This window comes from Massilia sp. W12, assembly GCF_037300705.1.
GTDB lineage: Bacteria > Pseudomonadota > Gammaproteobacteria > Burkholderiales > Burkholderiaceae_D > JACPVY01.
The window spans coordinates 4,146,985-4,262,327 of sequence record NZ_CP147776.1; the positions used below are offsets into that span (position 1 = coordinate 4,146,985).

Annotated in this window: 102 protein-coding genes and 1 pseudogene (1 of these 103 running past the window's edge); 38 read left to right on the forward strand and 65 right to left on the reverse strand. The window is 57.8% G+C overall.

Annotated elements, in window-relative coordinates; all coding sequences use genetic code 11:
• The 7 genes from V8J88_RS16630 to V8J88_RS16660 form a co-directional block, all read left to right on the forward strand.
• A protein-coding gene (locus V8J88_RS16630) for an Rne/Rng family ribonuclease (protein WP_338845338.1) crosses the window boundary here: on the forward strand, positions 1–1,208 show its end. The gene continues 2,068 nt to the left of window position 1, outside the view; the window shows 1,208 of its 3,276 coding nt (coding positions 2,069–3,276); the start codon falls outside the window, past its left edge; the stop codon is at positions 1,206–1,208.
• 113 nt (positions 1,209–1,321) lie between these two features.
• On the forward strand, positions 1,322–2,428 hold the full coding sequence (moaA, locus tag V8J88_RS16635) for a GTP 3',8-cyclase MoaA (protein ID WP_338845339.1): 1,107 nt from the start codon (positions 1,322–1,324) through the stop codon (positions 2,426–2,428).
• 73 nt (positions 2,429–2,501) lie between these two features.
• A complete protein-coding gene (glp, locus tag V8J88_RS16640; RefSeq protein WP_338845340.1) occupies positions 2,502–4,538 on the forward strand; it encodes a gephyrin-like molybdotransferase Glp in 2,037 nt (678 codons plus the stop codon).
• 148 nt (positions 4,539–4,686) lie between these two features.
• Positions 4,687–5,298: a PH domain-containing protein gene (locus tag V8J88_RS16645; RefSeq protein ID WP_338845341.1), complete on the forward strand. Its 612-nt coding sequence runs from the start codon at positions 4,687–4,689 to the stop codon at positions 5,296–5,298.
• Between the two features lie 400 nt (positions 5,299–5,698).
• Complete coding sequence (locus V8J88_RS16650; RefSeq protein WP_338845342.1) at positions 5,699–6,946, forward strand: alpha-xenorhabdolysin family binary toxin subunit A; 1,248 nt, start codon at positions 5,699–5,701, stop codon at positions 6,944–6,946.
• Between the two features lie 141 nt (positions 6,947–7,087).
• Positions 7,088–8,305 (forward strand): alpha-xenorhabdolysin family binary toxin subunit A, encoded by a 1,218-nt coding sequence (locus V8J88_RS16655; RefSeq protein WP_338845343.1) that lies wholly within the window; start codon positions 7,088–7,090, stop codon positions 8,303–8,305.
• Positions 8,306–8,358: 53 nt separating this feature from the next.
• Positions 8,359–9,408: an alpha-xenorhabdolysin family binary toxin subunit B gene (locus V8J88_RS16660; protein ID WP_338845344.1), complete on the forward strand. Its 1,050-nt coding sequence runs from the start codon at positions 8,359–8,361 to the stop codon at positions 9,406–9,408.
• 374 nt (positions 9,409–9,782) lie between these two features.
• Here V8J88_RS16660 and V8J88_RS16665 read toward each other — a convergent pair whose 3' ends face one another.
• The 5 genes from V8J88_RS16665 to V8J88_RS16685 all read right to left on the reverse strand — a co-directional run bounded on the left by V8J88_RS16665 (position 9,783) and on the right by V8J88_RS16685 (position 14,870).
• Positions 9,783–10,982 (reverse strand): ABC transporter permease, encoded by a 1,200-nt coding sequence (locus tag V8J88_RS16665; protein WP_338845345.1) that lies wholly within the window; start codon positions 10,980–10,982, stop codon positions 9,783–9,785.
• Entirely contained in the window at positions 10,979–11,713 is a 735-nt protein-coding gene (locus tag V8J88_RS16670) for an ATP-binding cassette domain-containing protein (RefSeq protein WP_338845346.1), read from the reverse strand. The genes V8J88_RS16665 and V8J88_RS16670 overlap by 4 nt, the downstream gene beginning before the upstream one ends.
• Positions 11,710–13,143, reverse strand: a complete 1,434-nt coding sequence (locus tag V8J88_RS16675) for an alpha/beta hydrolase (RefSeq protein WP_338845347.1) — start codon at positions 13,141–13,143, stop codon at positions 11,710–11,712. The genes V8J88_RS16670 and V8J88_RS16675 overlap by 4 nt, the downstream gene beginning before the upstream one ends.
• Positions 13,140–14,393: a D-amino acid dehydrogenase gene (locus tag V8J88_RS16680; RefSeq protein ID WP_338845348.1), complete on the reverse strand. Its 1,254-nt coding sequence runs from the start codon at positions 14,391–14,393 to the stop codon at positions 13,140–13,142. The genes V8J88_RS16675 and V8J88_RS16680 overlap by 4 nt, the downstream gene beginning before the upstream one ends.
• A gap of 75 nt (positions 14,394–14,468) precedes the next feature.
• Positions 14,469–14,870, reverse strand: coding sequence for an NUDIX domain-containing protein (locus V8J88_RS16685; RefSeq protein WP_338845350.1), 402 nt, complete (start codon positions 14,868–14,870; stop codon positions 14,469–14,471).
• 203 nt (positions 14,871–15,073) lie between these two features.
• Between V8J88_RS16685 and V8J88_RS16690 the strand changes: the two genes are divergently transcribed.
• Positions 15,074–17,137 carry a 3-hydroxybutyrate oligomer hydrolase family protein gene (locus tag V8J88_RS16690; RefSeq protein ID WP_338845351.1) on the forward strand — a complete coding sequence of 688 codons (2,064 nt, stop codon included), beginning with the start codon at positions 15,074–15,076 and terminating at the stop codon, positions 17,135–17,137.
• Between the two features lie 11 nt (positions 17,138–17,148).
• A complete protein-coding gene (locus V8J88_RS16695; RefSeq protein ID WP_338845352.1) occupies positions 17,149–18,213 on the forward strand; it encodes a lipid A deacylase LpxR family protein in 1,065 nt (354 codons plus the stop codon).
• A 143-nt stretch (positions 18,214–18,356) separates the two neighbouring features.
• Here the strand turns inward: V8J88_RS16695 and V8J88_RS16700 are convergent, their stop codons facing one another.
• Complete coding sequence (locus V8J88_RS16700; protein WP_338845353.1) at positions 18,357–20,150, reverse strand: M61 family metallopeptidase; 1,794 nt, start codon at positions 20,148–20,150, stop codon at positions 18,357–18,359.
• A gap of 31 nt (positions 20,151–20,181) precedes the next feature.
• A complete protein-coding gene (locus V8J88_RS16705; RefSeq protein ID WP_338845354.1) occupies positions 20,182–20,631 on the reverse strand; it encodes a DUF3429 domain-containing protein in 450 nt (149 codons plus the stop codon).
• Between the two features lie 385 nt (positions 20,632–21,016).
• Here V8J88_RS16705 and V8J88_RS16710 point away from each other — a divergent pair, with 385 nt between their 5' ends.
• Positions 21,017–22,819 (forward strand): bifunctional metallophosphatase/5'-nucleotidase, encoded by a 1,803-nt coding sequence (locus V8J88_RS16710; RefSeq protein WP_338845355.1) that lies wholly within the window; start codon positions 21,017–21,019, stop codon positions 22,817–22,819.
• Positions 22,820–22,866: 47 nt separating this feature from the next.
• Here the strand turns inward: V8J88_RS16710 and V8J88_RS16715 are convergent, their stop codons facing one another.
• Complete coding sequence (locus tag V8J88_RS16715) at positions 22,867–23,781, reverse strand: ATP-binding protein (RefSeq protein WP_338845356.1); 915 nt, start codon at positions 23,779–23,781, stop codon at positions 22,867–22,869.
• A 99-nt stretch (positions 23,782–23,880) separates the two neighbouring features.
• Here V8J88_RS16715 and V8J88_RS16720 point away from each other — a divergent pair, with 99 nt between their 5' ends.
• A complete protein-coding gene (locus V8J88_RS16720; RefSeq protein ID WP_338845357.1) occupies positions 23,881–24,984 on the forward strand; it encodes a tryptophan 7-halogenase in 1,104 nt (367 codons plus the stop codon).
• A 35-nt stretch (positions 24,985–25,019) separates the two neighbouring features.
• On the opposite strand, the gene V8J88_RS16725 is transcribed toward V8J88_RS16720, so the two are convergent.
• Entirely contained in the window at positions 25,020–25,598 is a 579-nt protein-coding gene (locus V8J88_RS16725) for an ATP-dependent Clp protease proteolytic subunit (RefSeq protein ID WP_338849909.1), read from the reverse strand.
• A gap of 137 nt (positions 25,599–25,735) precedes the next feature.
• On the opposite strand from V8J88_RS16725, the gene V8J88_RS16730 reads away from it, so the two are divergent.
• The 8 genes from V8J88_RS16730 to V8J88_RS16765 all read left to right on the forward strand — a co-directional run bounded on the left by V8J88_RS16730 (position 25,736) and on the right by V8J88_RS16765 (position 36,760).
• The gene (locus V8J88_RS16730) at positions 25,736–26,584 is read left to right on the forward strand and encodes a biotin--[acetyl-CoA-carboxylase] ligase (RefSeq protein ID WP_338845358.1); all 849 of its coding nucleotides are present in this window, start codon (positions 25,736–25,738) and stop codon (positions 26,582–26,584) included.
• Positions 26,581–27,414 carry a type III pantothenate kinase gene (locus V8J88_RS16735; RefSeq protein WP_338845359.1) on the forward strand — a complete coding sequence of 278 codons (834 nt, stop codon included), beginning with the start codon at positions 26,581–26,583 and terminating at the stop codon, positions 27,412–27,414. The genes V8J88_RS16730 and V8J88_RS16735 overlap by 4 nt, the downstream gene beginning before the upstream one ends.
• A complete protein-coding gene (locus V8J88_RS16740) occupies positions 27,408–28,214 on the forward strand; it encodes an SPOR domain-containing protein (protein WP_338845360.1) in 807 nt (268 codons plus the stop codon). Before V8J88_RS16735 ends, V8J88_RS16740 begins: the two co-directional genes overlap by 7 nt.
• Before the next feature lie 104 nt (positions 28,215–28,318).
• The gene (locus V8J88_RS16745) at positions 28,319–30,895 is read left to right on the forward strand and encodes a fused MFS/spermidine synthase (protein ID WP_338845361.1); all 2,577 of its coding nucleotides are present in this window, start codon (positions 28,319–28,321) and stop codon (positions 30,893–30,895) included.
• A 182-nt stretch (positions 30,896–31,077) separates the two neighbouring features.
• On the forward strand, positions 31,078–35,091 hold the full coding sequence (locus V8J88_RS16750; protein WP_338845362.1) for an FAD/FMN-binding oxidoreductase: 4,014 nt from the start codon (positions 31,078–31,080) through the stop codon (positions 35,089–35,091).
• Complete coding sequence (locus V8J88_RS16755) at positions 35,088–35,522, forward strand: HIT family protein (protein WP_338845363.1); 435 nt, start codon at positions 35,088–35,090, stop codon at positions 35,520–35,522. The genes V8J88_RS16750 and V8J88_RS16755 overlap by 4 nt, the downstream gene beginning before the upstream one ends.
• 4 nt (positions 35,523–35,526) lie before the next feature.
• The gene (locus tag V8J88_RS16760) at positions 35,527–35,928 is read left to right on the forward strand and encodes a DUF971 domain-containing protein (RefSeq protein WP_338845364.1); all 402 of its coding nucleotides are present in this window, start codon (positions 35,527–35,529) and stop codon (positions 35,926–35,928) included.
• A 10-nt stretch (positions 35,929–35,938) separates the two neighbouring features.
• A complete protein-coding gene (locus V8J88_RS16765; RefSeq protein ID WP_338845365.1) occupies positions 35,939–36,760 on the forward strand; it encodes a hypothetical protein in 822 nt (273 codons plus the stop codon).
• Between the two features lie 153 nt (positions 36,761–36,913).
• On the opposite strand, the gene V8J88_RS16770 is transcribed toward V8J88_RS16765, so the two are convergent.
• The 27 genes from V8J88_RS16770 to mraZ form a co-directional block, all read right to left on the reverse strand.
• Entirely contained in the window at positions 36,914–37,174 is a 261-nt protein-coding gene (locus V8J88_RS16770) for a hypothetical protein (protein ID WP_338845366.1), read from the reverse strand.
• Position 37,175: 1 nt separating this feature from the next.
• Positions 37,176–37,619, reverse strand: coding sequence for a hypothetical protein (locus V8J88_RS16775; RefSeq protein WP_338845367.1), 444 nt, complete (start codon positions 37,617–37,619; stop codon positions 37,176–37,178).
• Positions 37,612–41,307 (reverse strand): tetratricopeptide repeat protein, encoded by a 3,696-nt coding sequence (locus tag V8J88_RS16780; protein WP_338845368.1) that lies wholly within the window; start codon positions 41,305–41,307, stop codon positions 37,612–37,614. The genes V8J88_RS16775 and V8J88_RS16780 overlap by 8 nt, the downstream gene beginning before the upstream one ends.
• Positions 41,308–41,487: 180 nt before the next feature.
• On the reverse strand, positions 41,488–42,096 hold the full coding sequence (locus V8J88_RS16785; protein WP_338845369.1) for a hypothetical protein: 609 nt from the start codon (positions 42,094–42,096) through the stop codon (positions 41,488–41,490).
• A 57-nt stretch (positions 42,097–42,153) separates the two neighbouring features.
• Entirely contained in the window at positions 42,154–43,041 is an 888-nt protein-coding gene (locus V8J88_RS16790) for a DMT family transporter (RefSeq protein ID WP_338845371.1), read from the reverse strand.
• A gap of 137 nt (positions 43,042–43,178) precedes the next feature.
• The gene (locus tag V8J88_RS16795; RefSeq protein WP_338845372.1) at positions 43,179–44,033 is read right to left on the reverse strand and encodes an SIS domain-containing protein; all 855 of its coding nucleotides are present in this window, start codon (positions 44,031–44,033) and stop codon (positions 43,179–43,181) included.
• 14 nt (positions 44,034–44,047) lie between these two features.
• Positions 44,048–45,520, reverse strand: coding sequence for a glucose-6-phosphate dehydrogenase (zwf, locus tag V8J88_RS16800; protein WP_338845373.1), 1,473 nt, complete (start codon positions 45,518–45,520; stop codon positions 44,048–44,050).
• A gap of 135 nt (positions 45,521–45,655) precedes the next feature.
• Positions 45,656–46,594: a pseudouridine synthase gene (locus tag V8J88_RS16805; protein WP_338845374.1), complete on the reverse strand. Its 939-nt coding sequence runs from the start codon at positions 46,592–46,594 to the stop codon at positions 45,656–45,658.
• Positions 46,595–46,706: 112 nt separating this feature from the next.
• Entirely contained in the window at positions 46,707–47,678 is a 972-nt protein-coding gene (locus V8J88_RS16810; RefSeq protein ID WP_338845375.1) for a DMT family transporter, read from the reverse strand.
• 59 nt (positions 47,679–47,737) lie between these two features.
• A complete protein-coding gene (locus tag V8J88_RS16815) occupies positions 47,738–48,103 on the reverse strand; it encodes a hypothetical protein (RefSeq protein WP_338845376.1) in 366 nt (121 codons plus the stop codon).
• A 108-nt stretch (positions 48,104–48,211) separates the two neighbouring features.
• Positions 48,212–48,520 (reverse strand): DUF1272 domain-containing protein, encoded by a 309-nt coding sequence (locus tag V8J88_RS16820; protein WP_338845377.1) that lies wholly within the window; start codon positions 48,518–48,520, stop codon positions 48,212–48,214.
• Positions 48,521–48,633: 113 nt separating this feature from the next.
• Entirely contained in the window at positions 48,634–49,425 is a 792-nt protein-coding gene (locus tag V8J88_RS16825; RefSeq protein WP_338845378.1) for an ATP-grasp domain-containing protein, read from the reverse strand.
• Between the two features lie 83 nt (positions 49,426–49,508).
• Positions 49,509–50,711: a cell division protein FtsZ gene (gene ftsZ / locus V8J88_RS16830; RefSeq protein WP_338849910.1), complete on the reverse strand. Its 1,203-nt coding sequence runs from the start codon at positions 50,709–50,711 to the stop codon at positions 49,509–49,511.
• Positions 50,712–50,848: 137 nt separating this feature from the next.
• Positions 50,849–52,081, reverse strand: a complete 1,233-nt coding sequence (ftsA, locus tag V8J88_RS16835) for a cell division protein FtsA (protein WP_338845379.1) — start codon at positions 52,079–52,081, stop codon at positions 50,849–50,851.
• Positions 52,078–52,893 (reverse strand): cell division protein FtsQ/DivIB, encoded by an 816-nt coding sequence (locus V8J88_RS16840; RefSeq protein ID WP_338845380.1) that lies wholly within the window; start codon positions 52,891–52,893, stop codon positions 52,078–52,080. The genes ftsA and V8J88_RS16840 overlap by 4 nt, the downstream gene beginning before the upstream one ends.
• Before the next feature lie 28 nt (positions 52,894–52,921).
• Positions 52,922–53,899: a D-alanine--D-alanine ligase gene (locus V8J88_RS16845; protein WP_338845381.1), complete on the reverse strand. Its 978-nt coding sequence runs from the start codon at positions 53,897–53,899 to the stop codon at positions 52,922–52,924.
• A 13-nt stretch (positions 53,900–53,912) separates the two neighbouring features.
• Entirely contained in the window at positions 53,913–55,301 is a 1,389-nt protein-coding gene (murC, locus tag V8J88_RS16850; RefSeq protein WP_338845383.1) for a UDP-N-acetylmuramate--L-alanine ligase, read from the reverse strand.
• A gap of 4 nt (positions 55,302–55,305) precedes the next feature.
• A complete protein-coding gene (gene murG / locus V8J88_RS16855; RefSeq protein ID WP_338845384.1) occupies positions 55,306–56,385 on the reverse strand; it encodes an undecaprenyldiphospho-muramoylpentapeptide beta-N-acetylglucosaminyltransferase in 1,080 nt (359 codons plus the stop codon).
• Positions 56,382–57,578: a putative lipid II flippase FtsW gene (gene ftsW / locus V8J88_RS16860; protein WP_338849911.1), complete on the reverse strand. Its 1,197-nt coding sequence runs from the start codon at positions 57,576–57,578 to the stop codon at positions 56,382–56,384. Before ftsW ends, murG begins: the two co-directional genes overlap by 4 nt.
• 20 nt (positions 57,579–57,598) lie before the next feature.
• On the reverse strand, positions 57,599–59,230 hold the full coding sequence (murD, locus tag V8J88_RS16865; protein ID WP_338845385.1) for a UDP-N-acetylmuramoyl-L-alanine--D-glutamate ligase: 1,632 nt from the start codon (positions 59,228–59,230) through the stop codon (positions 57,599–57,601).
• Between the two features lie 3 nt (positions 59,231–59,233).
• Entirely contained in the window at positions 59,234–60,403 is a 1,170-nt protein-coding gene (mraY, locus tag V8J88_RS16870) for a phospho-N-acetylmuramoyl-pentapeptide-transferase (RefSeq protein WP_338845386.1), read from the reverse strand.
• The gene (gene murF / locus V8J88_RS16875; protein ID WP_338845387.1) at positions 60,403–61,836 is read right to left on the reverse strand and encodes a UDP-N-acetylmuramoyl-tripeptide--D-alanyl-D-alanine ligase; all 1,434 of its coding nucleotides are present in this window, start codon (positions 61,834–61,836) and stop codon (positions 60,403–60,405) included. Before murF ends, mraY begins: the two co-directional genes overlap by 1 nt.
• 14 nt (positions 61,837–61,850) lie before the next feature.
• The gene (locus tag V8J88_RS16880) at positions 61,851–63,380 is read right to left on the reverse strand and encodes a UDP-N-acetylmuramoyl-L-alanyl-D-glutamate--2,6-diaminopimelate ligase (RefSeq protein WP_338849912.1); all 1,530 of its coding nucleotides are present in this window, start codon (positions 63,378–63,380) and stop codon (positions 61,851–61,853) included.
• 107 nt (positions 63,381–63,487) lie between these two features.
• Positions 63,488–65,251, reverse strand: coding sequence for a penicillin-binding protein 2 (locus tag V8J88_RS16885; RefSeq protein ID WP_338845388.1), 1,764 nt, complete (start codon positions 65,249–65,251; stop codon positions 63,488–63,490).
• Complete coding sequence (gene ftsL / locus V8J88_RS16890) at positions 65,248–65,526, reverse strand: cell division protein FtsL (protein WP_338845389.1); 279 nt, start codon at positions 65,524–65,526, stop codon at positions 65,248–65,250. The genes V8J88_RS16885 and ftsL overlap by 4 nt, the downstream gene beginning before the upstream one ends.
• Positions 65,523–66,476, reverse strand: coding sequence for a 16S rRNA (cytosine(1402)-N(4))-methyltransferase RsmH (gene rsmH, locus V8J88_RS16895; RefSeq protein ID WP_338845390.1), 954 nt, complete (start codon positions 66,474–66,476; stop codon positions 65,523–65,525). The genes ftsL and rsmH overlap by 4 nt, the downstream gene beginning before the upstream one ends.
• Positions 66,477–66,482: 6 nt before the next feature.
• Positions 66,483–66,911 carry a division/cell wall cluster transcriptional repressor MraZ gene (mraZ, locus tag V8J88_RS16900; protein WP_338845391.1) on the reverse strand — a complete coding sequence of 143 codons (429 nt, stop codon included), beginning with the start codon at positions 66,909–66,911 and terminating at the stop codon, positions 66,483–66,485.
• A 14-nt stretch (positions 66,912–66,925) separates the two neighbouring features.
• Between mraZ and V8J88_RS16905 the strand changes: the two genes are divergently transcribed.
• Both V8J88_RS16905 and V8J88_RS16910 read left to right on the forward strand, forming a co-directional pair.
• A complete protein-coding gene (locus V8J88_RS16905) occupies positions 66,926–67,141 on the forward strand; it encodes a hypothetical protein (protein ID WP_338845392.1) in 216 nt (71 codons plus the stop codon).
• A 330-nt stretch (positions 67,142–67,471) separates the two neighbouring features.
• Positions 67,472–68,422, forward strand: a complete 951-nt coding sequence (locus V8J88_RS16910) for an AAA family ATPase (protein ID WP_338845393.1) — start codon at positions 67,472–67,474, stop codon at positions 68,420–68,422.
• Between the two features lie 113 nt (positions 68,423–68,535).
• On the opposite strand, the gene V8J88_RS16915 is transcribed toward V8J88_RS16910, so the two are convergent.
• A complete protein-coding gene (locus tag V8J88_RS16915) occupies positions 68,536–68,808 on the reverse strand; it encodes a hypothetical protein (RefSeq protein WP_338845394.1) in 273 nt (90 codons plus the stop codon).
• A gap of 105 nt (positions 68,809–68,913) precedes the next feature.
• Here V8J88_RS16915 and V8J88_RS16920 point away from each other — a divergent pair, with 105 nt between their 5' ends.
• Complete coding sequence (locus V8J88_RS16920; protein ID WP_338845395.1) at positions 68,914–69,318, forward strand: DUF4440 domain-containing protein; 405 nt, start codon at positions 68,914–68,916, stop codon at positions 69,316–69,318.
• A gap of 66 nt (positions 69,319–69,384) precedes the next feature.
• On the opposite strand, the gene V8J88_RS16925 is transcribed toward V8J88_RS16920, so the two are convergent.
• The 18 genes and pseudogenes from V8J88_RS16925 to pepF all read right to left on the reverse strand — a co-directional run bounded on the left by V8J88_RS16925 (position 69,385) and on the right by pepF (position 90,304).
• Entirely contained in the window at positions 69,385–69,606 is a 222-nt protein-coding gene (locus V8J88_RS16925; RefSeq protein WP_338845396.1) for a hypothetical protein, read from the reverse strand.
• Positions 69,607–69,618: 12 nt separating this feature from the next.
• Positions 69,619–70,089: a hypothetical protein gene (locus V8J88_RS16930; RefSeq protein ID WP_338845397.1), complete on the reverse strand. Its 471-nt coding sequence runs from the start codon at positions 70,087–70,089 to the stop codon at positions 69,619–69,621.
• A gap of 168 nt (positions 70,090–70,257) precedes the next feature.
• Positions 70,258–70,782, reverse strand: coding sequence for a hypothetical protein (locus tag V8J88_RS16935; RefSeq protein ID WP_338845398.1), 525 nt, complete (start codon positions 70,780–70,782; stop codon positions 70,258–70,260).
• 78 nt (positions 70,783–70,860) lie between these two features.
• The gene (locus V8J88_RS16940) at positions 70,861–71,217 is read right to left on the reverse strand and encodes a hypothetical protein (RefSeq protein ID WP_338845399.1); all 357 of its coding nucleotides are present in this window, start codon (positions 71,215–71,217) and stop codon (positions 70,861–70,863) included.
• A gap of 218 nt (positions 71,218–71,435) precedes the next feature.
• Positions 71,436–71,933: a hypothetical protein gene (locus tag V8J88_RS16945; RefSeq protein ID WP_338845400.1), complete on the reverse strand. Its 498-nt coding sequence runs from the start codon at positions 71,931–71,933 to the stop codon at positions 71,436–71,438.
• The gene (locus V8J88_RS16950; RefSeq protein ID WP_338845401.1) at positions 71,930–72,337 is read right to left on the reverse strand and encodes a hypothetical protein; all 408 of its coding nucleotides are present in this window, start codon (positions 72,335–72,337) and stop codon (positions 71,930–71,932) included. Before V8J88_RS16950 ends, V8J88_RS16945 begins: the two co-directional genes overlap by 4 nt.
• A 27-nt stretch (positions 72,338–72,364) precedes the next feature.
• Complete coding sequence (locus V8J88_RS16955) at positions 72,365–73,651, reverse strand: amidohydrolase family protein (RefSeq protein WP_338845402.1); 1,287 nt, start codon at positions 73,649–73,651, stop codon at positions 72,365–72,367.
• Positions 73,644–75,089 carry an NCS1 family nucleobase:cation symporter-1 gene (locus V8J88_RS16960; RefSeq protein ID WP_338845403.1) on the reverse strand — a complete coding sequence of 482 codons (1,446 nt, stop codon included), beginning with the start codon at positions 75,087–75,089 and terminating at the stop codon, positions 73,644–73,646. The genes V8J88_RS16955 and V8J88_RS16960 overlap by 8 nt, the downstream gene beginning before the upstream one ends.
• A 165-nt stretch (positions 75,090–75,254) precedes the next feature.
• Complete coding sequence (locus V8J88_RS16965; RefSeq protein WP_338845404.1) at positions 75,255–78,479, reverse strand: EAL domain-containing protein; 3,225 nt, start codon at positions 78,477–78,479, stop codon at positions 75,255–75,257.
• 69 nt (positions 78,480–78,548) lie between these two features.
• Positions 78,549–79,694 carry a branched-chain amino acid ABC transporter substrate-binding protein gene (locus V8J88_RS16970; RefSeq protein WP_338845405.1) on the reverse strand — a complete coding sequence of 382 codons (1,146 nt, stop codon included), beginning with the start codon at positions 79,692–79,694 and terminating at the stop codon, positions 78,549–78,551.
• 134 nt (positions 79,695–79,828) lie between these two features.
• Complete coding sequence (locus V8J88_RS16975) at positions 79,829–80,938, reverse strand: septal ring lytic transglycosylase RlpA family protein (protein ID WP_338845406.1); 1,110 nt, start codon at positions 80,936–80,938, stop codon at positions 79,829–79,831.
• 47 nt (positions 80,939–80,985) lie between these two features.
• Positions 80,986–82,092 carry a rod shape-determining protein RodA gene (rodA, locus tag V8J88_RS16980; protein ID WP_338845407.1) on the reverse strand — a complete coding sequence of 369 codons (1,107 nt, stop codon included), beginning with the start codon at positions 82,090–82,092 and terminating at the stop codon, positions 80,986–80,988.
• A gap of 115 nt (positions 82,093–82,207) precedes the next feature.
• Positions 82,208–82,765 carry a GNAT family N-acetyltransferase gene (locus V8J88_RS16985; protein ID WP_338845408.1) on the reverse strand — a complete coding sequence of 186 codons (558 nt, stop codon included), beginning with the start codon at positions 82,763–82,765 and terminating at the stop codon, positions 82,208–82,210.
• Between the two features lie 197 nt (positions 82,766–82,962).
• Positions 82,963–83,896 (reverse strand): annotated as a pseudogene (locus V8J88_RS16990) (IS5 family transposase).
• Positions 83,897–84,394: 498 nt separating this feature from the next.
• Positions 84,395–85,015: a PEP-CTERM sorting domain-containing protein gene (locus V8J88_RS16995; RefSeq protein WP_338845409.1), complete on the reverse strand. Its 621-nt coding sequence runs from the start codon at positions 85,013–85,015 to the stop codon at positions 84,395–84,397.
• A 132-nt stretch (positions 85,016–85,147) separates the two neighbouring features.
• Positions 85,148–87,178, reverse strand: a complete 2,031-nt coding sequence (locus V8J88_RS17000) for a DUF2298 domain-containing protein (protein ID WP_338845410.1) — start codon at positions 87,176–87,178, stop codon at positions 85,148–85,150.
• 121 nt (positions 87,179–87,299) lie between these two features.
• On the reverse strand, positions 87,300–88,247 hold the full coding sequence (locus tag V8J88_RS17005) for a TatD family hydrolase (protein WP_338845411.1): 948 nt from the start codon (positions 88,245–88,247) through the stop codon (positions 87,300–87,302).
• A gap of 197 nt (positions 88,248–88,444) precedes the next feature.
• Positions 88,445–90,304: an oligoendopeptidase F gene (gene pepF, locus V8J88_RS17010; protein WP_338845412.1), complete on the reverse strand. Its 1,860-nt coding sequence runs from the start codon at positions 90,302–90,304 to the stop codon at positions 88,445–88,447.
• A gap of 307 nt (positions 90,305–90,611) precedes the next feature.
• Here pepF and V8J88_RS17015 point away from each other — a divergent pair, with 307 nt between their 5' ends.
• On the forward strand, positions 90,612–91,283 hold the full coding sequence (locus V8J88_RS17015; protein ID WP_338845413.1) for a response regulator transcription factor: 672 nt from the start codon (positions 90,612–90,614) through the stop codon (positions 91,281–91,283).
• Positions 91,284–91,303: 20 nt separating this feature from the next.
• Here V8J88_RS17015 and V8J88_RS17020 read toward each other — a convergent pair whose 3' ends face one another.
• Positions 91,304–92,467, reverse strand: coding sequence for a hypothetical protein (locus V8J88_RS17020; RefSeq protein ID WP_338845414.1), 1,164 nt, complete (start codon positions 92,465–92,467; stop codon positions 91,304–91,306).
• A gap of 171 nt (positions 92,468–92,638) precedes the next feature.
• Between V8J88_RS17020 and V8J88_RS17025 the strand changes: the two genes are divergently transcribed.
• On the forward strand, positions 92,639–92,881 hold the full coding sequence (locus V8J88_RS17025; RefSeq protein ID WP_338845415.1) for a hypothetical protein: 243 nt from the start codon (positions 92,639–92,641) through the stop codon (positions 92,879–92,881).
• A gap of 596 nt (positions 92,882–93,477) precedes the next feature.
• Here the strand turns inward: V8J88_RS17025 and V8J88_RS17030 are convergent.
• Positions 93,478–93,648: a hypothetical protein gene (locus V8J88_RS17030; protein ID WP_338845416.1), complete on the reverse strand. Its 171-nt coding sequence runs from the start codon at positions 93,646–93,648 to the stop codon at positions 93,478–93,480.
• Positions 93,649–93,690: 42 nt separating this feature from the next.
• On the opposite strand from V8J88_RS17030, the gene V8J88_RS17035 reads away from it, so the two are divergent.
• The 6 genes from V8J88_RS17035 to V8J88_RS17060 all read left to right on the forward strand — a co-directional run bounded on the left by V8J88_RS17035 (position 93,691) and on the right by V8J88_RS17060 (position 102,866).
• Positions 93,691–94,548 (forward strand): hypothetical protein, encoded by an 858-nt coding sequence (locus V8J88_RS17035; RefSeq protein WP_338845417.1) that lies wholly within the window; start codon positions 93,691–93,693, stop codon positions 94,546–94,548.
• 13 nt (positions 94,549–94,561) lie between these two features.
• Complete coding sequence (locus V8J88_RS17040) at positions 94,562–95,362, forward strand: hypothetical protein (RefSeq protein WP_338845418.1); 801 nt, start codon at positions 94,562–94,564, stop codon at positions 95,360–95,362.
• Between the two features lie 112 nt (positions 95,363–95,474).
• Positions 95,475–96,284 (forward strand): hypothetical protein, encoded by an 810-nt coding sequence (locus V8J88_RS17045; protein ID WP_338845419.1) that lies wholly within the window; start codon positions 95,475–95,477, stop codon positions 96,282–96,284.
• 345 nt (positions 96,285–96,629) lie between these two features.
• Positions 96,630–98,951: a collagenase gene (locus V8J88_RS17050; protein WP_338845420.1), complete on the forward strand. Its 2,322-nt coding sequence runs from the start codon at positions 96,630–96,632 to the stop codon at positions 98,949–98,951.
• Positions 98,952–99,502: 551 nt separating this feature from the next.
• Entirely contained in the window at positions 99,503–101,800 is a 2,298-nt protein-coding gene (locus V8J88_RS17055) for a collagenase (protein WP_338845421.1), read from the forward strand.
• A 280-nt stretch (positions 101,801–102,080) separates the two neighbouring features.
• Positions 102,081–102,866, forward strand: a complete 786-nt coding sequence (locus V8J88_RS17060) for an AraC family transcriptional regulator (RefSeq protein ID WP_338845422.1) — start codon at positions 102,081–102,083, stop codon at positions 102,864–102,866.
• A gap of 158 nt (positions 102,867–103,024) precedes the next feature.
• On the opposite strand, the gene V8J88_RS17065 is transcribed toward V8J88_RS17060, so the two are convergent.
• The 6 genes from V8J88_RS17065 to V8J88_RS17090 all read right to left on the reverse strand — a co-directional run bounded on the left by V8J88_RS17065 (position 103,025) and on the right by V8J88_RS17090 (position 107,995).
• Positions 103,025–104,212, reverse strand: coding sequence for a monodechloroaminopyrrolnitrin synthase PrnB family protein (locus V8J88_RS17065; RefSeq protein ID WP_338845423.1), 1,188 nt, complete (start codon positions 104,210–104,212; stop codon positions 103,025–103,027).
• 21 nt (positions 104,213–104,233) lie between these two features.
• Positions 104,234–105,343 carry an aminotransferase class V-fold PLP-dependent enzyme gene (locus tag V8J88_RS17070; RefSeq protein ID WP_338845424.1) on the reverse strand — a complete coding sequence of 370 codons (1,110 nt, stop codon included), beginning with the start codon at positions 105,341–105,343 and terminating at the stop codon, positions 104,234–104,236.
• 71 nt (positions 105,344–105,414) lie between these two features.
• Positions 105,415–105,924, reverse strand: a complete 510-nt coding sequence (locus V8J88_RS17075; RefSeq protein WP_338845426.1) for a type II secretion system protein — start codon at positions 105,922–105,924, stop codon at positions 105,415–105,417.
• The gene (locus V8J88_RS17080; protein WP_338845428.1) at positions 105,911–106,309 is read right to left on the reverse strand and encodes a prepilin-type N-terminal cleavage/methylation domain-containing protein; all 399 of its coding nucleotides are present in this window, start codon (positions 106,307–106,309) and stop codon (positions 105,911–105,913) included. The genes V8J88_RS17075 and V8J88_RS17080 overlap by 14 nt, the downstream gene beginning before the upstream one ends.
• Positions 106,310–106,328: 19 nt before the next feature.
• The gene (locus tag V8J88_RS17085) at positions 106,329–106,796 is read right to left on the reverse strand and encodes a type II secretion system protein (RefSeq protein ID WP_338845430.1); all 468 of its coding nucleotides are present in this window, start codon (positions 106,794–106,796) and stop codon (positions 106,329–106,331) included.
• Positions 106,793–107,995 carry a type II secretion system F family protein gene (locus V8J88_RS17090; protein WP_338845432.1) on the reverse strand — a complete coding sequence of 401 codons (1,203 nt, stop codon included), beginning with the start codon at positions 107,993–107,995 and terminating at the stop codon, positions 106,793–106,795. The genes V8J88_RS17085 and V8J88_RS17090 overlap by 4 nt, the downstream gene beginning before the upstream one ends.
• A 207-nt stretch (positions 107,996–108,202) precedes the next feature.
• Here V8J88_RS17090 and V8J88_RS17095 point away from each other — a divergent pair, with 207 nt between their 5' ends.
• Positions 108,203–108,439, forward strand: coding sequence for a hypothetical protein (locus tag V8J88_RS17095; RefSeq protein ID WP_338845434.1), 237 nt, complete (start codon positions 108,203–108,205; stop codon positions 108,437–108,439).
• Between the two features lie 55 nt (positions 108,440–108,494).
• Here the strand turns inward: V8J88_RS17095 and V8J88_RS17100 are convergent, their stop codons facing one another.
• Entirely contained in the window at positions 108,495–108,917 is a 423-nt protein-coding gene (locus tag V8J88_RS17100) for a GFA family protein (protein WP_338845436.1), read from the reverse strand.
• Between the two features lie 302 nt (positions 108,918–109,219).
• Here V8J88_RS17100 and V8J88_RS17105 point away from each other — a divergent pair, with 302 nt between their 5' ends.
• From V8J88_RS17105 to tcdA, 3 genes are all read left to right on the forward strand, one after another.
• Positions 109,220–109,672, forward strand: coding sequence for a hypothetical protein (locus V8J88_RS17105; RefSeq protein ID WP_338845438.1), 453 nt, complete (start codon positions 109,220–109,222; stop codon positions 109,670–109,672).
• A gap of 17 nt (positions 109,673–109,689) precedes the next feature.
• Positions 109,690–109,926 carry a hypothetical protein gene (locus V8J88_RS17110; RefSeq protein WP_338845439.1) on the forward strand — a complete coding sequence of 79 codons (237 nt, stop codon included), beginning with the start codon at positions 109,690–109,692 and terminating at the stop codon, positions 109,924–109,926.
• A 175-nt stretch (positions 109,927–110,101) separates the two neighbouring features.
• Positions 110,102–110,911 carry a tRNA cyclic N6-threonylcarbamoyladenosine(37) synthase TcdA gene (gene tcdA / locus V8J88_RS17115; protein WP_338845440.1) on the forward strand — a complete coding sequence of 270 codons (810 nt, stop codon included), beginning with the start codon at positions 110,102–110,104 and terminating at the stop codon, positions 110,909–110,911.
• A 5-nt stretch (positions 110,912–110,916) separates the two neighbouring features.
• On the opposite strand, the gene V8J88_RS17120 is transcribed toward tcdA, so the two are convergent.
• The gene (locus V8J88_RS17120; protein WP_338845441.1) at positions 110,917–111,813 is read right to left on the reverse strand and encodes an aldo/keto reductase; all 897 of its coding nucleotides are present in this window, start codon (positions 111,811–111,813) and stop codon (positions 110,917–110,919) included.
• A gap of 147 nt (positions 111,814–111,960) precedes the next feature.
• Between V8J88_RS17120 and V8J88_RS17125 the strand changes: the two genes are divergently transcribed.
• The 4 genes from V8J88_RS17125 to V8J88_RS17140 all read left to right on the forward strand — a co-directional run bounded on the left by V8J88_RS17125 (position 111,961) and on the right by V8J88_RS17140 (position 115,302).
• Positions 111,961–113,001: a phytanoyl-CoA dioxygenase family protein gene (locus V8J88_RS17125; protein WP_338845443.1), complete on the forward strand. Its 1,041-nt coding sequence runs from the start codon at positions 111,961–111,963 to the stop codon at positions 112,999–113,001.
• Between the two features lie 73 nt (positions 113,002–113,074).
• Positions 113,075–114,010, forward strand: a complete 936-nt coding sequence (locus tag V8J88_RS17130) for a hydrogen peroxide-inducible genes activator (protein ID WP_338845444.1) — start codon at positions 113,075–113,077, stop codon at positions 114,008–114,010.
• Complete coding sequence (gene ubiA, locus V8J88_RS17135; RefSeq protein ID WP_338849914.1) at positions 114,010–114,864, forward strand: 4-hydroxybenzoate octaprenyltransferase; 855 nt, start codon at positions 114,010–114,012, stop codon at positions 114,862–114,864. The genes V8J88_RS17130 and ubiA overlap by 1 nt, the downstream gene beginning before the upstream one ends.
• Before the next feature lie 162 nt (positions 114,865–115,026).
• Positions 115,027–115,302, forward strand: coding sequence for a DUF883 family protein (locus V8J88_RS17140; RefSeq protein ID WP_338849915.1), 276 nt, complete (start codon positions 115,027–115,029; stop codon positions 115,300–115,302).
• Positions 115,303–115,343 lie beyond the last annotated feature (41 nt).

A 115,343-nucleotide genomic window follows, 5' to 3' on the forward strand; every position in this document is an offset into this window, starting at 1 on the left:
GCGAACCGCGCGAACCGCGTGAAGCACGCGAAGCCCGCAGCGAAGAGCGCAACCGTGAAGAAGTCAAGGCCGAAGGCCAGCCGGCGCGCGCCGAACGTCCGGAACGCCAGCGCAAGCCGCGTGAAGAGCAGGTCGAAGAAGGCCGGGTTGAAGAAGCCGCGCTGCAGGAAGGCGCCGACAACGGGGCCGATGGCGTGGCTATCGATAACGAGGGCGATGAACCGCGCCGCCGCCGCCGCCGTGGCGGACGCAACCGCAACCGCCGTGAGCGCGAGCATGGCGAGCAGGATGAGGCGCAACAAAATCTGCCGATCGAAGGCGAAGCCGGGCAGATGAGCGCGCCGGCGGATACGCCGGCCCCGCACGCCGCACCGGTGCAGGAAAGCGCCGCCGCCGAAGCGGCCCCGGCAGCCGTCAGCGAAGCGGCCCCGGCCAGCGTCAGCGCGCCGCACAGCGCCCCGGCGGAAGCCGCCGCGCCGGAACAGGTGGCGCAAGCCAGCCCGACCCCGGCCCCGGAAACCGTGAGCGCACCGCAAACCCTGAGCGCGCCGCAAGAGGATGCCGCCGCCGCGCCGGCAGAAGCCGCACCGGCGCCCGAGCAAGCCATCAGCGCCGCCGCCGCCAGCATCGTAGCCGAAGCGCCCTCAGCCGCCAGTGCGCCGGAGCACAGCGCCGCGCCGCAACAGCCGGTGCAACAGCAGCTGGCCTTGCATGACATCCCGGACGCGCCCGGCCCGATCGCCGCCAGCGCAGCCGAGATCGATGCAGCAGTCGAAGCGCAAGCCGCGCCGGCCCAAACGCCGGCAAGTCCGGCGCTCAGCACTGCGCCGGACAGCGCGCCGGACGCCCAGGACAGCGCGCCGGCCAACGCCGCCGCGCCAGCCGCAGAAGCGCAGGAAGCACCTGCGCCGGCTCCTGCCCCTGCGCCTGCGCCCGTCCCGGTGGCAACGCCGGCGCCGGCAGCCACTCCGTCCCCGGCGCCCACGCCTGCCCCGACCCCGGCGCCGGCGCCGGCGGTCGATCTGCAGCAAGTGCTAAGCCAGGCCGGTCTGGTGATGGCCAGCACTGATCCGCAAAAACTGGCGCAAGCACGCGAGGAAGCGGCGAAATTCACGCCGCCGCCGCGCCCCCCGCGCCAACGCAAGCCTGCCCCTGTCATCAGCGATGAACCGCTGGTTCAGGTCAGCACCAAGCGTAACGCGGAATAAGCCCGCAAGCCCGGCGCGTCAGCGCCGGGCCTCTCCTCCTTGTGGCGGATAGTCAGAACATATTGCTTCCTGTATTGTCGTCTCATTCATGACACCGCTGAAAATCTGTATCCATGACTGAAACCATCATCCGCTTGCACGAGCAGCGCCCCGACCTGCAAGCCATGCCTGCAGCGCTTGACGCTTTGCCGCCGCAATTGCAAGACGCGCGCGGACGCCCTTTGCGCGATTTGCGCATCTCAGTCACCGACCGCTGCAACTTCCGCTGCGTGTATTGCATGCCGCGCACGGTATTCGACAAAGACTACCCCTTCCTGCCGCATGACCAGGTATTGCGCTTTGAAGAAGTGGCGCGCATCGCCGCCATTTTTGTGCGCCTGGGGGTGCGCAAAATCCGCCTGACCGGCGGCGAACCGCTGCTGCGTAAAAACCTGCCGCATTTAATCGAACTGCTGGCGCAGCTGCGCTGCCCTGGCGGCAGCGCGCCGGATCTGACCCTCACCACCAACGCCAGCCTGCTGGCCAAAAAAGCGCCGGAATTAAAAGCCGCCGGCCTGCAACGCATCACCGTTTCGCTCGATGCGCTGTCTGACCAGACCTTCCGCCAGATGGCCGACGCCGATTTTTCAGTGTCCGATGTGCTGCGCGGACTGGATGCGGCGCACGCCGCCGGCTTAGGCCCGATCAAAGTGAATATGGTGGTCAAACGCGGCATGAATGAGCATGAAATCCTGCCCATGGCGCGCTATTTCAAAGGCAGCCCCTTCACCCTGCGCTTTATCGAATATATGGACGTCGGCGCCAGCAATGGCTGGCGCATGGAACATGTGGTCAGCCTGGAAGACATCCTGGCCATTCTGGCGCAAGACGAAACGCTGGCGCTGCACGCCCTGCCAGCGCAATACCAGGGCGAAACCGCGCAACGCTTCGCGTATCGCGACGGCGGCGGCGAAGTGGGCGTGATCGCCAGCGTCACACGCGCCTTTTGCGCCGATTGCAACCGCATCCGTCTGTCCACCGAAGGCATGCTGTACACCTGCCTGTTCGCCAGCGGCGGGCATGATTTGCGCCGCTTATTGCGCAGCAGCACTGACGATGATCTGTGCGCGCGCAGCATTGCCGCCTTGTGGCGCACGCGCGCCGACCGGTATTCTGACATCCGCAGCGCCGACACCGCCGGTTTGCGCCGCAAAATAGAAATGAGTTATATCGGCGGCTGAGCCTTGCGGCGCACGCCGTTTTCAATAAAATTCATGCACATGCAGCCAGGCATGTAGTGAAGTGGAAAAACAAATGAATCCAATAAAAGAGACGGCCCCGAGCGTCCACAGCGCGGGACGGCATGATGTCACCGGCTTGATCTTGGCCGGGGGGCAGGCGCGCCGCATGGGTGGTTGCGATAAAGGCTTGCAAAACTTCGGCGAGCACACGCTGGTGCAATATGTCTTGCACCGCCTGCGCATGCAAGTCGGACATGTGGCGCTCAACGCCAATCGCAATCTGGATCAATATGAAAAATTCGGCTATCCGGTCTGGCCGGATGAGACGGCGGATTTTCAAGGCCCGCTGGCCGGCATGCTGGCCGGCTTGCAACACTGCCGCACCCGTTTTTTGCTGTGCGTTCCCTGCGATTGCCCGTTTTTACCGGCCAATCTGGTCGGCCAACTCCTGCACGGCCTGCTCGACCACGACGCCGATGTGGCGGTGGCGGTCAGCGGCCCCGGCGAACAAACGCGCGTACACCCGGTGTTTTGCCTGATGCGCAGCCACCTCGGGCCGCATTTGCGCAACTTCCTGCAAGCCGGCGGCCGCAAATGCAGCGACTGGCTGAACACCCTGAAAGTGGCGCATGTGCACTTCCCGGATGCGCAACACTTCCGCAACATCAACACCCTGGATGAATTGCGCGCCTGGCAACCGCGCCGCAAAGACAGCGCGCCCGCCGCCCCGGCCCCCAGCCCGACGCCGGAAACCACCATCCGCCCCGGCAAAGCGCCCTCCGTGCTGGTCTTGCCCAGCGCCGCGCCGATCGCCAACCAAAACATGCACTACGGCAGCCTGCAAGATTATCTGCGCAAACTGAGCGACTACCAGCCGCACGCCCTGCCGCTGACGACCGCGCAGCGCATCATCCGCGCCAACTGCCGCCCGATCGCCGCCTCCGAGCAACTCGGTTTGCGCCAGGCGCTGGGACGCTATCTGGCGCAGGATGTGGTGGCGCCCTATGCGCTGCCGGCGCATGACAATTCGGCAATGGATGGATTTGCCTTGAATAACGCCGATTTATCGCCGGATAACACCTCATGCCTGCAAGTAGCCGGGCGCGCCCTGGCCGGCCACCCATACAACGGCAAACTGGAAAAAGGTCAATGCGTGCGCATTATGACCGGCGCCGTATTGCCGGAAGGCGCCAACGCCGTGATTGCGCATGAAAAAGTGCTGTCCATCGCAGAAGCGGAAATTGTGCTGGCGGCGGGCCAATTGCCAAGCGGCTTGAATTGCCGCCGGCGCGGCGAAGAATTGGCCTGCGGCGATATCGCCTTACTGCGCGGAACCCAATTACTGCCCTCACAACTCGGCCTGCTGGCCACCCTGGGCATGGCCGAGGTGCTGGTGCAACGCCGCCTGCGCGTCGCCTTTTTCAGCACCGGCGATGAATTGCGCCCGCTCGGCTCCCCGCTGCCGCCCGGCGGATTGTACGACAGCAACCGCTACAGCCTGTATGGCATGTTAAGCCGGCTCGGCTGCGATGTGCTCGACCTTGGCATTGTCAAAGACGAGCCGGAAGCCATCCGCCAGGCCTTGCAAAACGCCAGCCTGCAAGCGGACGCCATTCTGACCTCGGGCGGCATGGCCGGCGGCGACGCCGACCACACCCGCCGCGTGATGCAGGAAATGGGCGATGTGCACTTCTGGCAATTACAAATGCGTCCTGGCCGCCCCTTCGCCTTTGGCCGCCTGCAATCCGGCAGCAACCGCGTCACCTTATTCGGCCTGCCCGGCAATCCGGTGGCGCTGATGATCAGCTTTTATATGCTGGTGCGCCCGGCCCTGCTGCAAATGATGGGCGCGCGCGACAAACCCGCGCCCCGTCTGATGCTGCCGCTGGCGCAAGCAGTGCGCAAACAGCCGGGCCGCGCCGAATTTCTGCGCGCCCGCCTGTGCTACGGCCCCGACGGCGCAGCCAGCGTCAGCGCACACAATGCGCAAGGCTCCGGCATGTTAAGTTCGATGGCCGAAGCCGATTGCCTGCTGGCGCTGCCGCCGGAAGCCGGCGACCTCGCCGCCGGCCAGAATGTGCCGGTGCTGATGCTCGACAGCCTGCAATAAGGCGGCGCCTCAAATCCGTCGCATATAGCGGCAAACGGGCAGACTGCTAGAATGCACCTGCAGTATTTTGGACGGCCCCGGCAAGCCCGCCTGGACGCTCTCAACAATGCGGGCAGCCTGCCCGCAGCCCACCGCAAGGAGCAACTCCATGTTTGGCAAACTCGCAGCAGACGCACTTGGCCTGAGCGATATCGGTTCAGTGATCAAACCCGCCGATTTCGACAAAGTTGATGCAGATGATTATGTGATGCACGAAGATAATGAAAAAATCTTCTTCCTGATCAAATCCAAAACAGATGAATACTGCTTTACCAACCGCGCCCTGATCCATCTCGACGGCGCCAGCGCGGTCAGTAAAAAACGCATGTTGCACCGCTACAGCTACCACGCGCACCCGGTCAGCGCCGTCAAGCTGGAAACCGCCGGCACCGTGGACCTCGATGTGGAAATCAAATTCGCCCTGGGCGAAGCGCGTTTTTCGATTGATGTGCACAAAAAGCACCTGGAAGAATTGAAAGACCTCTACAAATCGCTGATCCGCATTGGCGAAATTCAGCACGACAACGCAATCGCCTACGAACAGGCGCGCGACAGCGTGCAACTGGCCGCAACCACGCTTGGCCGGGGCACGCTCGAAGGGATTCCGGTGGCGGCATTTGAGCAATTAAACCAAAGCGCCTTCAACTGGCTGCGCGAAAGCCATCAAAAATACGTGCCCAAAGATTTCGGCCCGGTGTTTGAACGCTATCTGGCCAAATAAGCGCAAAACGGGCCGCCGCAAAGCGGCCCGGCCCCTGTCTCCCCCTCCCCGCCTTAAACCCAAGCCTGCGCCCGCCGGCGCCTGATGCAAACGCCATCCGCGCCAGACCACTCTTGCCGCAGCGCATCTTGCCGCCACGCCAAGACTGCGCTCAAAGACGTGTCCAGCGTTACAAGCAGTTGTGAAAATGGCATTCAATTGTGATTTTTCCAAGTAATTTATTGTAACTTTTTTACCTGAAAAAATTTCCGGGACAGAACATTGAAAATGCGCAATTTCATAGGAGAAACATAGAAAATTGCAGGGCATTTTTTGTTAAATAAGGCTGGAAAAACAGGAAATCAGGTGTTACCATGGGTTTTCTTTCGCATCCGCTCCACCCCACCTCATGGAGAATGCCATGCTGCAAAGTACGATGATTGAAGCAAGCCAAGCGCCCTTGATCATGATGCAACTGATGGCCGGCGAGATCGATGCCGCGCCACCGGAGCAAAGCGAAGCGCGCATGGCCAGGGCATCAGACATACCGCATCTGGCGCGCAGCGCGGCCCCCAGCGGCAATTTTCGCGGCGCCGGGATTTTCACACGGCAGGATTTGCGCAATATCCGCGAATATGTGCAACAGGGTTTGAGCCTGCCGGCCAATCTGGAAGGGGTGTACGGCCTGACCGGCTACAAACGCTGCGGCGTGGCGGGCTTGGAGCCGGAAGAATTACTGCCCCTTTTTCAAGCCATCATCAATCATTGCAAAAGCTGGTCGCCGCTTGAATCCGATGTCTGGAATCAAAATCTGGCGCTGGAATCCAGCGCGAATGCGGTCGTGAAATATGGCGAACAAATCGTACGCACCATCGACGCCATGCCGCTGATGGAAAAAATCCGCAATAATCTGCAAAACCTGAGCGACAGCAATCCCGGCTTGCTGATCTATTCGGCGCAAGACCGCGCACTGGCGAATGCCGCACAAAACCTGTTTGGCGATTTGGCCGCCGAAATCGACAATCAACTGCTCAAAACGCAAAAACTCAAAACCCGCATCAATGATTTCCGCATCATGCTCGCCGGTGGCCGTTTGTCCAACGCCAGTTATTTCACCGGACTGGAGCCGCAAATTCAGCAAAAGCGCACCCTGCTGGAAAAGCACAAAGCCAGCCTGCCGGAATCGGCCTTTTTCGCGCAAATCAATTTCATCTTCGAGCGCATCGGACAAGCCGAAAGAGAATATCATCAGGCGATTCAACCCCTGTTCAATTCGCTAGGCTCGGGCTATGTCTCGATCAATTATTTTCTGAGCATGTACAGCTGGCATTGCAGCCAATTGCGCGACAAAGTCATGTCTTTACATATGGAACTGGTGATGCTGATCATCAATTTCAGCGCCGGCCAGCACTTGCTGAACTCGATTGAAACCCTGGCGCGCCGTTTTGTCGGCATCGGCCTGCATATGCTGGATGCGGAAATGGCCATGAATAATATCGACTTCATGTGGCAGTCGATGCGCAGCCAGCTCGAACAGTCGCAACAACAATTTTCCAGCCTGAACAGCGAATTATCCCTGGCGCGTTTCATGCCGGCTTTCAAACGCGTGTATGAACCGTGGCGCCAGATCGCCGAGTTGGCGCGCAATATGCAAAACCAATTCTGGTAAAGCCTTCCCTGCCCGTTTTTTCCGTCAGCGTACTGCAGCGCAGTACGCGGCAGGCGCACGCCTGACGACAGCTTGCGCCGTCTGTTGTTGCAGTGTTTCACCGGTATTTATGCGTATTTCATTTTCACCAAAGGAGGCAATATGACGCAGGCATTACGCACTGACAGCATTATTGATTCGGATGAAGTGCCATCAATTACCCTCGGTCTGCTGACCGGCACCCATCCAGATGCCGAGCGTGCGCCAGGGATTTTCACCAAAGAGGATTTGTTCAGCATCAAGCTGTATGTCAAAAAAGGCTTGGCGCTGCCGACCACGCGGCCAGTGGTCGAATCCTATCTCGGCTACAGCAAAGTGGGAATCGCCGGCCTGGAGCCGGCTGATATTCAAGGCTTGTTTACCGCCATCAACGGCAATTGCATGAAATGGGATGATGTCGAAAAGAGTTGCATCCAGCAATGTCTCAATCTCGACAGCGCCGCTGAAAACATTACCGATACCGGCGACGCCCTGCTGCGCTATATCGAACAAATGCCCTTGATGGAAAAAATCAAAACCACGCTCGGGCAATTATCGGCGCAGCAATTAGCGCAAATCACCTACACCAATGAAGACCGCGAAGCATCCAGCGCCTTGGGCGAAATTCTGGAGGAAATGAAAAAAGACATCGACAGCCAGCAGAAAAAGACCGCAGAAGTCAAGCGCAAGGTCAGCGATTTCCGGATTGAGCTGGCCGGCGGCAAACTGTCAGACGGAAATAGCGTGCCGGGCCTGGAGCCGCAGGTCAAATCGAAAAAGAATCTGATGGATCGCAACAACCTGAGCCAAACCATCGAACGTCTGCAACAGGATATCGACACCAAGAAAAGCCGCATCGAGCAATTGCAAAAAGACTATGAGAAATATGTCGGTCTGGCTTTTTCCGGGGCCCCGGGCGGCATCATCGGGCTGGCGATCACCGGCGGCATTTTCGGCAAAAAAGCGGAAGATGCGCGCAAAGAAAAGAATCGTGAAATCGCCGCTTTGCGCGCGCTGGAAGACCAGATCAGCGGCAAAAAAGCCTTGCAAAGCGCAATCGAAAACCTGTCGCGCGATTTTTCCGATATGGGGATACGGATGGTGGACGCGGAAATGGCGCTCAACAACCTCGATTTCATGTGGCAAAACATTCTGAGCAAAATCAATGAATCCAAGGAAAGCTTCAGCAAAATCAATGATGCGCTGAAGCTGACGCAATTCATCATTTCCTTCAGCAAAGTCATTAAACCCTGGCGCAACATCGGCGAATCGGCGCGTGATTTAAACCGCCTGTTCAATGAAGCCCTGGCGGAATACAAGAAACTGTATGGCAATAGCTGAACGCTCTGCATTGCCGCTTGCAACACCATCTCTACTTCATTGAAAGGTTGATCATGGCAACAGTGACTCCCCTTAATCCGAGCGCATTGAGCAATCCCGATGTCAGCATGCAGGACATTTTCCAGGGTGTGAAAAACATCAATCGCGCGGTTTTTTTCAAATCCGCCCAATACCAGATCCTGCAGCAAAAAGCCGAGCGCGCCAGAAATTATGCGCAAGAGGCGGAAAGCCTTCTGCGGCGCGACATTCCATCTTTGCAATCCGAGCTGGACAACGCCGCGCCGGATTCTTATTTTTCCATGATTGCGGAAATTGAAGCCGGCCTGAAAGAAGCGGGTTTGGCGCCAGAAGATATCGCCGCTTTGCAGGAAGAACGCGCCAATACGATTGAAAGCCTGAGCGCAGCGCTGGCCGAAACCCATGCCAAGTTCAAAAAATCCAGCAGCGAACTGGCAAACAAAATTTTTGAGCTGGAAAAAGTGGTCTTGCTTGAGCGTATCGAAGGGCCATTGGCGGATGAGCAAAAGCGCCATGCGGAAATCTTGCATGACATCAATGTCAAAGAAACCCGCAAAAAAGAAGTGTCAGCGGCGCGCGATAAAATCATCGCCGCGCAGGATGTGATCCGCGCCAAGAATATTGCCGACACGTTCAAGGATTTTCTGCCCGCCGCCAGCGATTTGAGCGCGCTCGATCTGGCTGCGCCCGAGGTGGAAGCCATCAAACAATCGATTGAAATCGCCCGCAAAACCCTGGGCATCGTTTCCGATGGCATCAAATATACGCAATTGGCGGATGCGCGCCGCCAATTGGAAGCGGAGATGGACAAGATTTCCGCCGACATCGGGGTCTTGCGCACCCGGCTGAAAGGCTCGGACGACATCATTGAGGATTTGACTGCCGTGCTGCAAATAGACAAGCACAAGAAAAACATCATCACGGAGACCCGCAAGATCATCCGCAGCTGGCAAAATTTCACAGAAACCCTGGGCGCCTTGTCCGGCCAGCAAGTCAATCTGCAAAACATCACAGACACCATGCATGGCCAGGTGCAATTCCTGAAAAATCTGTTAAAACAAGTCGCGAATATGGTCCTGGTCTGAAGCGGCCCGCCTGATACGCGGCATCGCATGTCAGCGGGGGGGGCTGCAGCCAACGGCGCGCGCCAGGCGCCGTTTTTCGATTCAGCGTCTGCCGCTGACGTGGATTATCCATTCCTGCGTCTGGAGGGACTTGATTTTGGCCTGATGCGCGTGAGCTATTTCGGATCATCCCCGCGAAAGACATGCGGAAATGACGGCGTGAGGGTCTGCGATTGAATAGAAACTGCAGGGGATCAATTCTTCAGATTGAAAAAGCGCACAACAATATTGCGACGCAATGAAGGTAAAAAACCCGGCCTCCATTCGGAAGCCGGGTTGATGTGCGGCGCCTGTCGGTGTGGCAAAAGCCATCCAGACATGGCTAACAGCCGTCCCTACACCCCCACCACAAAGCGCTCACTCTCAATCCGCCAGATGCAAAACCTGGCCAGCAAGAGCGCCAGCAAAGATGGCACGCCAAGCAGTAATGCCCATTCAAGCGGGGCGATGGATTGGCCTTTGATCAGGGCTTTCACCGCTTCACCGTGTCCCAAGGCGGGCACGGCGAACATCCAGCTTTGCCGGCCCAGGTCTAACATCGGCACGACCATCACCGGCAACATCGGGGCCAACATGGCGATGCTGACTGAGGATTGCGCTTCTTTGAAGGATTTGGTGTTGAGCGACAGCGCCATGATGAAGGCGGCGGCGAACAGGCATAGCGGAATCCCGCTGATGATCACCGGCAGCAGACCGGCTAAGCCGATTTGCCAACTCATGCCGATTTCTTCCAAGGGCAAGATGCTCAACACCACATGCACCCCCGCCACCTCCAGCGTCAAACCGACAAAGGCGAACAACGCGGCGGCCAGCCATTTGCCGCCGACGATTTGCCAGCCGTGCACCGGCTGCGCCAGCAACAGTTCCAGGGTGCGCCGCTCGCGCTCGCCGGCGGTGGCGTCGATGGTCATCGAAACACCGATCCCGAACACGCTCCAAAACAACATGCCGAATAAAAAGCTGAGCATGGAGCCGGCGCGCTCGCTTTGGCTGGCGACATCAAATTCACGCAGTTCGAGCGGGGCCAGCAAACCCGGCGCCACGCCGCGCGCAATTAAGCGCCATTCCGCAATGCCGCGCTGATAGCGCTGCATCTGCCGCTTCAATTTCCAGGTCTTGGCTTGCTGCTCGGTGGCGGAGTTGTACCAGATGGTGATTTGCGCCGGACGCAATGCGTCATAGGCGGCGCGGAATTCCGGGCCGATTTCAATAATCGCGGTCAACTTGCGATCCGCCAGCAGGCGCGTCATCTCGCTGTCATGCTTGGCGGCGTCAGCGCTGCGCGGCAGGGCTTTGAGCGTGATGCCGGCTTGCGTCAGCTGGCTTTGCAAGCCTTTGGCCTGCTCGCCATTGATGATCATGACCTGAATCGTTTCATTTTCATCCTGGGTCGCTCTTTTAATCGCGAACTGCAATGACAGCATCATCATGGCCGGCATCAAGATCACCAGCGACAGCATCAAGGTAAGCGAACGGCGATCGCGCAGGGCTTCGCGCAGCTCTTTAAAAAACACCACAGACCATAATGATTTCATGCGGCGATCCCTTCATCACTGCCGATCAAGCTGACAAACGCATCTTCCAGATCCGCCTTGCCGGCCAATTCACATAAAGCTTGCGGCGTGCCTTGCGCCACCACACGCCCCTTGGCCATCACCACCACGTCATCACACAAGGCGCTGACTTCTTGCATCACATGGCTGGAAAACACCACGCAGCAACCTTGCGCGCGCAATTCCTGCAGGGTGTTGCGCACCGCGCGCGTGCTCATCACGTCCAAGCCGCGCGTGGGTTCGTCAAGCAGCACGTTTTGCGGTTGATGCAGCACCGCGCGCGCCAGCGCCACTTTGATGCGCTGGCCTTGCGAAAAACCGGCGCTGCGGCGCTCCAGTATCTCGCCCATATCCAGCATGCGGCTGATCTCGCTGATGCGCTGCTGCAGCCGGGCCTCGTCCATGCGGTGCAGGCGGCCAAAATATTCCAGATGCTCGCGCGTGGACAAACGCTCATACAAGCCGAATTGATCAGTGAGAATGCCGAGTTTGGCGCGCACCGCAATCGGGTCCCGGCCAGGGTCTTTCTCATCCACACTGACGCGCCCGGCATCGGCTTGCAAGAGGCCGAAAATGATGCGCAGCAAAGTGGTTTTTCCGGCCCCATTGGGGCCGAGTAAGCCGGTGATTTTCCCGTTTTGCGCCGTGAAACTGGCCCCTTGCAAAGCCTGCACCTGCTTGAATTGTTTGCTGATGTTTTCGACGGTAATCATGGTTCTGCTCCTGCCGGACTCAGCACAAAGGGTTCGCGCGCAATCTCGTTTAAGCATTTACCGTCCAGCGGCTTGCCCGGTTCATCCAGAAAAAGGCGCAGCAGGCGCATGGCGCAGCCGTGCGGGGTAACGATGTGGCCGACTTCGGGCGCGATCAGATGTTGCGCGCGGCTTAAATAACGCATCGCTTCTTCGGCGCGTTCCGGCGGCGTCACCGGGTCATATCGCCCCGACAGCAAAAGCGTGGGAGTATCGAGTTTGTGCGGCGCATTCGGCGCGCGTGCGCCGACTTTCAAGACCTGGCACCAGCGCTGCATTTGCCGGGTCCAGGTGTCGCCGATGAAAGAACGCCCGCGTTCGGCCAAGACTTGTTTTTCATCGATAAACGCCACATCTTCGCCGCACAACACCGCCATGGTCAGGCCGAGCGCCATGCCATCCTGTTCCCAGGAAGGAAAGCTGATCGTGGCGGCGGCCAGCGGCTGCCAATTGCCTTGCGCCGCCTGCTGCACCAGATAGGGAATGCGCGCCGCATTTTGCGGCGCATACAACATCATGCGCAGCGATGCGCTCAAGTTTTCTTCACGCAAGGGCATACTGACTTCTTTGCCGGTGAGCGGATGTTGAAAGCGGATGCTTGCGCCTTTGCGCGCTTGCTCCAGCAAGCTGTCAAGCTGTTGCGTAAATTGTGGAAATTGTTTGCTGCAAGCTGCATCGGCCGTGCATTTATCGCGCAGCAATTGCATGGCGCGCCCGCTTTCGAGGCCCAGCATGCCGACATTTTGCTGCGGCGAGACCACACCATCGAGCACCATGCTGCGCGTGTGCGCCGGAAACATCGCCGCATAGACTTGCGCTAAACGGGTGCCGTAAGAACCGCCCCATAAATTGATTTGCTGCACCTTGAGCGCTTTGCGCACTTGATCCAAATCGCGCGCCGCATTGGGTGTGCTGTATTGGCTCAGATCGGCGCGCAGCGATTTGAAGCAGGTTTGCACTTCAGCTTCGACCTGATCCGGGTGCATGGTTTCGCTGCGCTGCAATTCGGGACAGCTCAATTTGCCTGATTTGCCGGTTCCGCGCTGATCAATGAAAACGATATCGCGCGTGCTGCGCACTCTTTGCATACCGTTTTCCAGCAAATATACAATCGAGGAGCCGGACTGTCCCGGCCCGCCGGCCAGCACAAACAGTGGATCGTTCTTGCTGTTTTCACGCCAGGCCGGGGCAATCGTGACATGTAAATTGACCGTGCCGCGCGCCGGCTGGGCATAATCCAGCGGCGCCGCCACCGTCATACAACGCAACGGGCTTTCATAGCCGAACAAATGACAGGATTTGCCGGGCAGCGCGCCGGCGGCATGGGCAGCGCCGGCCAAGAGCAAGCCGAGCAGGCCGGCTGCGCGCGTGAGAAATGGAAATGTCTTCATTGATAGCGGTCGATAAATAAGCCAGAGGTGTCGATGTCAGGTTTTTTACCCGAGATTAAATCGCTCAAGAGACGGCCCGAGCCGCATGCCATGGTCCAGCCCAGCGTGCCATGGCCGGTGTTGAGGAAGAGATTGCGGTATTTGGTGGGGCCGACCACTGGCGTGCCGTCCGGCGTCATGGGCCGCAGGCCGCACCAGAATTGCGCTTTTTCAATCGCGCCGCCGCGCGGGAACAGATCCGATACCGAGTGCACCAGGGTGGCGCGGCGCGCTTCGTGCAGGCGCAAATCATAGCCGGCGATTTCCGCCGTGCCGCCGACGCGGATGCGGTCGCCCAGCCGGGTGATGGCGACCTTGAAGGTCTCGTCCATCACTGTCGATTCCGGACTGCCGTCGGCGTCTTTGATCGGCACGGTGATGGAATAACCTTTGATCGGGTACACCGGAATATGCAAACCCAGCGGCTTGAGCAGGATAGGCGAATAGCTGCCCAGCGCCAGCAAATAAGCGTCGGCTTGCAGCTCGCCCTTGCTGGTGATCAGTTTTTCGATTTTGTCGCCATGCGCCACGATGTGCTGTAAATGCACGCCGTTTTCAAATTTGACGCCTTTTTCGCGCGCCAGCGCGGCCAGGTTTTGCGTGAATTTGAAGCAATCGCCGGTTTCATCATTCGGCAGTCGCAGGCCGCCGACATATTTGCCGCTGACATGGCGCAGCGCCGGTTCCGCCTTCTGGCAGCCAGCCGGGTCTAACAATTCATACGGCACCCCGGATTGCTTGAGGATGGCGATATCATTTTGCGCGCCGTCGAGCTGCTTTTGGGTGCGGAATAATTGCAGCGTGCCTTGCATGCGCTGGTCGTATTCGATGGCAATCTCTTTGCGCAGTGCGATCATGCAATCGCGGCTGTATTCCGCCAAGCGCACCATGCGCCCCTTGTTGCGCTCATACGCGCTGTGATTGCAATTCATCAGCATTTGCCAGACCCAGGCCCACATCTTTGGATCGAGCGAGGGACGGATCACCAGCGGGCTGTGCTGCATCATCAGCCATTTCACCGCTTTCAAGGGCACCCCGGGGCCAGCCCATGGCGCGGAGTAACCCGGCGAAACTTCGCCGGCATTCGCGAAACTGGTTTCCAGCCCGGCGCCGTCCTGGCGCTCCAACACGGTGACATCATGACCGGCTTGCGCCAGATACCAGGCGCTGGCCGTGCCGATCACGCCGCTGCCCATGATCAGAATTTTCATCAGTATTCTCCTGCTGCCTTGGGGCAGGTTGCGTTAATTGCGAAAAACCCCCAGTTTACCAGAGGGCGCCTGTTGCTATACGGCAAAACGCTGCAAATCCAATGCGGACATCAGCGGAATCGTGGCCGGCAACAGCGGTTGCGGATAATCGCGCCCATACCAGCCGAAGGCCTGCCCTTCCAGCCCGCGCGGTTCGCCCTGCCAGTCGCGCACCAGCCAGAAATGCAGGCGCACATGAGCGTGCGGATAGCTGTGCTCAATGGTTTGCCAGGGCGCTCCCTGCAACACCTGAACCCCGAGTTCTTCGGCGAATTCGCGTTGCAAGGCGGCGAACACGGTTTCGCCGGCCTCCACTTTACCGCCCGGAAATTCCCAATACCCGGCATACGGTTTGCCCGGCGGACGCTGGGCAAACAGGGCGCGCCCGTCGGGCTGCAACAAAACGCCGACGGCGACATCAATAATCTTTTCAGACATAGCGCAAAAATAAATAGGCAACAGCTGAGCATAGCATTCTTTTTACGCAAATCAGGGGCCGCAATACAGCCTCTGCAGCGCCGCATGCTGCGGCTGCCGGCGCCATGCGGCAGCGCAACGCCGGGCTGGAAACCGCCAGCTTTCGGGTTACACTGTGGCTTCCTGCGCCACGCTCGTGGCCATCCTTCTTCCCTGTCGCCGCTATGAAAACTCCACTCATTTTCAGCTGCAGTCTGTTATCCCTTGCACAACTTTCCGGCTGTGGCGGCAATCCACAGGAAGCAGTCAATCTCAAGCCTGCTTTTCTGGGCGAGATCAGCGCCAGTCAATACGATGGCGTGAGCGATGATTTACTCACTGCAGGCCTGGGCAAGAGCGGCCTGGCCGGCGCGGCCCCTGCGCTGGCGGACAGCGCCAACCCGACGCCGGCGGAATTGCGCCGGCTGGCGATTTACAACAATTACCGCGCCCTGGTGGATATGACGGCGGATGGCGGCTATGGCCGTTTGTATGGCCCGAATCTGGACGCCAGCGGGCGCGACAGCGGCGGCGAGGGCAAAATCAGCGGGCGCGAATATCTGGCTTACAGCGATGACGGCAGCGGCAAACAAAATGTGCTGTTGCTGGTGCAAGTGCCCAACAGCTTCAATCCCGCTGCGCCCTGCATTGTGGCGGCCCCCTCCTCCGGCTCGCGCGGGGTGTATGGCGCAATCGGCACGGCTGGCGAATGGGGTTTGCAACGCGGCTGCGCGGTGGCGTACACCGATAAAGGGGCCGGCCTGGGCTTGCATGAATTGACGCCGGATACTGTCGTATTGCAAAACGGCCAGCGCGCCAGCGCCGCCAGTGCCGGCAAACTGGCGCAATTCAGCGCCAATTTGAGCCAGGCCGAGCGCAGCGCTTATATCAGCAGCCAAAGCCTGCCGCTAAGCGCTTTCAAACATGCGCACTCGCAAAAAAATCCGGAAAAAGACTGGGGCAAATGGACCCTGCAGTCGATTGAATTCGCACTGTATGTGCTCAATGAGCAACACGGCAAACTGGCGGCGGATGGCAAGCGGCGGCTCGCCAGCATCACAGCGAAAAACACCCTGGTGATCGCCTCCGGCGTCTCGAATGGCGGCGGGGCCGTGCTGGCGGCGGCGGAGCAGGACAGCAGCGAATTGATTGACGCCGTGGTGGCGGGCGAACCGAATGTGCAGCTGGCCCCGGATCAGCGTTTGAGCGTGGTGCGCGGCGAGACCCGCTTGCAAGGCAGCGGCAAATCACTTTATGACTACATCACGCTGGCGAATTTGCTGCAACCCTGCGCCGCGCTGGCGCCGCAGACCGCCGACGCACCGCTATTGGCCGCCATCGCCCGCCCGAACGCCATCGCGCGCTGCGTGGCTTTACGCAATGCCGGCCTGCTGAGCGGCAACAACGCCGAAGAAATGGGACAGGCAGCGCAAACCTTATTGCTGCAAGCCGGCTGGCAGCCGGAAAGCCGCTGGCTGCACGCCATGAATTACGCCATAGCGGCGCCGGCGCTGGCCGCCACTTACGCCAATGCTTATGGCAAATTCAATGTCAATGACAATCTGTGCGGCTATGGCTTTACGATGAGTCTGCCGAACGGGCAATTGCTGGCGGGACAGGGCAGCGGCATCCCGGCGGGCGGCCTGGCGCTGATCAATTTGAAAAGTCCGGGCGGGCCGCTGGCCGATGCGGTTTCGCTCTCCCCTTCCAGCGGGGCGGCGGATTTCAACAGCGATGGCGCGCGCTGTCTGCGCGATCTGCTCAGCGCCAGCAGCGCGGAAGCGCGCCGGGTGCAAGCCGGGGTGGCGGAAGTGCAGCGCAGCGCCAATCTGCGCGGCAAGCCGGCCCTGATTGTGCACGGGCGTGATGACGCCCTGCTGCCGGTGGCGTTTACCTCCCGTCCCTATTTCGGCATCAACCGCCTGGTGGAAGGCAACGCCAGCAAACTCAGTTATATCGAAGTCAGCAATGCCCAGCACTTCGACACCCTGCTGGCGCAAGCGCCGTTCGCCAGCCGTTATCTGCCGCTGCATGTGTATTACCGGCGCGCGCTGGATCAGATGTGGGCCAATCTGAAAAACGGGGCAGCGCTGCCGCCCAGCCAATTGGTGCGCACCACGCCGCGCGCCAAACTGGCGAATGGCGCCTTGCAACCGGTGACAGACGATCTGTTGCCGCCGATTGCAGCCAAGCCGGCGGCGGCGGATCAGATTCTGTTTGCTAACAATCAGCTGACAATTCCGGACTGAGGAGCCTGGCGGTGAAATTGCGCACATCCTGCCTGCTTTTGCTCGGCGCACTGCAGCTGCCGGCGCTGGCGGCGAATTGCAAACACGTCCCGGCGCCGGAGGCCCGTGGCGCTGCGCCGCAGCGCGGCAAGGAAGTGCATTTGCTGGTGGAAAATGATTTGTTTGCGGAAAAGGTGGGCTTGAGCAAATCTGACCGCTGGTACACCAGCGGCGTGAAATTGATTTACAAGCCGGAGCATGAACATCCGCCCTTCATCGGCTTATTGGAAGCCTTGTCGAGCAAAAAGCGCAGCGATTATCAGATGGAATACGGCTTCACGCTGGGGCAGATGATGTTCACCCCGTCCGATATCAGCCAGAGCGCGCCGCAACCGCATGACCGCTACTGGGGCGGCTGGCTGTATTTCGGCACGATTTTGCAAGCGCAGCCGTGCGACGCCAGGGAATTGGGGCGCATGAGCACCATGGAATTGGATGTCGGCATGCTGGGGCCGTGGTCGCTGGCGCAGCAATCGCAAAAAGCGATACATAAGCTGGTTGGCGCACCGATGCCGAACGGCTGGAATAATCAGCTCAAAAGCGAGTTGGGTTTTCAGTTCAGCTTCAACCACCAGCGCCGCATACGCCAGGCGCAGCGCGGGCCGCTGAGTTTTGACTTGATCGCGCATGCCGGCTTTGGCATCGGCACCATGTTTGACTATGTGAACGGGGGACTGACCCTGCGCATCGGCAACAATCTGGAAGAAGCCCCGGTCGGCTCGATTGAAATGCCGTCGCTGATGTCCTTTGGCGAACGCGCCAACCGCGCGTATTTACTCGCCCGCATCGACTCGCGTTACTCGGTGCATAACACTTTTTTGCAAGGCAGTATGTGGCGCGCCAAACCGCATGAAAGCGATGTGCGCGCAAAAAGTTTCACCACCCAGGCCACGCTCGGCGTGGTTGTCGAATCGCGCGAATGGCGCATGCACCGGCTGGCCTTCTTATTCAACCGCCGCAGCGCGGAATTCAATAATCAACCGGGTACGCAAAGCGTACAGAATTTTGCAACCGTGATGGTGCAGATGGATTTTTGAGGCGCATGCTTTGCGCATGGCGCTCATGCGGGGCGGCCATTCCGGCTGTGTTGCGGGCAAGGTTCGCGTGGGCGGCAAAAATGCGCCCGCCCTGCGCTGAAGGCGGCGCTGCATATCAACGCCGCCTTGGCGAAAACCGGCCATCAAACCCCTTCAGTCGGCCTGGGCAAGGCCGCTTTTTTGCCGGCCTTGGCCAATTCCAGTTTCACCCCGGCAGCCCCGGAGGCGCTCAGGGTGGCGGAAAATTCCAACAATTCATCGCGCCGGAAAGCATGCAGCTTGACCTTATCGCCCACGCGGTAGCGCGCCAGCAAGGCGTCCAGATTGCTTGGCGTAACGCGAATGCCGTCAAGCGCAATCAACAAATCATTGCCGGATAAGCCGGCTTTGTGCGCCGCGCCGCCTTCATACACCTTGGCCAGCTTGCAGTCATTGCCCTCGCGCCCGGTGGCCACGTCCAGACTGGCGGCAGCCGGCGGCTGATTGCTGTAGCTCAGGCCGAATTCCGGCAAGAGCTTGTCAAAGGGCAGATCCTCGGTGCCGTGCACATAACGGGAAAAGAATTGTTTGAGCTTGCAACCGGCGACTTCTTCGGCGATTTCCTGCGCTTCTTCATCGAACACGCCGCGCTGGCTGGCTTTGTTCTCATAAAAATCCTGGCCGTAACGCTGCCACAGAATGCGCATGAAATCATCCAGCGAACGTTCGCCGCCGGTTTTGCTGCGAATCGTCAAATCCAGCGCCCAGGCCACCAGCGAACCCTTGGTGTAATAGCTGACAATCGCATTCGGCGAATTTTCATCCTGGCGATAATATTTGCCCCAGGCGTCAAAGCTGGAATCAGCCACGCTTTGCTTTAAGCGCCCCGTACCGCGCAATACGCCATTGATGACTTTGGCTTGCATGCCAAAATAATCGGCTTCGCTGATGATGCCGCAGCGCACCAGGAATAAATCATCGTAATAGCTGGTGAAGCCTTCAAACAGCCACAGCAGCGGGGTGTAGTTTTCCACCTGCAAGTCATACGGCACAAACACTGCCGGCTTGATGCGCTTCACATTCCAGGTGTGGAAGTATTCATGGCTGCACAGGCCGAGGAAAGTGCGATAGCCTTCGCGCAAGCTGTCTTTCGCTTCGCCTTTGTAGGGCAGATCTTCACGCTTGCAAATCAGGGCGGTGGAGGCGCGGTGCTCCAGCCCGCCATAGCCATCGCCCACCGCCATAGTCATAAACACATAGCGGCTCATCGGCGCGCGCCGGGTTTTCGGCTCAAAAAAAGCGATTTGCGCTTCGCAAATCTTTTTCAAATCACCGCACAGCCGCTCCAGATCCAGATTCGGCACATTGCCAGTCACCACCACATCATGCGGGACGCCGTGGGCCTTAAAACTGGCGATTGCAAAATCGCCCATTTCCACCGGATGATCAATCAATTCATCGTAATCTGCTGCGATATAGCTGCCAAAACCGTAGCGCTTGGCTTTCTGCTCGGGCAGGCTGGTGGCGACGCGCCAGTTTTTGCATTCGCTCTGCTCCGGCTTGGCGATTTCCACCACATGCGCCAGATCTTCCTGACCCAGCACACGCAAAAATACGCTGGTTCCATTGAAAAAACCGTGGCTTTGGTCCAGATGCGCGGCGCGCACCGACAGATCCCAGGCGTACACCTCATATTCCACCTGCAAAGCGCCTTTGCAGGCTGCGGCTTGCCAGCAATCTTTGCTGATTTTTTCCAGCGCCACCGGCTTGCCGCCACAAGTTGCGCTGATTTGCACGATGTTGCGCGCAAATTCGCGGATCATATAGCTGCCGGGAATCCAGGCCGGCAAGGCCAGCATCTGCCCGGCGGGATCGGGTTGCGCCACCGTCAGGCGCACGGCGAACAAGTGGCCGGCCAGGTCTTTCGGGGCGATGTGGTAGGCGATGTGATGTTTCATAGATTTTCCAAAAATAAGAGGGCGGCTGGATTCAGGTGCGCCAATTGACGGCGATGAAAGTCAGCGCCTGGGCCACGATGATGTAATACATGAAGCGGTTGCGCGCCTGCACACACCATTCCGGCAATCCGTAGCTGGCGTAAAACCTGCTGTCAATCCGAAAACCGGCCAAGGCCGCCAGCAATTGCACAACAAAACTCAAACCGTTATCGATCGACATCGCGCCCAAGGCCAGCAAGGCCGGCCCCAAGCCCCAGGCCAGCGAGCGCCATTGCTGTGGCGGACTCAAATCTTCACGCAAAGCCAGACAGGCCAGATGCACCCCGCCAGCCAGCCCAAGCATGACGCAGCCCAGGCGCAGCTGGCGCTCAACCAGGATAGAAATCCAGTCTTTATGCGCCAAAAAGCAGGCAATTGACAATAAAAAATACGGCAGCAGCACGGCCAGGCCTGAGCAGCGGAAAAGAGTTGCCTTGGACATTTGCAGCTTCATGCGGGCAGATGGGTGGGAGAAAGCGCTTAGTTTAACGCCTTTGCCGCCGCGCTGCGCGTTTTTGCCTTGACGGCAACATTGCTTTTCCACACCAATGTACTTTTCAGTTTCATTTTTCCATATGGAAATTATTGCAATAGATGACAGATTATGATCAGATTCATTACAGAAAACGTTTGCGCAATGCATTTCCTTATGTCAAGCATGTTGAATAATCCTTCAAACTTGTAACAAAGGTTTATTTTCTTGATAAAATCGCGTGCTTTGCATGCTTGCATCTGTGCACATCCGGACAAGCGGCAAACCCCATCCCCCAACAGGATGCCAGCCTATGATGCGGGCATCCCAAGCGCAGAGAGAAAAGGAGCAGTTCATGGTTAAGAAGAAGTTGTTGGCCGTCAGTTTGGCAGCCATCGTCAGCGCGCTCGGCGTCGCCGCTTGCGGCGGCAGCAGCTATAAAGCGCCGGTGCCGGTGAATGTGTCATTGATCGGCTTGAACGATTTTCACGGCAATTTGCTGCCGCCGACCGGCAGCGTGACCATGGCTGATCCGGCCAACCCGGCAGGCACCCGTGTGTCCGCCGGCGGCATCGCCTTCCTGAGCACGCTGGTGAATGAACTGAAAGCGCAAAATCCGGGCAACACCCTGGTGGTGGCGGCTGGCGATATGATTGGCGGCACGCCGATCAATTCCGCCCTGTTCCATGACGAACCGGCGATTGAAGCGATGAACCTGCTGGGTCTGGATGTCAGCTCGGTCGGCAATCACGAATTCGACAAAGGCCGCGATGAATTGCTGCGCATGCAAAACGGTGGCTGCTTCCCCAAGAGCGCAGACGGCAGCCGTGGCAATGTCGGCGTGGACACCTGCATGAACGATGGCAAATTCAGCGGCGCCAAGTTCAAATACCTGGCAGCGAATGTGATCGATCAAAAAACCGGCAACACCCTGTTCCCCTCCTACACCATCAAGAGCGTGAGCGGAGTGGACATCGGCTTTATCGGCCTGACCCTGAAAGACACGCCGTCCGTGGTGACGCCGTCCGGCGTCGCCGGCCTGTCCTTTGTGGACGAAGTGGAAACCGTCAACAAGCTGGTGCCTGAGCTGAAAAAGCAAGGCGTGTCGGCGATTGTGGTCTTGATCCACCAAGGCGGCCAAACCACCTCCACCACCGTGAATGACAAGAGCTGCCCGGGCTTGAATGGCGAAATCGTGTCGCTGGTGGACAAGCTGGATTCGGCGATTGACGTGGTGGTCAGCGGCCACACCCACATGGAATACAACTGCGTGCGCCCGGACGGCAAGATCCTGACCCAGACCGGCTCGTTTGGCCGCATGGCGACCAAGATCGATCTGCAAATCGAACCGCTGCAGCGCAAAGTCCTGAGCAAGAGCGCCAACAACTACGTGGCGGTGAATGATGTGGTGTTGAAAGACAGCGCCGGCAAACCGATCGCACTGCCGGCTGGCGTGACCGTGAAAGCCAAGGACAGCGCCATGGCCGCCTTCGTCCAGCGTTATGTCGATAAGAGCGCACCGATCACCAACGCCCTGATCGGCAAGCTGGAAAAAACCGTGACCCGCACGCAAAACACCGCCGGCGAAAGCCAAATGGGCGATATCGTTGCAGATATCTACCTGAACGGCGCAAATGGCGCTGCGTTCGGCGACAAAGGCGCGGTAATCGCCTTCTCCAACGTGGGCGGCATCCGCTCCGATCTGAGCACCAGCCTGGATGTGACTTACGGCCAGTTGTTTACCGTGATGCCATTCGGCAATAACCTGACCCTGTTGGATTTGACCGGCGAACAAATCGTGCGTCTGTTGGAACAGCAATGGGAAGCGCCGCAACCGGCGAATGGCCGCATCATGCAAGTCAGCAAAGGCTTCTCCTACACCTGGGACGCCAGCAAGCCGACCGGCGCAGCATCCGGCGCCGGCAACCGCGTGGTGGCGGGTTCGGTGAAATTGAACGGCGTGCCGCTGGAAATGAGCAAAACCTATCGCGTGGTGGTGAATAACTTCATGGCCACCGGCGGCGATAATTTCAGCGTCTTAAAACAAGGTAAGAACGTACAGCAGGCAGATGTCGATATCGACGCCGGCGTGGCTTACTTCAAGAAGCTGGGCACTGTGCCGTTCCCGGGCCAAGACCGCATCAGCCGCATTAACTGATTGCATTTGTCCTGAAAAAAACCCGCAGCTTGCTGCGGGTTTTTTTATTATCCCGGCTGACGTCCGGCCCAGTCGCGCGCAAATTGCTGCGCCACCCGGCCAGAGCGCGAACCGCGCTGCAAAGCCCAGCGCAAGGCGTCGGCGCGCGCAGCTTCGACCTGGCCCGGTTTGGCCCCGAATTCGCCCATCCAATACGCCACAATATCCAGATAAGCATCCTGATTGAAAGCGTAAAACGACAGCCACAAGCCAAAGCGCTCAGACAGCGCGATTTTTTCCTCTACCGTCTCAGCCGGATGCAAATCGCCGTCTTCGCTGTGGCTGTAGCCGGCATTATCGGAAAAATTCTCCGGCAGCAAATGACGCCGGTTGGACGTGGCGTACACCAGCACATTGCCGGCCTGGCCGGCGATGCTGCCATCCAGCACCACTTTCAAGGCTTTGTAACCGGGTTCGCCGGCTTCAAACGACAAATCATCGCAAAAGATGATGAAGCGCTCAGACCGCGCCGCCAGCAATTCGACAATATCCGGCAAATCATCCAGATGGGCGCGCTCAACTTCAATCAAACGCAAGCCTTGTGCGTGAAATTGCTGCAAACAAGCTTTGATCAGACTGGATTTGCCTGTGCCGCGCGCACCGGTCAGCAGCACATTATTGGCCGGGCGGCCAGCGACAAATTGCGCGGTGTTTTGCTCAATTGCCTGCTTTTGCTGCGCAATCGCATGCAGATCCTCAAAACGCAACACAGCCGGCTGCGTCACCGGCTGCAAACGGCAAACGCCGTTGCGATTGCGCCAGCGATACGCCGGCGCGGAAAAATCCACCATCGGCGGCGGCCCCGGCAACCAATGTTGCACGCCCTGCTCCAGTTTTTGCAGCAGGCTTTCGGCGCGCTGCAATAAATTTTCCAGTTTTTCAGCCTGCATCGCGGCCTCACGCAAAAAACGCCATCTTCGCATATTGCGCTTTTCTCTGCGCCGGCTTGTCAGTCTTGAATTGACTTTGGCCCTGGCGCGCACTAGTCTGCAAACACATTCCTTCATGCCCGGCACAATAAAATGGACTTTCTGGCGCAGCAAGTTGAGGTGGCCATCATCGGCGCAGGCCCGGCTGGCTGCGCCGCCGCCTGCACGCTGGCGCGCCTGGGCTGCCACCCCCTGCTGATCGAACAAGCCGGGGCGCAGGAAAAACCGGGCCAATGCCTGTCCGCCAATGCGCGCAATCTTCTGCAGGAATTGGATTTGCTGTCATGGATCGAGCGCAGCGCGCCGGGCCAGACGGCGCAGGGTTTTTCCAGCTGGGGCCAGGATGAATTGCAAATCTGCCAATTTATGCAAAGCGCTTACGCCGGCGGCTGGCTGCTCGACCGGGGCCGTTTTGATTCCTGTCTGCGCGCTGCCGCGCTGGCCTCCGGGGCCGAATTTTTACCGGCGCGGGTATTGGATGTGCAAGCGGTGGAGAATGGCTGGCAATTGCATTTGCAGCAGGGCAAGAGCGGCGCGTTTTGCCTGCACGCGCCCTGGCTGATCGACGCCAGTGGCCGCCGCGCAATCTGCGCCACGCATTTCGGCCTGGAGCGCGACAATGACGAATCCCTGATCGCCCTGTATGCCTGCGGCCCGAACCGGGATGGCGACACGCGCAATCTGATTGAAGCCGCGCCACAAGGCTGGTGGATGAGCGGCATTATTCCCGGTGAAAGACGCATCGCAGCGCTGCATGTGAGCGCCGAACTGGCGCCGCAAATCCTGCACGAACCGGGAAAATGGCGGCAGATGCTGTTGGAAACCCGGCATATCAGCGCAATTTGTCAGCAAGCCAAGGGCTGGGATGCGCCGCACGGCTGCATCGCCAGCGCCAGCCGCCTGCGCCAGCCCTGCGGCAAACGCTGGCTGGCGGTGGGCGATGCCGCGCTCACCTTCGATCCGCTCGCCACCCAGGGCATCGTGGCGGCGCTGCACAGCGGGGCGCAAGGCGCGCAAGCGCTGCTGGCGGCGCGCGCCGGGCAAAGTTCCGCGCTGGAAGCATATGCGCATTGGCTGCAGGAAATGTGGCGCGCCGGACGTAAGCAATTACTGGCGCACTACCGCACCGAAACGCGCTGGCCGCAGGAGCCGTTTTGGGCCTGCCGCCATCAGGCGGGGCGCGCGGCGGGAGACTGAGACGGCAGCGCCGGCTTGGGGCCGGCGCCGATGGATCAGGACAACTCGCGCACGTTGACGATTTTGCGCGAGATCAAGCCATAATCCAGCGCTTCATCCGAGGTCATCCAGCAATCGCGCTCAATGTCTTTCAACACCTGTTCCGTGCTCTTGCCGCATTCCTTGGCGATCAGGGCGGCGATGCGCACCTTGATCTGGCGCAGCTGCTCGGCCTGGATTTCCACATCCGAGACCACCCCGCCAATCCCGCCGCTGGGCTGGTGAATCAGGAAGCGCGTATTCGGCAAGCAAACCCGGCGCTCTTTCGGCGCAGCCAGGAAAATCGTCGCCGCCGCGCTGCCAACCCAGCCGCTGCCGATCATATTCACCGGCGCATCGATAAAGCGGATCACATCATGAATCACATCGCCCGACTCCACATGCCCGCCCGGCGAGCACACCAGGATATTGATCGGCTCTTTCGATTCAGCGGACAGGGCAATCAATTGACGCACCACATCACGCGCCTGTTTGTCATCGATCTGACCAAAAATCAATACAGTGCGCGACTTATAGGCTTTTTCCTCCAGGAATGCATCATTGCTTTGCTGGCTGTTTTCGCTTTTCTCTTCCATCATGATTGGCTCTCTTTCAAATTCGGTGCGGCGCACGCAGTGTGCGCCCATTATAATCTCAGCCTGACGCTTTTCCCGTTCGGCGCAGGCGGCGTGGCCGCAGTTTGGCGCCAAAGCTTTTTTTTCAAGACCATCTGATGCAACAGGACGACCGCCCCAGCACCGATTCCGCCAGCGCTTTTGAAGCGCAATTGCGCGCATCAATGATAGAACTGTCGCCAACTTGCCCCGAACTGGCGCAATTGGCGATTGAAGTCGCAGAGCGCACCGGCTCCACCAATGGCGATTTGCTGGCGCGCTGCCAGCAACTGCGCCAAAACACCCTGCGCCTGGCGCTGCGCCAGGAAGCCGGACGCGGGCGCGGTGGCCGGCCCTGGCTGTCCGCACCCGGCCACAGCCTGACCTTTTCCCTGGCCTGGCATTTTGAACAACCTTTACACGCCCTGCTCGGCTTGCCCTTGGCCTGCGGCTGGGCCTTGACGCATGCCTTGCAAACCCTGGGCGTCCCGGCCCAGCTGAAATGGCCCAACGATATCTTAAAAGACGGGCGCAAACTGGCCGGCCTGCTGGTCGAAACCGCCGCCGCTGCGCATGGCGGATTTTGGGCTGTGATCGGCATCGGTTTGAATCTCTCACTGCCAGAGGAATTGGAAGCGCAAATCGGCCAGCCGGCAGCGGATGCGCGCTGGCTGGCGCAAATGCCGGCCCCGCGCGTGCTGGCCAGCCTGTTGCCGGATTTATTGCAAGCGCTGCAAGAATTCAGTCGCCATGGCCTGACCCCATTTGCGCCGCGCTGGAACGCCTTGCATGCATATGCCGGGCAACAAGTGATGATTTTGGATCAGGGCCAACTCTTGCACAGCGGGCGCGCACTGGGAATTGATGAAACCGGCCGTCTGCTGTTGCAAGACGATGCCGGCGCAATCCAGCAGATTTTGGCCGGCGATGTTTCGCTGCGCCCGGCAAAACCCGGAGCGGCCGCATGAGCGCATTTTATTTACTGCTGGATGCCGGCAATACGCGGGTGAAATGGCTGATGTTGGCGGCAGATCAAGTCAGTTGCGCCCTCGCGCCGGAACTTCCTGCGACGCCGCAAGGCGCGCGCCTGCATGCCGATTGCGACCAGCTGGCGGCGGATTGGCGCGCCGCGCTGGCCGCACAAGCTTGGCAAGGGCGGGATTGCCGCGCCATCCTGGGCGCGAATGTGGCCGGGCCCGCCATGCGCACGCTGCTGGAACAACAATTGCAAGCCGCGCTGACGCCTATGCCAGCGCTGGAATGGTTTGCCGCCAGCCCGGCGCGCGCCGGCTTGCGCAATGATTATGAAAACCCGCTGCAACTTGGATGCGACCGCTTCGCCGCCGCCATCGGCGCCCATGCGCTATGGCCGGGCAAGCATTTGCTGGTGGCCAATTGCGGCACCGCCACCACGCTTGACGCGGTATCTGCGGATGGCGTGTTCACCGGCGGCATGATCGCCCCCGGTTTATTGCTGATGGCGCGCAGCCTGTCGCAAAATACCGCGCAACTACCCGAAATTGACCCGCAAAGAAGGCTGATCGATGGCTTTGCGCGCAATACGCAAGAAGCAATTTTAGCCGGCTGCATCACCGCACAAGCCGGTGCAATTGAAAAAGCGGTGCGTCAACTGGAACACCGTCTGGCGCAAGCTGTGCATTGCATACTCTCAGGCGGCGCAGCGCCCTATCTGGCGCCGGCGCTTGGCATTCCTTATCATCATCTGGACAATCTGGTCTTGCGCGGTTTGCTGCGCGTTTTGCAAACCCCGCCTTATTCTGTGGAAGCGCCATGCTGAAATTCACTTTTGCCACCCTGTTATTGCTCAATGCCGGCTTGTTCGCTTGGCATCAAGGTTATTTGCGCGATGTCTTGCCCAGCGAGCGCGAGCCGGCCCGCGTCCGCAATCAATTGCAAGCGCAACAATTGCGCGTCTTGAGCGCAGCGCAAGTGCAGTCCATGCAAAACGCGCTTGGCCCGGGTGGCGAGGGACTGAGCAGCGCCGCCGCTTCAGCCGCCAGCGCCGTCAGCGCGCCGGCGGCGGCCAGCCCCAGCCCGACGCCGACGCCAACGCCGACGCCAACCCCGGCCCTGGTCAAAGCGGAACCGGTGGCCTGTGTGGAAATCGGCAATTTCATGCTGGGCGATGCGCGCCGCTTTGAAACCCAGCTGGCCAGCCTCAAACTGGGCGAACGCCAGACCCGCATCAATGTGCAGGAGAGCGGCAAATACATGGTGTATATCCCATCCCAGGGCAGCCGCGAAAAAACCGATGAAAAAATCAAACAATTAGAAACGCGCGGCATCAAAAAGACGGAATATTTCATCTTCCCCGAGACCTCGCCGCTGAAATGGTCGATTTCACTCGGCGCCTTCAGCTCGGAAGAAGCGGCGAAAAAGCATTTGGAAAAGCTGACGGAAAAACATGATGTGCGCACCGCCAAAGTCGGCCCCTATCCCGGCAGCAGCGCCACCACGCGGGTTGCCTACCAATTGCGCAATATTGACAGCGAGATCAAGGCAAAAGTCGAAAAGATGCGGCAAGGCTTCGCCAACCAGGAAATGCGGGCCTGCGTCAACCGGCCAGCGGCTGGCTGATGTGCGGCAGATATCGTCATTTTCCGGCATGAATGTTGCATTTTGCCGACAGCATAACTGTCCCTGCTTGTTATGCTGGCTCTTTTCGCCTCTGACTCATTGCCATGCACATCCCCCTGCTAAACCGTTGCGCGCCCTGGCTGTGCGGCTTACTGCTGGCCATCAATTGGCTGCTGGATAATTTCAGCCATGGCGCGCGACTGCCCGCCGCAAATGATGCGCGCCTGTCTGAATTTCTGGCCCTGTTGCTATGTCTGCCGGCCTTACTGGCCTGGCTCCAGCACTTGCTGTGGAGCAAGCTGGCCGGCGCGTGGCTGAACCCCGCAGCCTGGGCGCGCTGGCGCTGGCTGGAGTTGCCGGGCTGGCTGTGCATGCTGCTGCCGGGACTGCTGCTGCAATACAGCAATCTGCTGCCGCAATACGGCTATATGCTGGCCCATGTCCTGCTCGGCGTGCTGGCCGGCCTGCTGTGGCAATTGTGCTGCCTGATTTTCATGTTGCCGCGCAATGCGCGCGATGCGCTGCAATGCTCAGAACCGTATATCGCCGTGCTGTTTTTGATTTCCGGCTTTTCCGCCCTGATTTATCAAGTGGTGTGGCAGCGCGTTTTATTCGCCACCTTTGGCGTCAACAGCGAAGCGGTGACGGTGATTGTCTCGGTTTTCATGTTCGGCCTGGGTCTGGGCGCACTGGCTGGCGGCTGGCTGCAACAACGCTTTCCGCAATATCTGCTGCAGATTTTTGTGCTGCTGGAATTGGCGATCGGCGTATTTGGCCTGTTCAGTCTGCAAATCATCCACGGCGTCAGCCAGGTGGCCCCCGGCGCCACGCTGCCGCAATTACTGCTCTCCACCTGGCTGATTCTCTTGCTGCCAACCCTGTTCATGGGCGCCACGCTGCCGGTGCTGGTGGCCTATCTGCAGCAATTTTTCCGCAACGTCGGCAAAACTGTCGGCATTTTGTATGCATTCAACACTATCGGCTCGGCCATCGCCTCATTTTTGACAGTCCACCTGCTGTTTGCCATGTTCGGCCAGCAAAGCACGGTCTGGCTGGCGGCTGTGTGCAATCTGGCGACCGCATTCCTGATCCACGCCGCCGCCCGCAAGCTCAACGCGCGCGGGGAGCAGGAACATGTGCAGGAGGCGCCGGAGTTGAGCGGCAATCTGCGTCCCGCCGTGGTGATGCTGGCGCTGTGGGCGATTGGCTATATCTCACTGTCGCAGGAAATCGTGTGGTATCGCATGCTGGGCTTTCAAACCGGCGGCAAACCGCAGGTGTTCGGCATGCTGCTGGCAGCCTTCCTGCTGGGGGTGGCGGGCGGCTCCTTGCGCGCCAAGCAGATTTGCGAGCAGGGCGCGCATGCCGCCTGGCGCTATCTGGCGCTGGCGCTGCTGGCTTCCGCCGGCCTGTTTTATCTGGCCCTGCCCTTGCTGGCCTGGGCCAGCGCGCTGCTGAATAAAACCCTGGCGGTGTATCTGGCTTATGGGCTGGTGGCCTGGCTGGCGTATTTCACCGGCTGCCTGCTGCCGATTTTGATCCATTTGGGCAGCCGCGAATCGACCATGGCCATGTCGCGGCTGTATTTCGCCAATATTTTGGGAGCCACTTGCGGCCCGCTGCTGACCGGCTTTGTGCTGCTGCATTACCTCAGCCTGGAAACGAATGTGGTGTTACTGTCCCTGGCCACGCTGGCCCTGCTCGCCTTCCTGCTGTGGCAGATGCCGGCAGAGCCTGTTTTAAAGCGCAATGCGGTCTGGCTGGCGCTGGGCGGGGTGGCGCTGGCCGGTTTTTGCCATACGCCGCTGTTTGATTTGCACCTGGAAAAAATGCAATACGCGAAATTGCATCAAGCGCCCTTCCGCCATGTGCTGCAAAACCGCTCCGGCATCATCACCGTTGAAGCCGGGCCGCCGGATGTGATTTACGGCGGCGGCATTTACGATGGCCGCTTTAACCGCAATCCGCTGGATAATTCCAACCTGATCGACCGCACTTATCTGCTGGCGGCCATGCATGCCCAGCCTGCCGAAGTGCTGGAAATCGGCTTTTCCTCCGGCTCCTGGGCGCGCATCATCAACGATCTGGACACCGTGCGCACGATTGATATTGTGGAAATCAATCCGGGCTATCCGGCGATTGTGCAGCACTACCCGGACATCTCGCCGGTGCTGCAGTCGCCCAAGGTGAAACTGCATTTCGACGATGGGCGGCGCTGGCTGCGCAATAATCCGGCGCGCCAGTTTGATGTGATTGTGATGAACACCACCTTTTACTGGCGCAGCAATGCCAGCAATCTGCTATCGCAAGACTTTTTGCGCATGCTGAAAAAACACCTCAAGCCGGGCGGTCTGGTGTATTACAACTCAACCGGCTCGCCGGACGTGCTGTACACCGCCGCTGCCGTGTTTCCCCATGTTACCAAAGTGCGCAATTTCGTTGCCGCCAGCGAACGCCCGCTGGCCCTGGCGCCTGAGGAGGCGCGCGCCCATCTGCTGCGTTTTCGCGCCGACGATGGCAGCCCCTTGTTTGCGCGCGACGCCGCCCATCAGGCCAAACTGGAGGAATTGCTGCGCTTTGATCTGTCAGACCAGGCCGCCGCTTTGCGTCAGCGCAGCGGGCTGCGCGTGATCACCGACGACAATATGCTGACCGAATACAAGCTCAGCGGCCAGCATTGAACGCAGCGCTTGCCGGCCTGACACAGTGCCGGCAAGCGCCTGCTTTTTGCGCATAAAATTTGGCAAATCCCTCCAAACAGCAGGGTTTTTGCCGGCATCCTGCGCATTGCGGCAAGCGTGCTGCAGCGCAATAGGCTAGAATGCATGTCTTCTTTCATCGCATCGCCTGATGGTTTTAGCATATGAACGCGCCAGCCCAACTCGACCAGTTGCTCGCCAAGCAACCCGACGCCGCGCCCCGCTTGCGGGAAATCCCCTATAACTACACATCGTTCTCCGACCGTGAGATTGTGATCCGCCTGCTGGGCGAATCCGCCTGGCGCTTGCTGGACGATTTGCGCAGCGCACGTCAGACCGGGCGCTCTGCACGCATGCTGTATGAAGTGCTGGGCGATATCTGGGTGGTGCGGCGCAATCCCTATCTGCAAGACGATATGCTGTACAACCCGAAACGGCGCGATGCGCTGATCGCGGCCTTGCATCACCGTCTGCAAGAAGTCGAAAAGCGCAAAAAAATCATTGAAGCCGCCGAAGGCAAAGACGCGCAGGAACAAGCCCAGGCGCGCCAGCGCGATGCGAATGTGGAAGCGCTGCTGGCGGCGGCGCGCAAAGCGGTGGAGGATTTCGCCGCCGAATTCCGCGCCATGTGGGACTTGCGCAAACGCGCCACGCGCGAACTGGCGCGCTACACTGAAAAACACAATATCAAATTCGATGGCATGTCACGCACCACGCATGTCACCGACGCCACCGACTGGCGGGTCGAATATCCCTTCGTGGTGCTGACGCCCGACACGGAAGAGGAAATCGCCGGTCTGGTCAAAGCCTGTATTGAATTGGGACTGACCGTGATTCCGCGCGGCGGCGGCACCGGCTACACCGGCGGCGCGATTCCGCTGACCCCGTTGTCCGCCGTGATCAACACCGAAAAACTGATTCAACTGGGAGCGGTGGAAATGAGCCGCCTGCCCGGTGTGGAACGCGAATACGCCACCATTTATTCCGGCGCCGGGGTGGTCACGCGGCGCGTCTCGGATGCGGCGGAAGCCGCCGGCTTTGTGTTTGCGGTCGATCCGACTTCCGCCGACGCCTCCACTGTGGGCGGCAATGTGGCCATGAATGCGGGCGGTAAAAAAGCCGTGTTATGGGGCACCGCGCTGGATAATCTGGCTTCCTGGCGTCTGGTCGATCCGAATGGCGACTGGCTGGAAGTGACACGCCTGGAGCACAATCTGGGCAAAATCCACGACGCCCCGCTGGCCCGCTTTCAACTCGAATGGCGGCATCCGGCGGAACGCGGCAAACAAAGCCAGCCGTTCAAGCGCGAGATATTGGAAATTGCGGGCGATAAATTCCGCAAAGCCGGCTTGGGCAAGGATGTCACCGACAAATTTTTGAGCGGCCTGCCGGGCGTGCAAAAAGAAGGCTGCGATGGCTTGATCACCTCGGCGCGCTGGATTTTGCACAAAATGCCACAGCATACGCGCACCGTGTGTCTGGAATTTTTCGGCCAGGCGCGCGAAGCGATTCCCTCGATTGTGGAAATTAAAACCTATCTGGAGCAACTGCCCAAGCAAGGCGCGCAATTCGCCAGCGTGCGCTTAGCCGGCCTGGAGCATCTGGATGAACGCTATTTGCGCGCAGTCGGTTACACCACCAAATCGCGCCGTGGCGTGTTGCCGAAAATGGCGCTGTTTGGCGATATCGTCGGCGATGATGAAAACGCAGTCGCGCACGCCGCCTCGGAAGTGGTGCGGCTGGCGAATCAGCGCACCGGTGAAGGCTTTGTCGCGGTCAGCCCGGAAATGCGCAAAAAATTCTGGCTCGACCGCGCCCGCACCGCTGCGATTGCGCGCCACACCAACGCCTTTAAGATCAATGAAGACGTGGTGATTCCGCTGCCGCGCATGGGCGAATACACCGACGGCATTGAACGTATCAATATCGAGCTGTCGATCAAAAACAAGCTGTCCCTGTGCAATGCGCTGGCAGAATATTTGCAACGCGAACACCTGCCGCTGGCCAAATCGGAAGATGAAAGCGCCGCCATGCCGGATGCGCAGATTCTGGCCGAACGGGTGGCCCAGGCGCAGCACATGCTGAATGAGACGCGCCGCCGCTGGGAATACATTCTGTCCCATTTGGATCTGCCGCTGGCGCAGGCGCAGGCCGACTTGCTGGCGCTGGGCGCAGGCGATGCGGCGCAACTGGCGCAACGCCTGGCAGAGCAGCCGCAAAGCACGGTGTTTGATCTGGCGCAAGACCGCAGCTTGCGGATTTCCTGGAAAAAAGAAATCCGCACCCAGCTGCGCCAGATTTTCAACGGCGCTTCGTATGCGCCGATTCTGGAACAGTGCAATGCGATTCATAAAGAAGTGCTGCGCGGACGCGTGTTTGTCGCCCTGCACATGCACGCCGGCGATGGCAATGTGCACACCAATTTGCCGGTCAATTCTGATCACTATGAAATGCTGCAGGATGCGCACGCCGCCGTGGCCCGCATCATGCAATTGGCGCGCTCGCTGGATGGCGTGATTTCGGGTGAACACGGCATCGGCATCACCAAACTCGAATTTCTGTTGCCGGAAGAAATCAATCAATTCCGCGCATACAAACAGCGCATCGACCCGCACGGTCATTTCAATCGCGGCAAGCTGCTCGACACGCCCGGCATGGAAGCCGATTTGCGCAACGCCTATACGCCGTCGTTCGGCTTGATGGGACATGAATCGCTGATCATGCAGCAAAGCGATATCGGCGCGATTGCCAACAGCGTGAAAGACTGCCTGCGCTGTGGCAAGTGCAAGCCGGTCTGCAACACCCATGTGCCGCGCGCGAATTTGCTGTATTCGCCGCGCGACAAAATTCTGGCCACGTCCGCCCTGATTGAAGCCTTTTTATACGAAGAGCAAACCCGGCGCGGCGTCTCGATTAAGCACTGGGAAGAGTTTGAAGATGTCGCCGACCATTGCACGGTCTGTCACAAGTGCGCGACGCCGTGCCCGGTCAAGATCGACTTTGGCGATGTCTCGATGAATATGCGCAATCTCTTGCGCAAAATGGGTAAGAAGAGCTTCAACCCGGGCAAGGCGACCTCGATGTTCTTTTTGAACGCGAAAGACCCGGCCACCATCAAGGCGGCGCGCAGCGTGATTTTCGGCCTGGGGGTAAAAGCGCAGCGCTGGGGCAATCGCATCTTGCGCCAAGCGGTGAAAAAACAAGTCGCCGCGCCGCCGGCCTCGATCGGCAAGGCCCCGGTGCGTGAGCAGGTGATTCACTTCGTCAACAAAAAAATGCCGGGCAATCTGCCCAAGAAAACCGCACGCGCCCTGCTCGATATTGAGGACGACAAGATTGTCCCCATTATCCGCAACCCGCGCGCCACCAGCAGCGACACCGAAGCCGTGTTTTACTTCCCCGGCTGCGGTTCGGAGCGACTGTTTTCGCAAGTCGGCCTGGCCACCCAGGCCATGTTATGGCATGCCGGGGTGCAGACTGTCTTGCCGCCGGGCTATCTGTGCTGCGGCTATCCGCAGCGCGGCGCGGGCGACTATGACAAGGCGGAAAAAATCATCACCGATAACCGGGTGCTGTTCCACCGCGTGGCCAACACCCTGAACTATCTGGATATCAAAACCGTGGTGGTGTCTTGCGGCACCTGTTATGACCAGCTGCAGGGCTATGAATTTGACAAAATCTTCCCCGGCTGCCGCATCATCGACATCCACGAATTTTTGCTGGAAAAAGGCATCAAGCTGGAAGGCGTGAACGGGGTGCGCTATATGTACCACGACCCCTGCCACAGCCCCTTGAAGCTGCAAGACCCGCTGAAAACCGTCAACAGCCTGGTTCAAGCGCAGGGACAAGCCAAGATTGAAAAGAATGACCGCTGCTGCGGCGAAGCCGGCACCCTGGCCGCCAGCCGCCCGGACATTTCGACCCAGATCCGCTACCGCAAGGAAGAGCAGCTGATGCAGGCGACGGAAAAATTGCGCGCCGATGGTTTTAACGGCGACTTGAAAATCCTCACCTCCTGCCCGGCCTGCTTGCAAGGGCTGAGCCGTTTTGATGATGACACCGGGGCCAGCGCGGATTACATCGTGGTGGAAATGGCGCGCCATATTCTGGGCGAGAACTGGCTGGTGGATTTTGTGCACAAAGCCAACGCCGGCGGGATTGAAAGGGTGTTGGTATGAGCGATTGCGTATTATGCGCGGAAGACGGCGGCGCACTGATCTGGCGCAATGCGGCAATGCGGGTGGTGCTGGTGGATGACGCCATGCACCCGGCATATTGCCGCGTGATCTGGAACGCGCATGTGGCGGAAATGAGCGATTTGACGCCCGCCGAACAGGAAGCCATGATGCGCGCGGTGTTGCTGGTCGAGCAGCAGATGCGCGCCGTCATGTCGCCGCACAAAATCAATCTGGCCAGCCTGGGCAATATGACGCCGCATTTGCATTGGCACATCATTGGCCGCTGGCCGGACGATGTGCACTTCCCGCAAGCGATCTGGGGCGCACTGCAACGCGACCCGACAGCCGCCAATTTAAGCGCACGGCGCGCACAATTGCCGGCCTTGCAAGCCGCAGTGCACAGCGCATTGGCTGCCGCATTTACCGGATAAGATCATGCACACCCCGACCGAGATCACAGTTCACACTGTTTCGCGCACGCTGGAAATCGCGTTTGAAGATGGCGCACATTTTCATTTGCCGTTTGAATATCTGCGCGTGTATTCCCCTTCCGCCGAAGTGCGCGGTCACAATCCTGAACAAGCCGTGCTGCAAACCGGCAAGCGTGATGTATTAATTGAAAAACTCGCGCCGGTGGGACACTATGCGCTGCAAATCTTCTTTTCCGACGGCCACGACAGCGGTTTGTTTTCCTGGAATTATTTGCACGAGATGGGCGAAAAACAGGCGGCCTGGTGGGAAGCGTATTTGCAAAAACTGGATGCCGCCGGCCATGGGCGCGAGGCGGGACGGGATTTGCCCATGGTGACGGCGGGCGGCAAGGCTTGTCAAAGTTAAGAGGTGAGCCATGTGCGCGAATTTGATCCGCTTGCTTGTTGCAAGCCTGTGCCTGCCGCTATTGATGCACAGCGCACGCGCCGCCACACCCTGCGCTGACAGCAAAGGCCAGGTTTTACCGCAAGGCAAATTGCTGATTGTTGGCGAATTGCATGGCAGCCAGGAAATCCCGGCGTATGTCGGACGCTTGCTGTGCGCTTATGCGGAGCAGAAATTGCCTGTCATCTTGCATGTCGAGTTCCCGGAAAGCCATCAAGAGGCCTTCAACGCCTTCATGAACGAAGCTGATGAGGCGAAAGCCGAAAAGCTGGTTTTGGAGACGGATAAATGGAGCAAATGGATGGCGGACGGCTCCACCAGCCGCGCCATGCTGGATTTGTTCAAGCTGGCGCGCAAACTGCGGCAGAGCGGGACGCAGGTCTTATTGAATGCATTCACCAGCACGACCGGCCTGCCGCCGCCATTGACGCCGGGACTTGCATTTGTGCAGCATTATTCAGAGGCCGCCAAAGCGGCGAACGTGGAAATGCGCATGGCGCAATATCCGGATTATCGGCATCTGGTGCTGGTGGGGGAATCGCATGCGGAGAAATACGCCGCGCGCCCATGGCTGCCGATGGCTTACCGTTTATCGCGCCTGCTGCCGGTGCGCACCTTGGGTTTTACGTTTGACGCAGCGGATGCCTGGGTTTGCAGGGGGCCGAAAGACAAAATCATTTGCGGCGCCACAGCTATCGGCCCACGCAAAATTTCCCCGCTGGAGTTTGATGAAGTGGTGCACATACCCAAGTTAAGCGCATCGCCGCCGGCGGTTGCGCGCAAACCGGAGTAGGCGTCCACCAGCGGCTGCAGTGTGCTTGTGGGGGGCTTTAGCCCCGAATCGGCGCTTGCGGAAAACCAAGGCTGTTTTCGCGACTGAAGTCGCTGCCACAACAACGATAGAAGCTGGCAGTAACACCAGGGAATCGCAAGGGCCTGCAATGCCTCATTCAACATCCTGCGGCTTGGCCTGTGTCGGCAATACCGCAGGCAACTCCAGCTGTACAACTTGCGCTTGCGATTCTTGGCCCCGCATCACAGGTTTGATGGCATGGGCATAGGGCGCCAAATCGACTGTGGCTTCGGTTTTGCAATAGGGGCAGGCGACCAGCAAAACCTGGAGCCTGCTGACTTCGCGCTGCAGGGTGTATTCCTTGCCGCAATCGGCATTGCAGCATAAAAACCGCAAACGTCTTTGTTCCATCATCTCACCCCAAACTCAATAATGCGCACAAAATGCCGGCGAAAAATAAGAGGCAGGAGGCAATCAGCCAACGCCGTTTATCGTGGGCGCTCAAGACAAAAAAATCTTCTATGCCTATGCCCTCATGCAAGCGCGCCGGGTCTTGCTTGAAGATGCGGGTATCCACTTTTCGCACACGCGGGAACAAGGCCAGCAAGGTGCACAACAAGGCCAGCAGCCAGGCGCCCGCGCCAAGATAGACGGGCAGGCTTAAAACCAGCTTGGGATCTTTGCCTTGCAGCAGCGTGAGCGCAGTGACATACAAGCCGGGAATCGCCAATTCCAGGCCCAGCAGGCGCTCAGCCAGCTTATCCATCAACTCGCATTGCGCGGGAATGGCTTCATAAAACTTCTGCCGCAGGATTTTTTCCTGCTCGGAAATGGGGCGGGTGGGGATGGGGTCATTCATGGCTGGCTTCCGTTTCGGGGAATTGTTGGGAGAGGGCTTCCCAGTCATTAATGCCTGGCTTGAGGCCAAGATGTGTTGCGAGTTCTGACAGTTTTTCTAAAATCTTACCCATATTTATTTTTTTTGCAATTCGATATGCTAAAAGCCAGGCTGAAAATGATTCCTTCAGTTGCTTCTTTTCAGCATAGAAATGACCGGCATTGTACAAACTTATACAAAACCCTGGAAAATCTCCGATATTCCGTTGAATATCACATCCCTTTATCAAATAATCAATGGCAACATCACACTCACCCATTCTTTTATATGCATCATAAGTATTACAAAGCACCAAAGCCATCTCCCTCTTCGCTCCTATTTTTTCACAAATCTTAAGAGCTTGCCCTAGGCACTCCAGAGCTTGCGACAAATCTCCCCGCTCCTTACAGACAGAAGAAATATTATTCAAAGTGACAGCACAACATAATTCATCGCCATACTCCATCGAAAATTCCAGCGCCCTCTTAAAATACATCAATGCATCTTCATAACGCCCCTCTTCATTATGAATTAGTGCAATATTATTCAAAACATCCCCCATGGATTCTTTTTCACCAATAGACTCGAGAATATTCAATGACTCCAGCAGCTTAAGCATTGCAACATCATTAAAACCCAGATCCCTATATACTTGGGACACATTATTTATATTAGCCGAAATAGATCTCTTATCCCCAACCATCAAATTAATTTCCAACGCCTCCTCAAAAAAACTCAAAGCCACATTAAAATCCCCCTTTACATAATAGATATTTCCAATGCCATTGAGCGCAGCACTCTCACCAATTTTGTCTCCCATTCTCCTTTGCATATCAAGCACACACCGCAAACAAGATAGTGCGGATTGATACTCACCACGAACAGAGTGGATTTCCGAAATGTTATGTAAAGCAGCTGCTTGCCCCTCCACCTTCCCAATTTTATTAAAAATTTTCAAAGCACCTTTAACATATTCCAACGCAGCATCAACATCCCCTCTATGCTTCAATATCTGCGAGATATTATTTAATGCACACCCCTCCCCTTCTTCATTACCACTTTCACGACTAATAAGAAGAGCGCTCTCCAAAAAATTCATTGCCTCATCAAACATTCCCTGTGTTTTATATATCTGAGAAACATTATTCAAAATAAGACCTTGTGCTATCCTATCATTTAAATTAACTGCAATTTCCAAGGATTGAAAATAGTACTTCCTGGCACTCTCATAGTCACACTTTCTACAATACAACGCCGCCAAATTATTCAGCACAAAAGACTCTCCTGCCGCATCGCCAATTTTCCGTCGAAGCTCCAAAGATTTCATCAAATGTATAAATGAAGAGTCCAAATCACCTACAGCCAAATAAAGCTTCCCCATTTGTCCAAACGCTTCCCCTTTTATTTTTAAATCTTCAGTGCCACAAATATAAGGCAACCAATCATGCAACAACGCTATATATGCACCAGCGAACGTCTTTCGTCCAACAATTTCATCCAACGTCAGGCGGTTCGCCTCTTCATGCCGCTCCGCCCGACGCAAAGCATGATGCACCGTGATTGCCTGTTCCAGCGTTTGCCTTTCATGGTCAAATAAATACACCTGATAATCCGCCGCCGTCTGCGCATGCCGCATATCATCATCCAGCTCACCACGCGCTTGCAGCCAGTCTGTCACCAAGGGCGAGCATTGATACTCCACCGCCTGCCATTCTGGCGCAAAGCTCACTTCCAGCAGCGACACATCCAACAAGGCTTGCAAGGCCGTTGGCGCATCCGGCAAATCCTGTGCGAGCACGAACACACCCTCCTCCGGCACCGGCGTGGCGTACACCGGCACACGCCGCAACAATTGATATGCCGGGGCCGGCAAGCGGCCCAGGATGGATGCCAAGGCCATATCGGTTTGCAGCTCTTCCTTGCTTGCCGCCAGTTTGGCTAAAAACGCTTCTTCTTCACGCAAGCCACCCATGCCCTGCAGCGCCTTGGCGAAAAATTCCAAACCCCGGCTATTGCCAAACAAAGTCTGATACACCCTCGACAATTGCGCAGGCTGCAGAAAATGAGCTGGCAAACCGGCGCGCAAAGCCAGTTGCAAAAAATCGCCGTAATTCGCTTTATTTAAAGCATGATGCTGCCCCGTCCAGCCCGGCAAATTCCAGCGCGAAGTGGCCAGCACCGCCACACCCGGCGCGGCGCAAGCGGCGTGCAGCCAGGCCGCTAATTGCGCATCTGTAATTTGATGGCTATCCGCATCTTGCAGACTTTCCAAATTATCGAATAAGAGCAAAACCGGCTTGTCAGACTGCGTTTGCAGCAAAGCAAAAAACTTCTGCGCCCGCTTGCCTTCATCCTGCACGCCAAAACAATAGCGGCTGTATTTTTCATTCGCCTCGCTATCCAAGGCCATTTGCAAGCTTTCAAACAGAAACTCATGCCATGTATTGCCGCTGCGGGCGCTGAAAGCAAACACCTGCCAGCCGCGCGCCGCCATTTCCTGCGCCAGCTTGCCAGCGAAGCTGGTTTTGCCCTGGCCGCCAGGGCCGGTCAGTAAGAGGTTCTTTATCTTGCCGGTAAACAAGCGCTGTTTGAATTGGCGCATTTCATTGCGCCGGCCAATAAAGCGTTCCGGCAAACGCACTTCGCCCACATGCTGGCTGAGCTGGATTTGATAGGCGGCGGGTTGTGGCTGAAAATGCCAGTCTATGAGTGCATGCCCGGCATCACGCGAGAGTAAAACGGGCAAGCACCATTGGCCAGGGCTGTCGGCTGCCAAGTGACGCGCATCCGGCGCCAGTTGCTGCATGGCGCTGCGCGCGCTTTGCACGGCCAGGTCGATGCGCTCGCCGCGTGCGATGGCGTCGCACAGCGTATGCGCAAAGGGTATCCCGGCGTCATCCAGCACCGCTTCGCGCATGCCGATCACAAAGGGGACGCCTTGCGCACTCAAACATTGCGCCAAACCCTGCGCCAAATCGCTGGAAGCCAGCGCCTTGGCGCTTTCACATGCCGACAGCACCACCGCTTGCACGCCGCTGCCTATCATGGCTTGCGCCAAAGCCTGATCGCGCACCGGGTCCGGCGCGCCGTATTCATCTTCAAAATAAAATACGCCGTGCGCCTCATCGCTTGCCGGCGCGTGTTGAAAACTGCCATGGCCGCTTAAAAACAAAACATGCGGCTGAAAATCTTTGATTACGCTTTGCAAGCTGGCGAAACGGCCATCCTCCGGTATTTCCAGATGCAGCAAGCCTTTGCCTATCCAGGGCATCAGTGCGGCTTGCACCCGGGCTTGCTCTTCTTCCACTTTCAAACGGCTCACGCCTTCGTGCCCCGCTTCCGGCATAGACGAAAACAACACCACGCGCAAAGGGCCGCGCGCCAGACTGCGCGCGCTGGGCGCATCGGCGGCAAGCAGGCGGCGGCTGAAGGTGAAGGCGGGATGTTTGGCCAAAAAGCCGAGTGTGGGGTGGTGCAGGCATTCCCATGGCAGGCTGTGTACGGCGGGCGCGCTGCAGTGCAAGATCAGCGGCAAAACCGCCGCCCCGGCGTGCGTGCGCGCTGCGGCGAAGGCGGCTTCGTCGATTTGCAAGGCTTGCCACAGGGCTTGGCCTATGGCTTGCAAAGCGCTTTCCGGCGCCGGCACATGATTGGCATAGGCTTGCGCCAAGTCGCGTGCGGCGCGCAACAAGTCGGGCCGCGCTTGCAAGAGATCGGGCGCGGCTGGCAAATAAAATGCTTGCGGGTGGATCTGCTGCGGCATGTGGGGCCATCCTGCTTTTTAACTGGAATAGCTGAACTGTAAGCGATTTCAATACAGTTTGTCACTCAGCATGCCGCATTACTGCGCTCAGTCTTGATAGCCCCAGGGTGCGGGCGGTGCGGGAATCGGCTTTTTCAAATCAAAATTGACGCGGAATTCTCTGCCTTCGCGCACCAGGCGATAGCTGAAGGTGTCGGGGTAAATAAAAATCTGCCAGGTGTTGCCCAGCGATTGCGGAATGCCGGCAGCGACAAAGGATTCTTTGGAATATTGATCCGCCGGAAAGGATTGCACCTGCGCCCATCCCGCATCCAGCGTATGCCCGCCGTACATGGTTTGCGCATCAAAACTGCCGTCCTGGTGGCGATGGTCATGTTTCAATGAGAGTCCTGAACCGGTTTTTTTGATAATCCAGGTGCGTGAGCGATTCTCGCCGACATGAAAGGGAATCTGTATTTCCTCATTGCTGCAGCGGCGCACATGCATGACCAGACGGCCCTCGAAACCATCTGATTTGGGCTGATCCAGCACCACCTTGCCCTGAAACGCCTTGCCGCACAGCGCGCGCACATGGTTAAAAAAAGCGTCATGCGTGGGAATGGAGACCAGCGGCGCGGGAGCGAATTGCACGCCCTGGCTGGCATGCGCAGCGCCGGCGCACAAGAACAGGGCAAGACTGAAGAGGCGAAATTTCATAGCAAGCTCATGCAAGAAGATGGGCCGGCCAGTGTAAGCGAATTTTGCCCGGCTGGATCAGGATGCCGATTTGAATTGCAGCGCCCGCAGTGAAAAGCCTGTCACCATGGCGGTGCCGCTCAAGACCAGGAGCGCGCCGGCCAGGGTGTGCCAACCCACGCTTTCCTGCAAAAACAGTACGCCCCATAGCGTGGCGAAGACTGGAATTAAAAAGGTGCCGGTGAGAGTGGCGGCCGGGCCGATTTCCGCCACCAGACGGAAATACATCAGATACGCGATGCCGCTGCACAATATGCCCAGCATCAGCAGGGCCAGCCAATTGCCGGCAGTGGGTGTGGCCGCCATCGGCGCGGCGCTCCACACCAGCGGCGCCAGCAGCAGGCTGCCGGCGGCCAGTGTGCCGAGCGCATTCGCATGCGGTTGCGGGGACGGGCCATGCGCGGTGTACACGCTGGCCAAGCCGAAACTCAGCGCCGCCAACAACCCCGCCGTCAAGGCCAGCCCGCCGCCCGCCGGCAGACTGAGGGTTTCAACCCCGGCCAGCACCGCCACCCCGGCCAAGCCCAGCAGCAAGCCGGCCAGGACTTTCAGCGGCGGGCGCTGGCGCCGCCAGCATGCGCCGAGCAAAGCGGCCCACATCGGCGAAGTGGCGTTCAAGACAGAGAGTAAGGAGGCGGACAGCATTTGCACCGCATAGCCGGTCAGCAAGAAAGGCAGCAGGGCATTGATCAGACCGAGGATCAGGTAATGCCGCCAATAGCGCGCCAACTCCAGGCGCCGCCCCCACAGCACAGCCATCAGCCATAAAAACAATGCGCCCAACAGCAAACGCCCGAAAATCATGCGGCTTGGCCCGAATGGGCTGACGCTCAGACGCATGAATAAAAACGTGGCGCCGCTGATGGCGGCGAGCAAGACCAGGCGGGCGAAGCTGGAAGGAGTCATGGCCAGGCTGCGGCGCAACTGGCGCCAAATTGAGATGCGGCAACAATACGGGAGGATGCGCGCGGCGGCAAATGTTTTTTACAGCAGCAAGCGTTCAGCCGAGGGTGGGCAGACCGGCCAATCAGAAGGCAAGGCGCTTAACCAATGAAGGAATCAAATTGCAAATCAAATTCCTGCAAGGCTTTTTGCGCGTTTTGCATTTTGCGGCGGAATTCCGGGCCGCGTTGCAGCGCCAGCCCGACGGCGAGAATGTCGATCACCATCAAATACGCCAGGCGCGCTGAAATCGGCGTGTAGGGGTCGGTGTTAAACACCAGGTCCACCGGCAGCAAGACGGTGGCGGTTTCAGCCAGCGGGGTGCCGGACGGGGCCAGCACAATCACTGCCGCGCCGCCTTTTTTCGCCAGTTGCGCGCTGCGCACCAGCGCGGTGTTATTGCCGCGCTGCGAAATCGCCACCAGTGCGTCCCCTTCACGGAGCAAGGCGGCGGCGATGGCGTGAATGGTGGGGTCGGAATACGCCACCGTGGGCACGCCGGAGCGGAAGAATTTATGCTGCGCGTCGGTGGCGATGATGCCGGATGTGCCCTGGCCGTAAAACTCGATTTTGTTGGCGCGCGCCAAAATATCCAGCGCGCTTTGCACCGCTTCCGGCTGGATATTGTTGCGCATATCGAGCAGGGTGTTAATCGAGCGGCTGCAAATTTTATTGATCAAGTCGCCGGCCAGATCATCTTGCGCCGGCTGTTCGCTGGCCCCGGGCAGGGCTAGGGCCAGGCTTTGCGCCAGCTTGAGTTTGAACTCTTGCCAGCCGTCATAGCCCAGACTGCGGCAAAAGCGCACCACGGTCGGTTCGGAGACTTGCGCGGCGCGCGCCAAAGCGCTGATGTTTTCATTCACCGTCAATTGCGGATTGTCCAACACCGCCAACGCAACTTTGCGTTCGGATTTGGAAAAACTCTCCAATTGGGTGCGGATCGAATCAAGCAACATGGTGTGTCCTGCAATCAGTCTTCCGGCAAGGCTTCTTCACGCCATTGCAAACCATCGCGCCCGATCAGGGCGGAGGCGGCCGCCGGCCCCCAGGTGCCGGAGGCGTAAGGCAGCGGCGTGTTTTCTTCCTGCTCCCAGTAATTCAAAATCGGCTCCACCCATTCCCAGGCGGCTTCCAATTCGTCGCCGCGCATAAACAGGGTGAGCTGGCCGCGCAGCACGTCAAGCAAGAGCCGTTCATACGCTTCCATGCGCGGCATTTTAAAGCTCTCGCGGAAATCCAGCTCTAATTCGGCGGGTTTCAAGCGCATGCCCTCGCCCGGCGTTTTGGCCATCAAATTCATGCGCAAACCTTCATCCGGCTGCAAGCGGATCACCAGGCAATTCGGCTGAAAGCTGTTGGTCGATTGCTGGAAAATGGAGTGCGGAATGGTTTTGAAGCGCACCACGATTTCCGCCAGCGAGTCGGCCATGCGTTTGCCGGTGCGTAAATAGAAGGGTACGCCGGCCCAGCGCCAGGAATCAATTTCCGCTTTCAGCGCGACAAAGGTTTCGGTGCGTGAATTTTTCGGCGCATCCGGTTCGTCCCGGTAGGCCGGCACGGCGACGCCGCGCACATGTCCCGCCCGGTATTGCCCGCGCACCACGTTTTGCGCCAGGGTGGCCGGGGTGAAGCGGCGCAGCGAGCGCAGCACTTGCAGCTTTTCATCGCGCACCGCATCCGGCGCGATGGAACTGGGCGGCTCCATGGCGACAATACACAGCAATTGCAGCAAATGATTTTGCAACATGTCGCGCAAGGCGCCGGCGGTGTCGTAATAGCCTAAGCGGTTGCCGACGCCGAGTTGCTCGGCAATCGTGATCTGCACATCGGAAATCCATTCGCGCCGCCACAGCGGTTCAAACAGGATATTGCCAAAGCGCAGGGCGAGCAGGTTTTGCACCGTTTCCTTACCCAGATAATGGTCGATCCGGTAGATTTGCGATTCTTCAAACACCTGCCCCACTTCAGCATTGATCTGGCGCGCGCTGGCCAAATCGCGGCCCAGCGGTTTTTCCAGCACCACGCGCGAGTTCGGCGTGGCCAGGCCATGTTGCGCCAGGTTGTGACAGATGCGGGAAAAGATATGCGGCGGGGTCGCCAGATAGTACACGCGGGTGATCGCGGCGTCGTGGCGCAAGGCGTCCACCAGCGGCTGGTAGCTGGCGGCATCGGTGGCGTTCAAGGAGACATACACCAGGCGCGCGCAGAATCTGTCCCATATTTCCTGATTAAATGCGCTGTGTTTGATGTGCGGGCGCGCATTGGCGTTGACGGCGGCGATGAATTCCTCATGGCTCCAATCATGCCGCGCAACGCAGATGATGCGCGCGCCGGCTGGCAAATCATTTGCAATTTCACGCGCGCACATTGCCGGCAAGAGTTTGCGCATCGCCAAGTCGCCGCTGCCGCCGAACAGAACCAGATCGAAGTCATTGAGTACCATATGCATCCAGGAATTATGTGTTGGTCGGGATGCGCTGTTTGTCAGCGCTTTTCGTAAATTTACTACACAAAATTCCTTTATACAAGCAAATTTACTACATTTATTCCGGCAACAAGGGGCAAACCGGCCTTTCCATCACTCTGCAAAACCGCATTTATCGGAGAGGGGCCAGCGCAAGCGCAGCGTGCTGACAAAGTGGTGCGGCTGATCCGTGAGCGGGTCGCGAAAGCGTAATTGCTGCGCCAGCAATTGCAGCGGTTTGCTGAAATCGTCGCTGTTTTCCGGCAGCACTTGCGGATACAGTGCGTCATGAAGCAGGGGCGCGCCGAGGGCCGCCATCTGCACCCGCAATTGATGGGTGCGCCCGGTGTGCGGCTGTAAGCGATACAACGCCCAGGGGCCATCCTGCGCCAGTACGCTGATGCGGGTCAAGGCATTCGCTTCGCCCGCCACTTCGCGCATGGTGAAAAAACGCTCGCCGGTTTCGATCCGGCTGGCGTATTCAAATGGCGTCGCGCGCCCGCTCAGCAGCGGGGCCACCGCCAGATAATCTTTTTCCACGGCCCGCCGGGCAAACAGGTTTTGATACGCGCCGCGCGTGGCAGGATTGCAGGAAAACGCCACCAGGCCTGCGGTTTCACGGTCGATTCTGTGCAATGGGGACAACTCCGCCAATCCGGTGCGGCGGCGCAAGCGCACTTGCAGGGTTTCACGCAAAAACCGTCCAACCGGGGCCACTGGCATGAAATGCGGCTTGTCGGCCACCAGCAAATGCGCGTCTTGATACAAAATGGTTTCTGTGAAGGGCAAAGGGGTTTCCGGGCCAGGATCGCGATAATAAAAAATCCGCATACCGGGCTGGTATGGCGTATCCGCTTGCAAAATCCGGCCATCTTGCGCCACCACTTCGCCAGCGGCAAAACGCGCCTGCCAGATTGCCGCATCGATTTTGTCAAAGCGAGCGCACAGAAAGTGCAGCAAATCCGGCCAGGCCCCTGGCGGCAGCCATAAAAAACTGGCCGCCACGCCATCGCGCAGCGGTAAGGGGGATGGCGGGTGATGTGCGACAGCCATGCTGTTATTCCTGAGAAAAACGCCAGCATAGACGATTTGCACGGCGCCGGGGCGGCCTGGATTGCGCCGGCGCGCGGCTGACGCGCTTACCCCACTCTTGCCCTCTGCCGCATCAAGGCTGCGCTTTCGGCGCGCCGCCGCAGACGCTGCGCCAGCTAAAGCCTGTCACCAGAGCTGTGCCGCTCAGTACGCACAGTGTCCCGGCCAGGGTATGCCAGCCGATGTGTTCTTGCAAAAACAGGGCGCCCCATACAATGCCGAATACCGGAATCAAAAACGTCACCGTCAGCGCGGAAGCTGCGCCCAATTCCAACACCAGGCGGAAATACAGTAAATACGCCACCCCGCTGCACACCACACCCAGCGCCAGAACCGCCAGCCAGATTGCGGGGCCGGGTATGGCGGGCGGGCTGGGCGCCAGCAGGGCCAGCGGCGTCAACAGCAGCATCGCAGCCCACATGCTGCCATGCGCATGCGCAAACGGTTCTGCCGCCGGTGCGTTTTTGGTGTAGATGCTGGCCAGCCCATACGAAAATGCGGCCCCCAATCCAGCCGCCAGGGCCAGACCGCTCCCCGCCGGCAAGCGCAAACTTTCCACCCCAACCAGCAAACTCACGCCCAATACGCCAAGCAATAATCCGCCCCAGGCTTTGGCCGCCGGCAAAGCGCGCAGCCAGACCGCGCCGATCAAGCTCGCCCATAGCGGCGCGCAGGCATTCAAGACCGAGAGCAAGGAAGCCGACAGCGTTTGCGCGGCATACGCAAACAGCAGGAAAGGCAAGCCGGAATTCAACAAGCCCAATACAAGATAATGTTTCCATAAGCGCTTTGCCTGCAGCGCTTTGTGCAGATACAGGGCGACCGCCGATAAAAACAAGGCCGCCAAAGCCACCCTGGTGAAAATCAAGAGCGCAGGCCCGAACGCCGGCACGCTGATGCGCATCAACATGAACGATGCGCCCCAAATGGCGGAGAGCAAGAGCAGGCGGGCGAGATTGGCGGCAGTCATGGCGGTGCGGTGGCGGTGAAAGGACAGACTGCTACGATACGGGATAGGCGGCAGGGGGGCAAATGGATTATCCATGCTGACAGCAGGCAGTGTGCATAAAATCTGGCCCGGCGCCGCCGAATCCACGCCAGAGATTATGGCGTATAGTGGTAAGTCGCTTTCTTTGCATATTTCGCCAAACCCAGCAGCACAAATACGCCGCCGATTGTGGTGAAGTTGCAGCCCCCCTCTTTTGCGCAGGCTGGAAGATGTTCATTCACCCACTCCCTGGTCAATACGCCACTGCCGCTTAACTCAGCGAACGCCTGCCTGAATTCTGATTCCGTTACGCCTTTCGCATAGGGCTGGCCCGGGTTTTTATGATTCGGAATCCAATACACCAGCGCTTTTTCCCCTCTGCGCTTGCCCCATGCTTTCACTTTGAAATCCGATTTTGCTTCAGGCTTGGGAATTACAACGCCAAGCGGTATGTCTTGGCGAATCCGTTCGACAATATCCATATTGCCTCCTCCGATTTGCGATAGATCCAATCACGTCGTTTTCTCCAGCAGCGGTATGCAAAACCCCTGTCTTTGCGCGGCCTTATTTGAATAAATCAAAGGCTGAATTTAACGCCGCTCCGGCGCCAGGCCCGCTTGCGCCGCCAGCAATTGCGCATGTTTTTGCAAATCCACAGGGCGATGTTTCACCGTGGCGCTGGCGGGATTGTTGTCCAGATAATTTCCATTCACCCAGTTTTTGGCGGGACGGATTGGCCGGGGGACAAAACCGCCGCCGCAATTCGGGCAGGTGTTGTGCAAGAGATTGTCCACGCAATCGGCGCAAAAGGTGCACTCATAAGTACAAATGCGCGCCTGCGTGCTGTCCGGCGGCAAGGCGGTATTGCAGTGTTCGCAAGTTGGTCTGAGTTCTAACATAGCGTCTGTCAATGTGAATCTGGCGCCTGTATGGCGCAATGCGCATGATTGTAATCCGCTGCTTGCAATCTCCGTGCTTTCTGGCAAATTTCCAGCGCCGGCGCGGCGGAGCTTCAGCCATCCAAGCCCTGATCATAAGCCGCGTGCAAAGCCAACACCAGCTTTTGCATATCCGCCGCATAAAAGCCGGCTGCATTCATGGTGTTGATTTCCACGATTTTGATGCCTTCAGCAGTGTCGCACACATCCAGCACCAGGGTTTCGAGCGGCAACCATAGCGCAATCATTTGCCGCACAAAGGCATGCAAACGCTGATCCGCAAGAGGCGCATACTGCACCACACTGCCGCGCTTATACATGGATTGGGTAATGATTTCCCCTTTGACTATCCAAAAACGGAATTCGGCATAGACTTTTTTCGGTCTGGCCAATTGAATCAGCGATTGCAAATTCAAACCGGAGGGATCAAGCTCGCCGGCCTGGCGCAAAGTCTCACGCCAAGTCTCGAATGCCTCGCGCGTCATCACCTGGCCGGCGAAACCCTTGCTGTCATCGACCGGGCGCAAAAACAGTTCATCGGCAAAAAAATCCGCCTCGCCTATCGCTTGCACCTGCGAATCGGCATTCAGCATATGTGCGCCCCAATGCGCGCGCTGTGTGTCGAATTCATATCCGGCCAGATCAAATACGCCGGGATTCCAGCCAAAACGGCGCGCCACATGGCGCATCGAATAAGCGCCGAAGCAAATCACATTTTGATGCGTCACTTGCGGCGGCGGCAGCAATTCGCCGACAAAGGGAATCACTTTATGTTCGCTGAATGGCAAGTCAAACCGTTGCAAAGCATCACGCAAAGCCTGCCAGCCGGTTTCGTGAAATAAATTGTTTTGCAAAATCCAATGCATTTTTCAATTCCGCAATCCGCCATTTGTCATGGCAAAAAAAAACCGGCGCAGCTGCGCCGGTTTCAGCAGAGCAAATCGCTTGCTCAGTCAGCCTGTTTGCGCAGGAAGGCCGGAATGTCGTAAGTTTCCATGCCGTTCTTTTCCAGCGCGCGCACCTGGTCGGATGCGGTTTCACGGCGCCATACTGCCGGCGCTTTCAAACCTTCCAGCGGAGCATTCGCGCCGCTGGCGCCGCCCATGCCCTGGTTCATGCCGCCCGAGATGCCGCCGGCCGCCATGGTGGCGCCATTGCCGGTGCGCAGCACCGGGGTTTGCACCAGCTGCACGTTTTTCTTTTGATTGCGGCCCAGGCCGGTGGCGACCACGGTGACGCGGATTTCTTCGCCCATCGCGTCGTCGTAAGCCACGCCCTGTGCGATTTGCGCGTCCGGCGCCGCGAAAGCGCGCACTGCCGCCATCACTTCCTTGATTTCCTTGCCCTTCAAACCACGGCTGGCGGTGACATTCACCAGCACGCCGCGTGCGCCGGACAGGTCGATGCCATCCAACAGCGGGGAGGAAATCGCCTGTTCCGCCGCCAGACGCGCACGGTCGATGCCGGCTGCCGTGGCGGTGCCCATCATCGCCTTGCCTTGCTCGCCCATGATGGTCTTGACGTCGTTGAAGTCAACGTTGATGTGTCCCGGGACATTGATGATTTCGGCAATCCCGGCCACCGCGTTGTGCAACACGTCGTCGGCGTGTTCCAGCCATTCAATCATGCTGTCGTCTTCGTAGATCTCTTCCAGCTTTTCATTCAGGATCACGATCAGCGAATCAACATGCTTGGTCAATTCTTCCAGGCCGTTTTCGGCCACGTCCATGCACTTGCGGCCTTCGTAAGAAAACGGTTTGGACACCACGGCCACGGTCAGCGCGCCCATTTGCTTGGCGACTTCGGCCACGATCGGGGCTGCGCCGGTGCCGGTGCCGCCGCCCATGCCGGCGGCGATGAACACCATATGCGCGCCGCGCAAGGCGTCTTCGATGCGCTGGCGCGAATCTTCAGCCAATTTACGGCCCACATCGGGTTGCATGCCGGCGCCCAAGCCGGTTTCGCCGATTTGAATGATGTTATGCGCAGTGGACGCCGCCAGCGCTTGCGCATCGGTATTGGCGGCGATGAATTCCACTCCGCTCATGCCTTTATTGATCATGTGCTGCACTGCATTGCCGCCGGCGCCGCCGACGCCTACGACTTTAATCACAGTTCCCTGTGCCGCATTGTCAACCATTTCAAACTCCACCGTACCCACCATGATGTTATGCTCCTCGAAGTGCGGCTTCCAGTCACGAGACGTCAATCTTGATTCACGTCTGGGGGCTGGAAACTGCGGTTATCCCAATTATATGTTTAATCAATCCGAAAGCGCTTTTTTGCGCATTAAAAATTCCCTAAAAACCACTCTTTCATGCGCTGCCAGACCGCTTTCATCGAACCTTCCTGACGCGTGACGATATAACCGCGCAAATACTGCTTTTTGGCTTCCAGCAATAAGCCTAAAACGGTCGAATAACGGGGGCTGCGCACCACGTCCGCCAATTGACCGCGATAATCCGGTGTGCCCAATCGCACCGGCTTTAAGAAAATATCTTCGGCTAATTCCAGCATGCCCGGCATCAGCGCACTGCCGCCGGTCAACACCACGCCTGACGATAACACTTCCTCATAGCCGGACTCGCGCACCACTTGGTGCACCAGGGCGAATAATTCTTCCACGCGCGGCTCAATCACCGCCGCCAGGGTCTGGCGCGAGAGTGCGCGTGTGCCACGGTCGCCTAAGCCCGGCACATCCAGGGTTTCGCCCGGATCCGCCATCACCTGCTTCGCCACGCCGTGACGTAATTTGATTTCTTCCGCTTCCGCTGTCGGCGTGCGCAAGGCCATCGCGATATCGTTGGTGATTTGATCGCCGGCGATGGGAATCACGGCGGTGTGCCGGATCGCGCCTTCGGAAAACACCGCGATATCAGTGGTGCCGCCGCCGATATCGACTAACACCACGCCCAATTCTTTTTCATCCGGCGTCAAGACCGCATCGGCAGAGGCCATCGGCTGCAAAATCAGGTCTGACACTTCGAGACCGCAACGGCGCACGCATTTGACGATGTTTTGCACGGCTGACACGGCGCCGGTGACGATATGCACCTTGACTTCAAGGCGGATCCCGCTCATGCCGATCGGCTCGCGCACATCTTCCTGATTATCAACAATGAATTCCTGCGGCACGGTGTGCAGCAATTGCTGATCGGTCGGGATATTCACCGCTTTCGCCGTTTCAATCACGCGCAACACGTCTTGCTGTGTCACTTCTTTATCTTTGATGGCGACCATGCCGCTCGAATTGAAGCTGCGGATATGGCTGCCGGCAATCCCCGCATACACATTGCGGATTTTGCAATCAGCCATCAACTCGGCTTCCTCCAGCGCGCGCTGGATCGATTCGACGGTGGCTTCGATATTCACCACCACGCCTTTTTTCAGACCTTTTGATTCATGCTGGCCCAGGCCGATCACTTCGTGATGCCCGTCCGGCATCACTTCGGCCACCACCGCCACCACTTTCGAGGTGCCGATGTCCAGACCCACGATCAGGTTTTTTGCGTCTTTCGTCATGGTTTTCGCTTGCCTTCCTGCCCATTGAGGCGCGGCTTTTTCTTTGCTTCCTGCTTGTCGAGCGCGGCATCCAGACTGGCCGATTTCAAAGCCAGGCCATTCGGATAACGCAAATCGACACTCTCGATTTGTCCCTTCAAGCGCATCATCAATTGCGGATAAACCGCAATCAGGCGCTGCACTCTTTCCTGCATGGAATTGGCGCCTTCACGCCCGAGTTCCACACTCATGCCATTATTCAAACCCACGCGCCAGGCATAGCGCGCGGAAAGTTGCACGCTTTCCGCTTTCAAATCCAATGCTGCAAACCAGTCATTGAATTGCTGATACTTGGCCAAGACCTCTTTTTCGCTGCCAGCCGGGCCAGTAAACTCCGGCAGCGGATGATCATCATCCAACTGTGCTTCCGCCAGATTGGCGGTGAACACATCGCCCTTGGTGGAAATCAACTGTCCCTTGTCACCCCATGTGGCCAGGGCCACATGTTCTTCCAGCGTGACAATCAATTGATTCGGCCATTCGCGCCGCACACTGGCGCGGCGCACCCAGGGCACGCTTTCAAACGCGGCGCGCGCCGCTTCCAGATCCAGCGTGAAAAAATTCCCGCTCAAGCGCGGCAAAGCAACTGAGCGCACGGTCAAGGCGTTGATGTGCTGCAAGCTGTTTTTCTCATGCGCCTCAATCTTGATCAGTTGCAGATGGAACATCGGACGCTGCGACAGCCACATCAAGCCGATAGCGACCAGCGCCAGGCCGGCCAGCCCGAACAGGCCGGTGCCCAGTGCGCGCATTAAGCGGATGTCATGCCACATCGCTACGTCCCTTTTTCCTGTCAGCGACTTACGCCTGGCGTCCCTGCGCCATTTTCAAGCTGGCCGAAGCCAGAATTTCCAAACATAAATCCTCATAACTGATGCCAACCGCGCGCGCCGCCATCGGCACCAGCGAATGGCCGGTCATGCCGGGCGAGGTGTTCACTTCCAGCAGGAAAGGCTGTTGATCCGATTCGCGCAGCAGCACATCCAGACGGGCCCAGCCTTCGCAACCAATTGCGCGATACGCCTGCACCGCGATCTTGCTGATTTTTTCGGTCAGCTCAGGCGCCAATTGCGCCGGGCAGTAATAGCGCGTGTCGTCGGTGAAATATTTGTTCTGATAGTCGTAGTTGCCTTCCGGCGCGACAATTTCCACGATGGGCAGCGCATATGCCGCCTGGCCGCGTCCCAGCACGGCGACGGTCAATTCGCGGCCCTGGATAAATTCTTCCGCCAGCACCACCGCGTCAAATTGCGCCGCCAGCGCATACGCCGCCTGCATCTGCTGCGCATTCACCACCTTGGTGATGCCGATGGTTGAACCTTCATGCGGCGGTTTGGCGATCAGGGGCAGGCCGAGTTGCGCCACGGCGGCTTGCAAATCGCAGCTGGCGTCCAGAATTTGATAAGCGGGCGTGGGCAGTTGATGATTTTGCCAAATCATCTTGGTGTAAATCTTGTCCATTGCAATCGCCGACGCCATCACGCCGCTGCCGGTGTAAGGAATGCCGAGCTGCTCCAAGGCGCCTTGCATGGTGCCGTCTTCGCCGAAGCGGCCATGCAGGGCGATAAACACGCGGTCGAATTTTTCCGCCGCCAATTCCGCCAGACTGCGCTCGCCGGTGTCAAAGCCGTGCGCATCCACGCCCCGGCTGCGCAATGCCTGCAGCACGCCATTGCCGGACATCAAAGAGACTTCGCGCTCTGCCGAGCGGCCGCCAAACAAGACGCCGACTTTGCCGAATGCTTGCGGTTCAGATTTAGCGCTCAAGAGAGTGGTCATACTGTTTTTCCTTTCACTGTTGCAGCGCCTGCAGTTTGGCGGGCACGGCGCTGATCGAACCGGCGCCCATGGTGATCACCACGTCGCCTGCGCGCGCGCATTCCTGAATGGCTTGCGGCATCTGTTCAATTTCCGCCACAAAAATCGGGTCCACTTTGCCGCGCACCCGCAGCGCATGCGCCAGCGCGCGGCCATCGGCGGCCGGCAGCGGTGATTCGCCGGCGGCATACACTTCCGCCAGCAACAGCACATCGACGCCGGATAAGACTTGCACAAAGTCTTCAAACAAATCGCGCGTGCGGGTGTAGCGGTGCGGCTGAAACGCCAGCACCAGACGCCGCCCCGGATAGGCTGCGCGTGCGGCGGCGATGGTGGCGGCGGCTTCCGCCGGATGGTGGCCATAATCGTCCACCAGGGCGAATTTGCCTTCGCCGCTGCAGGCGAATTCGCCATAACGGGTGAAACGCCGGCCCACGCCATTGAATTCTGACAGGGCTTTTTGCAAAGCCTGGTCGTGCACCCCGATTTCGCGCGCAATCGCCACGGCGGCGCAGGCGTTTTGCACATTGTGCATGCCGGGCTGGTTCAAGCTCAGGGTCAAGGGCGCATAGCCGTTTTGCAATACGGTGAATTCCATTTTGTCGCCATTCGCGCGCGCCTCGACTGCGCGCACATCGGCCTGTTCATGGAAGCCATAGCTGACAATCGGACGCGAGACAAAGGGCATGATGTCGCGCACATTTTTATCATCCAGGCACAGCACCACCAGACCGTAAAACGGCAGGCGCTGGGTGAATTCGATAAACGCCTGTTTCAAGCGCGCCATATCGTGGCCATAGGTGTCCATATGGTCCATGTCGATATTGGTGATGACTTCAATCACCGGCGACAGATTCAGGAAGGAGGCGTCGGATTCATCGGCTTCCACCACGATGTAGTCGCCCTGTCCCAGTTTGGCGTTGGCTTTGGCGCTGTTGAGCACGCCGCCGATCACAAATGTGGGATCAAAACCGGCTTCCGCAAGCACGCTGGCGACTAAGCTGGTGGTGGTGGTTTTGCCATGCGTGCCGGCAATCGCGATGCCCTGCTTCAGGCGCATCAGCTCGGCTAACATCACGGCGCGCGGCACGATGGGGATATTCGCTGCGCGCGCCGCCAGCACTTCGGGGTTGTCGCTTTTCACGGCGGTCGAGGTGACAATCGCATGCGCGCCTTCGATATTGGCGCGATCATGTCCCTGAAAAATGCGCGCGCCGGCGGCCTGCAGGCGGCGGGTGGCGGCGTTGCTGCCCAGGTCGGAGCCGGAAATGGCGTAGCCGAGATTGAGCAGCACTTCGGCGATGCCGTTCATGCCGCTGCCGCCGATGCCGACGAAGTGAATATTTTTTACTCTGTGCTTCATGTCTTTATTCCGTCATCTGCTGCAACACGGCAGCAATGTGGGCGTTCGCCTGCCGCCGGCCCAGGCCGTGCGCGGCTTGCGCCCATTGCAAACATTGTTCCCGGCTGGTTTGCAGCAGGAGTTGGGCCAGGCGGTCTGGCGTTAATTCGTTTTGCGGCAGATGCAGCGCCGCGCCATGGCGTTGCATCATGTCGGCGTTATCGCGCTGGTGCGAGGTGGTGCTGGCGATAAACGGCACCAGCGCGCTGGCCACGCCGGCGGCGCTCAATTCGGACAAAGTAATCGCGCCGGCGCGGCAAATCACCAGATCCGCTTCAGCGTAACGGCGCGCCATATCGTCGATAAACGGCAACACTTCGGCTTGCACGCCGGCGGCCTGATAAGCTGCGCGCAGCGCGTCGATATGCTGCACGCCGGATTGATGTGTCACCAGTGGCCGTTTGTCTTGCGGCAGGCGTTGCAATGCTTGCGGCACAGTCTGATTCAAGACCTGGGCCCCGAGGCTGCCGCCCACCACCAGGATGCGCAGCGGGCCGCTGCGGCCGGCAAAACGCTGGGCCGGCGGGGCCAGCGCCAGAATCTCGGCGCGCACCGGATTGCCGCAGACTACCGCCTTGGCGCCCAGTTTGTCGGCTTCGGCCTGTTCCAGCGGGAAGCCGAACAGCACTTTGCGCGCATGCGGCAGCAGCGCTTTATTGGACAATAACAAGGCGGCGTCGGCATTCACCAGCACCAGCGGCAAGCCGGCCATGCGGGTGGCGAAACCGCCCGGCACGGTGACATAGCCGCCCATGCCCAGCACCACATCCGGCTTGCGTTCACGCAAAATCGTGCGTGCGCGCAAGGTGCTTTTCAGCAAACGCCATACGCCGCCCACAGTGTGCAGCAAACCTTTGCCGCGCACGCCGGAAAAATCCAGCACATCCATCGGAATCCCGCTGGGCGGCACCAGCCGGTTTTCCATGCCATGCGTGGTGCCCAGCCAGCTGACTTGCCAGCCTTGCGCCTGCATGGTGGCGGCTATCGCCAGGCCGGGGAAGATGTGGCCGCCAGTGCCGGCGGCCATGATCAAGAGGCGTTTCATATGCGCCCTCCCCGCATCAGCATGCGGCTTTCGTAATCCACTCTCAACAAAATCGCCAATCCCACACAATTAATCAAAATCCCGGTGCCGCCATAGCTCATCAAGGGCAGGGTCAGTCCCTTGGTCGGCAGCACGCCCAAATTTACCCCCATATTGATGAAGGCTTGCACCCCGATCCAAATGCCGATGCCCTTGGCCAGCAGGCCGGCAAAGGTTTGATCCAGGGCAATCGCCTGACGGCCAATGTCAAAGGCGCGCTTGACCAGCCAGTAGAACATCAAGATCACTGCCAGCACGCCGACAAAACCGAGTTCCTCGCCGATCACCGCCAGCAAGAAGTCGGTATGCGCTTCCGGCAGGTAATGCAGTTTTTCCACGCTGCCGCCCAAGCCCACGCCAAACAATTCGCCGCGCCCGAAGGCGATCAGTGAATGCGAAAGTTGATACGCTTTGCCTTGCGCGTTCACCTCATCCCAGGGGTTGAGATAGGCGAAAATGCGCTCGCGCCGCCAGGGCGAGAGCAAAATCACGGAGGTGAAAATGCCGATCAGGGTGGCGCTGATGCCGCCAAACCAGACGCCATTCACGCCGCCCAGAAATAAAATCCCCATCGCAATGCAGACAATCACGCCAAACGCGCCCAAGTCCGGCTCCAGCAGCAGCAACAGGCCAACCACGCCAACCGCCGCCGCCATCGGCAAAAAGCCCTTGGTTAATTGGTGCATGTATTGCTGTTTGCGCACGGTGTAGTCGGCGGCGTACAGCACAATCACCAGCTTCATCAATTCGGATGGCTGCAGATTGAAGCTCTTGATGCTGAGCCAGCGCCGCGCGCCATTCACCACTTTGCCAATGCCGGGAATCAAAACCAGCAGCAAGAGCACCAGGGTAAACACAAACAGATACGGCGCAGCGCGCTGCCAGAATTGCACCGGAATGCGGAACACAATGAACGAGGCGAACGCCGAGACGGCAATAAACGCCGCTTGCCGGTTGAGGAAGTAGTTTTGCGTATAGCCCTGATATTTGGGCGAGTCCGGCAGCGCAATCGAGGCCGAATACACCATCACCATGCCCAGCAGCATCAAAATCAAGACCACCCACACCAGTGGTTGATCGTATTCCATCATGCGCGAGGCGCGCGCCTGCCCGCCCGGGGAATCCGGGGCGCCGCGCTGCAGCCAGTTTTGCATGAAGGATGGCAATTGCATGTTCAGACCTCGCCTTTTTCCAGCGCCAATTCCTGCACCAGTCCAATAAACACTTGCGCCCGGTGCACGTAGTTGTCAAACATGTCGAAGCTGGCGCAGGCCGGCGAAAACAGCACTGCGTCGCCCTGCAGACAAGCGCGATCCGCCATTTGCACCGCTTGCGCCAGATCGGCCGCATGCAGCAAGGGCACGCCGCTGGCGGCCAGCGCGGCCTCGATTTGCGCGGCATCGCGGCCAAACAGAATCACGGCGCGCGCATAACGCGTCACCGGCGCGGCGAGCGGTGAAAAATCCTGATCTTTGCCGACGCCGCCGGCCAGCAGCACCAGACGGGCCGCGCCGCCATCGGCTTGCATTTCGCCGCCCAAGCCTTTCAAAGCGGCCACCGTGGCGCCGACATTCGTGCCTTTCGAGTCGTCATACCAGGCATGTCCCGCCACCAGGCGCACCAGTTCAACCCGGTGCGGCTGACCTTGATATTCACGCAGGCCGTGCAATAGCGGGGCCAGTTGTATGCCGCAGGCGCGGCACAGGGCGAGCGCGGCCAGAGCGTTGGCGGCATTGTGCTGGCCGCGCACTTGCAGCGCATCGACCGGCATCAAATGTTTCAGCATGGTCGGGATGGCCGGGGCCGCCTCGCCTTTTTTGCGCCGTTTTGGCGGGCCGTCTTCCTCTTCGCTGGCCTCGGCTTGCGCCAGCCATTGCATGCCGCGCTCAGCCACCAGGCCGAAATCGCCGCAGGCGCGCGGCGCATCCACGCCAAAGGTCTGCACCTTGGCCGGATCGGGGCCGTGCATCGCCATCACCAGCGCATCTTCACGGTTCAAAATGCGCACTGTGTCAGGGCCGAAAATGCGTGCTTTGTCGCGCCCGTATTCCGCCATATCGGCATGCCAATCCAAATGGTCTTGCGTCAAATTCAATACCGTGGCGGCATGCGGGTTCAAGCTGTAAGTGAAGTGCAATTGGAAGCTGGACAATTCCAGCGCCCAGACTTGCGGCAGGCTGTCGCTTTGCAGGCAGTCATACAAGACATCCAGCGCCGCCGGGCTGATATTGCCAGCCACTTGCACGCGCAGGCCGGCGCGCTGCGCCAGCTGGCCGACCATGCTGGTGACGGTGGTTTTGCCATTGGTGCCGGTGATGGCGATGATTTTCGGCGCGTATGCGCGGCTTTCCTGCAAGTGCTTGAGGGCCTGGGCGAAGAGTTCAATTTCCCCCCAGGGCGTGATGCCGGCGGCTTGCGCTGCAGGCAAAATCTGCGCCAATTCGCCGCGCGGGGCCAGACCGGGGCTGATCGCCAGCACATCCACGCCCTGCAGTAAATCCGCGCTGAATGCGCCGGCAATAAAGCATTCCGCTTCGCGCTCAGGATTCATGGCCAGCCATTGGCCCAGGCGCGCCGGCGCGCTGCGCGTATCGGCCACGCGCACCAGATAGCCGCGATATTGCAGCCAGCGCGCCATCGCCAGGCCGGATTCGCCCAGGCCAAGCACCAGCGCGACTTGCGGCGGCTGGGCCGGCGCCCCGGTTTGCGGCGCGGCGTCGGGCAAGGCTTGCTGCGCCGCCGGATTGCTCAGCGCGTCCGCCGGTGCGGCGGGGTACAGGTCTTCAGTTACGGGCGTCTCGCTCATGGCTTACCTCAATTTCAGCGTGGACAAACCGAACAACACCAAGACCATGGTGATGATCCAAAAGCGCGCCACCACCTGGGTTTCTTTCCAGCCCTTGACTTCAAAATGGTGATGCAGCGGCGCCATCAGGAAGAATTTCTTGCCCGTGCCGTAGCGCTTGCGGGTGTATTTGAAATAGCTGACCTGGATCATGACTGACAGCGTTTCCGCGACAAAAATGCCGCCCATGATGAACAGCACAATTTCCTGGCGCACAATCACGGCGATGGTGCCAAGCGCGCCGCCTAAGGCCAGTGCGCCGACATCGCCCATGAAGACTTGCGCCGGGTGCGCGTTGTACCACAGGAAGGCCAAGCCGGCGCCGGCCATGGCGCCGCAGAAAATCAGCAATTCACCCGCTCCCGGAATATACGGGATGAACAGGTATTTGGAATAAGTGGCATGTCCCGTGACATAGGCGAACAGGCCGAGCGCGCTGCCGACCATGACAATCGGCATAATCGCCAGACCATCCAGGCCGTCGGTCAGATTCACCGCATTGCTGGTTCCCACAATCACCAGATAGGTCAGAGTGATAAAACCCCACACCCCGAGCGGATAGCTGAAGGTTTTGATGAACGGCACGATCAAGTCAGCCTTGGGCGGCAGATACATCGAAAAACCGGATTGCACCCATTGCCAGAAAACGTCGAACACCTTGGTATTGTCCGGCGCCGCAACTGAGAAGGCCAAATACAAAGCGGCCACCAGGCCGATTAAGGATTGCCAAAAGAATTTTTCCCGGCTGCGCATGCCTTCCGGGTCTTTGTACACCACTTTGCGGTAGTCATCCACCCAGCCAATCGCGCCAAAGCCGAAGGTCACCAACAGCAGGGGCCAGATGAAGCGGTTGCCCCAATCGCCCCACAGGAAAATCGAAATCGCGATTGCGATCAGCATCAACACCCCGCCCATGGTCGGAGTGCCGCTTTTCACCAGATGGGTTTGCGGCCCATCGGTGCGCACAGCCTGTCCCACTTTCAAGCGGGTCAACATGCGGATCACCGCCGGCCCGGCAAACAGACCGATCATCAGCGCGGTCAGGGTGGCGAACACCGCGCGGAAGGTGATAAAGCTGAAAATCCGCAATGCGCCGATATCAGTCTGAAATTGTTGCGCCAGCCACATCAGCATCAGTGTTCTCCCTGCGCGCCCGGCTGGCCCGAAATGTGTTGCACCACCCGTTCCATACGCATGAAACGGGAACCTTTGACCAAGAGCACGGCATTTTGCTGACCGGCCAGATATGCGTCTAAGGCGGCATACAGCGCGTCGATGCTCTCGCAATGCGCGCCGGCGGCGCCGCCATTCGCCTGCCAGGCTTGCCAGGTGGCGCTGCAAGCCTGTCCCAGGCAAAACAGGGCATCCAATTTGCGCTCAGCCGCATAGGCGCCGACTTCAGCATGGTATTGCGGCCCTTGCGCGCCGACTTCGCCCATATCGCCCAAGGCCAGCACGCGCACGCCAGGTTCTGCCGCCAGCACATCAATTGCGGCGCGCACCGAATCCGGGTTGGCGTTGTAGCTGTCGTCAATCAAGCGCAGGCCGCTGGCTGTGCGGCTGCGCTGCAAACGCCCTTTGACCGCCTGGAAATTCTGCAAACCTTGCACAATCGCTTCCACCGATGCGCCGGCGGCAAAGGCGCAGGTCAAGGCGGCCAGGGCGTTTTTCGCATTGTGTTCGCCCGGCATCGGCAGATGCAGGGAAAAGGCTTGTTCGACACCCCGGATCTGCACCGTCAGGCGCTGCCCCTCGCCTTCCGCGCTGACGCTGCCGCGAATATCGGCGCCGTCTTGCAAGCCGAAGGTGGCGCAGCCGCGTTCGCCGGCCAGCTCGCGCCACAGCGGGGTGAACTGATCGCCATGCGGGAACACCGCAACGCCATTTGCCGGCAGCAGGCTGATGGCCTGGCCGTTTTCACGCGCGCAGGCTTCGACCCCATCCATGAATTCCTGGTGTTCGCGCTGGGCGTTGTTGACCAGCACGATTTGCGGCTGCGCAATGCGCGCCAGCCAACCGATTTCGCCCGGATGGTTCATGCCCATTTCCAGCACGGCGGCGCGGTGTTGCGGGCGCAGGCGCAAAGCGCTCAAAGGCACCCCGATTTCATTATTCAAATTGCCTTCGGTGGCTAACACCGCTTGCGCGCCGTAGTGGGCGCGCAGAATCGCGGCAATCATTTCTTTGACCGTGGTTTTGCCATTGCTGCCGGTCACGCCGATCAGCGGCGCGCGGCTCTTGCGGCGCCAGTCTGCGGCCAGTTGGCCCAAGGCGATCCGGGTGTTCGGCACGACAATCGCGGCGACTTGCGGCAACAACTGCAATCCTTGCGGCAGGCCTTCCACCAGCAGGATGGTGGCGCCGGCCAATTGCACTTCATTTAAAAAATCATGCGCGTCGAAACGCTCGCCGCGCAGGGCGATAAACAGGGCGCCGGGTTGCGCCTGGCGGCTGTCGGTGACAACCTCGCTCCAACTGGCGCGCAGATTGCCTTCCAGTTTGGCGTCGGTCAGGCAAGCGGCAGTCTCTGCTGCGGTCATGCCTGCGGGAATGGGGGTATGCGTCATATACTTTCTCTGGTTTATGCCGAGCGCTTCATCGACACGCGCGTCGCAAGCGCGAGCTGGGCGTGGTCGGCATCGGAAAACGGCAGCTTTTTGCCACGGATTTCCTGGTAATCTTCATGTCCCTTGCCGGCGATCAAGACCACATCCTGACGCGCCGCATGTTTGACGGCGGACAAAATCGCGGCAGCGCGGTCTTCTATCGCTTGCAATGGCCGGCTGGCCCCGGCCAGAATCTGTTGAATAATCTGGTGCGGATCTTCACCGCGCGGATTGTCGGAAGTCACCAGCACATGCTCAGCGGCTTCTGCTATCTGTCCCATTTGCGGCCGTTTGCCCGGATCGCGCTCGCCGCCGCAGCCGAACACGCACCACAATTCGCCGCCGCGCTCCTGCGCCACCGGGCGCAGCGCGGCCAGGGTTTTGGCCAAGGCGTCCGGGGTGTGCGCGTAGTCGATCACGATCAGCGGCGCATCATGCCCGCCCAGTTGCTGCATGCGGCCAGGGGCCGGGTGCAAGGCTTCAATCGCTTCCTGCGCCACGCGCAGATTCACGCCGCGCCCCAGCAGCACGCCGGCTACCGCCAGCACATTGCTGACATTGAACAGGCCGACCAGATGGGTTTTGCATTGCACGCTGCCCCACGGGCTGTCGAGGTGGAATTCGGCCCCGCCGTGGCGGCTGCGGATTTCGCTGGCTTGCAACACGGCGATGCCGGGCAGGCTGGCGCCTTGCACGCTGTAGCCGATGATTTGCGGCAGATGTTGGCCGCTGGCGGCGGCGCGCTGCTGCATGCGCGCAACCAGGCGCGGCCCCATCGGATCATCCAGATTCACCACTGCGATTTTCAAACCCGGCCATTCAAACAGCAAGCTCTTGGCTTCTTCATAGGCTTGCATATCGCCATGAAAATCCAGATGGTCGCGCGTCAAGTTGGTAAACACCGCCGCATCCACATGCAAGCCGTTCATGCGGCCCTGCGCCAAGCCGATCGAGGACGCTTCCAGCGCCAGCGCCTGGGCCCCGGCGGCGCGCATCTGCACCAGACGGGTTTGCAGTAACACGGCGTCCGGGGTGGTGAAGCCGGTGGCGTCAAACGCTACTTCAACCTTGGCGCGGCTGGCGTGCAGCAAGCCGACGCCCAAGGTGCCCATCACGGCGGAAGGCGCATTCGGGCGCGCCAGCGCGCGTCCGCTCCATAAGGCGCAAGAGGTTTTGCCATTGGTGCCGGTGATCGCCACGGTGAAAATGTCGGCGTCAGGATGGCCGTAATATTCGCTGGCGATATAGCCGGCGAGTGTCTTCAATCCTGTCACGCCAAAGTGCGGTGCTTGCCAGCTGTCATCCCACACAAAACCGGTGTCATCGAACAGCACGGCCTGGGCCCCGGCGGCAAGCGCCGCGCCAATGTATTTGCGGCCATCGCCAACGTCGCCGGGATAGGCGAAAAACACATCGCCGGCTTGAATCTGCCGCGAATCCGCGCACAAGCGCACACAGCCTTCGGCGATGTGCAGATTGCCATGATGGTGTGGATGCGCGCCCAATTGCCAGGCTTGCGGCGCGGCAAACTGGCGCAGCCATGTCACGCTGGCGGCGCAAGCTGCGACCTGGGCCGGTTCTGCCGGACGGGAGGGGGTTTGCGCTTCAGTAATCACATATTCTCCTGCACACCGTCAGTCGGGATGATGATATTGGTAATCGTGGAGTCGGGCGCCACGTTCAGAGAACGCAGGGCATTCGCCGCCACAGCGGAAAAAGTCGGCGCGGCGACATCGCCGCCATAATGGAAAAAGCCGCCCGGTTCATCGATCATCACGGCGATGATGATGCGCGGGTCAGACATCGGCGCCATGCCCACAAAGGAGCCGATGTATTTGCTCTTGTCATAGCCGCCGCGCACCGGTTTGTAGGCGGTGCCGGTTTTGCCGCCGACCCGGTAGCCCGGCACTTGCGCTTTCGGCGCGGTGCCTTCGGGACTGACCACCGATTCCAGCATGACGCGCATATCGTGCGCGGTTTTGGGCGAAATCACGCTCTGACCTTTCGGCAATTCATTCACTTTCAGGAAAGACAGCGGAATGATGTCGCCTTCGCGCGCGAAAATCATGTAGGAGCGCGCCAGCTGAATCAGGGACACGGAAATACCGTGGCCATAGCTCATGGTGGCTTGCTCAATCGGGCGCCAGGATTTGGCCGGGCGCAAGCGGCCCGCCACCGCGCCCGGGAAGCCGAAGCGCGGGGCCTGACCGAAGCCGGCGCTGGTCAGTTCGTCCCAGAATTCCTGGGCCGGAATCTGCAGCGTGATCTTGGCCGTGCCCACGTTCGACGATTTTTGAATGATTTGCGAGACCGTCATCGCGCCATGCGGATGCGCATCGCCAATGGTGCGGCCGCTGATGGTCATGCGTCCCGGCGCGGTTTGAATCACGGTGTTGGGCGTGATGCGCTTGGTGTCCATGGCCAGCGCAACCGGGAACGGTTTCATGGTCGAACCAGGCTCAAAGGTGTCGGTCATGACGCGATTGCGCAATTGCGCCCCGCTCAAACCGGCGCGCTCATTCGGGTTGAATGTGGGGTAATTCGCCAGCGCCAGCACTTCGCCGGTTTTCACATCCAGCACCACCACTGCGCCCGCCTTGGCTTTGAATTTGGCGACGGCGTCTTTGAGTTGCGTGCTGGCGATGTATTGCAGCTTGGAATCAATCGAGAGCACCACTTCTTTACCATCGCGCGGTTCATTGCGGGTCGCGATATCTTCCACAATCCGGCCCAGACGGTCTTTGATGACGCGCCGGCTGCCGGGCTGACCGACCAGATTTTTTTGCTGCGCCAGCTCAATCCCTTCCTGTCCCATGTCCTCGGCATTGGTAAAGCCGACCACATGCGCCATCACCTCGCCTTGCGGGTAATAGCGTTTGTATTCTTTGCGCATTTCAATGCCGTCGATTTTCAGAGCGGCGATTTTGTCGGCAAGCGCAGGCTCGACCTGGCGTTTCAAATACACCAGGCTGCGTTCTTTATCCAATTTTTTATACAGCTCGTCTTCGCTTAAGTCGAGCAGCTTGGCGAGTTCTTTAAGCTGGCCGCGCCCGGCCGCCAGGACATCTTCCGGCACGGCCCAAATCCCCTTCACCGGCAGGGATGAGGCCAGCACTTCGCCATTGCGATCAGTGATGCGGCCACGGGTGGCCGGCAATTCCAATGTGTGGGCGTAACGCAATTCGCCTTTTTTCTGCAGGAATGCGGTGGAAATGCCTTGCAGCCAAAGCGCGCGCCCGATCAGCGCGGCAAATGCGGCAAACAGCAAGAACATGACAAAACGCGAGCGGCCCGAAGGCAGCTTGACGCTTAACATCGGGCTTTTGCAAAACGGCACGCCCTGTCCGGCGGCCACGCGCGCACTGTTCTTTTTCATTTGCCCTCCATGCCCAGATACTGGGTGCGTTCAGGGGTCAAGGGCATCATTTGCAGACTGTCTCGCGCCACCTTTTCAATCCGGGCGTTATTGCCCAGGGTGGATTGATCCAGTTGTAATTGCGACCAGGCGATATTCAATTGACGTTCTTCAGCGCGCGCCCGTTCGAGTTCGATGAACAGACGCCGGCCATCGTATTGCGCCCGCACCAGGGACAGGCCGCAGATGGTCAGCAAAAGGCAGAGCAAGAGATTGATGCGATTATTCGCGCTCATGCGGCCTCCCCGATCCGTTCCGCTATGCGCAACACGGCGGAGCGCGCGCGCGGGTTGGCGGCGACTTCCGCTTCGCTGGGCATGATGCGTCCCAGCAGGCGCATTTTCGGTTGCGGCAGCTCATGCGCGCGCAAGGGCAGGCGGCGGTCCGGCTGCTCGGCTTTGGCCAGACCGGCCATGAATTGCTTCACGATGCGGTCTTCCAGCGAGTGAAAACTGATTACCGCCAGACGCCCGCCGGGGGCCAGCAGATCAAACGCCTGGCTCAGTCCGGCTTCCAGGTCCGCAAGCTCTTGATTGATGAAAATCCGTATAGCTTGAAAGCTGCGGGTGGCCGGGTCCTTGCCCTTCTCCCGGGTTTTGACGGCGCGCGCCACGAGCTGGGCAAGCTGGAGTGTGCTTGAAATCGGTTCGACTGCCCGGCCAGCAACAATCGCCTTTGCAATCTGAAAAGCATACCGTTCTTCCCCATAATTGCGTATCACTTTCTCGATAGATTCCAAACTGGCTTGATTCAACCACTCTGCGGCGGAAACGCCGCGTGTGGGGTCCATGCGCATGTCGAGCGGGCCGTCGGCGCGGAAGCTGAAGCCGCGCTCGGGTTGATCAACCTGCGGTGAAGAAATGCCCAAATCCAACAGCACCCCATCGACTTGCGTCAAACCGCGCGCCGCCAGACAGGCGCGCATTTGCGCAAAACTTTCATGTTCGATGGCAAAGCGCGGATCGCTGATCTGCTGCGCCGCAGCGATTGCCTGCGGGTCTTTGTCGAATGCGATCAAACGTCCCTGCTCTTGCAAATGGGACAGGATCAAGCGGCTGTGGCCGCCGCGCCCGAAGGTGCCGTCCAGATAAACGCCATGCGCACGCGCGCCGTGCAAGGCCAAAGCCTCGACTGCTTCATGCAACAGCACCGTATGGTGCACCGCTGTGTGCGCCGTTTGCGTCATGTGTAATTAAAAGGAAAAGTTGGCGAGGGTATCCGGCATGCCTTGCGCCAGCGCGGCGGCTTCATCTTCCGCCAGCTTTTGCGCATCCCAGATTTCAAAATGTGTGCCCATGCCCAGCAACATCACATCGCGCTGCAAGCCGACTGCATCGCGCAATTCCGGCGCGATCAGAATCCGGCCTGCCGAATCGAGTTCGACATCACAGGCATTTCCTAAAAAAATTCTTTGCCAGGCCCGTGCTGACATCGGCCAGGCGGCGATTTGCGCCCGATGGGTTTCCCACACCGGACGCGGAAACAGCAACAGGCAACCGTGCGGGTGGCGCGTGAGCGTGATCTGCCCTTCGCATTGAGCGAGCAGGACGTCACGATGCTTGGCAGGAACTGTCATCCTGCCTTTCGCATCGAGATTGATCGCGGAAGCACCTTGAAACACGGGAAGCCTTGTTAATGTTTTTGCAATTATTTTTTATTCAGGTTCTGCTGCTGCCTGTTTTTGCGGCTCAAAATTCCCACAAAAAAACACTTTATGACACTTGCGCCCACTTTAGAGGAAGGAAACTGCAAGGTCAAGCGGATTTGCGCCGCAAAACGGCGGAATTTTTGAATGAAGTCAAGGACTTAGCGCACTTTGAAGAGAAACAGAGAAAAGAAAAACATAAGTAAAATGAAGCACTTACCGTGTTTTGTGAAAGTTGCACATGATTTGTACACATGTGTTTTCTCTGGCAAACGGACTCTGGCGCAAAGTCTTGCGCTGCAAGCAATATGATGCATTGCAAGGTGTTTCAGTTTGCCACTTTCAGTGCCACACAAGAATATTATCTTGCCTTCAGGAAATGCCGTTTGCGCCGATACATTTTGCAAGGCCGCAACATATCCCGGCCTCAGCCGCGCCGGGGCATTTGCAGGCGGCGTGGATTGTTATAGTCTTAAGACATGGCTGGCGCAGATGGGGCCGGCGCATATCGGGGCTTTGAAGAATGGAGAGCGATCATGACCATTACCCTTGCTCATACCCGCACCGTGTATGACATCGCCGAAGTGCAAGGTGCGATGGAGCGCAGCCAGGGCCGCCTGCCTGAGCTGGACGCTTTTTATGAACGTATGATGGATTCCGGCGGCGAACGTTTTGTCACCAAACCCTCTTCCACTGCCGCGCTGGACGATCTGTACGAAGAATGTCCGAATTTTGCCGAAGTGCTGGACGATCTGGCGCGCTATCTCGGCCTGGCCTTAGCCGGCAACGCCAGTGTGAACTTGATGCCGCTGCTTTTGCTGGGCGAGCCGGGGGTGGGCAAAACCCATTTCGGCAAACGGCTGGCGCATGCGCTGGGCACTGAGTTTGAATTCATCAGCATGAACAGCTTGTCCGCCGGCTTCATCATCAGCGGCAGTTCGGCCAGTTGGAAAGGGGCGAAATGCGGCAAAGTGGCGGAGCGTCTGGTGCGCGGGCAGTATGCGAATCCGGTGATGTTGCTCGATGAGGTGGAAAAAGCGAGCGGCTCGACCCAATCCGATCCGCTGTCTGCGCTGTATCAATTGCTGGAGCCGGAAACCGCCAGCACTTTTCGCGATGAATTCATTGATGTGGACTTGGACGCCAGCCAGATTTTCTGGGTGATGACGGCCAACAGCACCGATGGCATTCCGGCCCCGCTGCTTTCGCGCATGGCGGTGTATGAAGTGCCGGGGCCGACTGAGGAGCAGGCGTTTGCGATTGCGCAAAGAATTTACGACGGCTTGCGACAGGAATTGAAGTTAAGCCAGATGGATGGCGATTTGCAGGAAGAGGCATTGCAACGCTTAGCGCAAATCTCGCCGCGCGAAATGCGCAAAACCCTGCTGGATGCGATGGGCCACGCGGTGGCTGCGGGCCGGCAGGGGATTCTGGCGGGAGATGTCAAGCCAAGGCAAAATACAAGGCAGCAGCGGATGGGATTTTGAATCTGGCTGGCTGAGGCCTGAACAATCCGGCGGGGTGGGAGCAAAAGCACGCCCATCCTGCCGGCTTGAGGCTGCACACCGCAACATGGCGCGCCAGCCCAAAAAAGGGGCTTTTATGCCTCACCACCCTTGTATTTTTTACTGGCTCTTTTGAACAAGACCACAGTGCTTCCGACACACAACGCCAGCAGGAGCACAACACTGAGCACGCGGCCGGGAACATTCATCTGTTCATTGCTGCCGGCGATGAACAAGACGCCAAAAAGAATCAAATAGGCAAAAAACCAAGTATGCAGACCCATTCCATCCACCCACCTGGATCGCAATTCCCAATACCCAAACAACAGCAGAGCAAAAAAAATGAGTAAACCGAGTGAGATAGGCATTTTGCCTCCGTGATAATCTGATTTCCTATAACATCATATCTTATTCGGGGTATGGCGCCAAGTGGCGTGCCCTTGGAGGCGTCAGTTTTCTTGAGCGGAGTACAAATGACAAATAGCGACTTACAAACACTTTTAGTAAAGCTGGAGCGCGAGCTGCACAATCCTTCCACCCATCATAAGCGCGCGCGTCTGGCTGAATTGCTGCACCCTGACTTTCTTGAATTTGGCCGCTCGGGCCGCAGTTACACATTTGCGGAAATAGTCGAACATTTGAGCGCGGCGGCGCCAGAGCAACCCTGGTTGAACGGATTGAAGGCGCAAAACTTCAAGCTGCGTTTGCTGCAGGATGGGCTTGCCCTGCTGACCTATCAATCTGTCAACCTCGACGCGCAAGGTCAGCCAGGCCTGCACGCCTTGCGCTCTTCAATCTGGCAGCAAAACGCCAGTGGCTGGCAAATGATTTTCCATCAAGGCACGCCTACTGCAGTTTTTGCGCTGCAGGCGGAGTGATCAGAGGGGAGCACACGCCCTCCCCGTTTTACGTAGAAAATTAGCGCAATGGTGAAAAATAACAGATCATCCCCCAGTTAATTGGTCGTAAGGGGGAAGATTGAGGATTGTTTCAGCCAGTTGATCATAAGCCTCTTCAAGATTTTCAGCGACTCGTCGCCGCTCTTCTAACAACAAATACTCTTCTGGCTCCAACTCTCCATTTTCGGCCCCTTCCTGCAAGGCGCGCAATTCTGATGCAACAGCTTGAATACATACAATCAAGGCTTCAGTGCTTATTTCCGGCATGTTATTTCCTCTTTAATTCTCAGATTTTGCCAACTCACATTGACGCACGATCGCGGCACGAGCCATATTGTTCAAATATCCCTTCATTTGTGTAACCGTCATACGGGATTTGCATTCTATTTGATAGTGATAACCCTTTAAGTTTGGGTTATATGAGCTGGTCTTTTGCTTTTTATCCTTAATCATCACCAACTCATCACTATATTCCGTTCCAATCGGTATCCAAAATTCTTTTGTAGGAAACCATCCCGATACATCATGCAAAGAAGTACCACCGCCAGGCAAGACTTCAGGGCCATTTTCACCCAAAGCAGTTTCCACATCGGCCTTACTGGTTACCATCTTACCTAACCTGTTACTATAGTATTCAGTATCTTCCCAGCGTGGATCAAGTATGCCATCACCAGGGTAAATACCAACTTTAATGCTTTTAAAAGATTTATCCATAACGGATCTATATAAATCACATTGTGTTTTTGCCATCGCTTTCTCCAGATAAAGTAAGCCGACCGCCTGTCCAGTGCAGCGTCTCTACAAGCATGCAAATTTATTGAGAACAATCCATTAGAAATAACTCCCCTGGTATGTCTTTGTGATTTCACACGCGTGGGCACAAAAGCGTGCCCACGCTACATTGGCGCTGGCCAAACATCAAGGCCAAGGCGTCCCAGGCGTGCAATTTTCCACAAACAGAATAATATTCCGGCTGTCATTCGGGATATACACTTGATTCACCGCGGAAGCCGGCAAAGTGCCGCTGGTGCAGGTGGCGCTTTGACCGGGACCGACCACAACCTTGGTTCCCACCTTGATGGTGCAGGAACTCATGATATTGAGCGGACTCCATTCCGGGCAGATATCGTTTTTCTTGGCGTATTCTTCACGCGGGCCGACCGGCTTGTCAAAACTCCACCAACGGCCATACACAGTGTAGGCCTTGTCTTTGTCCCATACGCGATACACCGTGACCGGCTTCTCAGCGACAAACACCTTGCCTTTGCACAGCGCGCCCTTGCCCGGTGCGCCAATGGCCGAGGCCAGCAGCGCATCGTCAGTGGCGGGAACCATGCCTGCCGGCGGGGTGATCACATCGCCAACGCATTCTTGTGCGGCGACGCCAAAGCTGGCGCCGGCGAATAAAGTTGCGATTAATAAAGATTGCCGAAATGCTTTCATTTGTTTCTCCTGAAGAACAGCAAAAACCAAAGCGGCCAGCAGCCGCCAACAGATACAGCCAAAGTGAAGCGAAAATCTTTATGCGGCGAAAGCCTGCAGGCGCGCCAGCGTCAGGCGCTGATTGCCGCGCGCCCATTCGTGCGCCAGATCATGGCCGCTCAGACTGTGATCGCTTTGCGCCGCCAACCAGGTGATGAATTCGGTTTCAGTTGCAAACACCAGGCATTCCGGCTGCTGCCCCTGGATACGCATGTTTTGCGCTTGTTGCGGGGTGGTGATCTGCCCGTCATACACTTCGGCGCAAACAAACTGGCCATCGATCATGGCCAGGCCGATGCCGCAATATTCCGGGTGCTGCTCAATCAAGGTTTTGCCATTGCGCAAGGCTTGCGCCACGGCTTGCGCTAAAACCGGGCCTATCGTTTGGGTTGTCATATGCGTCAATGCAGGTGTTGGAGGATGGCCGCAGTATGACAGGATTTGCGGCGCTGACGCTTTTTGCGCACAAGCTGCAGCCCCGGCTTGTGGGGGATGCGCAACAACGCGGGAAAGCGGCTTGCCGCTGCCCTTTCAGGCGCCGCGAACCGCCCGCTGGAGGACTGAGGCCGCAGGCTTTGCTTACGCTCAGCCCGGTGCGGCGGGTTGCAGATGGTTCAGGGTTTTGCTGTGGCTTTTTTAGCGCTGGCGGCGGGCTTTTGCTGCAATTCTTTTTCCATTTGCAAAATCAGCGCAACCCGGCTTTTGCAATCGCCTTCCACCAAGGGGCACAGTTCGTGGTCGCTTAATTTCATCGCGCTTTGCTGTTTGCGCATGCGCGGCAACCAATCGTGTGCGGATTTTTCCGCGCCGGGCAAGCCGGTGCGGGCGGAGTTGGCGGCGCCGATCCAGGCGAAATACAAAATGCCCATGCGTTCTTGCTGCGCTTTGGCGCTGCGCCCTTTCACATTGGCGTGATGGGCTTGCAAACAGGCGTCGTATTCGTGCGCATCGTCGTGCATCAAGTCGTGGCAATCTTCGCGCGCGCTGGCGGCGGCGGCGCGCATCGCTTCTTGTTGCGGCGTGAGCGTATTCGCACTGGCTGAGGCGGCAAACGCCGGGGTCAGACTGAACAGCGCCGCCGCCGCAATTCCAACTGTCAAACCTGGCTTCATTTCGACTCCAGCTTGCCAGGCCCGCTGCATTCGCCTTGGATATAGCCGCTCACTTTGCTGTCAATGCAAGCTTTGCATGCATTCGAGAAGGTTTGCAGATTTTCCGAGGGGCAAGGCGGGCGCACGCAGCGCACGCCGGTATCGCGCACCGCGCACACCGGTTTGTAATCGGCAGTGCAAATTGTGCTTTTAGAACGCGGGCTGGGGCAGGCTTGCATGCGTTCTTTCACTTGCGCCACTTGTTTCACCAAGGCTTCATCGGACGGCTGGGAGGGCGGGGCCGACGGCGCGGCTGCGCTGGCGGCGGCAGGCGCGGCGGCTGGCGCTTGTGCAGGCGGGCTGACCTGGGCGCAGGCGCTGCAAATGAATAACATCAGGCTGCTGACGAGAATCGAGACTTTCATGGTTTTCTCCAAAGAAACATTCCGGTGTCAGAGCGCTCTTTGCAAGCGAAGTTCCGTTTGCGCCGGGCGTCCGGGTAAATGCAGGCGCACGCTTTGCGGCGGCTGCTCGGCCAACAGCACGCCGTCTTTCCACACCGCCAGCCGGGCGGCGCGCAGGCGGATCGCTTCGGCGCAGTTGGCGGCGTCGAGCAAGACCATGCTGGCTGGCGCGCCTTCACGCAAGCCCCAATCCAGGCCCAGAATCTGCGCCGGACGGCTGGTGACGGCGGCAAAGCAGTCCGAAATCCCTTGCTGTGAAGTCATTTGCGCCACATGCAATCCCATCTGCGCCACTTCCAGCATATCGGCGGAACCAAAGCTGTACCAGGGGTCCATCACGCAATCATGGCCAAACGCCACCGGCACGCCAGCGGCCAGCAATTCCGGCACACGGGTCATGCCGCGCCGTTTCGGATAGCTGTCATGCCGTCCTTGCAGGGTGATATTGATGAGCGGATTGGCGATCGCGGCCAGGCCGGCTTCGGCCATCAGCGGCAACAGCTTGCTGACGTAATAGTTATCCATCGAATGCATGGAAGTCAGGTGCGACGCCGCCACCCTGCCCTGCAGCCCCAGCCGCTGCGCATGGTAAGCCAGGGTTTCGACATGACGCGAATGCGGATCGTCGGATTCATCGCAGTGCATATCGACGCGCAAACCGCGCGCCGCCGCCAGTTCGCACAGCAGGCGCACCGATTCCGCGCCGTCGGCCATGGTGCGCTCAAAATGCGGGATGCCGCCCACCACCTCCACCCCCAAGTCCAGCGCCTGCTCCAGTTGCGCCAAGGCGCCCGGGCTGCGCAATACGCCGTCTTGCGGGAAGGCCACCAACTCCAGATGCAAATACGGGGCGACGCGGCGTTTGACTTCCAGCAAGGCGCGCACCGCCAGCAAGCGCGAATCGCACACATCGACATGCGAGCGGATCGCCAGCACGCCGCGCGCCACCGCCCAGTCGCAGTATTCCAAGGCGCGGCTGATGATGGCCTCTTCTGTCAGATGCGGTTTCAACTCGCCCCACAGCGCAATGCCTTCGAGCAGGGTGCCGCTTTGGTTCAAGCGCGGCAAGCCCAGGCTGAGCGTGGCGTCCATATGAAAATGCGCGTCAACAAAGGGCGTACTGAGTAATTTGCCATGCGCGGCAATCTCGCGCGCCGCCGCCACGGCCAATTGCGGCCCGATGTGGACGATGCGCCCGCCCTGCACCGCCACGTCTTGTTGCTGGCGGCCATCGGGCAGATTCACGCCGCGCAAAATGAAGTCGAGTTCAGCCACGTTGCCCCCGACTCAACAGCCAATAACACAAGCCGGCCAGACTGATGCCAACAAACCAGGCATACACATACACATCCAAAAAGATTTGCGGCGGGGTGGCGACCAGATTCGGGGCGGCGGCATGCAAAAAGCCGGGCAGATTCGGCAGCACGCCGCACAAAAAGCTGATCACCGCCTTGTGATTCCAGCCATTTTTGTAGGCATATTCGCCTTGTTCCTGATACAGCGCATTGCAATCGAGTCGGGTGGCGCGCAGCAGGTAGTAATCAACGATCATGATGCCGGCAATCGGCCCCAGCAAAGCGGAATAGCCGACCAGCCAGGTGAAGATATAGTTTTGCGTGCTTTCCAAAATTTTCCACGGCATCATCAAGAGCGCAATGCCGACCGTCAAATAACCGCCGGCGCGGTAACTGATGCGGGATGGCGAGAGGGCGGAAAAATCATATGCAGGGCCGACCAGATTCGCCGCCAGATTCACGCTCACGGTATCAATCAACAGCACGATCAAGGCGAACAGCACGGCGGCGCCAGTCATGCGGCTGGCCAAATCAACCGGGTCCCACAGCGCTTTGCCATAAATCACCACCGTGGCGGATGTCACCAGCACCGCCAACACCGCCAGCAAACCCATGGGGCCGGGCAAGCCTATGCTTTGGCCGACGATCTGGTCACGCTGACTTTTGGCGAAGCGGGTGAAGTCCGGGATGTTCAAGGCCAGGGTGGCCCAAAAGCCCACCATCGCCGTCAGGCTGGGCCAAAACACCTGCCAAAATTGGCCGGCTTTCGCGCCGCCGGCTTCAAATGCCGATGGTTTATCCCACATCGGGCCAAAGCCGCCGGCTTTGTCATGCGCCCACCACAGCAACATAAAGCAGACAACGATTTTGAGCGGCGCGGTCCAGGTTTCCAATTTGCGCACCGATTCGATGCCGTGCACCACAAACCAGAGTTGAATCGCCCAGAAAAATAAAAAGCACAAGAGCTGGCTCAAACTGATGCCAAGCAGGGCCAGCTTGGGGTCAGCCAAGGGGCTGCCGATGATGACGCCGAGCAAGGTGTGCACCATCGTGCCGCCAAACCAGGTTTGGATGCCATACCAGCCGCATGCCACAATCGCGCGCAGCAAGGCCGGCAGACGCGCGCCGCGCGTGCCGAAGGAGGCGCGCACCAGCACCGCATACGGAATGCCGTACTTGGTTCCGGCATGACCAATCAACAGCATGGGAATCAAGACAATCAGATTGGCCAGGAACACGGTGCCGGCGGCTTGGCCGGCGGACATACCGTTATCGATCAGACTGGAAGCCAAGGTGTAAGCCGGAATGCACATCACCATGCCTATCCATAGGGCGGCAAAATGATACCAGCGCCAGGTGCGCTGTTCGACCGTGGTCGGGGCCAGGTCATGGTTCCACAGTTCGGAAGAAGTATTCACGCGTTCTCTCTTATTTTGGGGGAAGGGAAAGGCTGGACAATTTGCGGCATTGTCATTCCATTAAGCTTGCCTGATGAACAGCCGGAACGCTTCGACGATAGCATGCTTTTGAGTCGCTGCCGTTTTTTGCTATATGCTGGCGCAAAAAAAACAACAGGCGCTGCGTTAATGGCTGGCGCTATCCCAGCGCTGTAAAAAATCTTCAAACGCCGCGCCATCCAGCGGGCCGGCGAAGAAGAAGCCTTGCGCATAGTCGCAGCCGGCGCGGGTCAGCAAATCGCGCTGGGCGCGGGTTTCCACGCCTTCGGCCACCACTTTCAAACCGAGTTTATGCGCCATCACGATGATGGATTCACATAAGGTCAGGTTATCGTCATCGTTTTCCAGATTGGCGACAAAGCTTTTGTCGATTTTCAGATAATCGATATCAAATTTCTTCAGATACGAGAGTGAAGAATAGCCGGTGCCGAAATCATCCAGCGAAACTTGCATGCCGGCGTCGCGGAAGGCCAGCAGTTTTTCGGTGACATTCGTCTCCACATTCATCAGCAAACCTTCGGTGATTTCAATCACCATGCTCTGTCCGGTCAGCCCCAATTCCTGCAGATAGCGGAACCAGGCGCGCGTCGGCCCGCCATCTTTGCGGAATTGCACAGGCGATTTATTGACGCTGATTTGAAACGCGATGCCGAATCGGTCGCGCAGGCGCGCCACTTCGCGCGCGGATTCGCGGAAGACCCAATCGCCGATGTCATTAATCATGCCGGTCTCTTCCGCCAGCGGGATAAACTCCGCCGGGCTGACCAGGCCGCGCACCGGATGCCGCCAGCGCACCAGCGCTTCAGCCTTGTGTATCTGGCCGTTGTTCAATTCAATAATCGGCTGGTAATACACACAGAATTGGCCGCCCTCAATCGCCACCCGCAAATCATTGGTCAGGCGGCGGCGCGCCTGCGCCGCATGCTGCATTTCCGCTGCAAAATAACAATGCCGGTTGCGCCCGGCGTTTTTGCTGCTGTACATGGCCTGGTCGGCATGTTTCAGCAAGTCCTCAATTTCGCGCGCGTCGTCCGGGTACAGCGCAATGCCGATGCTGGCGGAAATATACGCCTGTTCCTGATTGAGCAAATACGGTTCGGCCAAACTGCCGATTAAATCACGCGCAATCCGCTCCACGCATTCAATATCATCCAGTTGCGAGAGCAAAATCACAAATTCATCGCCGCCCAGACGCGCCACCGTGTCGGAGGCGCGCACGCATGCGCTGATGCGGCGCGCCGCCTGCACCAGCAGCACATCGCCCATATCATGGCCGAGCGTGTCATTGACTTCTTTGAAGCGGTCCAGGTCGATCACCAGCAAAGCCAGACGGCAGCTTTCGCGGCGCGCTTTCAAGATTTCCTGCTGCAGCCGGTCTTGCAGCATATGGCGGTTGGCCAGCCCGGTGAGGGCGTCAAAATTGGCCTGACGCCAGATCAGCTGTTCTGACTTTTTGCGCTCGGTGATATCGGAACAGACCCGCACATGGTGCGTGATCTGACCGTTTTCAGCGCGGATTTGCTTGACCGAGAGCGCCTCGACATACAATTCGCCGTTTTTACGGCGCTGATTGAATTCGCCGCGCCAATATTGCTGATGCTGCAGCGCCAGCATCATATTTTCATATTCGTCATCCTGCCCGTCATCGAGCAAAAAGCGCGGGTTCTGCCCTTCGATCTCGTGCAGGCTGTAGCCGGTGATGGCGGAAAACGCCGGATTGATGGCCATGATGCCCATATCCGGCCCGCACACCAGCACGCCCTCATCGACTGTATTGAAAACTGTGATCGCCAGCCTTTGCGCCTCTTCGCGCAGATAGCGTTCGGTGATATCAATCGTGGTGCCTATCATTTGCACCGGCTGCCCGGCGGCGTTGCGATGCACCTCGCCTTGCGCATGGATATGACGCACCGAGCCATCCGGCCAGACGATGCGGTATTCAACATCGTAAGGCCGCACACCGGCCAGGGCATTGCTCAACGCCTGGCCGACTTTGGCCACATCGTCAGCATGCAGAATGCGGAAAAAAGCGTCATGCGAGGGGCGGCCCGATTCCGGCGGCAGACCGAAAATACGGAATAACTGTTCTGACCAGATTTCCGAATTGTCCACCACATTCCACTCAAATGTGCCGAGATTGGCGATGCGCAATGCGGTGCGCAACAGATATTCATTGGCGCGCAGCGTGCTTTCCATCTGCTTGCGCGCGGAAATATCGCGCGCCGATGCATACAGCAGGGTTTGCCCCTCCAGCTCCAGGCGGATAGCGTTGATTTCCACATCCAGCGCATGGCCGTCTTTGTGTAAATACAGCGCTTCCAGCATGCGCCCATGCGGCGGCAGCGACAAAATGAGCTGGCGCAATTCGAGCGCCGACCACTGCATTTGCCATCGGCATGCGTCGCGCCCGACCAATTCGTCTTCGGCATAACCCAGCAAGTGGCAGAATGCGGGATTGACCTGAACCACCCTTCCATCCAGGTCAAGAATATGAATGCCATCGCTGGAAGCCGCCAGCAACATGGCGTTTTTATGACTGGCGGCGGACAATCTGCGCTCCGCCTCTTTGTGTGCGCTGATGTCTAAGGCCATGGTGATCATCAGGCGGCTGCCCTCAAACAGCGAGTGCACCGGGCGCAAATGAAATTCCCAGGTCAATTGACGGCCATCGGCGGATTTGAGTTGAAACTCCCCTTCGGTGCTGTGGTCGCCATCGGCAAAGCTGCGCGCCATGGCCTGCTGCAGCGCCTCGCGCTGACCGGCTTGCATGGCCAGGGCCAGCCAGCTTGGCAAATCCGGTGTCTGCTGCAAATCATAGCCGCAGGATTGCACCCAGGTTTGGCTCAGCATCAGGATGGCGCCGTCTTCGGCATGCAACATCATCGGAATCGGCGCATCGCTGACCACTTGCCGTAAGCGGCTGGCGCGCTGGCGCGCTTCGGCCAGGGTCTGCTCACTTTCCATTCGCACCTCGGCCGCCAGCCGGCTTTGCTGCGTCAGATATTGCAAAATGCACAGACGGTTGCGCCATTGCCAGGACGCGCTGCGGGAGTCGATGAATTCAAATAACAAGCCTGCGGGCAATTGCGCCGCCAGTTGCGCGTCGCCATCCACAATCAGCAGCGGCAGATGGGGCGCGGCTTGCTGCAGCTGCGCTGCAGCGTCCGGCAGCCAGGGACAGGCGGCATGCGCCAGGGCTAATAAAAACGGGCCGGCAGCGCTCAGCGCCGCCTCGATCTGCGCCAGATCCGCCGCCATCCGTATCCCGCCTTCATATTGCAGCCATGGCAAGTCGCGCTGCAAAGCGGCAGGATCGGGGTCAAACAGCAATATCGCGGGGTTGCTCTGCATGCCAGCTTCCATCGCAATCCCGGCGCAAGCGCCGGGGGTTTGAGTCACTCAGCCAGATGGCTGACGCGCTTACATCAGATTGCGTTTTTCCGTCAACTTCCCTTTGATCGACTCAAAGATCACCACCGTACCGTCTTTGACATCGCCTTTTTGATCAAATTCGACGGTGCCTTGAATCTTGCCGTCAAACGCGCCTTTGGCCAAGGTGTCGAGCCAGACTTTGGGATCGGTCGAACGGGCGGTTTGCATCGCTTCGGCAAACACATTCATGCCGGTGTAAGCCAGCGTCGAATAGGTGCCGGGCTGGGCTTTGTATTTTGTGTTGTAGAGCTGGGTGAAACTGATGCCGGCCGCCAGCCAGGACGGCGGCACGCCAGCGATTGAGCAATAGAAATTCTGATCCGCTGCGCCCTTGGCCACTTTGTCGATATTCTGGATAAAAGAGGCGTCGCACATCGCATCGCCGGCGACAAACAGCGCATTCACGCCTTGTTCACGCATGTTTTTCAACAGCGGCAGGCCGACGCCCTCATCACCGCCGAAAAACACCACATCCGGATTGGCGGCCTTGATTTTGCCGACCAGATCAATATAGGAATAGCTCGCGTTTTTACCATCCACGCTTTCATAACCGGGCTTGATGCCGGCCTCATCAAGCTTTTTCTTGACCTCTTCCGCCAGACCGACGCCGAACAGGGTTTTATCGTCCACCATGAACACGCTCTTGGCGCGCAGTTTTTCAGCGATCAGGCGGCCCAGACTGGCGCCTTGCTGAATATCATCGGCGGTGATGCGGAAGGTGGTTTTCAAACCCATCCGCGTATATTTCGGATTGGTGGAGGGGGAGAGCTGCGGAATGCCGGCTTTGGCGTAAATCGGCGCGGCTTCAATTGAAACGCCGGAATTAAAGTGGCCAAACACCGCCACCACGCCTTCATTCACCAGCTCCTGCGCCATTTTTTTGCCGGTTTCCCTGTCGGCTTTATCGTCCCGCGTGACGAGGATGAAATTGACCTTTTTACCGTCAATGCGGAAAGACTCGGACATCAACTCATCCAGCGCCACTTGCGCGCCCTGCTCCATGTCTTTGCCATATTGCCCCAGCGAACCGCTCATCGGCGCCACCAGGCCAATTTTCACATCCACAGATCGCGAACATGCGCTCAATCCCGCCACTGCGCACAGTATCAGCACGCCTCGTGAAATATATTTCATGATTATCCTTTGCTCAACATTCCGGCCAAGTCAATGCCGCACATCACGGCACGTCCCTTATTCCCGATTGTATTGCAAATTGCTGATGGCGGGTCTGATTTGCTGTTGTGCAATGCGGATCAGGCGGCTCGGCTTCAGCGCTGCACCACCAGGGCGCGCAGATTGCCGGCCTGGGCCGCCTGCATCGCCAATTCACGGCTGGCGAAAGGCCCGCTGAAAAGGCGGTACATCTTGCCCGATTGAATCACCGCCAGCCCCGGCAACAGGGCGTCGCGCGCAATCTTGGCGCGCTCGGCTTCCGCATTGTCCGCTTGTGAAAACGCGCCCAATTGCAAATAGAAACCGCTGCCGTTGTGCTGCTGTGCGGCAGCGCCCGGCTCCAGATTGTGTTCGATGCGCAACAAAGCCAATTCCGGCTTGATCGCGCTCTCGCTGTCGGCGGCGGCAACTGGCGGCGGCAATACCTGGCTGCGCCATTCGCGGTCAAGTTCGCGGATGATGCGCGCATCTTCGTCACGCATACGCAACAGACGTTCGCCGGTGGCGCCGGCGACGGCCAGGGCGGCATTGGTCTGGCCGTTTTTCTTGCGCTCTTGCTGGCGCGCGATTTCTTCCGGCAGGATGCGCTCGATCTCAACTTCATGGCTGCCCTTGCCCAGCAAACCCAGCTTGAGCGCAGCGGTATAAGACAGATCAATCACGCGGTTGGCGTGGAAAGGGCCGCGATCATTTACGCGCACCACCACTTGCTTGCCATTCACCAGATTGGTGACGCGGGCATAGGAGGGAATCGGCAACAGCGGATGCGCTGCCGTCATTTTGTACATATCGTAAGGTTCACCCGAGGAGGTGCGCTGGCCGTGGAATTTGCGCCCATACCAGCTGCCCACGCCGCGCTGCACATACGGTCTGTCATCGCTGATCGGGGTATAGGTGCGGCCAAACACTTTATAGGGTTTATTGCCGGTGCGCGAAGGCGCTTCGATCACCGGTTCCGCATCCGGCAATTCATACAAGCCGGGCGGCGGATTATCGCCCGGGCCGTCATCCTGATAATAGCCGCCGCGCCCGGAATTGGCAGGCGGCAGTTGCGGCAAGGGCCGCTCAGCTTTTACCGGATCAGCCGCCGGCGCGCGCGGCTTTGTCTCCGGGGCAGGCAAACGCTGGCTGCTGGTGCTGCAAGCGCTCAAGTATGCGCACAATACGGCAGCCGCCAATAAGCCCGGACGGGATGGATTTCGCATAGGAGGCCCTCCTTTTTTCGGTAAGACCTTTCATGAGTTGGCCCGGATCAACTCTGGACCAGATTGCGGTGACGCTGAATACTCATCAAAATGCCGCTGCCCAAACCCAGTGTCACCAGGGCAGTGCCGCCATAACTCATGAAAGGCAGGGGGACGCCGACCACCGGCAAAATGCCGCTCACCATCCCCATATTAATAAACGCATAGGTGAAGAAAATCAGTGTGATCGAGCCGGCCAGCAAGCGCGTAAACACGCTGGGCGCATTCGCCGCGATCATCATGCCGCGCACCAACAGCAGCAGATACAGTAAGATCAACAGCAAAATCCCGATCAAACCGAATTCTTCGGCATACACCGCGAAAATAAAGTCAGTGGTGCGCTCCGGGATAAATTCCAGATGCGCCTGAGTTCCCTTCAACCACCCTTTTCCCATCACCCCGCCTGAGCCGATGGCAATCGTGGACTGGATGATATGAAAGCCCTTGCCGAGCGGATCGGAGGTCGGGTCGATCAGCGTCATGACTCGTTCGCGCTGGTAATCATGCAGATTGGCCCAGATAACGGGCAAGCTGGCGGCTGTGGTCAAAAACAGTCCCAACAACACTTTCCATGACAAACCGGCAAGAAAGATAACATAAAAGCCAGCGGCTAACACCAAAAGTGCAGTTCCCAAGTCAGGTTGTTTAAGAATAAAGATAACAGGAATAGCCAAAATGATTCCTGAAATACAAAATTCTTTCCAAGTCAACGCCCCTTCCCGCTTTTGAAAAAACCAGGCCAACATCAAGGGCATGGCGATTTTCATGATTTCCGAGGGTTGAATCACAATCCCGACATTGATCCAGCGGCGCGCGCCTTTTTTGATCAAGCCGAACATTGCAACCGCAATCAATAACGCCAATCCAAAGGTGTAAATCGGCACGGCCAGCCGCATCAGGGTTTGCGGCGGCGCCATCGCCACCACCCACATGACAGCAAACGCCACCAGCAGATTGCGCAATTGGTCTTCAAAGCGGCCGGCAAAATCATGGCCGGCGGAATACAGCGTCAGCATGCCCACGCCGGAGAGCAGCAACATTAAAAACAACAGCGGGCCGTCAAACACCATCAGCCAGGGGCGAACTCTTTGCCACAGGGAAATCTGGGGATTCATCACATCATCCTAAGCACACAGCCAGCTGCTGCGTAAAAAAAGCGAGGCTACCTTATACCAGAATTGCAGCCTGTATGCAGTATTGATGCCGGGGGAAGGGGCAAGCCATGATGGCTCACTCATGCTGCTTTAAAGACTGATGCATACGATACACAAAACACCGCCTGGGCTCCGCCCCCAATTCCGGCATCACAACAAACTGAAACTGCCCTTCCTCCCGGCGAAACCCCAGTTTTTCAAGCACCCGCCAGGATTGCACATTCTCAACATCGCAAATCGTTTGCACTGCCCGCATCGCCTTGTGCGCGATGAGCCAATTGACAACAGCTTGCCCGGCTTCCAGCACCAAGCCCCAGCCCCAGTACTTCTTGCTAATGCCGAAATGAAACTCCAGAAATTCGCCTTCCTGCATTAAAACAAACACGCCAATCGGAGTATTGCCGACATTTTCCGCAATCACCCAGGCGAAGGATTTACCAGGGTCGCGCCATGCAGCATCACACCAATTCGCCAGAAATTTTTCGGTTTGCTCGATAGAAAGATGGCGACCGCGCATCAAGTATTTCGCGCAATCGGCGTCGCCACAATAGTCCGCAAACAGCGGTACTGGATCGCTGAATTGCGCCATTCGCAGGATCAACCTAGGTGTCGCAATTTCCGTAGGGATAACCATATGAGAAATTCGATTTTCCAGTTCTAGAATGAATATTCATGAATAGATGTTCACATCTATTTCCGCCAAACATGCATTAACAAAATACTAAAAATACAAAAAATCACATCAAAGCCGGGGCAGTCTAAACTTTCAGCGGTGATTGGCTTTGTTGCACAAATAAGTTCAGCACATAAAAGCCCTTATCCCAGACGGATTCAGGGCATGGCCACCGTGGTAGGCGTGCCCAAGCGGGTGAAGCGATTGAAAATGGCAGCGCGTACTTGCAACTCGACGGCCTGCCGGTCGAAGTCGCGCGCCATCACCCTTTCACCAAGGAGTTTGAAGCAACGCATTTTAGCTTCAACCAGACTGCATCGATGATAGCCGCCCCACTTCTTCCAGATCATGCGGCCAAGGCGCCGGGTGAGGGCTAAAATGACATTGCGCGCCTGTGCGCCGGGGCGGTGATCTTTCCATGGTTTGGCATTTTTACGGGTGGGGATAATGGCACGTGCATTGCGTCCGGCAATGGCCTCATGACAAGCTTTTGTATCATACGCGCCGTCGCCGCTGACGCTGACAATGGTTTCGTTCCCGGCAATTTGATCAAGCAAACACGGTAACATCGGGGCGTCGCCAGTGGCGTTATCAGTCACCTCCATCGCCCGGATTTCCAATGCAGCGGCATCAAGTGCCAAATGCACTTTACGCCACTGACGACGGTAGCCGGCGCCATGTTTTTCAGTTTTCCATTCACCTTCTCCCAGCATCTTGATGCCTGTGCTGTCGATCAGCAAGTGAAGGCCAGTGCTTGTCGCCTGCGCGCTGATTGTTACCGTCAGATGCTTATGCCGCCGACTGAGGGTGCAGAAATCAGACGCCTGCCAGTCCAGCCCCGCCAGCTTGAGCAGACTTTGCGCCATACCCATCGCCTGGCGCAATGGCAGATTGAACAGACTTTTGATCGTCAAACAGAACTGAATCGCCGCCTCACTGTATTTTTTGGCTGCGCCCTCGCTTGCCGCTGGCGCTGCCGTGCCAATGCATTTCTGGGTCCAGCCAGATCAACAGCGCCCCCCGGGCCTTCAGGGCCGCGCTGTACGCTTTCCAGTTCCTTGTTTTGTATTTTGTTTTTGCAGGTAGGCGCATGCCATCAGTTTAGCCATACTTCGACTTTGGCGCGATTCGGGTGGATTTGTGCAACAAAGCCTTACATTCCGATTTGATGCCATATTTGCAATCAACCTCACGCCAAAACTGGAACGGCTGATTTATATTTTGGGCTGGGTTTAGATTGAAGTATACGCTGCAGACGCCAAAGCCGACACTGGCAGGCTGGCGAACGTTTGGCTTGGTTTGCAAAAATCTATGTTGCAAAATGCGTGCTTAGTTTGAGCACAACTACCGAACTGATTGAACGCTTAAGCATTGAGCGAAGCTTGCGTCATATCTGCACCTTCACAAAAACGAAAGTATTGCCGTCAGAAGCCATTTTTTCAAGCAGACATGTTCAAACTGGAGCAGGAAGAGCGTTCAAGAGCAAGCGGCACGCTGGCATGTGCGCAGTGCAGTAAACAGCCAGACGTCGCGTTTGCATGCAGCCTGAGGCCCGGAGCAAGCCGGGCCAGTTCAGCAAAACACGATCAATTACGCACATTGTTTGTTGCGGCGGCGGCCAAATAAGCCCAGCAGCGCGATCCCGCCCAGCAACATGGCGTAAGTGGACGCTTCCGGCACCGGCGCGGCAGAAGCGGTGAACAAATTCACCTTGTCGAGCGAACCACCGTAGCTGTCATTGCGACCGACAGCGGAGAAACTCAAGCGCGAAAGCGGATTGGCGCCACCGGTCACGGTGAATTTGAATTCCTGCCACTGATGATTCGCAGTATTGTTGCTGCCCGCCAGATGGCTTAAGCGCTGGCCATTCCAGAACACATCAATATCATTGGTGTCGCCGGTATTCGGGCGCGCCGACCAGAAGAAAGAGAGTTGATATTTTTGCCCGTTGCGGGTTTGCACGTCCTGGAACATACTGCTGTTGTAATGCGTGTCCAGCTCGACAAAATTATTGCCGTCGTATGCTTTACCGGCCACATTGTTACGCAGTTCGATATTCGGCGCGCCAGTCCAGCCCGGTAAAGTCTGATAAACATTCCAGGAACCATTGTTTTGCAGGCTGTCTTCAAAGCTGCCGTTGACCAGCAGATTGGTGGCGGCGTGCGCATTGCAAGCGGCGGCGAGGGCGAATACGAGAGCGAGTTTTTTCATCGATGCGTTTTCCTGTGCGTAAGGTTGAATGCAATATTTTTTCTTCGGGGCAATTTTTTGTGAATTTTGCCATTGATTCTTGCATTCCGGCAAGCTTTTTTTAGAGCAACTGCTCTTCCCGCCAAAGATTGCTCAGCGATACGCAGGATCTGCCATATTTCCCGCTGCTGCTTCACGCCGCAGCCACAAGCCCAGCTTGCGCCCCTCATCCTCCTGGAATGGGCGCCAATCATATTCCGCACTGATGGCCTGGTGAATCGTCTCCCAATTCGGATTATTCGCCTCATAGCGGCTCCAGACCAGATAGCGCACCTGGTTTTGCCGCAGAAACGCCAAGGGATCAGGCAATTGCCCCTCATACAACTCACGCATCTGCTTGGAGCGCAGCCAATTGCCCGGCGCGCCATTGCGCCACACGCTGATATGATGCGGCCACACCAGCAAAGCTTGCTGGCGCGCAAACAGCGCATACAAACCCTGATTGGTGTAGGCATCGCCCTGCCAGCTTTCCATCACCACCCCGCGCGGCGCCTGACGCAGCCAGCGCACCATATCGCCCACCGCCTGATCCCCGGTCATCCACTCGGTTCCGCCCAGCTTGCCGGCATAGGTGCGGCCACCGTGCACAAAATATTGCGCCGTGAAAAACGCCTGTGAACACAGCACGGCCAGCACGGCGGCGCACAGATAACGCTGCCAGCGCTGCTGCGCCCCCAGCGCCAGCGCGCCGCAAGCCAGCAAGCCGCCGCTCCACATATAACCCCACCATTTCATCGTGGTGTTGGTGCGCTCAAAGCGGTCGGCGCTGGCGTCATCCACAAATAAAAATTCGCCGGCCAGCAACATCGCGCCAAAACACAGCGCAAACAGAGTGGCGACAGGCAGGCGGCGGCGCTGCAACCAGGCCAGGGGAAACAAAATCAACATCGGCCACATTTGCAAGAGGAAATTCGGCAGCGGCGTATGATCCACCGCCTGCGTGAGCCGGATTGCGGTCTGCGGCGGATAAGCCGAAAAATGCGTCAAATACGGATAAATCGCCAGGCCAGCCAGCAAGCCACCGCCAAACAAGGCCGCCCAATCCAGCCCCTGCTTGCGCCAGATACGCCAGCCGGCCCAGGCCGCCAGCAACAAGCCATGCAGCGGAACCACCCAGGCATTGGTGATCAACATCAGCGGCGCAGTCGCCGCCAGCAAAGCATATTGCCAGCGCAGCGCAGTCCCCGCCGCCTGCTCAATCTGCAACATCAACAGCATGGCTAAAAACAGCAGGAAGAAGCCGCCCAGCGGCGGGTGATAATCGCCCATATAGTAGTGATAGCCGAATACTTCCATCGGCAAATCGCGCACCTGAAAATCCGGGCTGGGCAAATCCGCTTGCGAGGCCGGCATAAACCAGCGTTTGCCGAATTCGGTATTGGCGCGCATATCGTAGGAGCCGATGAAACGCACCCCGGCCCACATTTCATCATTGGCGCGGTTCAAGGGCGCCGTCTGCTCAGACGGTTGCACAATCAAGCGCACAAATGGCGTGGCGCCAGTGCCGCCCAACGCCAGCGCAGCCAACAGCAACAGCGCGCCCCATTTGCGTTGCGGCAAAAGGCGCAGCACAAAGCCCGCCGCCAGCGACAAGCCAAGTCCCAGCAAGAGCACAAACGCGATGTTGTAGGCATATGCCGGCTCCCAGCCAAACCAGCGCCCCAGCAGCGCGGCGCCGTAATGCTGGAAGGAATAATAGAAATCGAAACGATAGCCGGCCAGCCAATAATCCGGCGCCGGCAGGCGCACGCCGTCATAATAATTAGTGATGAAATACAGATCTGTCACCCGCTCCGAAGTCGGGTAAATCGCCGGAAACAGCCATTTCCACAACAAGCCCCAGGCGCAGCACAGACCGAACACCGCCTCATCGGCCCAAGCCGCCGGCCAATCCGCACGCTTGCGCCAGATATATAAGGCCGCTGCCAGCGTGGAAAGCGGCAACAGCCATTGCAAGCGGCCTAAGCCGGAAAAATGCTCAATAAAGAAAAAGCCGGCAGTCAGCAGCAACACGCCGCCGGCGCGCGCCACTGCGGGCAAAAAGACAGGCTGCAACAAAAGACGCAGCGCAAACAAATGCAGCCAGAGCAAGCCCAGGCTGAGCAGCAGATGGATTTGTTGCATGACGAGTGATGGATGCGGTTGGACGAAGGCCAGAGCGCAAGATGCCTGTAAATACCGGCGGCGTCAAGTGGTATGCAAGCGGTCTGCCCGATATGAAGATCCGCAGACCGCTGCACAAAACTTACTGTTGTCCGCCATTGAATTCGAGATCATCTTCGATATCGTAAATACGCGGCTTTTCGACTGGCGGCGGCGGCGCGCTCACCGTTGCATCCTGCGGGGCCGGATCGGGCAGGCGGTCCATGCCTTCAATCTGCTCCGGCAATACATTTTGCAAACTGAAAAAGCGCAGCGTGTTCAAACGCAATTGCGCTTCCAGCTGGGTAGCCGGCACCCGCATCACCTTGGCCAGGGTTTCCAGCACGGCAGACAGATATTGCGGCTCGTTGCGATTATCTTCCGGGCGCGGATGCAGCGTGCGCGGCAGCAGGAAAGGCGCATCGGTTTCAATCATCACCCTGTCACGCGGCAAGAGGCGCACGGCTTTGCGCAAATCATCGCCGCGCCGCTCATCGCACACCCAGCCAGTGATGCCGATATGGCAATCCAGATTCAGATATTCGCGCATTTGCGCGGTGTTGCCGGTGAAACAATGCACCACCGCGCCCTTGAGCTTGGGCCGGTATTGTTTTAAGAGGGAGAAAAAGGGGTCGTGCGCATCGCGCTCGTGCAGAAAAACCGGCTTGCCGACCCGCACCGCCAATTGCAATTGCGCTTCAAAGCAATTCAATTGCTGACGTTCAGAAGAAAACATGCGGTTATAGTCCAGCCCGCATTCGCCAATCGCCACCACCTGCGGCTGCTCAGCCAATTGGGCGATTGAAGCGGCGGTGCGGCCACTCCAGTGTTTCGCATCATGCGGATGCACGCCGGCGGTGCAAGTCATGAAACCGGGATGTTTTTGCGCCAGCGCCAGCGCGTCACGGCTGGCGCGCTCCGACGTGCCGGTGATCACGATATGTTCGACCTTGGCTTCGCGCGCCCGCGCCAGCACTTGATCGAGATCGGCTTGAAAACGGTAATTCGTCAAATTGGCGCCGATGTCGATCAGCGCAGTTGGCTTGAACATTGCAAATACTTCCTGTTGGTCAATAATTCGCCGCTCCGGCTAGGCTCTCGATTTTATGGCGAAAAACCGGCGCAAGCCAGCGCACCATGCAGAAAACGGCGAATAATCTGCATCGCGTAGCGAAAAAACCGTGCAACGTCGTTTGCATACCACGTTGCACGGCATCAGGAAGCTGCGGTCAGGCCGCAGGTCGGGGCTTACTTCTTGGCGCGGCGCGCCAGAATCGTCTCCATCTCATCCATGATCGCATTCATGCGTTTGACCACGGCCTGATACGGCGCCGGGGAAGCCAGATCCACCCCGGCGCCCTTCACCAACTCGTAAGGATATTGCGAACCGCCAGCCTTCAAAATGCCCAGGTAACGCTCGACCGCGCCCGGTTTGCCGCTCAAAATCTGATCGGCAAACATGGTTCCGGCGGAAATCGAGGTGGCGTATTGGAACACATAAAAACGGTTGTAGAAGTGCGGGATGTAAGCCCATTCGATGCCATATTTCTCATCGATTTTCATCACGCCTTCTTTTTCACCGTGATAGCGGCGCAGCAGATCGAGATAGATTTTCGACAATTCCGCCCCGGTCAACGCCTCGCCCTTGTCAGCGCGCGCATGCACGGTGCGCTCAAAATCGGCAAACATGGCTTGACGGAAGAAAGTGCCACGGAAGTTTTCCAGCGAAGAGCCGAGATACAACAGGCGCTCATCATCACTCTTGGCCTGCTTCAACATATAGTCGAGCAACAAGCCTTCATTGGTAGTGGAGGCGATTTCAGCAGTGAAAATCGGATAATCAGCATTGATGAAAGTCTGGCTGCGGTTGGCCAGCCAGGAATGCATCGCATGCCCCCATTCATGCGCCAGGGTCGAAACCGATTCATAGTCATTGTTGTAATTCATCAGCACGAAGGGGTGCACGTCATACACCGCGCCATTCATATATGCGCCGGAACGCTTGCGCGGACGCGGATAGACATCCATCCAGCGATCTTGCAAACCTTTTTGCATACCGGCCACATAGTCCGCACCGAGCGGGCGGGCTGATTCGATCATCAGCTTTTTGCCCATTTCAATCGGGTATTCAATCTTGGTGTCGAGCAACGCCGGATAGATATCGTGATAACCCAGGTCTGTCACGCCGAGCAATTTGGCGCGCAATTTGAAATAACGGTGCAGGGTTGGCAGGTTTTGATTGACTTGCGTAATCAATTGATCGTACACCGCCACCGGCAGCCTGTTTGCAAACAGCGCATCGGTGAGAGAATCGGGATGATTGCGCACCTTGGCCATGACGCTGTCTTTTTTCAGCATCTCATAGAAAGTCACGCCGAAAGTGCGCTCAAATTCTTTCCACTTGCCCCAGAAAGCATCAAACACCAGCTTGCGGTCAGCGCGCTTATTTTCGGCGCGGTACTTGGTGTAAGCCGATTGATCAATCGTGACTTCCTCGCCATTGCTCAATTTCACCTTGGGCCAGGGCATGTCAGCGTTGGAGAAAATACTGTAAGCCGCGCCCGCACTGTTGACGATGGGGCCGAAAGCGGCGATCAATTGTTCGCCTTTTTGATCCAGGGTATGCGGCGCAGCGCGCAAAATCTGATCCAGCGCGTGGCGGTATTGCAGCAATTCTTTATCTTGCGCAATCAATTTTTGCATGCGCGCGGCGCCGATTTTCAAAATTTCGGGACGCACAAAAGACAAGGCTTCATCAGCGCGGCTGGACACCGCTTCGCCCAGCTGCGTCATTTCCATCGAACTGGCTTCGCCGGTATCCTGATCCAGCAATTGCTGGGAATAGCTGTTGATGCGGATATTGCGCTTGGCGATATCGGTATATTGCTGCAGACATTTCTTCAAACTTGCCACCGACTTGCCCAACTGTCCCTGGCATTGCTTAAATTCCTTGATCTGGGCGTCAAGCTTGCCGATATCGGCCTGCCAGGCAGCGCGATCCGCATAGATATCAGACAATTTCCAACGGTCGTTTTCATTTTCGACAGCAGCAAAGGCAAGCGGCAGGGTCAGGGCCAGCACGGTGGCGAGCAAAGTTTTTTTTAACATCGGAGTTCCGCAGCAAAGTAAAAGGGAAGTGGCGCACGCGCCGGCCAGATCATGCAACCGGCAGCGCGTATATTGTAAGGAAATTTAACAACAACACGCGGATTTTGCGACGGAATGCATTTGCAAGCGCTTGGAATGCGCAAATCGCATTATTCCCCCTCCCCGCCCTGACGCCAGACCACGGTGGCAGCAAAAAGCGCTGACATGACATGCAGTGAGGCATGCAAATTTGCAGAATCAGAGCGCCTGCCTGATCAGCGCATGCCGCACCATCGCGGTAACCTCACTCTGTCGAAAGGACTGTCAAATGGAGCAAGAACGGCCACATATCATTCTGATCGACGATCATAAATTAGTCGCGCAGGCGCTTTCACATGTGTTAAGCAGTGAATATCGCGTCACCCTCGCCGCCAACCAGCGCGAAATGCGCCTGGCCATGCGCCAAACCCGTTTTGCAGTGGCCTTGCTGGACTTATTTTTAGCCAATGAAGGCGATGGTTTAAGCTTGCTGCCGGAATTGCTCAATCACAATATCAAAGTGCTGGTATTTGCCGACGCCAGCGACAAAGCCGCGATCCGCGCCAGCATCACCATGGGCGCGCATGGATATGTGGATAAAGCCGGCGAACTGCATCAGCTGCGCGCCGCGCTCAAGGCAGTCATGCAAGATCATCTGGCGTTTCCACAGGAATTGTTATCCGCCGCCTTGCGCGAGCCGCGCAATATAGTGCCGCAACTCAGTGAACGCGAGGTGCGCCTGCTGGACATGATGCTGGCCGAACCGATGCCATCCAACGAAGACATGGCCAAGCGCTTATTCATTTCCATCGGACGGGTGAAAAATTGCTTAACCGATCTGTACGCCAAGTTCAACGTTCAAAGTCGGCATGCGCTGGTGGCGGAAGCGCGGCGGCGCGGTTATTTTATCGGCATGCATCCGGCGCGCATGGCCGGCGGCGGGCGTCGCCGCAAACTTTGAAATGCGTCCTGGCGCGGAATTTATTCGGCAAAAACCATGCGCAGCACTTCCGCATGCGCCCGGTCTGACAATTCGCCATCGGGTTTGAGCAAGCCGAATTGTTCCGCGTGCTTACTCAACCAGCGGTCGGCGGCAGCGCGCGCCTCATAAAGTTTGGTTGCAGGATGCTGCTCCATATAGCGCGTGGCGAATTGCCACACCGCCAGCGCCGCCACAATGCGCGGTGGCAAGTTCTGTCCGGCTTGTGCCTGCGCGCTTTCCTGCTTGAGCCCATACAGCAAAGCGCTTTGCTGCGCCAGCTGCACGCGCAACTGCTCGCATTCCTGCTGCCATTGCGCCGAAGCGGCGCTGGTCTGGGCCAAGGTGTCGCGCAAATGGCGGGACTCAGCGTCCAAGGCGGCGGCCCTGGCTTCGCTCTGGCTGGCCAGATCTTTGGCGGAAACATCAGCGGCATGCACGGCGAGCAGTGCGAGTTGGCGGATTTCTGCTGCGCTGTTTTCGGCTGCTGCTTTCAGGCGGGCTTGTTCGTCAGCTTGGGCTTGCGCGGTAACTTTCGCTTCCTCGATATGGTGAAACCGAACTTTTAGCTGAGAAAAATCAGTGATCGAATTGCGTGCTGCAAAAATGACAAAACAAACCCCTGCGCCAATGAGGATCAGATGTGTGTTTTTGATTGATGTTAGCCGAATAAGAATTGCTGCGAGTACACAGAAAGCAATTGCAAAATATGCTCGCTTTGCATTATTCCCCATTGGCGCTGAAATGGGACTGAAAAAAAATCTAAGCACACCAAATGCGGGCCAGTTCTCTACTTTTGGCTTCCAGCAAATACGAACCACCATCATAAGCAGCAAACTGGTTTGTATTACGGGCAATATGATTCTGAGCGTATTGTATGGCTCCCTTCCATCTATCCACATATATGAGCCATAGACAATAAAAACGAAAAAGAAATCATAAGCAACGATTTCTCTTATGTCTTGCGAAAATGTGGATTTAGGTAATGCAAAGCACGCCAAAAAAAATAGGAGCGACAGAATTATGCGTGTAATCATAATTACTTGGTCGTCGCCCTTCATGCTTACATCCACAGCCAAAGAAAGCGCCAACATGTAGGCATTCAAAGCCAAGTAAGCCTTCTTAGCTTCCAACTCGCTATGGATTTGTTCGTCAAGTGAATGCATATTTTTTAAGTTTTTGGTGGTGGCAAGTGAGGTTCCTCACCAATCACTTGCATTCTTGGAAATTCAGTCCTGGTTTGGCTATGTCCTGCGGCACTCAGCGTGTGATTCTCCACTGGCAGTACGCCACCTGGGGCTGTGATCAAACCGTTTAAGTCAAGTAAGTCAAACATCATGCACTCCAATCAGGTTGAAAACCACAGTGTGCGTGCATTTACTGTAAGACACAATTTCACCCTCACAATTTTTGTTCGTCCTCAGTCACACCAAAGTAACGCCCTTGTTTCCGCCATCCCCAAGCCGCGCGCCGCAGGCAATGCGTTTTTTTTGCAAGACCCGGACGAATGCGGCAAGGCTGATTTTTTGCGGCAGGAAAGACAAGCAAGTTTTTTCAGCCGCCGCCGGATTGGCGCGTAAAAACGCAAATGCAAGCATGGCGCATGGCATACACGGCAGCGCAAAAATAAGTGCTGATACTTATTCATGCATGACGGGCAACCCAAAGTATTGCCTAATGCCAGCGATAGTACAGAAAGCGAAAAAGTGTGTCAAATCGTGTCAAAAATAAGTCAGCCATCATTCAAGCGGCCCGATTGTCTGTCATCGTCTTCATCAAACATCAGGCCAGCCAGCAGAACCAGACCACTCAATCCAAACGGGATTCAGGTCACGCTTTAAGACGCCCGCCACGCCACACACCCCGCTACTTGGCGGCATTAGGGACATGTGCTCTGCTGTAGTTTTGCTGCAACAGGCGTTGCCACAGATCAACGCCACTTGCCAGCCACTGCAGACCACTTCCATTCCCTGAGCAAACCCATGCAATATGCATCTGCATATTTCCATACGGAAAGTTTAAAAATAAAAATAACCGGAATGCCTGACTATGTTATGATGTTCGACTTTATGGCATTTTTATTCACTTTTTCAGCCATAACTTGTCTTTTACTCCCTTCATCATAGACGCCTGTTTGGAGCGTGTCATGCAAGCTGATTTTCATGCAGATTCCGTATTAAGCCGCAGTTTTTCCCAAGAAATGGCCAGCGCCGCCGCCTGTTTGAAAGCCGGCGGCTTTGATCCCGGCCAACAAGACCTCATCAAGCGCCTGGCCAAAGCGCTCGCCGATGACGGCCCCCACCCCGCCCATGCTGGCGCCCTGGATGACTGGCGCAAGCGTAAGCATTACCACTACAAGCGGGATTTTTTATTCCGCTATCAGCCGCATTTGGCGCAGGGGGCCGAAGGTGTGTTGATTGCAACAGGCGAGTTGAAATCTGGCAAAGCGCCGAAAGATGACCGCAAGTTCCGCCGAAAAATCGCTGCGCTCTGCTTTGCCCAGCATTTTTTTCTGGAAGCGCGCTATGGCGATCATCATGTTTGGGTGTTGGATTTGCCTTTCATTTACAAAGACTGGCCCAGCATACAAATTGCAAAAGCAAATCCCGGACAAATTGATACCTTGATCAAGTTAAGCGAGGGGCGTCTGGAAGAAAAACACCGTGAGCAACTCGGCCAAGCTGTCACCCATGCTGCCGCCTATACCGAAAAAGCACACGCCATGTTGTCGCAAGCCCAGCCCGGAAATCGGGCATGGGAAATCGCCAAGCGCTGGTTTGCCGATGAAGAAACCAGCGACGCCATGTTGCAAAAATTCATTGGCGAGATGATGAGCGGCTTGCGTAAGTTCATTAATGTCTTGCGCTCGAACAAGATTGTGTTGTTGGATCATCCGCAGTTGCGTGGAAAAATAATGACCCAGGATGACCGGGATTTATTCGAGGCGGAGGCCTTTGTTTTTAAGGGCAATGATCCGGTGTCAGCTATCTACATCCAGCAAGTTCTGTTTAAAGAAAACCCGATCGTCAAAGGACCGCGCAACTTTGCCCGTTTGCTGGTGCATGAAATCGCCCACCGGGAGCTGAAAACAGAAGACCATAAATCAGCAACAAATGGCATCAAACCGACAAAGGGCCGCTTACCATTTGCGCAGACCTGCAATAACAGTGATAGTTGGGCTTTTTGCGTGATGGATTTAGCCGATATGCTTACGCCGCTGGAAATCGCGCGCGCCAGAATTATTTAAGGAGGATGAGGACATGGTTAGCCGTGCAGATCGTGATTTGCCGCCTTTGGAGCAGAACGGCATCCGCTATGAAGAAATCCGGGCTGAGTATTGTGAACCGTATGAAAAGCGCAGTGGCTGGATCCGCGCCAGGGATATCGCAAGCGGCGATGTACTGTGGGAATTGCAGGTTTATCCTGTGTCATATCAAAAAAGAGCGGATAACGGGTTGGGACTGCCTGATGGCCCGGCTGTCCGTGACTGTTTTTTTGAGCGTTTTCGCTGGATGACGGATCAGCAACACATCTTGATTGAAAACCGATACCGCGACCGCTATTTGGTCAACATCCACACCCGTGAAGTGCGCCCGGCGACAGATGATGATTTTGGGCCAGAGCAAATTTACCAGCGCCGCAAACCAACGTGGGTTGCACCGGTTATTTGTAGAAATACAATGTATTACCACGATTTGCAGATGTTTTTTTACGACTATCCGGCGCCTGACTATAGTGTTTTAACAGGTATAGATATTAAAACTAATAAGCGCGTTGTATATGAAAAAATATACACCATCCCTTTGCGGGACGACCTCGAACATCACGTTCCTGAATCGTATTTTGTTGCACTGGATGTCATGCCAGGAGGACGTGATTTGTACATCAAAAACCAAGACAATGAAGCCTACTTCTTCGATGTTCGCGAACGCCGTGTGTGGGCTTGCCCTTCCGAGGTTTTACCTAGCTTTTATTACGATCAAGTGCGCCGCCACTGGCGCGCGCGCCTGCGTTTTTTCTTCCTAGACATCTGGGATTGGATCACCCGGCGGCGCTATTGATCTGGGCGCTTGCAATCATCGCGGCTTATGTGTTTTTGCATCGTGGATGTAGCGGCGAGACGCACGCCGCTGGAAATTGCACGCGCCCGGATTAATTAAGGATGGATGAAAAATGATCAGTAAAGTCCGCAAGGAATTGCCACCTTTGGAACAGAACGGGGTCCGCTATGAAGAAATCCGGGTTGAGTATTTAGAACCATATGAGCGTCGCAGTGGATGGATGCGCGCAAGGGACATTGTCAGCGATGAAGTACTATGGGAGATTCAAGTCTATCGCGTCTCTTACGATGTCGATGAGAGGGGGGGAGACCCGATGGGCATTTACAACGGCCCCGGCTCCATGGACTGTTTCTTTGAGCGCTTTCGTTGGATGCCGGATCAACAACATATATTGATTGAAAACGGTTATGAGGACCGCTATCTGGTCAACATCCACACCCGTGAAGTGCGCCCGGCGACGGATGATGATTTTGCGCCTGAACAAATCTATCAACGCCGCAAGCCGAAATGGCTGGAGCCATTGGTTTGCCGCAATACCCTGTACTATCAAGAGTACGCGGATTTCTTTAATGGGGACAGTCATCCACGTTCAGGTCTGTTGATCGGGATCGACATCAAAACCCGTGAGTGCGTGCTGCAACGCAGAATTTATAAAGTCGCACCATACTGCGACGAGTTGGAGCACTACGTCCCGGAATCCTATTTTGTTGAATTCGATATCATGCCCGGCGGACGGGATTTATACATCAGCAATCAAGACGACGAAGTGTATTTCTTCGATGTCCGCGAGCGCAAAGTCTGGCAAGCGCCTCCAGATGCTGATCCATCTGAATATTACGATCAAGTACGCCGCCACTGGCGCGCGCGCCTGCGTTTTTTCTTCCTCGACATCTGGGATTGGATCACCCGGCGGCGCTATTGATCTGGGCGCTTGCAATCATCGCGGCATCAGTCCGGCATGACTGATTAAGCACAGATTCGCTGATCCAACAAGAGAAATTTATATCTAAAACAATTTTAAAATTCAAATACATATTAAAAAGATATTTTTTGATATTTGACATGGATATATGTAGTATATTTATGCACCGGGCCAGCACCCTCTTTGCGCCACGCTCCGCAGCAAACTGACTGCCGTAATGCGCATCATGGAGCAGGCCGCAAATCTGCCTCAGCACGCTGACAAACACCCTTCCGCCATATGTCCCCATCTGGCGGCGGCTGGCGTGCGCCCTGAAGCAATACATACTAATAAGGAATCATATCCATGTATCAGCACCACATTACCCTTGCCGGCAAAGGCTCCCTGCTGTCCAGCGCCTTGCTGTTGGCGCTCAGCAATCTGAGCGCCGCCGCTGTCAGCACCGAAGCAGCGCACAGCGCAGCGCCTGTCAGCGTGGCCGATGCGCATCTGGAATTCGGCGCCGCGCACAGCGGCAAATTGAAACAGGCCCCGCAGCCGCGCACGCCGCAAACCCTGCCGCCCTCGCTGGAACAAATCAAATATGGTGTGGACGCCAGTAAAAAAGCGCGCACCGATTTGCTGCCACAGGCAAAAAGCCAGCAACTCGCAGCGCAATTCGCCAATCCTTGCGAAGACATGAATAAGCTGGCCAGCCACAGCGGCGAAGCGCTGGCGGATTATCTGCTCGCCCTGCCGGATTATGAGTGTCACTATGGCCTGTTCTCATTACCGGCCAGTCAAGCCGCGAAAGTGTTCGCGCCAGCCAACTTCAGCGCGGTGGCGCGCCGTTTTGCGCTTGAAGCCGGCAAATACGACGCCAGCAATATCAAGCTGGTGAATCTGATTATTTATCTGCGCGCCGGCTATTATCTCTGGTCGGGGAATGTGATCGCCAAGCCGGCTGACAGTGTGCGGGACACCCTGCGCCCTGCGCTGTGGAACCTGATCCACAACCCCAATCTGTATAAGCAGAATACGAATGGCCAGTCCACGGCAAAAGAAGTTTTCACCATGATCACGAATATCAATGATGAAAATTACTATCTGCCGGCGATGAAAAGCGTGTTCAAGCGCTTCACCAACACGGCAGACAATCCAAACGCCAGCGAGAGCTTGAAACAGTATTCCGCCGCCGGCGCGCTGACCGGCGCGCTGACCGTGATGTTTTACGCGCATTACCGCAGCGACGCCGCGGCAACCCTGAAAAACGACGCCAGCTATCCGCAGACCCTGTACGATTTTGTGCAGAAAAACCGCGCCAAACTGCTCGGCACAAGTCTGGAATATCAACTCACTGACGCTGAACGCGAAGCGTTCCGCTTCATGCAATACCCCAGCCAAAGCGCCACGGTGAAACCGATGATCAAGCAAGTGCTGGCCAGCAGTTCAATGACAGGGACAGATTCCGGCCTGTGGTTAGGCGCCGCCAGCAGCGTGACGTATTACGACAATGCGAACTGCGCCGAATATGGCGTGTGTCATTTCCAGAGCAAGCTGGCGGATGCAGTGTTGAAACATAAGCACAGCTGCAGCCCGACCATCCGCATCCGCGCGCAAGCGATGACGGCGCAGCAATTGGCCGACAGCTGCGCCGCGCTGGCGCAGCAGGAAAGCTATGTGCACAAGATGCTGCAAACCAAAAACAAGCCGGTGGCGAACGACAATAACAGCGCGCTCGAATTGGTGGTGTTTGATGACTATGAAAATTACAGCAAATACGCGAGCGTGATATATGACATCGACACCAATAATGGCGGCATGTATCTGGAGGGCGACCCATCCAAGGCTGGCAATCAGGCGCGCTTTATCGCGCATGAGGCGTCCTGGCTGCGCCCCAGCTTCAAGATTTGGAATCTTGAGCATGAATATGTGCACTATCTGGATGGGCGCTTCAATATGGCCGGCGATTTTGCCGCCAGCACCGCCAAGCCGACCGTCTGGTGGATTGAAGGCATTGCCGAATACATGTCCCTGAAAAACAATAATCAGGCTTCGATTGACGCCGCCAAGAGCGGGACATATAAGCTTTCGACGATTTTCGGCAACACCTATTCGATGTCCGACTACACTGCGCGCGCTTATCGCTGGGGTTATATGGCGGCCCGTTTCATGAATGAAAAGCATCGCGCCGACATGGATCAAGTGCTGGCCAAGTTCCGCAGCGGCGACTATAAGGGCTATCAAACTTATATGGAAAATATCGGCACGAAATACGATGCCGAATTCGCCGTCTGGGTCAAGAACGCCAGCACAGCGGGCACGCCGCCGGAACCAAGCGAGCCAAAGCCGAATCTGCCGACTTGCAGCACCGCCGCCAATCTGTATCTGGGCAAGAATTGCTCAATTTCCGGCTTCGCTTCCAGCACGCAGACGTATGCGTATATCAATCTGCCGGCAGGCGCGAAGAATTTGCGCATCTTCACCAACGGCGGCAGCGGCGATGTGGATCTGTACATCTCGCCGGATCATTATCCAAGCAAGACTGCAGCGGCTTACCGCTCGACCGATGCCGGCAATCAGGAATCCGTCAGCATCGCCGCACCGCAAGCGCGCATCTGGTATTACATTATGCTGGACGCTAAAAAACCGTTCGCGAATGTGAGCATCAGCGCCACTTACGAGTAACACCGCAGGCGGCGGCCCGCATTTTGCCGGGCCGCCGCTCACGCTCCCGCCTCCCTGATCCGCAATTTCCATTTGCAGTATTGCACTGCAGCGCAGCCCGCTCCGGCTGCGCGGACAAGCCCGCAGCATGTCCCACGGCATTGCCGCACTATGCCAGTTACCCGTCCCTCAAAGCAATCATCTGCTTTTCAGTAGCGTAAAAGTAGTAAAAAAACACCTATGCCTGCGCAATATTAGCTGCACAGCAACATCAATATACAAAAATTAATTCTAGATATTTCCTGTGGATATGTGTAATATATTTATACGCTGATCGATACATGACGGCGATCTGTTATGGCCAATCCCATAACGCCCCGCTGCACCCCCATCAGGGCGCGGCATCTGCGGCGCCAAGCCGTCCCACGCGGGCGGCGCCGGAAAGCACAAAGACCTGCAGCAAGCCGGTCTGCGTCTTTCAACAAGAAAAACCGCAGCCGCACTGACGGTTGACGGAAATGTGCGCCTGCCGGCGCCCGCTCATAACCATATATAAATACGGAGACATGTCCATGCATACAAATCACGCCTTTGCAGCCGGTAAGTTCAGCCTGATCGCTGGCAGCCTGATGTTTGCCCTGAGCAGCTATGCCGCCCCCGCGAAAACCCATGCGCCTGCCGTGGTGGATGCGCATATCGAATTTGGCGCCGCACACGGTGGCGCGCTCAAGCAAGCGGCCAAACCACGCACCCCGCAAACGCTGCCGCCTTCGCTGGAGCAAATCAAATTCGGCCTGCAGCCTTCCAGCAAACCGCGCACCGATCTGATGCCCAACGCCAAGAATCAAAAACTGGCGGCGCAATTCGCCAACCCCTGTGAAGATATGACCAAGCTGGCCAGCTACAGCGGCGAAGCATTGGCTGACTACATCGTCGCGCTGCCGAATTATGAGTGTCACTATGGCCTGTTTTCGCTGTCCGGCAGCCAGGCCGCGAGCGTGTTCGCGCCAGCTAATTTCGACGCCGTGGCGCGCCGCTTCGCCAGTGAAGCCTCAAAATATGATTCGAGCAATATCAAGCTGGTGAATCTGATTATCTATCTGCGCGCCGGCTATTATCTGGCCGGCAACAATGTCATCAGCAAACCGGCGACCAGCGTGCGCGACACCCTGCGCCCCGGAATTTCCAGCCTGCTGGGTGGTGAAAACCTGTACCGTCACAACACTGCCGGCCCCTCGACTGCCGGCGAAGTGTTCACCATGATCACGAACATGAATGACGAAGGGTATTTCCTGCCGGCGATGAAAAACGTGGTCAAGCGCTACACCAACAGCGCCGCCAACCCGAACGCCAGCGATGCATTAAACAACCGCACCGGCGCGGGCGTGATGACCGGCGCTTTGACGGTGATCTATTACAGCCACTGGCGCCCGGAAGCCGCGCAGGCGGTGGAAAATGACAACAGCTATCCGACCGCATTGAATAATTTCGTGCAGGCTAACAAAGCCAAGCTGCTCGGCTCGAATAATGAATATCAGTTGACTGACGCGGTGCGTGAAACCTTCCGCTTCATGCAGCATCCGAATCAATTCGCCAGCGTCAAGCCGATGCTGAAAAATCTCATGCTCAACAGCTCGATGACCGGGACAGATTCTGCCCTGTGGTTAGCCGGCGCCAACAGCGTGTATTACTACGACAATGCGAATTGCGCCGAATACAATGCCTGCGACTACAAAAACAAGCTGGCGAATGTGGTCTTGAAGATCAGCCACAGCTGCAGCCCGACCATCCGCATCCGCGCTCAGGAAATGACGGCGCAGCAACTGGCCGACACCTGCGCCGCCCTGGCTGTGCAGGAAAGCTATGTGCACAAAATGCTGCAGACCAAGAACAAGCCGGTGGCGAATGACAACAATTCTTCGCTCGAACTGGTGGTGTTTGACGATTACAGCAACTACGACAAATACGCCGGCGCGATTTATGACATCGACACCAATAACGGCGGCATGTATCTGGAAGGGGATCCGTCGGTGGCCGGCAATCAAGCCCGCTTCATCGCGCACGAAGCATCCTGGGTGCGTCCGACTTTCAAGATCTGGAATCTGGAGCATGAATATGTGCACTACCTGGATGGCCGCTTCAATATGTATGGCGATTTCTCCGCCGGCATCGCCAAGCCGACCGTGTGGTGGATTGAAGGCATTGCCGAATATCTGTCCCTGAAAAACGACAATCAGAAATCGATTGACGCCGCCAAGCTGGGCACTTACAAGCTTTCGACCATCTTCGGCAACACCTATTCGATGTCGGATTACACCAACCGGGCTTACCGCTGGGGCTATATGGCGGCGCGCTTCATGAATGAAAAACATCGCGGCGATATTGATGCGATTCTGCCCAAGTTCCGCGTCGGCGATTACAACGGCTACCAGACTTTTATGACGAATATCGGCACGAAATATGACGCTGAATTCGCCTCCTGGGTGCAGACCGCGACCACTGCCGGCTTGCCGCCGGAACCTGTGGAGCCGACCCCGGGCTTGCCGACCTGTTCCGGCGCGGCGAATAAGCAGCTGGGTAAAAATTGCTCGATCCCCGGCTTTGGCTCCAGCAGCGTCAGCTACGCCTATCTGATGTTGCCGTCCGGCGCCAAGAATCTGCGCGTGTTCACCAGCGGCGGCACTGGCGATGTGGATCTGTACATGTCGCCGTACAGCTACCCGAGCGAAACCTCGGGCCAGCGTTCGACCAATGCCGGCAATAACGAGTCGATCAGCACTGCCGCGCCGGTCAGCGGGGCCTGGTATTACATCGTGCTCAAAGCCAAGCAACCGTATGCGAATGTGACCTTGAGCGCGACTTACGAGTAAGCCGCAAGCAGTATGCGACGCCGCGTGATAGCGGCGGCAAAGAATCTTCCCGTGTCCGGCCGGGATGATGGCCTCAGCCGAGGCTGGCAGTACGCCGGGCTGTATTCTCTTAGTGTGCGTCTGTTGGGCGGGCTGGCATGTTCTGGCAACATTTGAGCAAGCCACCCGCCTCTTTTTATGGCACACTTCAGATGCGCCCCCAACCCCGCCGCGCTTCAATATCAGAATCGTTTCTGAGGCGGCCGGGCGTCGTTTATCAGCTTCAATGACAGGAACCGCCATGAACGCAGAACGCCAACAACTCGCCGCCGCCTTGACTGACCCATTCTTTGCCGAACATTTGTTCGACGCCTTGCCGGATGTGGTGTTTTTTGTGAAAGACATGGCAGGCCGCTACCTCCTGATCAACCGCACCATGGTGGAACGCTGCGGTTACCGCAATAAAGAAGACTTGATCGGCAAGAGTGTGAATCAATTATTTGCGCCGCGTTTCGCCACCCACTACGAGCAGCAAGACCAGGCTGTGTTGCAGGAAGGCAAAACGATTTACGATCAGCTCGAATTGCATATCTACCCCAACCATGCGCCCGGCTGGTGCATGACGAATAAATTTCCGCTGCGCGATGCGCAGGGCAATGTGATCGGCTTGGCCGGCATCTCGCGCGATTTGCACGCGCCGGAAGCCAGCAGCCCGGCGTATCAGAAAATCAGCAAGCTGGTGGCGTATATCAACCAGCATTTCTTTGAAGATGTGCGAGTGCCTTTTCTGGCCAAGATGGCGCAAATGTCGGTCTCGCAGATCGAGCGCTATTTCTTAAAGGTGTATCAAATTTCGCCGCGTCAGATGTTGCAGCAAAAGCGCCTGGACGCGGCTTGCAGCATGCTGGCCGGCAAGCAAAGCATCACCGAAATCGCCGCCGCCTGCGGCTACCAGGACCACAGCGCTTTCGCGCGCCAATTCAAGGCCACGGTGGGCATGACGCCCAGCCAATACCGCGCTTTGCTGGCCGACGGCAGCGCGCGCGCCACGCCGGGCAGCGCGGTGCGCAGTTTGCGGATTGCGTGAGCGCGTGTGCTGATTGCGGGCATGCCAAAAACCCGTTGACATGGCCGGCGACAGCACCACGCTGAAACTGGCTGTACAAATGCGGCAGCTCAGACAAGCAAGCTGCGAATGGCGGGGCGGCGCAATGCGTCCCGCCCCGCATGCCTGCCAGCCTTATCTTATTTTTCCCATGCCGCCAGTGTCGCTTGCAAACGCTGCAAGTCAGCGTAGCGGGTTGGAATATCGTCGCGCTGCACAGCGGCGCGCTGGTCGCGCAGGTTTTGCAGGGCGCGCAGCAAGACCGGCAAAGGCGGGCCGCTGGCGGTGAGTTTGTCGTGATTTTCCGGCGGCAAGTCGTCCGCCGGTTTGGCGATGTATTTATGCACCAGCTGATCATGATGCATTGAGGAACCCTGGCCATGCGCCTGGCAGACTTGCACAAATAAGGCCAGATTGCGGCGGAACGCCGGGCTGTCATGGCCGGCATCCAGCGCTTGCAGGAACAAATCCATGTAATTCGGCTGGCGCATGCAGTCGCGCAAAATCAATTGCTCATTCGGCATCATGAAGAGGAATTTATCCACCAGCAATTGCGAATACGATGACTGCCTGGATTGGCACAGACCGAGCAGTAAATCAATCACATTAATGCCGGCGAAGTCGCCCGCATTCGCGCCGCGATACACCTGAAAACCCACCGCATGCGGCTTGTAATAGGGACGCACGCTGTAGAAAAAACGCTCCACATCGAGCTTTTTAAAGAGTTCGGCATTGCTCTCGATCACTTCATCCAGCGCAGCTTTGGCGGCGCGCAAAAGCGAGGTCGCCACCGGGTGTGTCACGCCCATCGGCTGCAGCCGCAACAAGGCGTCCGCCGCGCGTTTATAGGCCAGAATGCCGATGGTGTTGTAGTCGATGAAGATATATTCATCTTCCAGCGAGGTGAAGGATTTGTAGCGTCCTTGCAGCGCAAAATTATGGGTGGTCAAATGGCTGGTGGCGAAACGCGGGGTAACGCCCAGATTCGCGCCCAGCTCCAGCGCCAGCGCTGAGGCTTCGCGCATCTGCGCCGCAGGCCCGGCGTCCTGCTCTGTCACGCCATGCCGGTTGCAGGCGGCCATGTAAAAGCCGACATTGCCGAGCAGATTAAAGGCCTGGTCAAAGCCTTCATCGGTATTGCCCTCCTGCACCAGTTTGCGGATGTGCTCCTGGCCTTCGAGGCACAGGGCGCGCTTCAAATCGCTGCCGACGCCGGCCACATCGGCGCGCCGTTCTTGCGCAAAATACAGGTTTTCCAGCGCCGTGTTGAGTTCGCAAAAACGGCTGCGGATCCAGGCATCGAAATTGTGTACGTTCTCGGTCATCATGATCTGTCACTTACTCCGGTGTTAAGCCAGCGTCTGCAACACTTGCAGCAGCTGGTCAATTTCTTCAGGCGGGTTGCTGATATGGGTCGAGAGGCGCACGCCAAAGGCGCGGCTGTCGCAGCGGATCTGCGCGGCTTGCAAGGCTTGCACCAAGGCTTGCTGGCGCGCGCCATAATGCACGATCAGGGTGCCGCTGCGGCGCGCATCTTCTGCCGGCGAGACCAGGCAGCCGGGCGGCAGCGCCTCGATAATGCGGCGGCTTTGCGCCAGATTATAGGCGCGGATCTGCGCCACGCCCACCGCATGCAAGCGGCGGATGCTGTGCGCCGCCAGCACAAATGGGGCCACCGAGGGCGTGCCGCCCCAAAAGCGGCGCGCGTCGGGATGATAGGCGAAATCGTGAATATCGAAGGCAAACGGATTGGCGTGGGAAAACCAGCCGACATCCGCCGGCTGGCAGCGCGGCAGGATATCGGCATGCGCCCATAGAAAGCCGGCCCCGGGGCCGCTGCATAACCATTTCACACATGAGGCCAGGAAAAAATCCGGCTGCAGGGCTTGCAAATCAATCGGCAAAATCCCCACGCCCTGCGCGGCATCAACCACGCTCAAAATACCGCGCGCGCGCGCCGCCGCCAATACCGGCGCCAGCGGAACCTGAATCCCGGTATTTGATTGCACCTGGGTCAAGAGCAGCCATTGCACATCTTCGCGCATGGCGTCGAGCCAGACCTGGGCCTCGCTTTGGTCCAGCGTGGCCGGCAAAAAGCGCAGGCGATAGCCCATGCGCTGCGCTTGCTGCGCGACAAACCCCATGCTGGGAAAATCGCTTTCGCTGAGCAAAATCACGCCGCGTTTGGGGTCTATCGGGAGCGCCTGCAAAATTTTGCCAAAGGCGCTGGAGAGATTGGTTTGCGCGCAAAACTGTTGCGGCGCGCTGTTGAGCAATTGCGCCAGGGCGGCGCGGAAATCGTCGAAAACCGTGATCCACTCGCCCCAGGGGTCGCCGGCGCCATCGGCCCAGGGCGCAAAGAAACGCTGCTGGAAATGGCTGGCGGCATCGGCCCAGGGCCGGCCCACGGAGTGGTGTAAAAGATAGATGCCATTGCTGGCGGCGAATTCATGTGTCATAGCGCAAGCCCGAAGCAAAACCGGCTCACTTTACCATAGCGCAGTGCGGCGATACGCGCTTGCCGATTGAATTACGATGGCTTTTGATTCGGGTTGGCGGCAGGCGGCGCCGGCAGCAACATATTCTCAGGCCAGGTAAAGCGCCAGCCGCTGTATTTGCTTTGATGCGCCAGCATGCTGTCTTCCGGCCTGAAATGGTCTTGTTTCAAGGGCATCGCCTCTGACAACGAATGCACGCCGACAATCCGCCCCTGCAGCTTGATCAAGCCCCATTCGGCGCGGCCGGTGATGGGGTCGCGCCAGATGCGGCGTAAATGCCGCACCGTGCCGGGAAAGCGCGGGTCTTTCAGCAAATCCTCCAGGCTGGCCGGATATTGGGGCCGGTCTTTGTCGGGACTTGCCGCCAGATAAGAGGCGATGGCGGCGCGGAATTGATGGCCGATGAAGATCAATTGTTCTTCTTTCTCGCGCTGCATGCTGGTGTGATGCATGTGGCTGCCCAGCGCCAGCCCGGCGCCGAGCAGGGCCACCAGCATCAGCGTCCATAAATAGGCGAAGCCGGCGCGCTCACAATTGTTCATACGGCGTGCCGTCCTGAGTGGCGCCGGCGGCGCCGCTGCGCACATCAGCCACGCCGGGCAAATCGATTTCCTGCGATAGCACCGGCGTCCAGCTTTGCTGGCTTTCTGTGATCGGGTCGAGCGGCAAGGCGCGCAGATACTTGGCGCTGACCAGTTCTTGCAGGTTTTCCGGATAGCGCCCGCGATCAGCATAAAACCGCTCAATACTGATGCGCAGAATTTGCAGATTTTCTTTCAGCGCGGTTTCGCGCGCGCGCTCGACTGATGCGTAATAACGCGGCAACGCGAGCGCCAGCAACAGGCCGATAATCGCCATCACCACCAATAATTCGATTAAGGTAAAGGCGCGCCGCGCACGCGTCTTGTGTTTCATTTGTTTTGGCATGTCCGCTTCTCCGCCTCTCTCACCATTGCGCCAGCGGCACGCCGTTCAAGCCGGTCAGGCTGGAGCGGCTGGCGACATCAAACACATCGTCGCCCTCGTCCCACACATCGGGCGGGCTGGTGGATGCGCGTTGCGCCCAGGTCGAGGCGGCGGGCCAATCCGGGTCGGCGAAGGGATCGCGCGGCAACTGACGCAAAAAGCGCAACATGCGGCGGTCCGGGCTTTGTTGATCGGGCACGCCATCCACCAGGGTTTGCAAATCAGGCGGATACAGGCTGACGCCGGGCGCACGCTTGATCTGGCCGCGCTCGCGCGCCCGTTTGTAGGCGTCAATCGCGCTGCGGATCTCATGCAGGGCATTGCGCAATTGCGCTTCGCGCTGGCGCTGCATGGCATGTTGAATCGGCGGCACGGCAATCGCCGCCAGGCTGGCCAGCATCGCCAGCACCACCAGCAACTCAACAAAGCTGAAGCCGGTTTGCTTCATAAACTGCCCGCCAATTCAAAAATCGGCAAATACATCAGCACCACCACGCTGCCGATCACCACCCCGATCACCGCCATCAGCAAGGGTTCCAGCAAGCGCGATGCAAGTTCAATCTGGCGCGCGAATTCTTCATCATGAAAGCGCGCTGAGCGCTCCAGCATTTCCGCCAGGCGGCCCGTGTTTTCCCCCACTTTCAAGAGCGATTGCGCAACCGCCGTGGCCAATTCATGCGCTTCCAGGGCGAGGGAAAAGGTTTGTCCCTCTTCCACGGCGCGGCGCGCCAGCGCGAGCCGGCTTTGCTGCCCCGGCTGCAACAAAGGCCCGGCCATTTGCATGCCGCGCGTCAAGGGAATGCCGGCGTGCAGCAAGAGACTGAGCGCGCGGTAAAAACGGGCCAGGCGGAATTCCGCGCTGCGGGTGGCCAACAGCGGCAAGTCGAGCGCAAGATTGAGCAGGCGCGCGCGCACCGCAGCCTGGCGCAAAAGCCAGAATAAAAGCAGCAGCAGGCCAAGTCCCAGCGCGCTCATCAGCCAGCCATGTCCGGCCAGCAGACGGCCAAAACTGAGCAGCCATTGCGACAGCAAAGGAATATCGCGCCCGGAGGATTCATACACCACGGCGAATTTCGGCGTGACATACACCAGCAAAAACAGCGTCACCAGCGCGCCCATGGCCAGCAAGAGTGCGGGATAAACTGCGGCGGCGATCAATTTGCGGCGGATGGTTTCAAACTGCAATTGATAGCTGACATAGCGCGCCAGACTTTGCGGCAAATCGCCGGAACGTTCAGCCGCACGCATTGAGGCCACGTAGATATCGGGAAAGATGGCCGGAAACGCCGCCAGGGTGTCGGAAAAATTTTTGCCATGCTGCAGCGATAACAGCATGGCGGCCAGGGTGGCGCGCGCACTGCTGCGGCTTTCTTTATTGTGCAGCGTGGTCAGGGCTTCATGCAGATTCAAACCGGCTTCCAGCAGGGTCAGCAATTCCTGGCTGAATTGCAATAAGGGGAATTGGCCGCGCCGGGTGCGCGCTTCCTGCGGCGGCAAGTCAATCGCCAGCACCTGCCAGCCATTGCGCGCGGCGGCGCGAATCGCCTCGACTTCATTCACCGCCTGTACGCACAGACGCTGTCGGGCGCCGCCGGCGCCTTGCACATCCAAGTGGTAATCCCTGCTCTGTTCCGGTTGCAGCTGCATGCTCTCCCCTGTCTGGTCGCGCTTCACGATACACGATGCGTTGCAGGCGCACAAGCAGGCGCCACAGTTCGCGTCAAGCTGTTTTTTGCATTTTGCCCTACAGCCCGGGCAAAGCCTGCCGTTAAAGGGCTAGCATACACAAAACCACACTTGCCAGCGCAAGTAGCGGATGCGTGTTGCTTTTTTTTGAAAAACCGTGAGGTCATTATGGACGCTAAAGCAGTTACCGCAAATCAGGCGGCGCAAACTGCAGCCAGCGCAGCTCTGCGTCAAAAGCCGGAAGCGGAGGCAGCCACTGCCGCCGCCAAGCCGGCTGGCGGCAAAGAGGCGCAAGCTGAAGCTGCGCCAGCCGGATTGACAGCATCCCAAACGGTGCAAGATGTCAAGCCGACGGTCAACACCAGTGGCCAGGTCATCGGCTCGACCATCAATACCACCGCTTAAAATCTGTGTGATTGATTTTTCAAGCCCGCGTCATGCGGGCTTTTTCTTTTGCGCGCTATGTCTTGCTTAAGGCCGGATCGTTTTTGCGCGGCAAGGCGTCATCCAATGAAATCCAGCTGACATGGGTGTCGTAATAGGCGTGCATCACCGGTTCGCGGTCGAGCGGATCGGTGAACATGGCGCGCGCCACATGCACCTCGCCGGGCCAGCCGGCGCCTTTGAAAAACAGGCTGCTGCCGCACTGTCCGCAAAACGCGCGCTGGCCGAAGGGCGCCTTATACCAGCGCAAAAGCTGCTGCGCATCATGCACTTGCAATTGCTTTTCCTCCGCCCCGACCCAGGTTACAAACGCAGCGCCATGCGCACGCTGACAGCGCGTGCAATGGCAATGCGCCACCCATTTGGACGGCAGCGCGAGGGTGAAACTGATTTCGCCGCACAGACAGCGGCCACGGGCTTCGGTGGGCAGGATGGACATGGTTATGCTCCATTGGAAAAGGCTGGAAACATCTTAGCGGAAAGCATCGCTATGCGGTTTGATGGAGGGATGTTTTTTGCAGGGGCGCAATGCACAATACAAAAGATGGGAAGCAAGAAAGCAGTCGCTTTCAACGCAAGCTGAGGCATACGGCGTCTGTTTCCTGATACAATGAAAATTGTTAATTATATTTTAATATTTTATGCAATTAAAATATCTTTCTATTCTTCTCACTTCACGCTTCAGCAAAACCTGACACACACATCAGCAGACCCCAAGACGACAATGACAGGAGGATTCAAATGAGCCAAACAGACACTGATTTTTACCGATCAGTTCTCATTGCACAGTTCCCTGGCGGAACGATTATTGACAAAAACCCGGCCCCCGAAGTGTTGTATCCCGACTTTGAACCCCGCGTTTTGCCTGACGGAAGAGTTCGGGACGCCGATATTGAAAAGCAAATAGATAAGGATGGCTCAGTTTGGGTTAAATCCAGGGGTGGTACGTCTCTTTTTGACAAAGATGCTGTTTTCCCACGGAAAAAATGGACTACCTTCCATATCCCGAACGGTACAGAAATTCCCGATGGCATCATTATCCGCTTTACTGGTTACAACAAAAAGTATGATGCAAACCATTATCAAATCGAATCCAAAGCCGGTCTGATGAGAATCGACGCATACAAAGGCGCCTTGGACAACCTGGCCCGTAATGCAATCGCCAGAGCGGTTGAATTAGGTAAAACACGATAAATCGAAAGGAAGCATAGATGGCTAATGTTAATGGCATCACACTCGCTCAGGCCATTCGCGCGGTGGATCAAATCATGCTGATGCTGGAAGAAAAGATGAGGGATTGCGACCCGGACAGCGATGCATATGAAGAAATGGATATGGACTACCTGGCTTATATGAAGGCCGCGCATAGCTTGCGTAACGCTTATGAAGAAGAATATGCCGCCAGCAGCAATTTAGTGGCGTATGAGCGATTACTGGCCCAGCGCTGAAACAAGGCAGGCGGTGCATTCACGCGGGAATGAAACAGAATCCGGGCCGAAATTCAGATGCAAACACAAGCGGCGCCCGCTTTTCGCCATTCAGATCATTGTCAGCGGCAGCCTGCCCGGCGCAGCTGTGCGCCACCCGGTATAATTCGGCCCATCTTTTTTGCCGCGTCACACCATGAACACTCCCGCACCAGCTTCCACCGATGTTGATTACGAACGCCGCTTTGGCGGCATCGCCCGCCTGTATGGCGCGGATGGCCTGGCGCGGCTGCAGCGCGCGCATGTGTGCGTGATCGGCGTGGGTGGGGTCGGTTCCTGGGTGGTGGAAGCCCTGGCGCGCAGCGCGGTCGGGGCGCTGACCCTGATTGATCTGGACCATGTGGCCGAGTCGAATATCAACCGGCAAATCCAGGCGCTCTCTTCCACCCTGGGCATGGCCAAGGTCGAGGCGCTGGCGCAACGCATTGCGCAAATCAATCCGCGCTGCCAGGTCAATCTGGTGGAAGACTTTATCGCCGCCGACAATCTGCGCGAATTTCTGGGCGACGCTGCTGCACCGCGCTTTGATTATGTGGTGGATGCGATTGATTCAGTGAAGGCCAAGGCCGCGCTGATTGCCTGGTGCAAGCAACACGGCTTGCCGCTGGTGACCATAGGCGGGGCCGGCGGGCAGATTGATCCGGGCAAAATCGCCATCCGCGATTTGGCGCGCACCGAGCAAGAACCGCTGCTGGCCAAGGTGCGCAAGATTTTGCGGCGCGAATATGGTTTTGCGCGCGGCGAAAAAAACAAATACGGCATCGACGCGGTGTTTTCAATGGAGCCGCTGCGCTACCCGGAAACCGACGCCAGTTGTGAAGTGGATGCTGCGGCCGGCGTAAGCGGCCTGAATTGCGCCGGGTTTGGCTCCGCCACCGTGGTCACGGCCAGCTTTGGCATGCAGGCGGCGGGGCTGGTGCTGCGCCGCCTGGCCGGCGCGGAATAAACGTCTTATTCCACAGGCCGCCCGCGCATCGCCTGCCACAACTCAAACCAATCTTCACGCGGCAAATCCAGACTGCAGGCGGCGACAGCTTCCCGTATCGCCGCAATCCGCCCGGAGCCGGTCAGCGGCAGCGCGCGGCATGGCAGCCGCAGCAGCCAGGCATACACCAGGGTGGCGATGCTGACTTGGTGCTTGATGGCCAGCGCTTCCAGGGTGGCGCGCAAAGCCGGCGGGCAATCCGCGCCAAACAAACGCCCGCCGCCCAGCGCAGACCAGAGCATGGGACGCACGCCGGCGCTTTGCAGCAAATCCAGCGCGCCATCCACAATCGGCAGCCAATACAGCGGCGAGAGTTCGATTTGATTTGTCACCAGCGGCCAGTGCGCATTTAAGGCTTGAAATTGCGCGCTGGAAAAATTGGATACGCCAAAGTGACGCACCTTGCCGGCTTTGTGCAATGTATTGAAAGCATGTGTGACTTCGCCAATGTCTAGCAGCGGGTCGGGACGGTGCAGCAAGAGCAGATCCAGATAATCGGTGCGCAGTTCGCGCAAGCTTTGCTCGGCGCTGGCGATAATGTGGCGCGCACTGGTATCGTAGGCTTGCAAGCGGTATTCCGGTTTATGTCTGGAAGGCAGGCAAATGCCGCATTTGCTGACCAATTCCATTTTCGCGCGCAAGCCGGGTTGCTGCGCCAGCGCCGCGCCGAATAAAGATTGCACCTGATAATCGCCATAAATATCGGCGTGGTCGAAGGTGGTGACGCCCAATTCCAGGCATTCTTGTATCAAGCGCAGATGGCCGGCCTGCTCCCAATCGCACATGCGCCACATACCGGCCACGATGCGGGAAAATTCCGGGCCTTGCGGCGCGATTTGAATACGGGGACATAGAGTTGACATAGCGGTCCTTGGCGGCTGGTGCGCAGTGAGCGGAATAATAAGCAGATGCCCGCCAGTATAAATCAGCTCGGCGCCGCCGTTTTTTTCACGTCCTGCGGGTGTAAGATGCGCAAGCGGTCATAAGGCCGCTTTTGCATTCACGCCACCATGCCAAGCACTAATTTATTACCCGGCGTTCCCGCCATTGAATCGCCGTTTTTCGAGGCGATTTTCGCCGACGCCGATGATGCCCTGCAGCAAATCGCACGCCAGATGCAAGCGCGCGGCTTTGCTGTGATTGAATTCCCCGACCCGGATTTTGCCGCCGTGGCAGACGGCATACGCCAGAATCTGACGCCGCATTTCAATTCCGGGGCTTGGCACAGCTTTCGTCAGGGCGCACCGGCGGACTTGCGCATACGCGACGCCTGGCGCATCGATGCCGGGGTGCGCCGGATTGCCGCCAATCCGGGAATCCTGGCTTTGCTGAGCAAGCTGTACGGCAAACCGGCCTGGCCGTTTCAAACCCTGAATTTTCCGGTCGGCACAGAACAGGCGCTGCATTCAGATGTGGTGCATTTTCATTCTGTGCCGGAGCGTTTTATGTGCGGCGTGTGGGTGGCGCTGGAAGACATCACCCTCGACAACGGCCCGCTGTTTTACTACCCCGGCAGCCATGCCTGGCCGGTTTACACCAATGAACATATTGGCCGCTGTCTGTCCACTCTGCCACAACGCCCCGATCAGCGCCCGTTTGAAGCCATGTGGCAAGCCCTGGTTGATGCGCATGGCGTGCAGCCGCAACAATTTTTGGCGAAAAAAGGACAGGCCTTGATCTGGGCCGCAAACTTGCTGCATGGCGGCAGCCCGCATCTGAACCGGGCGCTGTCGCGCTGGTCGCAGGTGACACATTATTTTTTCGAGGATTGCGTCTGGTATTCGCCGCTGTTTTCCGATCCATTTTATGGCCAGATTTATTTCCGCCGTCTGCTGAATATCGCCAACGGCGAATTGATGCAGCCGCAATATTGCGGCGAAGCGCTGCCGCCGGGCTTTATTGAGGCCACCCGCAGCACACAACCTGACGGGCCATGGCCGTTTGATGAGGCGGCCTATCTGGCGGCGAATCAGGATGTGGCGCAAGCCGGCATGAATGCGCGCGAGCATTATGTGCGGCACGGCCATGCTGAGCGCCGCCGCCGCACATAAGGCGGCGCGGCGGATTTTGCCCGCAGCGCGCAAGCAGACTACAATGGGGCTTTTCGCCTGCCTGCTTTAGCGCATGACTCTGACTGAACTCAAATATATTGTTGCGGTGGCGCGTGAGCGCCATTTCGGCCACGCCGCCGAAGCTTGCCACGTCGCCCAGCCCACCTTATCAATCGCCATCAAAAAACTGGAAGAAGAATTGGGCGTCAGCATTTTTGAACGCAATAATGCGGAATTGGCGATCACCCCGATCGGCGCGCAAATTGTGGCCCAGGCCGAACAAGTTTTGCAGCAAGCCGCCGCGATTAAAGAAATCGCCAAACAAAACAAAGATCCCTTGAGCGGCCCGCTGCGGCTGGGCGTGATTTACACCATCGCGCCATATCTGCTGCCGCGCCTGATCAAACGCGCGATTGCGGAAATGCCGCAAATGCCCTTGATTTTGCAGGAAAATTTCACCGTGCGCCTGCTTGAGATGCTGCGCCAGAATGAGTTGGATGCGGCCATTCTGGCGCTGCCGCTGCCCGACGCCGGCCTGCATGTGCTGCCGCTGTATGACGAACCGTTTATGGTGGCGCTGCCGCCGCAACACGCCTGGGCCAAGCGGCGCCAGATTGCGGCGGCGGATTTGAAAAATGAAACCATGCTCTTGCTCGGCAACGGCCATTGTTTCCGCGACCAGGTGTTAGAGGTCTGCCCCGAAATGATGCGCTTCGCCACGGCGGAAAATGGCATGCAGCGCAGCTTTGAAGGGTCATCCCTGGAAACCATACGCCATATGGTGGCCAGCGGCATCGGCTTGACGGTCTTGCCTGCCGCCGCCGTGCCGGAAAAAAGCGGGGCCGACGGCTTGGTGTATCGCCCGTTTTGCGCACCGGCGCCAAACCGGCGGGTGGCCCTGGTCTGGCGCAAAAGCTTTCCGCGTCAGGCTGCGATAGATGCGCTGGCGCTCGCCGTGCGCGCTTGCGCACTGCCGGGCGTGCAAATGCTGGCGGAGGATGCGGCATGATGCGCAAATTACGCCTCTACTGCCTCTTGGTGCGGCTGGATAAACCGATTGGCATTTTGCTCTTACTGTGGCCGACGCTGGCCGGTTTGTGGCTGGCCAGCGCCGGCCAGCCGGATTGGTCGCTGTTGCTGATTTTCACGCTGGGCACAGTCTTGATGCGTTCAGCCGGCTGCGCCATGAATGATTATGCTGACCGCGATATTGATTTGCATGTCAAGCGCACCGCCGAACGGGTGCTGACCAGCGGCCAGATCAAACCGAAAGAAGCGCTGCTGGTGGCAGGCAGCCTGGCGCTGCTGGCGTTTGCCCTGATTCAGCCGCTCAATACTCTGACCAAGCTGCTCTCCTGCGCCGCGCTGGCGCTGGCGATCAGCTACCCCTATTTCAAGCGCTTTTTCGCCCTGCCCCAAGCCTATCTCGGCATCGCCTTCGGTTTTGGGATTCCGATGGCCTTCGCCGCCGTGCAAAATCAAGTGCCGCTGCTGGCCTGGGTTTTGCTGGCCGGCAATATTTTATGGGCGCTGGCGTATGACACCGAATATGCGATGGTGGACCGCGATGATGATCTGAAAATCGGCATCCGCACCAGCGCCATCACCTTTGGCCGCTTCGATGTGGCGGCGGTGATGTTGTGTTATGCCGGCTTTTTATTGCTGACCGCCTGGTGCGGCTGGCAAGCCGGGTTGCGCTATTTCTTTCTGGCCGGCATCATGGGCGCCGCCGGAATCGCCGTGTATCACTATTTTTTGATCCGGGGACGCGAACGCGCGGCTTGTTTTACCGCATTCCGCCACAATAATTGGCTGGGCGCAGTAATATTCGCTGGCATCGCACTCGACTACGCGCTACGATAATCCGGTCAGGCGCCTGCGCCACGCATCAAGCAGCATCTTGCAACAGTCCGGTTTGCGTTTTTTTCAACACTAAGTGCAACACTTCAGAAGGAGCAGCATATGGAATCCAGTCAAGACTTCGGCGCGAATGGTTCGGCCACCCAGGAAGCACGCGAAAAACTGATGGGCGATCTGAAAGTGGTGATCCGCGATGCGGAAGAACTGCTGCGCAACACTGGCGCCCAGACCGGCGAAAACTTCCGCGCCGCCAAAGAGAAATTTGAAAACTCCCTCTCCAACGCCAAACACCGCCTGCAAGATATGGAAGACGCGGTGGTGGCGCGCGGCAAAGCTGCAGCGCGCGCCACAGACCAATATGTCACTGAGCACCCATGGCAATCGGTAGGCCTGGCCGCTGCTGTCGGCTTGATCGCCGGTTTGCTGATCGCGCGCAAATAAGCGTGCGCGCTTTTCTCTGACCATGCCATGCAAGCCCGCCT

Coding starts and splice junctions, on each gene's coding strand:
- V8J88_RS17070 (WP_338845424.1), bottom strand. CDS start 105,343: ATGACACATGAATTCGCCGCCAGCAATGGCATCTATCTTTTACACCAC.
- V8J88_RS17100 (WP_338845436.1), bottom strand. CDS start 108,917: ATGTCCATCCTGCCCACCGAAGCCCGTGGCCGCTGTCTGTGCGGCGAA.
- V8J88_RS16935 (WP_338845398.1), bottom strand. CDS start 70,782: ATGAAAGCATTTCGGCAATCTTTATTAATCGCAACTTTATTCGCCGGC.
- V8J88_RS16675 (WP_338845347.1), bottom strand. CDS start 13,143: ATGAAGACATTTCCATTTCTCACGCGCGCAGCCGGCCTGCTCGGCTTG.
- ftsA (WP_338845379.1), bottom strand. CDS start 52,081: ATGACGAAAGACGCAAAAAACCTGATCGTGGGTCTGGACATCGGCACC.
- V8J88_RS17060 (WP_338845422.1), top strand. CDS start 102,081: ATGAACGCAGAACGCCAACAACTCGCCGCCGCCTTGACTGACCCATTC.
- V8J88_RS17005 (WP_338845411.1), bottom strand. CDS start 88,247: ATGTTCAAGCCAACTGCGCTGATCGACATCGGCGCCAATTTGACGAAT.
- ubiA (WP_338849914.1), top strand. CDS start 114,010: ATGCGCAAATTACGCCTCTACTGCCTCTTGGTGCGGCTGGATAAACCG.
- V8J88_RS17025 (WP_338845415.1), top strand. CDS start 92,639: ATGCACTCCAATCAGGTTGAAAACCACAGTGTGCGTGCATTTACTGTA.
- V8J88_RS16745 (WP_338845361.1), top strand. CDS start 28,319: ATGCACATCCCCCTGCTAAACCGTTGCGCGCCCTGGCTGTGCGGCTTA.
- V8J88_RS17045 (WP_338845419.1), top strand. CDS start 95,475: ATGATCAGTAAAGTCCGCAAGGAATTGCCACCTTTGGAACAGAACGGG.
- V8J88_RS16740 (WP_338845360.1), top strand. CDS start 27,408: ATGCTGAAATTCACTTTTGCCACCCTGTTATTGCTCAATGCCGGCTTG.
- murD (WP_338845385.1), bottom strand. CDS start 59,230: ATGAGCGAGACGCCCGTAACTGAAGACCTGTACCCCGCCGCACCGGCG.
- V8J88_RS17055 (WP_338845421.1), top strand. CDS start 99,503: ATGCATACAAATCACGCCTTTGCAGCCGGTAAGTTCAGCCTGATCGCT.
- glp (WP_338845340.1), top strand. CDS start 2,502: ATGAATCCAATAAAAGAGACGGCCCCGAGCGTCCACAGCGCGGGACGG.
- V8J88_RS16930 (WP_338845397.1), bottom strand. CDS start 70,089: ATGGCAAAAACACAATGTGATTTATATAGATCCGTTATGGATAAATCT.
- V8J88_RS16790 (WP_338845371.1), bottom strand. CDS start 43,041: ATGACTCCTTCCAGCTTCGCCCGCCTGGTCTTGCTCGCCGCCATCAGC.
- V8J88_RS16715 (WP_338845356.1), bottom strand. CDS start 23,781: ATGCGAAGATGGCGTTTTTTGCGTGAGGCCGCGATGCAGGCTGAAAAA.
- V8J88_RS17065 (WP_338845423.1), bottom strand. CDS start 104,212: ATGATGACCGAGAACGTACACAATTTCGATGCCTGGATCCGCAGCCGT.
- V8J88_RS17105 (WP_338845438.1), top strand. CDS start 109,220: ATGAGCCAAACAGACACTGATTTTTACCGATCAGTTCTCATTGCACAG.
- V8J88_RS16730 (WP_338845358.1), top strand. CDS start 25,736: ATGCAACAGGACGACCGCCCCAGCACCGATTCCGCCAGCGCTTTTGAA.
- V8J88_RS16905 (WP_338845392.1), top strand. CDS start 66,926: ATGTTTTTGCAATTATTTTTTATTCAGGTTCTGCTGCTGCCTGTTTTT.
- V8J88_RS16795 (WP_338845372.1), bottom strand. CDS start 44,033: ATGTTGCTTGATTCGATCCGCACCCAATTGGAGAGTTTTTCCAAATCC.
- V8J88_RS16820 (WP_338845377.1), bottom strand. CDS start 48,520: ATGTTAGAACTCAGACCAACTTGCGAACACTGCAATACCGCCTTGCCG.
- V8J88_RS16710 (WP_338845355.1), top strand. CDS start 21,017: ATGGTTAAGAAGAAGTTGTTGGCCGTCAGTTTGGCAGCCATCGTCAGC.
- V8J88_RS17095 (WP_338845434.1), top strand. CDS start 108,203: ATGGACGCTAAAGCAGTTACCGCAAATCAGGCGGCGCAAACTGCAGCC.
- V8J88_RS16665 (WP_338845345.1), bottom strand. CDS start 10,982: ATGAAATCATTATGGTCTGTGGTGTTTTTTAAAGAGCTGCGCGAAGCC.
- V8J88_RS16975 (WP_338845406.1), bottom strand. CDS start 80,938: ATGCGAAATCCATCCCGTCCGGGCTTATTGGCGGCTGCCGTATTGTGC.
- murF (WP_338845387.1), bottom strand. CDS start 61,836: ATGACGCATACCCCCATTCCCGCAGGCATGACCGCAGCAGAGACTGCC.
- V8J88_RS16750 (WP_338845362.1), top strand. CDS start 31,078: ATGAACGCGCCAGCCCAACTCGACCAGTTGCTCGCCAAGCAACCCGAC.
- rodA (WP_338845407.1), bottom strand. CDS start 82,092: ATGAATCCCCAGATTTCCCTGTGGCAAAGAGTTCGCCCCTGGCTGATG.
- rsmH (WP_338845390.1), bottom strand. CDS start 66,476: ATGACGCAAACGGCGCACACAGCGGTGCACCATACGGTGCTGTTGCAT.
- zwf (WP_338845373.1), bottom strand. CDS start 45,520: ATGGTACTCAATGACTTCGATCTGGTTCTGTTCGGCGGCAGCGGCGAC.
- V8J88_RS16720 (WP_338845357.1), top strand. CDS start 23,881: ATGGACTTTCTGGCGCAGCAAGTTGAGGTGGCCATCATCGGCGCAGGC.
- V8J88_RS16685 (WP_338845350.1), bottom strand. CDS start 14,870: ATGTCTGAAAAGATTATTGATGTCGCCGTCGGCGTTTTGTTGCAGCCC.
- V8J88_RS16770 (WP_338845366.1), bottom strand. CDS start 37,174: ATGATGGAACAAAGACGTTTGCGGTTTTTATGCTGCAATGCCGATTGC.
- V8J88_RS17090 (WP_338845432.1), bottom strand. CDS start 107,995: ATGCAGCTGCAACCGGAACAGAGCAGGGATTACCACTTGGATGTGCAA.
- moaA (WP_338845339.1), top strand. CDS start 1,322: ATGACTGAAACCATCATCCGCTTGCACGAGCAGCGCCCCGACCTGCAA.
- ftsL (WP_338845389.1), bottom strand. CDS start 65,526: ATGAGCGCGAATAATCGCATCAATCTCTTGCTCTGCCTTTTGCTGACC.
- V8J88_RS16840 (WP_338845380.1), bottom strand. CDS start 52,893: ATGTGGCATGACATCCGCTTAATGCGCGCACTGGGCACCGGCCTGTTC.
- V8J88_RS16705 (WP_338845354.1), bottom strand. CDS start 20,631: ATGTCCAAGGCAACTCTTTTCCGCTGCTCAGGCCTGGCCGTGCTGCTG.
- V8J88_RS16805 (WP_338845374.1), bottom strand. CDS start 46,594: ATGGCTGTCGCACATCACCCGCCATCCCCCTTACCGCTGCGCGATGGC.
- V8J88_RS17015 (WP_338845413.1), top strand. CDS start 90,612: ATGGAGCAAGAACGGCCACATATCATTCTGATCGACGATCATAAATTA.
- V8J88_RS16655 (WP_338845343.1), top strand. CDS start 7,088: ATGACGCAGGCATTACGCACTGACAGCATTATTGATTCGGATGAAGTG.
- V8J88_RS16815 (WP_338845376.1), bottom strand. CDS start 48,103: ATGGATATTGTCGAACGGATTCGCCAAGACATACCGCTTGGCGTTGTA.
- V8J88_RS16910 (WP_338845393.1), top strand. CDS start 67,472: ATGACCATTACCCTTGCTCATACCCGCACCGTGTATGACATCGCCGAA.
- V8J88_RS17120 (WP_338845441.1), bottom strand. CDS start 111,813: ATGTCAACTCTATGTCCCCGTATTCAAATCGCGCCGCAAGGCCCGGAA.
- V8J88_RS16690 (WP_338845351.1), top strand. CDS start 15,074: ATGAAAACTCCACTCATTTTCAGCTGCAGTCTGTTATCCCTTGCACAA.
- V8J88_RS17140 (WP_338849915.1), top strand. CDS start 115,027: ATGGGCGATCTGAAAGTGGTGATCCGCGATGCGGAAGAACTGCTGCGC.
- V8J88_RS16735 (WP_338845359.1), top strand. CDS start 26,581: ATGAGCGCATTTTATTTACTGCTGGATGCCGGCAATACGCGGGTGAAA.
- V8J88_RS16645 (WP_338845341.1), top strand. CDS start 4,687: ATGTTTGGCAAACTCGCAGCAGACGCACTTGGCCTGAGCGATATCGGT.
- V8J88_RS16650 (WP_338845342.1), top strand. CDS start 5,699: ATGCTGCAAAGTACGATGATTGAAGCAAGCCAAGCGCCCTTGATCATG.
- V8J88_RS16775 (WP_338845367.1), bottom strand. CDS start 37,619: ATGAATGACCCCATCCCCACCCGCCCCATTTCCGAGCAGGAAAAAATC.
- pepF (WP_338845412.1), bottom strand. CDS start 90,304: ATGTTAAAAAAAACTTTGCTCGCCACCGTGCTGGCCCTGACCCTGCCG.
- V8J88_RS17040 (WP_338845418.1), top strand. CDS start 94,562: ATGGTTAGCCGTGCAGATCGTGATTTGCCGCCTTTGGAGCAGAACGGC.
- V8J88_RS16765 (WP_338845365.1), top strand. CDS start 35,939: ATGTGCGCGAATTTGATCCGCTTGCTTGTTGCAAGCCTGTGCCTGCCG.
- V8J88_RS16660 (WP_338845344.1), top strand. CDS start 8,359: ATGGCAACAGTGACTCCCCTTAATCCGAGCGCATTGAGCAATCCCGAT.
- murC (WP_338845383.1), bottom strand. CDS start 55,301: ATGAAGCACAGAGTAAAAAATATTCACTTCGTCGGCATCGGCGGCAGC.
- V8J88_RS16985 (WP_338845408.1), bottom strand. CDS start 82,765: ATGGTTATCCCTACGGAAATTGCGACACCTAGGTTGATCCTGCGAATG.
- V8J88_RS16810 (WP_338845375.1), bottom strand. CDS start 47,678: ATGGATAATCCATTTGCCCCCCTGCCGCCTATCCCGTATCGTAGCAGT.
- V8J88_RS17085 (WP_338845430.1), bottom strand. CDS start 106,796: ATGAAGCAAACCGGCTTCAGCTTTGTTGAGTTGCTGGTGGTGCTGGCG.
- V8J88_RS17075 (WP_338845426.1), bottom strand. CDS start 105,924: ATGAACAATTGTGAGCGCGCCGGCTTCGCCTATTTATGGACGCTGATG.
- V8J88_RS17020 (WP_338845414.1), bottom strand. CDS start 92,467: ATGCATTCACTTGACGAACAAATCCATAGCGAGTTGGAAGCTAAGAAG.
- V8J88_RS16680 (WP_338845348.1), bottom strand. CDS start 14,393: ATGAAAATTCTGATCATGGGCAGCGGCGTGATCGGCACGGCCAGCGCC.
- V8J88_RS16970 (WP_338845405.1), bottom strand. CDS start 79,694: ATGAAATATATTTCACGAGGCGTGCTGATACTGTGCGCAGTGGCGGGA.
- V8J88_RS16995 (WP_338845409.1), bottom strand. CDS start 85,015: ATGAAAAAACTCGCTCTCGTATTCGCCCTCGCCGCCGCTTGCAATGCG.
- V8J88_RS16925 (WP_338845396.1), bottom strand. CDS start 69,606: ATGCCGGAAATAAGCACTGAAGCCTTGATTGTATGTATTCAAGCTGTT.
- V8J88_RS17000 (WP_338845410.1), bottom strand. CDS start 87,178: ATGCAACAAATCCATCTGCTGCTCAGCCTGGGCTTGCTCTGGCTGCAT.
- V8J88_RS16920 (WP_338845395.1), top strand. CDS start 68,914: ATGACAAATAGCGACTTACAAACACTTTTAGTAAAGCTGGAGCGCGAG.
- V8J88_RS16945 (WP_338845400.1), bottom strand. CDS start 71,933: ATGAAGCCAGGTTTGACAGTTGGAATTGCGGCGGCGGCGCTGTTCAGT.
- V8J88_RS17050 (WP_338845420.1), top strand. CDS start 96,630: ATGTATCAGCACCACATTACCCTTGCCGGCAAAGGCTCCCTGCTGTCC.
- V8J88_RS16785 (WP_338845369.1), bottom strand. CDS start 42,096: ATGAAATTTCGCCTCTTCAGTCTTGCCCTGTTCTTGTGCGCCGGCGCT.
- V8J88_RS16700 (WP_338845353.1), bottom strand. CDS start 20,150: ATGAAACATCACATCGCCTACCACATCGCCCCGAAAGACCTGGCCGGC.
- V8J88_RS16725 (WP_338849909.1), bottom strand. CDS start 25,598: ATGGAAGAGAAAAGCGAAAACAGCCAGCAAAGCAATGATGCATTCCTG.
- V8J88_RS16755 (WP_338845363.1), top strand. CDS start 35,088: ATGAGCGATTGCGTATTATGCGCGGAAGACGGCGGCGCACTGATCTGG.
- V8J88_RS16760 (WP_338845364.1), top strand. CDS start 35,527: ATGCACACCCCGACCGAGATCACAGTTCACACTGTTTCGCGCACGCTG.
- ftsW (WP_338849911.1), bottom strand. CDS start 57,578: ATGCAAAACTGGCTGCAGCGCGGCGCCCCGGATTCCCCGGGCGGGCAG.
- V8J88_RS16950 (WP_338845401.1), bottom strand. CDS start 72,337: ATGAAAGTCTCGATTCTCGTCAGCAGCCTGATGTTATTCATTTGCAGC.
- V8J88_RS16885 (WP_338845388.1), bottom strand. CDS start 65,251: ATGAAAAAGAACAGTGCGCGCGTGGCCGCCGGACAGGGCGTGCCGTTT.
- V8J88_RS16845 (WP_338845381.1), bottom strand. CDS start 53,899: ATGACCACTCTCTTGAGCGCTAAATCTGAACCGCAAGCATTCGGCAAA.
- tcdA (WP_338845440.1), top strand. CDS start 110,102: ATGAACACTCCCGCACCAGCTTCCACCGATGTTGATTACGAACGCCGC.
- V8J88_RS17110 (WP_338845439.1), top strand. CDS start 109,690: ATGGCTAATGTTAATGGCATCACACTCGCTCAGGCCATTCGCGCGGTG.
- murG (WP_338845384.1), bottom strand. CDS start 56,385: ATGAAACGCCTCTTGATCATGGCCGCCGGCACTGGCGGCCACATCTTC.
- V8J88_RS16825 (WP_338845378.1), bottom strand. CDS start 49,425: ATGCATTGGATTTTGCAAAACAATTTATTTCACGAAACCGGCTGGCAG.
- V8J88_RS17030 (WP_338845416.1), bottom strand. CDS start 93,648: ATGCTTACGCTTGCGCCAGTCATCCAGGGCGCCAGCATGGGCGGGGTG.
- V8J88_RS17125 (WP_338845443.1), top strand. CDS start 111,961: ATGCCAAGCACTAATTTATTACCCGGCGTTCCCGCCATTGAATCGCCG.
- V8J88_RS17080 (WP_338845428.1), bottom strand. CDS start 106,309: ATGCCAAAACAAATGAAACACAAGACGCGTGCGCGGCGCGCCTTTACC.
- V8J88_RS16965 (WP_338845404.1), bottom strand. CDS start 78,479: ATGCAGAGCAACCCCGCGATATTGCTGTTTGACCCCGATCCTGCCGCT.
- V8J88_RS17130 (WP_338845444.1), top strand. CDS start 113,075: ATGACTCTGACTGAACTCAAATATATTGTTGCGGTGGCGCGTGAGCGC.
- V8J88_RS16940 (WP_338845399.1), bottom strand. CDS start 71,217: ATGACAACCCAAACGATAGGCCCGGTTTTAGCGCAAGCCGTGGCGCAA.
- mraY (WP_338845386.1), bottom strand. CDS start 60,403: ATGCTGATGTGGCTGGCGCAACAATTTCAGACTGATATCGGCGCATTG.
- V8J88_RS16670 (WP_338845346.1), bottom strand. CDS start 11,713: ATGATTACCGTCGAAAACATCAGCAAACAATTCAAGCAGGTGCAGGCT.
- V8J88_RS16915 (WP_338845394.1), bottom strand. CDS start 68,808: ATGCCTATCTCACTCGGTTTACTCATTTTTTTTGCTCTGCTGTTGTTT.